Consider the following 111,538-nt stretch of genomic DNA (forward strand, 5'->3'; position numbering starts at 1 on the left):
ACGTCGCGTGCGTGTACCCACCGGACGTCGACACGCCGCAGCCGGCGGAGGAGAACCGCTGGAAGCCGGCGGAGACGGCGGCGATCAGCGGGGCGATCCGCCCGATGGCGGCCGAGGCCGTGGCGTCGGCGATCGTCCGGGCGGTGGAGCGGGAGCGGTACGCGGTGTACCCGGACCGGTCGGTGGCCCTGCTCGCGGCTTTGGGCCCGCTGGCGGCCCCGTTCCTGCGCCGGATGGTGGACCGCCGGGTCCGCCACGCCCGCCGAGCCCGAGCGTAACCGGGCTTCTCGCGTGATCAGAGAGGCATCGCACGTGATTCGAGGGGCATCACGCGTGATTGAAGGGGCATCACGCCGATGCCCGCCCAAACACGGGTGATGCCTGCTCAATCACGCGTGATGCCTTTTGGCACACGGTCAAGCCGGGCGGATGGCGCCGGTGATCGCCCAGTTTCCGGAGCGCCAGCGGACCAGCACGAAAGCCAGGCGGAGGACCATGAAGAGCGACAGGCCGGTCCAGATGCCCGTCAGGCCCCAGCCGAAGCCCAACGACGCCCAGATCAGCGGCAGGAACCCGAGCGCCGCGCTGCCGAGGGTCGCGTTGCGGAGGAACGCCGCGTCGCCCGCTCCCAGCAGGACCCCGTCCAGCGCGAACACCACCCCCGCGATCGGCTGCAGCGCCACGAAGAACCACCACGCGTGCGGGATCTCCGCCAACACCCCCGGGTCGGACGTGAACGCGTGCGGCAGCACCCACGACAGCGCCGCGAACAGCACGCACAGGAAGCACCCCAGCAGCAGCCCGTACCCGGTGATCTGTGCCGCCACCCCGCGCGCCTGCCGCGCCGAGTTCGCCCCCAGCGCCGCCCCCACCAGGGACTGCGCCGCGATCGCCACCGAGTCCAGCACCAGCGCCAGGAACGTCCACAGCTGCAGCACCACCTGGTGCGCGCCCACCGCCTCGGTCGACGTCCGGGCCGCGACGGCCGCCGCCGAGATGAAGCACGCCTGGAACGCCAGGCTGCGCAGCACCAGGTCGCGGCCGAGGCCGAGCTGCGCGCGCATCACCTTGAAGTCCGGCCGCAGGCCCACCTTCTCGCGCACCAGCGCCCCGAAGAACAGCGCCGCCGAGATCACCTGCGCGACGACGTTCGCGATCGCCGAGCCCTCCAGCCCCAGCCCGGCCCAGTAGACCAGCACCGGGCAGAGCACGGCCGAGATCCCGTTGCCCGCCAGGACGTACCGCAACGGCTTCGCGGCGTCCTGCACCCCGCGCATCCAGCCGTTGCCGGCCATGGTGACCAGGATCAGCGGCGCCCCGAACAGCGCGATCCGCACCCACGACACCGCCGCGCCGGCGATCTCGTCGCTGCCCGAGAGCACCCGCGCGATCGGCCAGGCCAGCAGCTGCCCGGCGACCAGCACGAAGAGCCCGACGAACACCGCCAGCCACGTCGCCTGCACGCCCTCGCGGACCGCGTCGGCCCGGCGGCCGGCACCGTGCAGCCGGGCGGTGCGCGACGTCGTGCCGTACGAAAGGAACGTCAGCTGGCTCGACACCTGGGCCAGCACCACGCCGCCGAGCGCGAGCCCGGCCAGCGGCAGCGCGCCCAGGTGGCCGACCACCGCGGTGTCGACCAGCACGTACAACGGCTCGGCCGCCAGCACCCCCAGCGCGGGCACGGCCAGGCCGAGCACGCGCTTCGCCGGGATCCGCTCCGCTTCCTCCACGTTCACCACGAACCGGACTCTAACCGCCGCCCCCGACAGTTCCGGCCGGCGGGAACGCGGGAACTTTCCCACCGCGCCGCCCGACGCCCGACGCCCGAGCCGAACGTAGTGAATGACTCATTCACGTCGCCCGGCGACATGAATGAGTCATTCACGTCGTCGGGGCGAAGGCGCTAGAGCAGCGGCGCCCGCTCCAGCGCCTCCCGCAACCCGGCCACGACGTCCTCGGCACTGCCCTCGATCGTGCAGCCCGCGGCCTGCCGGTGCCCGCCGCCGCCGAACTCCGCCGCCACCGCCGAGACGTCGATCCCGATGGAGCGCAACGAGATCTGCCACTGCGCCGGGTTCGCCAAGTCCTGTTTGAGCACCGCCGCCACCGCCGCCTCGCGCACCGAACGGACGACGTCGATCACCGACTCGACCTCTTCGGCGCGCACCGTCCGCGCCGCGTCGACGCGGACCACCGCGTGCACGAAACCCCGGCCCTGCGCGGCTTCCGGCTCCAGCTCGGCCTCGCGCAGCACGGACGACAGCATCGGCAGCCACGTGAACGGCCGCTCGTCGACGATCCGCCGCACCACCGCTTCGGCGTCGACGCCCGCCTCCAGCAGCCGCGCCGCCATCCGGTGCGTCTCCGGGCTCGCCCGGCGGAACCCGCTCGTGTCGGTGACGATCCCCGCGTAGATCCCGCGCGCGATCGGCTCGTCCGGCTCGACGCCCATCGCGTCGAGGATCCGGAACACGAGGATCGCGCTGGCTTCGGCGGTTTCGTCGACCACGTTGCAGCCGCCGTAGAACGTGTTGGTCGCGTGGTGGTCGATCACCAGCACCGAGCCGGCGAGCTCGACACGCCCGGCGAGCCGGCCCAGCCGCTTCGGCACCGGCGTGTCGACGCAGACCAGCAGGGCCTCGGTGTCCGGCAGGTCGTCCGGGTGCGTCAGCAGGCCGTCCTCGTCGAGCCACCGCAGCGACTCCGGCGCCTCGTCGGGCTCACCGAAGGAGACGCGCACCTTCGCGCCGCGCAGGTGCAGCGCCCGGCCGAGGGCGAGCGCACTGCCGAGGGCGTCCGCGTCCGGGCGGACGTGGCCGAGCACCGTCACGTCGGTGGCCGACGCGAGCAGCGCGGCCGCGTCCCGGATGTCCTGCGCCAAAGTAGGGGTCACGGTGCGTCACGCTACGCTCTGCGGGATGCCTGAGTACGTGATCCTGGTCCACCCGTCCGCCAATCGGGTCTACGCCGCCTCCTCCCCCGCGCTGCTGCGCGCCGAGCTGGCGGTCTTCGGCGCGGCGCTGTCGGCCGAGCTGTCCGGGATCGAGGAGATCGAGCTCGGCGGCGTCGGCTACGTGCGCTTCACCAGTTCGGCGCCCCTCGGCGAGGGCGACCTCGCGCTGCTGTCGAACCTGTCGTCGCTGTACGCCCTGTTCGAGCTGGGTGACGGCGTCCTGCGCCCGGTCACCGTGACGCCGCTGGCGAAGGCCGACTCGGACCTGCTGACCATCCAGAAGTACGCCGGCAAGACCAACGAGTCGTTCACGAAGCTCCTGCTGAACGTCACGCTGCTGGCGACCGCGGATCCGTTCTCGGACAAGCCCAAGTACCTGCTCGACCCGCTGTGCGGCCGCGGCACCACGCTCAACCAGGCGATCATGTACGGCCTGCACGCCACCGGCCTCGACGTCGACGCCAAGGACTTCGAGGCCTACGAGGCGTTCATCAAGACGTGGCTGCGGAACAAGCGCGTCAAGCACACCGCCGAGTCGGGACAGCTGCGGCGCAACAAGGTCCGGCTCGGGCGCCGGCTCGACATCGAGTACGCGCTGAGCAAGGAAGACTACAAAGCCGGCGAGACCCGCAAGCTGACCTACTTCCAGGCCGACACGCTGACCACCGACGAGGTGCTGCGGGCGAACTCGTGCGACGTGATCGTCACCGACGCGCCGTACGGCGTGCAGCACGGCAGCCACCGCGAAGCCGGCCTGCAGCGCAGCCCGCGCGACCTGCTCGCGGCGGCCGTCCCGGTGTGGACGCGCGTGCTGCGGCCCGGCGGCGCGCTCGGCATCTCGTGGAACACCACCGTGCTGCCGCGCGAGGAACTGGTCGCGGTGCTGCGCAAGGCCGGGCTCGACGTCCGGGAAGGCGGGCCGTGGGCGGAGTTCACCCACCGGGTGGACCAGGCCATCCTGCGTGACCTGGTCGTCGCCGTGAAGCCCGCTTCCTGAGTCGACAAAGCGCTACTGGGTGAGCTCCCCCTGCACGGGCGCCTGCCCGTTCTCTTCCGGTGCCCCGGTGGGCGCCGGCGGCGGCGTGGTCAGGCCGCGCTTCACCGAGTCCAGAATGGACAGTCCCTGCCCGACGAGCCCCGCGGCCATCTCGCCCAGGCCGTCGGCGCCGTTGAGGATGTTGACGTTGGCGCCGGCCAGGCCGCGCCCGGCCTCCTTGACGATCTGCGGCAGCTGGTCGATGAGCATCCGGTCGAGCGCGACCCGGTTGTTCGACGCGGCCGCCTCCGCCTGAACGCGCATCTTCTCCGCGTCGGCCAGCGCCAGGATGCGGATCCGCTCGGCCTCCGCGTCGGCCGGCTTGATCACCTCGGCCACCAGCTGCTGCTGGCGCAGCTCGGCCTCGCGCTGGGCCAGCTCGGTCCGCGCGTCGATGACCTCCTGCTGAGCCTTCGCCTGCGCGAGCGGTCCGGCCTGGGCCGCCTCCGCCTGGGCCTTGTCGACCTCGGCGCGGTACTGCGCCTGCACGATCGACGTCTGCCGGGCGTACTCCGCCTGCGTCCGCTGCGACTTCTGCTCGGCCTCCGCCGCGGCCTGGTTCGCCACGGCCTGGGCGATCTGGGCGTCCCGCTGGATGGCGGCGTTGTGCGGCGCGGCCATCGCGGCGATGTAGCCGAGCTTCATGTCGTCGATCGACTGGATCTGCAGGGCGTCGACGGACAGGCCGATCTTCGCCATCTCCACCGCCGAGCCGTCCAGCACCTCGGTCGCGAGCTTCTGCCGCTCGGTGATGATCTCCTCGACGGTCATCGACCCGATGATCGAGCGCAGGTGACCGGAGAAGATGCGGCCGGTCAGCACGGACATCTGGTCCTGGTCGGAGAGGAACCGCTGGCCGGCGTTGACGATGCTCTCGGTGTCGTTGCCGACCTTGAACGCGATCACCGCCCGCACGGTCAGGGCGATGGCCTGTTTCGTGACGCACACTTCGGTCACTTCGGCCTCACACATGGAAAGCGTGAGGAACCGGACTTTCCGGAAGACCGGCATGACGAACGCGCCGTGGCCGGTGACGACCCGGAACGGTGACGTGCCCTTGCTGTTCTTGCCGCCCGAAATCAGCATCGCCTCATTGGGGGCCGGCACGCGATAACCGAACATCGATTGTCCTTCCGCGAGCACTAGGAAGTGGGTTCCGAGACGTCCCATGCCACGACGTCGACCGTGCGCCGTCCGCGGGTGTCGACGACCAGGACGGTCGTCCCCTTCGGCAGCTCCGTGTCGGACCAGGCCAGGAAGGTTTCCAAGCCACCCCTGATCCTGATCAGCACCTCCCCGGGACCACGCTGCCCGCGGGTTCCGACCAGGAGGACTCCGGTTCGGCCCGACGGCGACAGGTCGGAGTGCATGGGCCGGCCTCCCTCGGTGGGCCACCTCGACGCGGGGCACCCCCGCTCACCCCATTGTGCTCCCGGCGGGCGGGGTGGCGCGGCACTGTGAGGTTCCGATCAGGGGGCAACCGGACGGGCCGCCCGAGCGTGAGGAACCTGAGACGGGCGTCCGTTTGGCTATACTCCGGCCTGTGACGGTCGAGCAACGCCCCCTGCGCGCGGACGCCCGGCGCAACCGGGAGGCACTGGTCGCGGCCGCGCGCGAGGTGTTCCGCGCCAAGGGTGTCGACGCCCCGCTCGACGAGGTCGCGCGCCGCGCCGAGGTCGCGATCGGCACGCTCTACAACCGGTTCCCGACGCGGGCCGACCTCGTGGAGGCCGCGTTCCTGCCGACGCTCGAAGAAGCGAAGGCGGTCACCGAGGAAGCCCTCGCGTGCGACGACCCCTGGGACGGTTTCGTGCTCTTCCTCGAGCGGTCGGTCCTGATGCAGGTCGGCGACCGCGGCTTCACCGAAGTCTGCTCGCGAGCGTTCGACCCGTCGTCCGGTCTGGAGAAAGCCAAGCAGGCCAACGCTTCCCGGATGAACCGGATCATCACCCGGGCGCAGGAGGCCGGGGCGTTGCGGCCGGACTTCCGCGGCGAAGACCTGGCGATCGTGTTCGCCGCGGCGACGGCGACGCCCGGCTGGCGGCGCGCGCTCGGCATGGTCCTCGACGGGCTCCGCGCGCGATGACCTGGCTCGCGGACACCCGCACCTCGTACGACACGGTGGCGGAAAGCTACGCCGAGTTCGTGGCGGACGCGCTCGACAAGCACCCGCACATGCGGGCCGCGCTGACGCTGTTCGCGTCCCAGGTCGACGGGCCGGCGGTGGACGTCGGCTGCGGCCCGGGGCACTTCACGGCGTACCTGCACTCGCTCGGCGCCGACGCGGCCGGCATCGACCTTTCCCCGGCGATGATCGACCTGGCCCGCCGGTCCCACCCCGGACCGCGCTTCGAGGTCGGCTCGATGACGGACCTGCCGCTGCCCGACGCGTCGATGGCGGGCGTGCTGGCGTTCTGGTCCCTGATCCACGTCCCGGACGACGACGTCCCGGTGGCACTGGGGCACTTCCGGCGGGTGCTGCGGCCGGGCGGGCTGCTGGTGATCGGCTACCACGTCGGCGCGGGGACCCGGCTGAAGACGGAGGGGTACGGCGGGCACCCGATGCGGGTCCACATCCACCTCCGGCAACCGTGGTGGCTGGCGAAGCGGGTGCGGGCGGCGGGGTTCACCGTCGAGGCGGAGTGGGCGCTCGACCCGGAAAACAAGGTGTCGCAAGCGATCCTGTTCGCTCGCGCGTCAGCTTAGCCGCTGTCCCACGAACTTCAGCACGTCCGGCAGGATCCCGCGCCAGTACTCGTCCTTGTGCGCGCCGGGTGAAAACCGTGACACGGCAGGCGAAACCGCCTTCACCAGCTTGCGGTCCGCGCCCAGGAACGGATCCGACTCACCGCACCAGACGCCGAGCTGTGCGGCGCGCAGCTCGGCGGTGTGCAGCAACGGTTCCTCCGCACGCCAGTTGTCCTCGCCGGAGAACACCTTGCGGCTGCGGGCATCCGGCCAGCTGACGAACAGCGCCGCGCTCGCCGTGGCGACCGCCTTCAGGTCCGGGTGGGCGCGGGCGAAGCGCAACGCGCCGAAGCCGCCCATGGAAATGCCGAACACCGCCGAGGCCGGCCGCAGGTCGCGGCCCGCCAGCCAGCCGGGGACTTCGTCGGTGAGCATGCGCTGCGGGTCGTCGCCGGAACCGACGTCGACCCAGTAGTGGTCGCCGTCGACCGCGGCCACCGCGAACGGTGGGGTGCCGGCGCGGACCGCCGCCGTCAGCGCCGCGGGGACGCCCAGTTCGAGGAACGTCCGCGCGCGGGCGCCCCGGCCGTGCAGGGCCAGGCACACCGGCAGCCCCGACGACGGGACGCCTTCGGGGGTGATCAGGACCAGGTCGACGTCCGTGCCACGGGCGGCCGAGCGCATGCGCTGGACCGTCACCGGGTCGCGCAACGGGGACGGGCCGGTCGGCGCCGGCACCGCGGCCGGGCCGGGAGGCGGGCCGGACGGTGACGACGAGCAGCCCGCCAGCAGCGCCAGAGCGCTGCCGGCGAGCAGGCCGCGGCGGGAGAGCACGGGTCAGCCCCGGCTCTCCTCCTCCACGAACTCGTCGTCTTCGGTGTCTTCGCGGGGCGCCTTGTACGGGTCGGGTTCGCCCGCGTGCTGGGCCCCGGTCGCGCGGCGCGCGACCTCCGCGTCGGCCTCGCGGGCCTTCGCGAGGAGGTCCTCGATCCGCTTCGACTCCTCGGGGATGGTGTCCGCGACGAACGTCAGCGTCGGCGTGTAGCGGACTCCGGTGCCCTGCCCGACCTTCGTGCGGAGCATCCCGCGCGCCGATTCGAGCGCGGCGGCGGCCCCGGCGAAGTCCGGGACGGAGTCCAGCTTCTCGCCGAGCACCGTGTAGTACACCGTGGCGTCGTGCAGATCGCCGGTGACCTTCGTGTCCGTGATGGTCACGTAGTCCAGCCGGGTGTCCTTGACCTCGTGCTCGATCGCGGACGCCACGATCTGCGAGATCCGCTTGGCGAGCTTGCGAGCCCGAGCAGGATCAGCCATGTCTTTCTCCTAGTCTTCTGGACCGAGCAGCCGGCGGCGTGCGGTGAGCAGCTCGAACTCCGGCCGGCTCGCCACGTACCGCTCACACGAGTCGAGCACGTCACGGACGTGCTCGCCACCTTCGGCGACCACGGCCACCCCGATGAGGGTCCGGCGGTGCAGGTCGGTGTGCCCGGCTTCGGCCACTGACACGGCGAAGCGCTTGCGCACCTCCGCCAGCACCGGGCGGACCACGGATCGCTTCTGCTTCAGCGAATGGACGTCGCCGAGCAGGATGTCGAGCTCGAGAGCTCCGACGAACATAGGCACATGAGTTGGTGTAGTAGGGACCCTCGGGGTCCAGGGAGCTTGCCCCCTGGCGGGGGTTGAGGGGTTCGACCCCCAAAGGACACCGTAGAGGCGGGGAGGGGCGCGCGATTTCCGCGAGCACCCCTCCCCGAACCAGCCTCTACGCGCGGGGCTTCTCGCGCTGCTCGTAGGTCTCGATGACGTCGTCGACCTTGATGTCACCGTACGAACCGAGCGTCAGACCGCACTCGTAGCCTTCGCGAACCTCGACCACGTCGTCCTTGAACCGCCGCAGCGAGCTGATCGGCAGGTTCTCCGCCACGACGGTGCCGTCGCGGAGCAGACGCGCCCGGGCGTTGCGCCGGATCTCGCCGGACATGACCAGGCAACCCGCGATCGTGCCGATCTTGGAGGACTTGAAGACCTCGCGAACCTCCGCGCGGCCCAGCTCGACCTCTTCGTACTCCGGCTTGAGCATGCCCTTGAGGGCCTGCTCGATCTCGTCGATCGCCTGGTAGATGACCGTGTAGTAGCGGACGTCGACGCCCTCGCGGGTGGCCCGCTCGGTCGCCTTGCCCTGGGCCCGGACGTTGAACCCGAGGACGATCGCGTCGGACGCGGTCGCCAGGTCGATGTCCGACTCGGTCACGCCACCGACACCGCGGTGGACCACGTTCAGCTCGACCTCGTCGCCGACGTCCAGCTGCAGCAGCGAGGCTTCGAGGGCCTCGACGGTACCCGAGTTGTCACCCTTGATGATCAGGTTGAGGCTGTTCGTCTCCTTCAAGGCGGAGTCGAGGTCCTCGAGGCTGACCCGCTTGCGGCGCGACGCGTTGAGCGCGTTGCGAGTGCGAGCGGCGCGGCGCTCGGCGATCTGCCGGGCGACGCGGTCCTCGTCGACCACCAGGAAGGTGTCGCCCGCACCCGGCACCGAGGTGAACCCGATGACCTGGACGGGACGCGACGGCAGCGCCTCGGTGACGTCGACGTTGTGCTCGTCGACCATCCGGCGGACGCGGCCGTAGGCGTCACCCGCCACGACCGAGTCACCGACGCGCAGCGTGCCGCGCTGGACCAGGACGGTGGCCACCGGGCCGCGGCCGCGGTCGAGGTGCGCCTCGATCGCGACACCCTGGGCCTCCATGTCCGGGTTGGCCCGGAGGTCCAGAGCGGCGTCCGCGGTCAGCAGGATCGCCTCGAGCAGGCCGTCGATGTTGATGTTCTGCCGCGCGGAGATCTCGACGAACATCGTGTCGCCGCCGTACTCCTCGGCGACCAGGCCGTACTCGGTCAGCTGCTGCCGGATCTTGTCCGGGTTCGCGCCTTCCTTGTCGATCTTGTTGATCGCGACCACGATCGGGGCCTTGGCGGCCTGCGCGTGGTTGATCGCCTCGACCGTCTGCGGCATCACACCGTCGTCGGCCGCCACCACGATCACCGCGATGTCGGTCGAGTTCGCACCACGGGCACGCATGGCGGTGAACGCCTCGTGACCCGGGGTGTCGATGAAGGTGATCAGGCGCGGGTTGCCTTCGAGCTCGGTCTCGATCTGGTACGCACCGATGTGCTGCGTGATGCCGCCGGCCTCGCTCTCGCGGACCTTCGTCTTCCGGATCGTGTCGAGCAGCCGGGTCTTACCGTGGTCGACGTGACCCATGATGGTCACGACCGGCGGCCTGACCTGCAGATCCTCTTCGCCACCCGCGTCGTCGCCGTAGGTGATGTCGAAGGTCTCCAGCAGCTCGCGGTCCTCTTCCTCCGGCGAGACGACCTGAACCGTGTAGTTCATTTCGCCGCCGAGCAGCTCGAGGATGTCGTCCGACACGGACTGCGTCGCGGTGACCATCTCGCCGAGGTGGAAGAGCACCTGCACCAGCGAAGCCGGGTTGGCGTCGATCTTCTCGGCGAAGTCGGTCAGCGAAGCACCCCGCGGCAGCCGGATCGTCTCGCCCTGCCCCTTGGGCAGGCGGACGCCGCCGACGCTGGGCGCCTGCATGTTGTCCATGTACTCCTGGCGCTTCTGCCGCTTCGACTTGCGGCCCTTGCGCGAGGGACCACCCGGGCGCCCGAAGGCACCCGCGGTGCCGCCACGGCCACCGGGGCCACCACGGCCACCGCCGCCGCCACGGAAACCGCCGCCGCCTGCCGGGGCACCGGTGCCGCCACCCGGGCGGAAACCGCCGCCACCGCCGCCGCCACCGGGGCCGCCGCGGAAGCCACCGCCGCCGCCACCGCCACCGGGACCGCCGCGGAAACCGCCACCACCGCCACCGGGACGACCGCCGCCGCCACCGGGGCCGCCACGAGCGCCGCCGCCGGGGCCACCACGGGCGCCGCCACCGGGACCGGCGGGACGCTGCGTGCGGCCCGGCATCATGCCGGGGTTCGGCCGCGGGGGCATGTTGCCCGGGCTCGGCCGGTTGCCACCGGCGCCACCACCGGGACGCGGAGCCGGACGGTCACCGCCGCCACCGGTCCCACCGGGACGCGGCGGGCGGTTGTCGCCGCCCTGGCCGCCACCCGGGCGCGGGCCCTGCGGACGCGGCGGAGCGCCGGAACCGACGCCGAACGGGTTGTTGCCGACCCGCGGGGTGCGCGGACCGGGCTTGGGACCGCCGGGCTTGGGGCCCTGCGGCTTCGGCGGGACGACCGAACCGGTGTTGCCCGAGGGCGCGGCCGGGGTCTCCTGCTTGGGTGCGGCGGGCGCTTCGGCTTTCGCGGCCGGGACCTGCTCCTGGGGAGCGGGCGCGGCCGGCTGCTGACGCGGGCCGGGCCGCGGGCCGGGACCCGCGGGGCGGGCACCCGGTGCGGCGGCCGGCTTCGAAGCCGGTGCCTGCTGCTGCGGGGCCGCCGCGGGGGCGGCCTTCGCCGCGGGCGCCTGCTGCTGGGGAGCGGGCGACGCGGGCTTGGGCGCGGGAGCGCCCGGCTTGGCGGCCGGGGGCCCGGGGCGCGCCGACGGACCGGGGGTCGGTGCGGGCTTCTTGGCGCCCTTGGGCGCGTACGCGTCCCGGAGACGGCGGGCGACGGGCGCCTCGACCGTGGACGACGCGGACTTCACGAACTCGCCCTGTTCCTTCAACTTGGCGAGAACGTCCTTGCTGGTGATGCCGAGCTCCTTAGCGAGCTCGTGTACGCGGGCCTTGCCTGGCACAGCTCTCCTCATCTAGGGGAGGCCAGGCGGAGAACCCGCTGACCTCGTCCTTATTGTCTCGCGTTCATGGCTTCAGCTTCACGGCTGACTCATGACGGGTCGACCTGCTTCCTTGGTTCCTCGCGAAGCCGGGTACGTCCCGGCTTCGTGGTGCGAAGTGGTGCGCTCGACGTGCTCGCGGACCTCGCGGGCGTCGACCGCCCCGGGAGCCCGCAAGGCTCTCGGGAAGGCTCGCCGCCGTTCGGCTTTGGCCAGGCAGTCCGGGTCGGGGTGCAGCCATGCTCCCCGGCCCGGCAGCCGCCGACGCTCGTCGACGACCACCCGCCCGGCCACCGCGACCACGCGCAGCAGCTCACCGATCAATGCCCGCCGCTTGCAGCCGACACAAGTCCGCACCGGAGAATTCCGGTGGGGCTGGTGCTCGGCTACCCGCCGCGGGCGTTGAACCACTCCTGAGTCTAGCGCTTCGACCTTCACTCAGCCGAACCGGTTGTCGCGGCGGGCCGCGACGGACTGGCGTGGTCTTGATCACCCTCGTCGTCCGCCGGTGCGGCGTCGCTGCGGATGTCGATCCGCCAGCCGGTCAGACGGGCGGCGAGGCGGGCGTTCTGGCCCTCCTTGCCGATCGCCAGCGACAGCTGGAAGTCCGGCACCACGACACGGGCGGTCTTCGCCCGTTCGTCCACGACTCGTACCGAAACAACCTTCGCCGGGGACAGGGCATTCCCCACGAACCGGGCCGGGTCCTCCGAGTAGTCGATGATGTCGATCTTCTCGCCGGCCAGCTCGCTCATCACGTTGCGCACGCGCGCGCCGACCGGGCCGATGCAGGCGCCCTTGGCGTTCACGCCCGGCACGGTGGACTTCACGGCGATCTTCGTGCGGTGCCCCGGCTCGCGCGCGACGGCGGCGATCTCGACCGTGCCGTCGGCGATCTCCGGGACCTCCAGCGCGAACAGCTTGCGCACGAGGTTGGGGTGCGAGCGCGAGAGCGTGATCTGCGGGCCGCGGTTGCCGCGCGAGACGGTGACCACGTATGCCTTGATCCGGCTGCCGTGCTCGTAGGACTCGCCGGCCACCTGCTCCGCCGACGGCAGCACGCCTTCGGTGTCCCCCACCTGGACCACGACCATGCCGCGGGCGTTGGCGCGGGCGTCGCGCTGGATCACGCCGGCGACGATCTCGCCCTCCTTGGTGGAGAACTCGCCGAAGGTCTTCTCGTGCTCGGCGTCGCGCAGCCGCTGCAGGATGACCTGGCGCGCGGTGGTGGCGGCGATCCGGCCGAAGCCCTCGGGGGTGTCGTCCCACTCCTCGTCGACCTGGCCGTCGTGGGTCAGCGTGTGCGCGAGCACCCGCACCAGACCGGTCTTGCGGTCGATGTCGACGCGAGCGTGCGGCTGGTGGCCCTCGGTGTGCTTGTACGCGGTGAGCAAGGCCGTCTCGATGGCCTCGATCACCGTTTCGAAGGGGATGTCCTTGTCCCGTTCGATCGCCCTCAGCGCGGCGATGTCGACGTTCACTTCGACCCCTTCTCCGTCTCGGCCTGACCGGCCGCGATCATGCCGGACGCGTCGTCGTCGAGCAGTTTCAGGTCCTCGGCGGGCGGCTGCTTGAACTCGATCTCCACGACCGCCTTCGCCACGTCGGCGTAGCGGACGTCGCGGATCTTGCCGCCGTCGAGGACGCGGGCGGCGTCCGCGCCCGCGTGACCGACCCGGCCCACGAAGGGCGCGCCGTCGACCGGCGAGACCTTCACCAGGCGGAACCGCGCTCGCCGCCAGTGCCGCGGCTGGGTGAGCGGGCGGTCGAGGCCCGGCGAGGTGACTTCCAGCGTGTACGCACTCGCGAGCACGTGCTCGTTCTCGTCGAGCGCCGCCGAGACCTTGCGGCTGACCTCGGCGACCTCGTCCAGCCCGACACCGTCGTCGGAGTCGACGACGACCTTGACCAGCTGCCGCCGGCCGGCCTGCTGCACCTCGAACGAGTCGAGGTCGAAACCCGCGGCGGTGACGGCTTCGGCCACTATCGGCTGAAGCCGGCTGGCGAGTTCTCCTGGCACGTGGGGCTCTCCTTGTTCGAGCTGTGTCTGTCTGTGGGGCGGTGGTGGACCAGCTTATCCGGTCGCCCGGTCACCCCGCGCGAGCGGCGGGGGCCGCCGGGGGCCTGGCAGGATGGGCCGACGTGACCGGAAGACCGACCGACCTGACCCGTCGAGCCGCCCTCCGCGCGGGGGCGCTGGCCGCGCTGGCCGTCCCCCTGGCGGCGTGCGGGCCCGGCTACGACGAGAGCCCCGACCCCCTGCAGCCCCTGCTGGCCGCCGCCGAGGCGGACGCCGCCGCCGCGCGGGCGCTGGCCAAGGGCGAGGACGCCGACGCCGCCGGCCAGCTCGCCGACGCGCGCGCGGCCCATGCGGCCGCGCTGAAGTCCGAAGTGGACCGGCTGAACCGGCCGAAGCCGTCGCCGTCCCCGACGCCCCCGGCGCCGGCCGCCTTGGGCGACCTGAAGGAGCGGCTGGCCACCGCCCGCAAGCAGGCCGAGGACCTCGTCGGCGGGCTGCCGCGCTACCGCGCCGGGCTCGTCGCGGCGGTGGCGGCGGGCTGCGCGGCGCTCCAGCGGACCGCCCCGGCGCTGGGCCCCGGCGAGGACGCGCCGGCCCCCGTGGCGTCCGCCGGTGCCGTGCCCGCGGAGGCGGTGGACCCGCTGCAGACCGCGCTCGCCGCCGAGCACGCCGCTGTCTGGGTGTACGGCTTGGTCAGCGCGTTCCTGCCGGGCGACTTCGGCGACGCCGAGAAGGCCGGTGCCGCGGAGCACGCGGTGCGCCGCGACCTGCTGCAGACGATGCTGTCCGCGTCCGGGGCGACGCCTGTCGCGCCCGAAGCGGCGTACGTGCCGAAGAAGCCGGTGACCGATGCGAAGTCGGCGTCGCTGGTGGTCGCGACGGCGGAGGCCGACTGCGCGTCGGCGTGGCTGGCGGTGGTGAACCACACCGACGACGGGGGCCTGCGCACGACGGCACTGCACGCGCTGGTGGCGGCTTCGCGGCGCGGGACGCCGTGGCGGGCGGAGGCGGGCCAGAAGCCGGTGGCGATCGCCATGCCCGGCCAGACGAGCTGAGCCCCGCGGAAAAGCCGTGAAGGCCTCCTTACCGGCTCTTATGGCCGGTAAGGAGGCCTTCACGGCTTTCGGGAGAGCGGGTCAGCCCTTCAGGTCGGCGGAGAGGCGCAGGGCGTCGTCCGCGATCTTCTCGATCAGCGCCTTGTCCTTGTGCTTGGCGTAGAAGTCGGCCAGCACGATCGTCGTGTTCGTGCCATCCACCTTCGACGCGTACGCCGCGTCGGCGCCGCCCACGCTCGGGGTGCCGGTGCCGGCGAACGTCTTGTCCTTCACCAGGTCCGTGACGTTGCCGGTGCCGTCCTTCTCCGTCAGCGTCTTGAGCGCCTTCGCCTTCCCCGAGTCCGGCATCCCGACCAGCACCACCGACACCAGCGCCTTCGCGCCGCCCGACTCCGTCGTGTAGAGCGCGCGCACCAGCGACTGGCACTCGTTGTCCACGAAGAAGTCGTGCGTCTTGCCGTAGGACTTCGTCGCGCACTCGGTGGACTTCGCCGGCCCGGCGACCAGCGTGAACTGGTACTGCCCGGTGTTCTGGGCCGGCGGCTGCGCGACCGGCTCGTCCGGCGTCGAGTCGTGCCGGATCAGGAACCACAGCAACCCGGACACGACGGCGATCGCGACCAGCCCGGCGCCCCTGAGCAGCAGGGACCGGGTGTCGCGCGCCGGCGGTCCCGGCACGGGCGGCCGGGGCTGCGGGGGCACCGCGCCCAGCGGGGCCGTGTCGGACGGGCCTGGGGTGAAATGCGCACCAACCACGGGGCCATACGGTAGTTCACCGCCCCGGCGGCGTTCACTCGAATGCGGGTAAGACGCGTTCGACGTCGTCAGCGGTGTTGTAGAGGTGGAAACCGACCCGCACCCGGCCGCCGCGGACGCTCGAGACGATCCCGGCCGCCGCGACCCGCTCCGGGTCGGCGTCGAGCGAGACGATCGCGGTACCGCGCGGGGGCAGTCCGAGCTTCTCGAGCAGCTGGTCGGCCAGGCCGGTGTTGTGGGCGGCGACCTGCGCGAGGTCGAGACCGCCGAAGTACTCCAGCGCGGCCGCCGCGCCGACCTGGGCGAGCCAGACCGGCGAGAGGTCGAACGCGCGGGCGTCGCCGGCCAGGCGCAGCGGGAGGCCGTAGACGGTGGCCCACGGGTCCTCCCCCGCGTACCAGTTGGCCGCGACCGCCCGGGTGCGCTCCCCCGCGTCCGGCCGCACGGCGAGCCACGCGCTGCCGCGCGGGGACAGCAGCCACTTGTAGCCCGCCGCGACCACCCAGTCCGCCCAGGCGACGTCCAGGGGCAGCCAGCCCACGGCCTGGGTGGCGTCGAGCAGCACCGCCGCCCCGGCCGCTTCGGCGGCGGCCCGCAGCGCCGGGAGGTCCACGATCCGGCCGTCGGCGGACTGGACGACGCTCACCGCGACGACGTCGTGGCCTTCGACCCGCTCGGGCAGCAGCTCCAGCGGGACCTCGGTCACCGTGCCGTCCTGGACCGCGAACGGGAAGGTCACGCTCGTGAAGTCGCCTTCGGCGGCGAGCACGCGGGTGCCGGCGGGCAGCGCGGCGGCGACGTTCGCGACCAGCTGCGAAACCGACGCGCCGATCGCGACGCGCCCGGGTTCGACGCCGAGCAGGCGGGCGAATCCGGCCCGGGACCGGTCGACGTACGCGTCGAAGTCCCCCGGCCGGGTCGCGCCGGTCCGCCAGGCTTCGACCGAGCCGGCCACCGCGGCGGCCACCGGGGCCGGTGGGATCCCGACGCTCGGCGTGTTCAGGTACCCGGGCGGGACGGCGAAGTCGGTTCCGAAGGCGCGCATGGTTTTCAGGCTCGCAGACCGGGGCAACCCGATTACGGCAGCAGCGCGACGACGTCGGCGTAGCTCGGCGGGCTCGGGGGCAGCTCGCCGCCGTCGCGGACCGCCAGCGCCGTCCCGGCCGCCGCCCGGAGGGCCATGCGGTACGGCAGCGAGCCCAGGCTGACCCGGGCGACCCCCAGCTCCGCGAGCCCGGCGAAGGTGACCTTCCCGGGCAGGAACAGCAGGTTCACCGGGAGCCCCACCGCGACGATCCGCTCCACGTCCGCCGGTTCGGCCAGGCCGGGTACGAAGACGCCGTCGGCGCCCGCCGCCGCGTAGCTCTTGATCCGCGTCTCGGCGGTCTCGAGCGAGCGGTCACCGGCCCAGTGGGTGTCCGTGCGGGCGTTGACGAACAGGCCCGGCACGCGGTCCTTCACCGCCTCGACCAGCGCGGCCTGGTCTTCGACCGGGGCGAGCGAGCCGTCGGCCCGGCCGTCCTCGAGGTTGACACCGGCCGCACCGGCGTCGGCCAGCTCCGCGGCGAGATCGGCGACGGCGGCGGGGTCGGCGCTGAAGCCGTCGGCGATGTCGACGCTGACCAGGACGTCCAGCCGGGTCAGGCGGCGGGTCAGGGCGACGGTGGCGTCCCGTGTCGACGGCGCGCCATCGGGCTCGCCGGCCGCCGCGGACACGCCGAGGCTGGTGGTGCCGAGTGCGCGGAACCCCTGCGCGGCGAGGAAGGCGCCGACGCCGAACTCCCACGCGTTCGGCAGCAGCAGCGGGGAACCGGGGACGTGCAGGGCACGGAATTCGTCCATGGCCCGAACCTAGGCGGGCGACGCTTCGGCGGGCACCGAACGGACGCGGTCACGGCCACAGCAGCGGCACGGCGTGCCACACCGCCCAGCCGATGAGGGCGAACCACGCGGCGATCCACACGAAAGCGGGGATTCCGGTGAACCGGGCGAGCAGGGCGGCGTCGTCCTGCCGGCCGCGGAACCCGCCGCGGAGCCGGTTGGCGACGAGCGCCCGGAGCCCGCCGATCTCACTGGTCAGCAGCAGCCAGGCTTCGGCGTACGCGACGCCGTTCTGCAGCCAGGCCGGCGCCCAGCGCACGGCCGAGTACGCGATCGCCCCGGTGACGACGACCGACGCCAAGGTGAGCAGGTCGCGGGCGAACAGCGCGATGAACACCATCGCGGCCGTGGTCAGGGTGAGCACGGCGGGGACCAGCCCGCGGTGCAGCAGCGCCGCGATCCCCAGGCCGGCCAGCGGCGGCATGGCGTAGCCGGCGGCGGCGGTCAGGATGCCCGCGAGCGGCGGCGCCGGGTTCCTCGGCTGCGTGAAGCCGGATTCCGGCCCGGTGATCGCGATGCGGAAGACACCCCCGCCGGTCAGCAGGCTCACCAGGGCGTGACCACCTTCGTGGACCAGGGTGCCCAGGACGTTGGCCCCGGTCAGCAGGCTCCGGGTGCCGGTGGCCGGGGCCGCGAACGAAGGCGTCGCCACCGCGGCGGCCACCAGCGCGGTGATCCCGGCGAGCTCCCACCCCGGCGTGGGCACGGTCTCGTTGAGCACGGCGAACACGCCGACGAGTGTCGCGTCCCGGGAGGCGTGCCGCCCCCCGCGAGCGCCAGTTGTCCTTGAGCTGTCAGGCGGTGGCGGGCGTGTGCTCCGCGTCGTAGGCGTCCCGGGCCTCCTGGACCGCCGTCATGTGCCGCCGGGCCCACTGGTCCAGCACCTCCAGCGGCTCGGACAGGTTGCGGCCCAGCGTCGTCAGCTCGTACTCCACCTTCGGCGGGATCACCGCGTACGCCGTGCGGGTCAGGATCCCGTCGCGGACCAGGCTGCGCAGCGTCTGGGTCAGGACCTTCTGCGAAATGCCGTCCACCCGGTGCCCGATCTCGGTGAACCGCAGCGGCCCGTCCTTCAGCGCGCCGACGATCAGCACCGTCCACTGGTCGCCGATGCGGTCGAGCAGCTGGCGGGTCGGGCAGTTGCGGTCGTACGGGTCCGGTCCCACGGGCACCTCACTTTCCCGGGGAGAGTAACACGCCGTTCAGGCGGTAGCGGCCAGCAACGTCGTGAACAGCAGGCGCAGGTGCCGGCGGCCGCGCTCCCAGCGGGCCTCCAGCTCCTGCTGGTCCCGCGTCGCCCAGCTCGCGATGAGGATGCCGCGCACGACGTCCATCGCCGTGTACACCGCGTGCAGGAACTCGTGGTGCGCCGCGTGCTCCGGGAGCAGCGCCTTGCCGAACTCGACCAGGCTGGACGTCGCGATCGGCTCGACCGCCGCCATCTGCCCGCGCAGCTCCGGGTCGGTGCGGGAGGCGACCCACAGCTCGACCGTCGCCGAGAAAACCGGCCCCTGGTGCATCTCCCACATCAGCTGCAGCGCGTCCCCGACCGGGTCGCTGGACGCGCGGAGGCGGTCGAGCTCGGCCATCGCGACCTCGGTGCGCTTTTCCGCCAGGTGCCGGACCGCCGAGGTCACCAGGTCGGCCTTCGTCGGGAAGTGGTGCACCTGCGCGCCGCGCGTGACGCCGGCGCGGTCGGCCACCCGCGTCGTCGTCGTGCCCGCGTAGCCGTACTCGACGAGGCAGTCGATCGTCGCGTCGAGCAGCCGGACGCGCATCGCCGCGCTGCGTTCCTCCTGGGTGCGGCCGGTCGATCCCCGTCGTGGCGCTGACATGCGCCCACTTTATGGGGCCGCGCGCACCCCGGCCGCGTCGACCAGCCCGGCGACCACCCGCCCGATGAAACGGCCGAGGAACCGGCGGTAGAACCAGCCGGTGCCGGGGATCTTCGCGGTGAACGTCGAGTGCCAGTGGATCTCCGTGCCTCCGTCGCACGGGGAGAGATCTACGTAGGCGACGTAGTCCCGCAGCGGCAGGCCGTGGTCCAGCGCGTAGCCGAACCGGCGGCCGGGCTCGAGCGCGACGATCTTTTCGTACGAGCGGATGCGGCCGGTCCGGAACAGCCGGATCGCGCCGAGGCCTTCCGGCTCGTCCTCGCCTTCGCGGACCAGCTCGAACGACCCCAGGGGCGACCAGCGGGGCCAGCTCGCGCCGTCCCGCAGCAACGCGTACACGGTGTCGGCGTCCGCGGGCGTCACCCCGCGGACCGAGATTCTCTGTACCATTTGGTACGTGTACCATCTGGTACATGATCGACACAAGCCCGCGCGCGCAGCTCCTCGACGCGGCGATCGACCACATCGCCCACCACGGCGGCGCGGGCAAGAGCCTGCGGGCGCTGGCGGCCGGCCTCGGCACCAGCCACCGCATGCTGATCTACCACTTCGGCTCGAAGGAAGGCCTGCTCACGGCGGTGGCGCGGGAGGTCGAGGCCCGGCAGCGGGCGGCGCTGGCCGATCTCGACCCGGCGGACTTCTGGCACCGGCTGACCGCGGACGACCTGCGGGCCAACGAAAAGCTCTTCTTCCAGCTCTACGGCCAAGCCCTCGGCGGCACCCCGGGGACCACCGGGTTCCTCGACGGCGTCATCCAGGACTGGCTCGGCCCGATCGAGGAGCTGCTGGCGGAGCGGGGCGTCCCCGAGGCCGACCGGCCCGCCCACGCCCGGCTCGGCCTCGCCGTCACGCGCGGGCTGCTGCTGGACCTCGTCACGACCGGCGACCGCGAGGCCGTCGACGCCGCGATGGCGAAGTTCCAGGCCCTGTTCGACCGTGCCTTTACAGAGTCCGAACACTAGGCGGACGCCCTCCGAACACCACCCCGCCAGAGTTCTCCCCGTAAGCACGACACGAGGGAGACGACATGCGAGGAACCACCTGGACGCGGCTGGCGCTGGCGGGCTGCGGGAGCGCGGCCTGCCTGCTGGTGGCGGCGCCGCTGGCCTCGGCCCAGACGACGTCGCCGGCGCCGGTCGCGCCGATCACGCTCAGCCCCGAGGAGTCGCAGCAGGTCTGCGGCGACTGGGTGCCGAAGTTGCAGAAGCGGGCCGAAAACCTGCAGAAGCGGATCAACGGCGGTCCCGAGGTCGCCGGCTCGGTCGCCAACCTGAAGGCGCGCGCCCAGGACCAGCGCGCCGCGGGGCACAACGACCGCGCCACGAAGCTCGACGAGCGCGCCACCAAGCGGCAGGGCAAGGTCGGCGAGCTGAACGCGGCGAAGCAGAAGCTCGACGCCTTCGCGTCCGCGCACTGCAAGCCCGCGGCCCCGGCGCCGACCAAGTGAGGGCGGCGAGGATCGCGGCAGCGGTCGGGGCCGCCGCGCTCATCGCGCTCGGCTGCTCGGCCTGCCGCGACAACCTGATGGGCTCGCCGGACTCCGGCTCCTCCCCGGCGTCGTCCGAGCTGAGCGGGATCGAGTCGACGCTCAACGGCGTCGAGTCCGACATGAACAGCGATGGCTCGCCCTGACCGGCTAGCGTCTCCCCGTCAGTGACGGCGGAGACGGGAGCAGGCATGGGGTCACCGGGGCGCGGCCTCGTCCTCGTGGTCGAGGACGAGGCCGCGATCGCCGAGCTGGCGGCGCTCTACCTCAAGCGCGACGGCTTCGGCGTGCACGTCGAGGCCGACGGCGGCCGGGCGCTGGACGCCGTCCGGCGGCTCAAGCCGGTGGCGATCGTGCTCGACATCGGACTGTCCGGAATGGACGGTATCGAGATCTGCAAGGCGCTGCGCGCGGCCGGGGACTGGACGCCGGTGCTGTTCGTCACCGCGCGCGACGACGAACTGGACCGCCTGCTGGGCCTGGAGATCGGTGCCGACGACTACCTGACCAAGCCGTTCAGCCCGCGCGAGCTGGCCGCCCGGGTCCGGACCGTGCTGCGCCGCGCGTCGGGGGCGACGCCGGCCGCGGAGACGTTCACCGTGGGCGGCGCGCGCGTCGACGTCACCAGCCGCCGCGCCTGGGCGGGAGACGTCGAGGTCTCCCTGACGTCCACCGAGTTCGACCTCCTCACGCACCTGCTCCGGCACCCGGGGCAGGTGCTTTCGCGCGACCAGCTGCTGAGCGCCGTCTGGGGGTACGCCGCCGCGGCGGGCACGCGCACGGTGGACGTCCACGTGGCGCAGCTGCGGGCGAAACTCGGTCCCGCCAGTCCGATCAGGACGGTGCGCGGCATCGGCTACGCGGCGGACCCGGCATGAGGTACCGCGGCACCCTGGCCGGGCGGATCACACTGGTGTGCCTCGCCGTCGCGGGCGTGGCGGTGATCGTCGCCGGGCTCGTCGCGGCGCGGCTGATCCGGACGACCGCGGACAACGTGCTGCAGTCGTCGCTGGCCGCGCAGGCCGACGTCCTCGCCTCGCAGCTGGACGAGACCGGGATCGGGAACCGGCTCGGCGTGGGCAAGGTGGCCGACGTCGTGCGCGGCCAGGGCATCTCCGTGGTGGTCCGGCGCGCGGGCGGGCAGCCGGCCGGCGATGCGGTCGCCGTGCAGGCGGCGGCCAAGGCGGGGCTCGCGGCCCGGCATTCCACGCGCGTGACGGTCGCGGGTACGCAGTACCTGGTCGAGACGCGGGTGATCGGCACGCGCGGGGCGGGGTTCGCGCTCGTCCTGCCCGCGCGCAGCGCCGAAGCGACGCAACGTGCGCTGGTGCGCAGCATTTCCCTCGCGCTGGGCATCGGGCTGCTGGTGGCGGCGCTGGCGGGCTTCTTCTCGGGCCGGCTGCTGGGCCGTCCCCTGCGGCGGGCCGCTCTTGCCGCGGGATCGCTGCGGGCCGGGCGACGGGACGTGCGGGTGCCGGTGGAGGGGCCGCGCGAGGTGGCGGAGGTGGCCGGGTCGCTGAACTCGCTGGCGGACGCGCTCGCGGTGAGCGAAGCGCGGCAACGGGACTTCCTGCTGTCGGTGTCGCACGAGCTGCGGACGCCGCTGACCGCCGTGACCGGGTTCGCCGAGGCCATCGCGGACGGCGTCGCGGCGGGGGACGACGCGGTCCGGGCCGGGCAGACCATCCAGCGGGAGGCGTCGCGGCTGGAGCGGCTGGTTTCCGACCTGCTGGAGCTGGCGCGGCTGGGGGCCGACGAGTTCCGGCTCGACATCGCCCCGCTGGATTCGGGTGCGCTGGTCCGCGACTGCGCGGAGGTGTGGCAGCTGCGGTGCGCCCGGGAGGACGTGCGGCTCCTCGTGGACGTGCCGGCCGGGCCGGTGCCGGTGCTCGCGGACGCGCGGCGGCTGCGTCAGGTGGTCGACGGGCTGGCGGAGAACGCGCTGCGGGTCACCCCGGGCGGGGCGCCGATGGTGTTTTCGCTTTCTTCCGACGGGGTCTCGGCGCGGCTTTCGGTGCGGGACGGCGGCCCCGGCCTGGCCCCGGAGGACTACCCGGTGGCGTTCGAGCGCGGGGTGCTGAACGCGCGCTACCGCGACCGCCGTCCGGTCGGGTCGGGCATCGGGCTGGCCCTGGTCCACGGCCTGGTCACCCGCATGGGCGGGACCCTGACGGCGGGCCCGGCGCCGGAGGGCGGCGCGGCGTTCACGATCACGCTCCCGCTGGCCGCGTCCGTCCCCCAAGGCTGACGGCGTGTCGTCCCTCCAATCACGAGTGATGCCCCTCCAATCACGCGAGTTACGCGCTCAATCACGCGAGATGCGGGTCTGATCACGCGAGTCACGCCCCGGATCACGGGAGCCGACCCTCCAGGCGCGCGAACCGACCGTTTCCGTGCGCCGGATCCGGTGTCACGCCGGCGGGGCCAGCTGGGCCGCGCGGTCGGTGACGTCCATGAGGGCCCAGTGTTCGACCACCCGGCCGTCCCGGACGCGGATCATGTCCATGCTCGTCACGGCGTAGCTGCGGCCGGTCGAGATCTGCGTGCCGGTGCTCGTGTAGCGGTTCACCGAGAACTCGCCGTCGGCGACGTTCTGCTCGACCCGCACGCCGACGTCGCGGAAGTCGGCGAAGAACTCGCCGCCGAGCATGGCCTCCCACTTCGCCCGCCAGGCGTCGATGCCGTGGTGGTCGCCGCCCGCGCCGCCGCGGTGGTCGACCACGTGCGGGTCGATGTAGCGCAGGCCTTCGGCGACGCTCTCCGCGGTGAACGGCGTCAACGCGATCAGGCGGCGGTGAACTTCGGCGGCGTCCATGCTCGCTCCTTAAGTGGGGACTTCCCCGGTTAATGTTCGGCTACGCTAACCGGGGATGTCCCCACTTGGCAAGGGAGCAGGATGACGGCACGGGCCCGCAGGTCGGACGCGCGGGACAACCAGGCGCTGGTGCTCGCCGCCGCCAAGGAGGTCTTCGCCGAGGACGGGCCCGACGCGCCGCTCGACCGCGTCGCCCGCCGCGCCGGCGTCGGCAACGCGACGATGTACCGGCACTTCCCCAACCGTCGTGAGCTGGTCGTCGCCGTGTACGCCGACGAAGTCGCGGAGCTGCGAAGCCGCGCGGACCTCGACGCCGACAACCCCGGCGAAGCGCTCTTCGCCTGGCTCGGACTCTTCGTCGAGCACGTGCGGACGAAGCGTGCCCTCGCGCTTTCGCTGGCAGACCCCGCGGGCGAGCACGAAAGCCTGTTCGCCGGCTGGCACGCGGCGATGACCACGACCGCCGCGGCGCTGCTCGGCCGCGCGCGGGCCGCGGGCGCCGTCGCCCCCGACGTCACCGAACTCGACCTCCTGCTGCTCGCCACCGGCATCGCGTTGTCCGGCGGCGAGCCCGGCCGGCTGCTGGCACTGGTCCGCCGCGGTGCTGCGGCGCACTGAACGCGCAGCTCGCGTGACCGGGGACGGATCTCGCGTGATTGGGCGCGTGTCTCGCGTGATCGGAAGGGCATCTCGCGTGATTGGAGGGGCATCACGTCTGGTCGTTAGGGTCGGGGGATGGAGATGCTGCACCTGCGCTACTTCGTCGCGGTCGCCGAGGAACTGAACTTCTCGGCCGCGGCCCGGAAGCTGCACATGGCCGCGTCGCCGCTGTCCCAGCGGATCAAGGACCTCGAGCACGAGCTCGGGCAGCAGCTGTTCGACCGCAGCACCCACCACGTCACGCTCACCGCCGCCGGGACCGCGTTGCTGCCGCTGGCCCGGGACGTCCTCGAGCAGGTGAGCGCCATCCCGTGGCGGCTCAAGGAGGCGACCGAGCCGCAGCGCAGCACCGTCTTCCTCGGCATGCCCGCCGGCGTGCACCCCGACCTGCGGGACCGCGTCAACGCCCTCGCCGGGCGGGTCAAGGCGCGCTACGAGCTGAAGCGCTGGCCCGGCACCACCGCCGACCTCGTCCAGGGCGTGCACGAGGGCAAGCTCGCCCTCACCCTGGCCCGGCTGCCGGTCACCGACCCGGCACTGGAGCAGGTGCCGGTGATGTCGGAACGGCTCGGCGCGGTCGTGCCGGCCGACCTGTTCGCCGGGCGCGACTCCGTTTCCCTCGCCGAGCTGGCCGAATTCCCGTACGTCGCCTCACCTGGGGAAATCACCCCGGCGTACTTCGACCAGCTCGACCACCAATTGAACGAGCTGGGCGTCAAGAAACGCATCCGGCTGACGAACACCGGTTACGGTGGAACGTCCGAAATCATTTCCAGCGGCGAGGCCTTTTCCATTTCCATGCTCGACGGCAAATCGCCCATGCACGGCTACCGGCTCGACAACGTCATCGTCCTGCCCTTCACCGACTTCCGCCCCCAGCTGGACACCGGCCTGCTCTGGCGCCGCGACCGCAGCGACGGCGACCTGCGAGAACTCGTCGAAGCCGCGAAAGAAATCTTCGCCGAGCCGCTGACCATCTAGAAATGGTATGACCGCTGCGGTCACACCATTGTTCGTATCATGATCATTCCCTTTCGCGTCGCCCGCGCCTACGTTCGCAAGTAGAGCGAAACAGCAAGGTGCGAAAGGACGAATGATGACGGACTCCACCGGCACCGCGACCGGCCCGCTGGACGGCGTGCGGGTGATCGACCTCTCGACCGTGGTCATGGGCCCGTACGCGGCCCAGATCCTCGGCGACCTCGGCGCCGACGTGATCAAGATCGAGTCCCCCGCGGACACCGTCCGGGTGGGCCAGTACCGCACCACGCCGGGCATGACCCCGCTGAACCTGAACGTCAACCGCAACAAGCGCAGCGTCGCCCTCAACCTCAAGGACGAGGCCGAGCGCGAGCAGGCGCTGAAGCTGATCGACACCGCCGACGTGCTGATCACCAACATGCGCCCCGGCGCGCTGAGCCGGCTCGGCCTGAACTACGCCGACGTCGCCGAGCGCAACCCGCGCCTGGTCTACGCCCACGCGCAGGGCTTCCGCGGCGACTCCGACCGCGCCGGCAACGCCGCCTACGACGAGACCGTGCAGGCCTCCTCCGGCCTGGTCGACGTCGCCAACCGCGCGCTCGGCGAGCCGGTCTACCTGCCGACGATCATCGGCGACAAGGTTTCCTCGCTGACCATCGCCTACAGCGTGCTCGCCGCGCTGGTCCACCGCGACCGGACCGGCCAGGGCCAGCAGATCGAGATCCCGATGACCGACACCCTGCTCGCGTTCAACCTGGTCGAGCACCTCGCCGGGCACACGTACGAGCCGGCCGAGGGCCCCACCGGCTTCGGGCTGTCGATGACGAAGGGCCACGCCGCGGTCCGCACCAAGGACGGCCTGGCCTGCGTGATCCCCTACAACCCGGCCAACTTCCGCGACTTCTTCGCCGCGGCCGGGCGCCCGGACCTCGCCGCGGACCCGCGCGTGAACGGCGACACCATCGACCGCGCCGACAACGAGTGGCTGACCGAGCAGATCGCCGCGTGCGCCCCGGCGCTGACCACCGGCGAGTGGGCCGAGGTCTGCGCGAAGCACAGCATCCCGATGGCGCCGGTGCTCGAACTGGACCGGGCCCACGAGGACCCGTACGTCCGCGACGGCCACCTGCTCGACACCGTCGAGCACCCGAGCGAGGGCGCCATCCGCACGGTCGGCATCCCGGTGAAGTTCTCCGCGACGCCCGGCTCGATCCGCCGCCTGGCCCCGCTGGCCGGCCAGGACACCGCCGAAGTCCTCGCGGAACTGAACTGAGAGAAGCACGACGATGACCGAAGTACGCACCGAGCGGATCGGCAGCACCCTGCTGATCACCATCGACCGGCCGCAGGCCCGCAACGCGGTGAACGCCGCCGTCGCGGCCGGGCTGGCGGCCGCTCTGGACGAGCTGGAAGCCGACCCGGCGCTCCGGGTGGGCGTCCTGACCGGCGCCGAGAACACCTTCAGCGCCGGCATGGACCTCAAGGCCGCGCTCAAGGGCGAGTCCCCGGAGATCCCGGGACGCGGGTTCGGCGGCCTCACCGAAGCCGAGCTGACCAAGCCGCTGATCGCCGCCGTCGAAGGGTTCGCCATGGGCGGCGGGTTCGAGCTGGCCCTGGGTTGCGACTTGATCGTGGCCGCGGAAGACGCGAAGTTCGGTCTTCCCGAGGTCAAGCGCGGCCTGATCGCCGCGGGCGGCGGCGTGATCCGGCTGCCGAAGCGGATCCCGCACCACCTGGCGATGGAGTTCCTGCTGACCGGCGAGCCCGTCACCGGCCGCCGCGCGGGTGAGCTGGGCCTGGTCAACCGCGTGACGCCGAGCGGGGACGCCGCCGCCGTCGCGCTGCAGCTGGCCGAGAAGCTGGCGGAGAACGCGCCCCTGGCGCTGGCCGCCGTGAAGAAGATCGTGCGCGGCTCGGAGGCCGAGGCGTTCGCCCTGCAGCGCGAAGAAACGAAGAAACTGATGCAGTCCGCCGACGTCCGCGAAGGCATGACCGCCTTCGCCGAGCGCCGCGCTCCGAAGTGGACAGGCGAATAACCATGAAGATCGACGAAGTCCGCAGGCACGTGACCACTCCCCTGACCGCCCCGGCGTTCGCGCCCGTGGTCCCGAGGTTCACCGACCGCGAGTACCTGAACATCGTCTACCGGACCGACGCCGACGCCCTGCGCGCCGTCGTGCCGGAGCCGCTGAAGGTCGAAGAACCGTTGGTGCGCTTCGAGGTCATGAAGATGGGCGACGTCTCCGGCTACGGCCCGTACACCGAGTCCGGCCAGGCGATCGAGGTCAGCTTCGACGGCGAGCGCGGCGAATACCTGCACGCGATGTACCTCGACAACTTCCCGGCCACCGCGTCCGGGCGCGAGGTGAGCGCGTACCCGAAGACCGTGGGCAGCCCGAACCTCTACGTCGACAACGGCGTTCTGGTGGGCACGCTGGACTACGGGACGCTCAGGGTGGCGACCGCGACCATGGGCTACAAGCACCACGAGCTGGACGCCCGCGAGGCCGAACGCCAGATCATCGTCCCGACGTTCATGCTCAAGACGATCCCGGGCTACGACGGCGCGCCGCGCGTGCAGGAACTGGTCCGCACCGAGATCACCGACGTCGTGGTCAAGGAGGCCCACACCGGCCCCGCGCGGCTGCAGCTGTTCCAGCACGTCCTGGCGCCGCTGGCCGACCTGCCGGTGCTGGAGGTCGTCTCCGCGAGCCACATCCGCACCGACCTGACGCTCGCCCCGGTCAAGCCGGTCTTCGACTACCTGAAGGGAGCTCGGTCATGAAGTTCACCACCGCGGCGGTGATCGGCGCCGGCACCATCGGCCTGTCCTGGACGGCGCTGTTCGCCCACCACGGCCTGACCGTCCGCGTCAGCGACCCGCGCCCCGACCTCGCCGAGGCCGTGGAAGACGCGCTGGAGAAGTTCGCCCCGCACCTCGGCACGACCGCCGAGGAGCTGGCGAGCCGGGTCCACGTCGCCGCCGACGTCACCGAAGCCGTGCGCGACGCGGATGTCGTGCAGGAGAACGGACCGGAGAACCTCGAGTTCAAAAAGGACCTGTTCGCGAAGCTGGTCGAGGAAGCGCCGGAGCACGCGTTGCTGCTGAGTTCGTCGAGCGCCATCCCCTCGACGGCGTTCACCGGCGAGATCGACGGCAGCCGGGTCCTCATCGGGCACCCGTTCAACCCGCCGCACCTGATCCCCCTGGTCGAGGTCGTCCCCGGCGAGGGCACCAGCGAGGAGTCCGTCCACAAAGCCGTCGAGTTCTACACCCTCCTCGGCCGGACGCCGGTCGTGGAGCGCAAGGAGATCCCCGGGTTCGTCGGCAACCGCCTGCAGAACGCGCTGAGCCGCGAAGCGATCTACCTCGTCGAGCAGGGCGTGGTGACCCCGGCCGAGCTGGACGCGGTGATCACCCACTCGCTCGGGATCCGCTGGGCGACCGTCGGGCCGTTCCTCGGCTCGCACCTCGGTGGCGGCCCGGGCGGCTACCGGCACATGGCCGAGCACATCGGCAAGTCCATGAAGAAGATGTGGGCCGGGCTGGGCAACCCCAGCCAGAGCCCCGAAGAGCAGGAACGGCTCATCCGAGCCGTCGAACAGGCTTACGGCTCCTCCACGTACTCGGAACTCGCCGAGACGCGCGACCGCAAGCAGCTCGCAGTGTTGACCGCAGTGGAGGAGAACTGACATGGAACCGCTCAAGGACAAGCTCACCGCCGACTTCTACGACTTCGAGGCGCTGCTGCCGGACGACGAGCGCAAGCTGCTCGTCCGGACGCGCGAGTTCATGCAGAACGACGTCAAGCCGCTGGTGAACGAGAACTGGGAAGCCGGCACCTTCCCGAAGGAACTGATCGGGATGTTCCGCGACTCCGGTCTCGCGGGCCTGCCGTACGAAGGTTACGGCGAGCACAAGCCCGCGGTCAGCCACCTGCTCACCGGCATGATGGCGATGGAGATGAGCCGCACCGACGCGTCGGTGGCGACGTTCTTCGGTGTCCACAACGGACTCGCGATGTACTCGATCCACAGTGGCGGCAGCCAGGAACAGCGGGACCGCTGGCTCCCCGAAATGGCGGCGATGGACAAGATCGGCGCGTTCGCGATGACCGAGCCGCTCGGCGGGTCCGATGTGGCCGGTGGCATGCGCACGACCGCCAAGCGTGACGGGGACACCTGGATCCTCGACGGCGCCAAGAAGTGGATCGGCAACGCGACCTTCGCCGACTACATCGTCGTCTGGGCGCGGGACGTCGACGACAACCACGTCAAGGGCTTCGTCGTCGAGAAGGACATGCCGGGGTTCGTGCCGGAGAAGATCGAGGGCAAGATCGCGTTCCGGATCGTCGAGAACGCCGAGATCACCCTGACCGGCGTCCGCGTGCCGGAGGCGAACCGCCTGCAGGGCATCGACTCCTTCCGCGACGTCGCGGAGATCCTGCGCGCCACCCGCGGCGGCGTCGCGTGGCAGGCGCTCGGCGTGGCGATCGGCGCCTACGAAGCCGCACTCGCCTACGCCCAGGAGCGTCAGCAGTTCGGCCGGCCGATCGCCCGGTTCCAGCTCGTGCAGGACCTGCTCGTGAAGAGCCTCGGCAACATCACCGCGTCGTGGGGCATGCTGGTGCAGCTCGCCCGGCTGCAGGACGCGGGGATCTTCAAGGACGAGCACTCGTCGCTGGCCAAGGCGTTCGTCACCTCGCGGATGCGCGAGGTCGTCGCCTGGAGCCGGGAGATCTTCGGCGGCAACGGGATCGTGCTCGGCTACGACGTCGCGCGGTTCTTCGCCGACGCCGAGGCGATCTACTCGTTCGAAGGCACCCGCGAGATGAACACCCTGATCGTCGGCAAGGCGATCACCGGGCAGTCCGCGTTCGTGTGAGGGACTCAGTTCACGCAGCCGGCGGCCGCCGAGGTCGCCGGCTGCTTCGTGTCCGGCGTCCGGGTGGTGGTCGCCGCCGCCACCGGCTTGACGCCGCCGCCGGTGTCGCCGCCCGAGGCCTGGACCGCGGGCGTGCTGATCGCCGTGCGCACGAACTGCTGGACCTGCGCCGGGTCGACCTTCACCGCGTCGCCGTCCGACGGCGTCGACAGCGAGAGGCTCTGCACCGGGATCGTGGCGAACGCGATCGCCCCCGAGCTCATCCCCCGCAGCTGCTGCGCGAAGCTCAGCACGTCCCAGCCCTTGTCCAGCACCACGGACCCCTGCACCGCGTCGACCAGCGCGGAGAGCTTCGACGGGTCGGTGAACGTGCCCGCGCTCAGCACCTTCTTCGCCATCCCGGACAGGAACGCCTGCTGCCGCGCGATGCGGTCGAGGTCGCCGTTGGTCAGGCCGTGGCGCTGCCGGACGAACGCGAGCGCCTGCGCCCCGGACAGCGTCTGCGAGCCGGCCGGGAAGTCCGCGCCGGAGTAGCTGTCGTGCACCGGCGCCTTGAGGCAGACCTCGACGCCGCCGACGGCCTGCGACAGCGCGTCGAAGCCGGCGAGGTTGATGGCCGCGTAGTGGTTGATCGTCAGCCCGGTGAACTTCTCGATCGTCTGGATCGCCGTCTTCGCGCCGGCCTCGTTCGCCGCCACCTCCAGCTGCGCGCCGGAGAGGCCCTGGGCGCGCAACCCGGACATCGCGGCGTTCTTGCCGCGGCTGTACGCCGAGTTGATCTTGTGCTTGCCGTACCCGCCCGCGATGTCCACATAGGAGTCGCGCGGGATCGAGATCGCCGTCGCCGCGGCGCCGCCCGCCGGGATGTGGACCACGATCATCGTGTCGGTGGTGTCGCCGCCGTCGTCGCCGCTTCCGGCGTGCAACGCGTCGAGCACGTTCTGTGGCAACGGGTTGCCGTACGCGTCGGTACGCGCGTCGATCCCGACGAGCAGGATGTTCTGGGCGACTTTGAGCGGCTCCCCGGGCGGTGTGCCGTCTTCGTCCACCTGCGAGGCGGGCGGGATGACGTCGGCGGTGACGAGGCCGTCGTCCAGTTTGCTCAGCTGCGACCACGCGTACCCGGTGGCGCCGAGCACCAGCGCCGACACGACGCCGAGCGCGACCCGCCCGCCGACGCGGCGCCCCCGGGACGACAACAGCACGGCACTTCCCCTTGCTTCCCTGTGGTGAACCTCCGACCCCGCCTTCGAGGATCACCGGGTTAGCTGGGAATCAGCTGAGAAAGTTGTTGAAAGCTCGTGACGCTGCCCGATCGGCCGAGCTGAATCCAGCTGATCGGCCGATTTCGCGACGGAAAGTACCGGCGCGCACACGAGAACGTGCTGTGGCCGTGGCCACAGTCAGCGCGGCAGCCGGCGCCAGACCGCGCGCGGCAGCAAGCGCATCCCGAAGAACACGGGACGGAGTACGCCGGGCACCCAGACGACCCCGCGGCGCTTGCGCAGCGCGGCGACGGTCGCGTCGGCCACCTGGTCCGGCGTGCTCGAGAACGGCGCGGGGCTCATGCCCTCGGTCATCCGCCCGATGACGAACCCGGGGCGCACGAGCAGGAGGTGGACACCCGAGCCGTGCAGTGCGTCGGCCAAGCCGCTCGCGAAGCCGTCGAGGCCGGCCTTCGCCGAGCCGTAGACGTAGTTGGCGCGCCGCACGCGGACCCCGGCGACCGACGAGAACACGACGAGGCTGCCGTGGCCCTGCGCGCGGAGCAGGTTCGCGGCGTGGGTCAGCACGCCGACCTGGGCGACGTAGTCGGTGTGCACGATCGCGGCGGCGTGGGCGGCGTCCTCTTCGGCACGGGCCTGGTCGCCGAGGATGCCGAAGGCGAGCACCACGACGTCGAGCGGCCCGTGCTCGGCAGCCACCTTCTCGAGGAAAGGGCCGTGAGCGGCGAGGTCGTCGGCGTCGAAATCGGCCGTTTCGACGGCTTCGGCGCCGGCTCCGCGCAGGGCCGCGACCTCGGCGGTGAGATCCGTCCCGGGGCGGGCGGCCAGCACGAACCGCGGGTGTTCGCCGGCCAGGCGTTCCGCCACGGCCAGCCCGATCTCACTGCGTCCGCCCAGCACCAGCACCGTTCCGCTCACGCGGGCAGTCTTGCAGCCCCGCGTGCGCTAGCGTGCCCGGGTGGGTCACCTTCCGGATTTCGAGACGGTCGTCGAACGGCATCGGCGGGAGATCCAGGTGCACTGCTACCGGATGCTCGGCTCGCTGAGCGATGCCGAAGACCTCGCCCAGGAGACCTTCCTGCGCGCCTGGAAGGCCCGCGACCGCTTCGAAGGCCGGGCCGGCGTGCGGACGTGGCTGTACCGGATCGCGACCAACGCCTGCCTCGACGTCCTCGCCCGGCGGCCGCGGCGGGTGCTGCCCGACCAGCTCGGCCCCGCCGGGGAGCCGGACGGTCCCCTCTCCGCCGTCGATCTGCCGTGGCTCGAGCCCGTCCCGGACCGGCTGCTGGACGAGGCCGGGCCGGACGCCGTCGTCGTCGAACGGGAGACCATCGAGCTCGCCTACCTCGCCGCCGTCCAGTACCTGCCGCCGCGGCAGCGGGCGGCCCTCGTCCTGCGCGACGTCCTCGGCTGGTCGGCGAAGGAGACCGCGGACCTGCTCGAGACGAGCGTCGCGTCGGCGAACAGCGCGCTGCAACGGGCCCGCGCGACCCTGCGTGAACGACTGCCCGCGCACCGTGCCGAGTGGACGGCCGGCGATCCGACGGCCGAAGAGACCGCGCTGCTCAAGCGGTTCATCGCGGCTTACGAACAGGGCGACCCCCAAGCGGTCGCCCGGCTGCTGCACGAGGAGGCCCGCGCCGTCATGCCGCCGTACGAGCTGTGGTTCGGCAGTGCGGCGGCGATCGTCCGGGCGTTGTCGCTGTCGCTCGACCCGGCTTCACCGCACTGCGTCGGCCGCTTCCGGATGCGGGCGACGCGCGCCAACCGCCAGCCCGCGGTGGCGACCTGGCTCCGGCGCCCGGGCGCGGACGAGTACCGCTGGTTCGGGGTGTCCCTGCTGACGATCGAGCACGGCCTGATCACGGACCTGGCCGCCTTCGAGTCCGCCCCGGCGGCGGCGTGGGGGCTGCCGGAGGTCTGGCGGGACGAATGAGCACGATGCCCCCGGGTTGTCGCACACGTCACCGCGCGCCGATGACCGGTGCACGCATTCAGTAGTGCACCGGTCACCCGCGAACGGCGTGAAAAAACCCGGGCGGGTGATTCACGGGGAATCACCCGCCCGGGCGCACACCTACCCGGAAAGAAATTCTTCCGATTTCGGTGTTCGTCTTCCGGGCCGCCGGGAAGAGGTCACCGGCGGCGGGTCAGGCTGCTCGGTGCCGCTGCGGCGCGGTACGCGCCAGCCGGCGTCGGTCCTCGGCGGTGGTCCCGCCGAAAACACCGTGGTCGAGGCCGTTGTCCAGGGCGTAGCCGAGGCATTCCGCGCGCACCGGGCAGCGGGCGCACACGGCCTTGGCCTGCGCCGCCTGCCGGGCGCCGGGGCCTACCGCGGAGATCGGGAAGAACAGTTCCGGGTCCTCGTCCTTGCAGGCCGCGAGTTCCGCCCAGCCCGTCATCGTGGCTTCCATTTCCTTCGTTCACCTCCCTCTGCTTCTACTGTTTCCCATTGTCGTGGCGCGTCAACCGACTTGACCCGCGGCGGACGCGCGAGCGTACCCACGTCGGTCAAGGGGTTTTGGCTTCGGTTCCCGGCTCACCCTCCGGGCAACCAAGACTGCAACACGTGAGAGTACGCCTTTCTTCCCGGGATCTCGATGTCGATCACGTCACCCGATCGGCGAGACCGCGCTCCAGCGTGACCCGCACGAGAGCCGCCGCGAGGTGCGCCAGCTCCTCCGGACCGACGAGCTTCGCCAGCCGCCCCGGCTGCGTCGGCAGGCCGAGCTTCTCCGCACCCTGCAACGCTTTCCGGTCCAGGTGCGGACGGAACTCCGGCCACACCAGCTGCACCTCGCGCGCGAAGATCTCGGCCCCCACGGGTCCGAGCCGCGGCACCTTCGCCAGCAGCCGGGCCAGTGTCCGGAATTCGCCGTTCGCGGCCGCGCGCACCCGTCTCAGGTCCCCGCCGTACTCCTCGAGGAGGTACCGGGCACCGTCGCCGAGCGCCGTGGCCGTCTGTTCGTCGTAGCGCTTGTAGTGCGCGCGGCCGAGCGCGTCCACCCGCTGCTGCCACGTCGCGTCGGCCATCGCCCGGGCCGTGCCCATGCCGGCGGCCCCCAGCTCCCGGGCCGCGTCGACGGCGATGGCCGCCTTGATCCGGGTCGAGAGCAGCACCGACAGCACCAGCAGCCGGTAGAGCGGCGCCGGCTTGTCGGCGAGCTTGATCCCGGCCTCGGCGGCGTACGTCGGGCCGGCCTCGGCCAGCAGGCGCTGGATCGTGTCTCGCTGGGTCATCCGGATCGGGTACCCGAGTTGCCCGCGCCCATTCGTCACCGGTCGTCACCGATCCGGACCAGGCCATTACTCCTACCGGGCAGTCTTGATCGAATCGTTACACCTGGCGGTCACCCCAGTGCACTTGTTCCAGTGGAGGCGAGGGGTGGTGAGGGGGTGTCCGTGTGCGCCGGCGACGATTTCGACGCGTTCTTCCGCGCCGACTTCCCCCCGCTCGTGGCGTTCCTGTGCAAGGCCGGGTTCGAGGCAGAGACGGCCCGCGACATCGCCGCCGAAGCGATGCTGCACGCGCTGGAGGCGTGGCCGATCCTCGAAGACCCGCGAGCCTGGGTCCGCCGCGTCGCCGGCCGGCTGCTCGAGGCCGCGGACGACGCGCGCACGGACTGGACCGCGGCGGGCGACCCGCACGACGACGGGAAGCTGGCCGCCCTGGTCGACCAGCACGCGGGGCTCATCGACCTGCTCGCCTCCCTCCCCGGCCAGCAGCGGATGGTCCTCGCCTGGTCCCTCGATGGCTTCACGCCCACACAGATCGCGACGGCGCTGCGCATCGCCCCCGCGACCGTCCGCTCCAACCTCCGCCACGTGCGGGAACGCCTCAGGCGCCACCGGGTCGCCCGGCCCGGCGACCAGCGGGACAGGGAAGGGTGAGCACCATGCCGGCAACCGAGTACGGGGACCCCGCGATCACCGAGCTGCTGCGGGAGTCCAACGCCGCGCTGCACGACTCGCTGCGCGTCGGGCTCGACGTGGAGGGCACCCTGCTCCGGGTGCGCAGCCGCGCCCTCGTCCGCGAGATAGCCGCGACGCAGCCCGCGGAGGCGTTCCCGGCGCACTGGCGGCGCCACGACGAGCCGGTCGCCGACGCGATCGCCGGCGACGGCGCCGCGATCGCCCGCCTGCTCGCCACCATCCGGCCGCTGGTGGTGCGCTACTGCCGGGCCCGCGTCGGCCGGCACGAGCGGTCGTTCGCCTCGGCCGACGACGTCGCCCAGGAGGTGTGCGTGGCCGTGCTGACCGCGCTGCCGTCCTATCGCGACCAGGGCCGCCCGTTCCTCGCGTTCGTCTACGGCATCGCCCAGCACAAGGTCGCCGACGCGCACCGCGCGGCGGCCCGCAACCGCTCCGACCCCGTTCCGGAGGTCCCCGACGGCGTGTCCGATGCGGACGGTCCGGAGCAGCGCGCGCTGCGGTTCGAGCTGAACGAACGGCTGGCGCGGCTGCTGGACGTGCTGCCCGCGAAGCAGCGGGAGATCGTCGTGCTGCGGGTGGTCGTCGGCCTGTCCGCGGAGGAGGCGGCCGCGGCGGTGGGCTCGACGCCGGGCGCCGTCCGCGTGGCGCAGCACCGCGCGCTGGCGCGGCTCAGAAGACTGCTGACCGGCGAAGAGGACTAACGGCGCACGCTGTCCAAAACGAACTCTTCCAGGGCCGCGGCCGGGCCCTCCATGGATTCGCGGGCCAGCAGCATGAACTCGATGTCGCCGGGCTCGGGCAGGCCGTCGAGCTCGACGAGGTCGCCGGGTACCAGGCTGCGCGCGTGCAGGGTGACGCCGAGCCCGGCCGCCGCCGCGGCCCGCAGGCCGGTGAGGCTCGACGTCTGGCACGCGGCCCGCCACTCCAGGCCGGCGCGTTCGAGGCACTCGACGGCGAGCTGCCGCGTGATCGACGGCATCGGGTACTGCACCAGCGGCACCGGCCGGCCGGGCTCCAGCACCGTCGCCGCCGAGCCGATCCAGACCAGGGGCTCCCGCCAGAGCAGCCGGCCGTGGTGGGCGCCCGGGCGGCGCTTGCCCAGCACCAGGTCCAGCTGACCGGCGCGCAGCCGCTGCGCGAGGACGTCCGAAAGCTCGACGGTCAGCTCGACGTCCACCAGCGGGTGGCTGCGGCGCAGCCGGTGCAGGATCTGCGGCAGCTCGCCGAGCGCGAAGTCCTCCGAGACGCCGAAGCGCACGCGGCCGCGCAGCTCGGCACCGCGGAAGTGCCGCTCGGCGCGCTCTTCGGTGTCGACGACGGTCTGCGCGAACCCCAGCATCGCCTGCCCACGCGCGGTGAGCTCGACCGTGTGGGTGTCGCGGGCGAAGAGCAGCCCGCCCGAGTCGCGCTCCAGGCGCCGGACGTGCTGGCTGACGGTCGGCTGGCCGACCCCCAGTCGCCGCGCGGCCGCGGTGAAGCTGCGCGTCTCGGCGACGGCGAGGAACGAACGGCACAGGCGCGGGTCCAGCACCCGGCCACTTTATCGCGATTCGCGATGACAGTAAGTTCGGTCATCGGGGTTCACAATGACCACGGCCTAGCCGAGAATTGCCGGGGAAGGAGATCCATGTCCCGGTTTCGTCTCGACCCGTTCGTCGCCGCCATCCTCGCCACCGTCGGGGTCGCCACGCTGCTGCCCGCCTCGGGAGTGGTCGCCGACGGCTTCGGCACCGCCACCACGATCGCCGTCGGGCTGCTGTTCTTCCTGTACGGCGCCCGGTTGTCCGCGCAGGAGGCCCTCGACGGGCTGCGGCACTGGCGGCTGCACGCGGTCGTGCTGGCCGCCACGTTCGTCCTGTTCCCGCTGCTCGGCCTGGCGCTGTTCCTGCTGCCGCCGTCGGTGCTGCCCGCGCAGCTCGCCGCCGGGGTGCTGTTCCTGGCCGTGCTGCCCTCGACCGTGCAGTCGTCGATCGCGTTCACCTCGATCGCCCGCGGCAACGTCGCGGCGGCGATCTGCAGCGCGTCGCTGTCCAACCTGGCCGGGATCGTGCTCACCCCGCTCCTGGTCGCGCTGCTGCTGTCGGGGGACGGCGGCGGCGTCGACGGTTCGGCCGTGCTCGGGATCGTGCTGCAGCTGCTGGCGCCGTTCGTCGCCGGACAGCTCGCGCGGCGGTGGATCAGCGCCTGGATCACGCGCAATTCGGCGCCGCTCAAGCTGGTCGACCGCGGGTCGATCCTGCTGGTCGTCTACACGGCGTTCAGCGCGGGCATGGTCGAGGGCATCTGGCACCGGCTCGACGCCGGCCACCTGCTCGTCCTCGCCGTCGTGTGCTGCGCGCTGCTCGCGGCGGTGCTGGGCGCGACCGGCTGGGGTGCTCGCGCGCTGGGCTTCGCCCGCGCCGACCGGATCACGATCGTGTTCTGCGGGTCGAAGAAGAGCCTGGCCAGCGGCCTGCCGATGGCGACGGTCCTGTTCGGGCACGCGCAGGTGGGGCTGATCGTGCTGCCGCTGATGCTGTTCCACCAGGTCCAGCTGATCGTCTGCGCGACGCTGGCCCGCCGGTACGCCCGGGCCGCGGCGCCGGAACTCGTCCCGGCCTGACCGATGAGTTTTCCCGGCCGCCCCCGTCGGTACCGGTGACCCGACGGAAAGGTGGCACCCCATGGCCAAGGTCCTCTACCACATCACGATGTCCCTCGACGGCTTCGTCGCCGGCCCCGCCGACGACATGACGTGGCTCTCCGGGCTGCCCGCCGGGCCGAACCCGGTCGTCGAGCGGGTGATCGGCGGGATCGGGGCGGTGCTGATGGGGCACAACACCTACGCGCCGGCGACGACGGCGGAGGGCAAGGTGTACGGCGGCCGCTGGGAGGGCCCGATCTTCGTGGTGACCCGCGACGCCGCGCCGTCACCGGGCTTCACCCTGGTCGACGACCTCGGGACGGCGGTGACGGCGGCGTCCTCGGCGGCCGGGGACGGGTACGTCGCGGTGCTGGGCGCCACGACGGCCCGGCGCTGCCTGGAAGCCGGGCTGCTGGACGAGGTCCTGGTGCACGTGGCACCGATCCTGCTCGGCGACGGCGTCCGGCTGTTCGACCGTCCCGGCGGCACGCGGGTGCGGCTGGAGCCCCTGGAGCTGAGCAGTGCCGGGCCGATCGCCAACTGCTGGTACCGGGTGGCGTGAACGCCTCACCCCACCAGGACGTTCTTGGCGAAGGTGGTGGCGTAGCGGTTGACGTTGTCCCTGCTGCCGCGCGAGCCGAAACCGAGGAAGAGCCGGCTTTCGCCGGCGCGCGGCTCTTCACCGTGCCGGTGTTCATGTCGATGCGCGTGACGGAGGAGTCGATGTCCGCGGCGTCGGCGTGCCCCTCACCGTCCACTGTGTACAAATGGTCGCCGAAGATGGTGTAGCCCTTGAAGACCACGCTGCCCGTGCTCAGCGCCGGCCGCGGGAAGTGCGCCGGCGGCGCGGAGAAGTCCCCGGCGGCGGCGCTCGCGAGGGGGAAGACGCTGTACCACATCTTGCCGCCTTCACTGCGGCGCACGGCGATCCGGTGGTTTCTTCACCGAAGATGTTCCGCCGTCGACGAACTTGAAGCGTGCCAAGGCGGTGCCGACGGGTTGCACGCCGATCGACACGCCGTGCCCGGCGTGCCCCAGGTGCATCGAGCCGAGCACCTCGCCGCCGAAGCCGAGTTGGTTGACGCAGAGGTCGTCGCCGGAGGTGCCGTTCCGCGCCTGGACGACGAAGAGCCGCCGGTTCACGTTGTCGAAGGCGAAGCCCTGCATGACGTGGTGCGACTCGGGGAGCAGCTTGCCGCGGAAGAGGGTCGTGGGAGCGCTGGGTGATGTCGAAGTAGGGCGAGGCGGGCACACCGTCGGCGGCGGTGGCGGTCCCGGCGAACACGGCACCGGCCCCGAGCGTGGCCGCGGGACAGCGTGGTCGGGAGGTTCATGGGACGGAGACTGCATCGGCGCCGTACAAACCGGCATCCCTCCGCGGGCGTGACAACCGATCGGCGGCAGCGAGCGGAATCCGCGCCCTCACCGCGGTCGCGGCGACGGCTTCCGCAGTTCCTCGGCGAAAATCGCACCCACGCGCCGGTTCGCTCGCCGGAGGACCCGCGCCGCCACGCGGACCACGTAGCCCAGCGCGAACACGAGCAGCAGAGCCAGGCCGATGGCCGCGAGGTTCGCCACGAGCGCCTCCCGGTACTGGTGCGCCAGGTAGCCCAGGCCCGCCCCGGCGGTGAGTGCGTCCAGCAACGCCAGCCGGAGTGCGTGCGGACCGTGCGGAGTGGCTCGCGGTGCGGTGACCATCGCTCGACCCTCCCGCCAATCCGTTCAGCGGCGACGCCCTTGCAACCTAGACGAGGCTGCGCCGGTCGGTGGCCACTTCAACCTGTTTGGCCTACCGGATCTGCCCGGATGGCCGCTGTGATAACTTGAAGCGAACTGGGTCTTCTGTGCAAATGCAAATCCCCGTGCCGCCTGCGCGCCGGGGCCAGGGGGCGGTAGCTCAGTTGGTTAGAGCAGGGGACTCATAATCCCTTGGCCGCGGGTTCGAGCCCCGCCCGCCCCACCGATGTAGTCGTTGTGCGAACCACTCCTTTCGGGGCCGTTTCCGCTGGTAGGGCGGTTGCGGCCTCGTTTGCGTTGCGGGGTTGGGGGATGCGGAACACGGGCTTGAGCGTGTCGGGTCCGGTGATGGTGACCCGTGCGATGAGGGCTTCGATCAGGGCCTTGGTCTGGTTGTGGCTGCCCTCGGCGATCACGTCGCCGATGTGGTCGGCGACCTCGGCCATAGCGGCGGCGTCGGGTGCAGTGGGGCCGTCGTCGAGGTCGGCGGTGAGGTCGTCACGGCGGACGCGGAGTTGCTTGAGCCGTGCCCGTAGGCCGGTGAGGCGGTCGGCGACGAGTTCTTCGTCCATCGTGCCGTTCTCGAACGCGGTCAGGTAGCGGTCGATGGCCTGGTCGGTGTTGGTGATCTGCGTCCGGACGGTCGCGAGTTCGGCGCGCCGGTCGGCGTGCGCCGCCCGGTGGTGGGCTTGCTCGGCGGTGATCGCGTCGGTGATGAGGTCGTACCGGGTGCGGTAGAAGTCGGCGAGCGCGTCGAGGATCGCGGCGTCGACCGCGTCGGCGTTGAGGCGTTTCGCGTCGCACTTGCTGGCGTCGTAGCGGGCCAGGTTCCAGCACGTGTAGTAGCGGTAGGTCTTGTTCCGCCCGGTCGCCCGGGTGCCGATCATCCCCTTGCCGCATTTCGGGCAGTTCAGACGGCCGGTGAGCACGTAGTCGGAGCCGGACGCGGCGCGGTGGGCGTGGGACTCGCCGCGCGCGTCGAGGATTGTTTGCGCCTTCTCCCACGTCTCGGTCGTGATGAGCGCGGGGTGGGTGCCGGTCTTGGTGGCTTCCCGGAACGAGAGTTCCCGAGATAGACGCGGTTGTTCAACGCGCGGAGTACTTGGTGTCCGGACCAGCGTCCGCCGGTGGTGGTCCGGTGACCACGGTCGTTAAGCGCCGTAGCGATGGAGCGGGTGCCGAGCCGGTCGCGGGTGTAGAGGTCGAAGACCAGGCGGACGATGACGGCTTCGGACTCATCGGGCACCAGCTTGTCGGTGGTCTTGTCGACCTGGTAGCCGAAGGGGCGTTTCCCGCCTTTCCATTTGCCGTTGGCGTGCTTGCGTTCCATGCCGTTGATGACCCGGTCGATGATGGTGTCGCGTTCGAACTGGGCGAACATGCCGAGCATCTGCACCAGCATCCGGCCCATGGCGGTCGCGGTGTCGAACGGTTCGGTGGCCGAGCGGAACACCACCCCGCACTCGTCGAGTTCGTCCAGCAGCGTCACCATGTCCGACAGGTTGCGGGAGAACCGGTCCACTCGGTAGACCAGCAGCACGTCGATCAGCCCGGCGCGGGCGGCGGCGAGCGCGGATTGCAGCCCGGGGCGGTCGGTGTTCGCGCCGGACGCGTCGTCAGGAAACCGCTTGACCAATCGCCAATTCGGTTGTGACTCCACGTAGGACTTAAGGCGGTGGTCTTGGGCTTCGATGGAGTAGGGCTGGTGTTCGTCGTCGGTGGAACGCCGGACGTAGATCCCGACCCGTACCGTGTCGAGGTCATCGAGGGTGCGGGTGGTCTTGCGGCTGCGCCGTTTCGTCGCCGATCGCGTCATGGTGTGCCGACTCCCTGTGTGGTGCGGGCGTGCCGGGGACTTACCGGTGAAACCGGGCTTGTGCAAGGTTTCCGCAAGTCCCCGGCACGCTACTAAAATTCACTTAAACCGCTGGTCGCGGCCATGATCCCCGTTGCTTCCATTGTCCCAAATGCGTGCGGGAAAGTGAAGCGCCACAACGGGTTATCTCGGCCGTTTAGGCGGCCTTTTCGTTGCTACCGCTGGTGTCGCGTCGGTTTTTCCACTGGCCGATGAGCGCGGCCAGCGCGGTCACTGCTTGGTCGTAGTGCTGGGCGGTCATGGGTTCGGTGTCGATGTCCTCAACCGTCCACAGGCGGTCTCGTGTGGACGGCCGGCGGAACGGCAGCACCACGCCGCCGGGGTCGCTGTCGGCTTCGGCGTGGGCTGGGTCGTTGGTGTTGCGGGGTGGGCGCGGCGTGGCGGGTGGCACGGCGGGTGTCTCCTTGGCGGCGTCGGCGGACGGGGTGCGCGTGTGGTGGGTTGGTCACCTCCGAATCAGTGGGCGAGACAAGGTGCGGGACCGGCCCCGAGACCGGCGAGACTGGCCGAGACTCGCGGTCTCGCACCGGGACGGCGGGCGAGACCGGGTGTCTCGCGGCGTCTCGCTCGTGGTGCGGGATCGGGATCGACGTTCGGCGGCAAGGTCGAACACGGCGTGCTGCCCAGCCCGGCGGCCGAGGACGAATGCAGCGGCCAGGGTGGGTACGACAGCGGACGCGTCGAGGTAGACCCGTCCGGTGCCTGGGTCGCGCCAGCCGCCGAACACCCGCCCCGGCATCGCCAGCGCGCTTGCGGTTCGGGTGTGGGTGAGGTAGTCGGTGAGGTAGTCGGTGAGATCGTCGGCGGTGACCGGGCGGCGGTAGCGGCGTTCGCACTCTGGGTGGACGGAGACGGCGTAGCCGGTGCGCATGTCGGTTCCGGTGACGGGATCGACGGTGAAACCGCCGTCCGGAACCGAGAGGGCAGCGGCCATCGCTGCCAGCCGCGCCGCCGATAACCGGCGGCCGTGTGGATCGGTGGTGGGTTGGGTGTGGTTCATGCGGCTGTCCGTCGCGGCACCGGGTGTCGCTGTGCGGGTGCCCCGAGCCGTGCCGCGAGCTGGGTGAGGGCGCGGCGTCGATGTTGCCCGGCGGGCAGCCACACCGGGTCCGTCGCGGGCTCGTTCGGCGCCGGATGATCGGCGGCGAGGGTGGCGACCGGGACCGGTGCGCCACCGGGCCATCGGCGGGTGATGGCGTCGTGCAGGTTCCGTTCCCGCGTCGTGCGGGGGAGCCCGAACAGGACCGGCTTCCCGATGCCGGCCCGCGCGAGGTCGGCGTACTTGGTGATCTTGTCGGTGAGGGTGTCGAGGGTTTCGGTGCCGGTGTCGTGTTCGTAGAAGAACCCGATCGTGCCGTGCGGGTCGGTGTATTCGCCGTAGCCGTCCGGGCGGACGATCCCGCCGCAGGCGTCGGCGGTGATGGTTTCGGGCCACCACTGCGCGAGCGTGCACCCGTCGCGGGTGCGGGCGGCCCCGGCGAGGCGGGTGAAGAACTCGTTCACGCCTAACAGGTGCTCGGTGTGCGGCGAGTGCGCCAGCCGGAGAACCTTCTCGGTGACCGCTGAGGGTTTCGGGAGTGGGGTGTCGGTGGCGGCGGCGTGCACGGCCGCGCCGACGTGGCCGAGGGTGTAGCGCCACGGTTGGGAACCGGGCCAGATCTCGCGCCGGAACCGGGCCAGCACCCCGCGCTGATACAGGGCGGTGAGGCGGTGGCGGGCGTGGTGCGGCGAACCGAACAGCAGCCGCGTCACCTGGAGCGCGGTGAGCACGCGGTGCCGGTCCAGGTAGGACAGGAGCGACATGTCCCGGTCGGTCAGACCGCGCGAGCGGACCAGCGCCTCGCCGGTGCTGGCGGGTTGCAGTTGCACCCTCGGGGGTTGGGGGTAGGTATTCCTAGAAAGTTGGGGCACGGGCATGGCTCCTCCACAGTGGACCTACGCAGGGGCTTTAGGCGGCCTCGGGCGGCAACTCGGCAGGCAACTCATAGGCTGCCCACGAGTTGCCTGCCGAGTTGTCCACCGAATTGCCGTCACCCAAGGGATTGCCGGATTCGGTGTTCCAGTGCTGCCGCAGCGCATGCGCGGCTGTGCTGGCGGCGGGTGTGGCGTCCAGCCTGCGCGCCGAGGCGTCCTCGCTGCGCGCCTGCCGGGACAGCCCGGTCCGCGCCCGCGCCACACGCCGCAGCGCCGCGCCCCGGCCGGGCGGCGCGGGTGGCAGCGGCAGGGTGTCCAGCGTGCATGCGGGGATGTCCCGGCCGCCCGCGACGGCGCGGGCGACGACCTGGAACGCCGGACGCCGACGCAACCCGTGTTCGTCGATGTCCGGGGCGACGTGCCGCACCAGGCGGCGGGCGTCGTCCGGGGACACCGTGAAGTAGACCTTGGTGCGGGCGTTGGCGTCGATCCCTTCGCGCACATCCGGCGGCAACTGGGCCTGATGCTGATGCGCCAGCACGAGCGAGACCCGATAGCCGCGGGCCTCGGCGAGCGCGTCGTCGACGCCGATGGGCAGGTGCAGGAAGTTGTGACACTCGTCCACCACGATCGTCGCGTCCGGCCGCCGCGCGGGCGGGCGGGCGGCGCGGCGGGTGATCTCCTGCCACAGCCGAGCGATCAGCAACGACCCAACCAACCGCGAGCAGTCCTCCCCGATCCCGCCCTTCGGGAGCCGGGCGATCAGAACACCGCCGTCCAGGACATCGGCGAGGGTGAAACTCGACCGCGCCGCGCCGAGCAGGGTACGAGCGAACGGGCGGGTGAGCACCGACCGCAGCCGCGACGTGACCGGGGCGACCAGCTGGCCCCGCTGCGCCGGGGTGGCCTCGTTGAACGCCGCCCAGAATCCTTCCAGCCCTTCCGGTTCGCCGACCTCGGCCAGCACCTCACGCCGGAACCCGGCGTTTTGTAGCAGCGGGACGATGTCGGCCAGGGTCGAGCCATCCCGGCGGATCAGGGTGAGGCAGGCGGCGCGCATGAGGTCGTCCATCCGCGGCCCCCAGGAGGCGGCGTAGAGGCGGCGGAACACCGACACCACCCCATCGGCTACCACCGCCCGCTGTGCCGGATCAGGGGCATGCAGGACATTGAACGCGGCCGGCGCTGCGTGTTCGTCGGGGTCGAGGATCACCAGCCGATCCCCGCAGTCGGCGGGCAACCGGTCGATGACGTTCGTGGCGAGGTCGCCTTGCGGGTCGAGCAGCACCACGCCGCGCCCGGCGTCGGCTTCGCCGAGCACGTGATGGGCCAGCCATGTGGACTTGCCTACCCCGGTCACGCCCTGCACGTGAAGGTGATGCCGCGCGTCCGCCACGCTGACCCCGACCAGTTCGGCGAGACCGGTCGTGGTCGCGCCGAGCAGCTTCGGAGACTGCCGAGCCGGGTCCGCGAACGGCGAGACCACCAACCGTGCACCGCCGTGGCCCTGATGGTCCTGGTGGTGGGTGTCAGGCCGCATCCCGCTCACCCCCGAACCCGTCGCGGCGACCGCGCCGCGAATCAGGCCGGTCCTGCCCCTGGTTTCCTCGGCGGTGGCGGTAGTCATCGAGGCGGGGAAGAGCACGGTCCGCCCTGCGCTGCGGCACCTCCGGATGGGACAGGCCGTGGCTGCCCGGCTGGTGCGGCAGGTGCCACAGCGCCGCGAGTTCGCGGGTGCTGGCGATGAACCCGCGTCCGTGCTCGTAGCGGTCGACCTTCCCCACGGCGCGGCGGACGCGCAGGCGAGCGGTGACATGCTCGTCGGTGGCCAGCGCGGCCAGTACCCCGGCGAGGTCGTGACTGCCCTGCCGCGCCGGACCCACCTTGTGGGTTCCGGCGACCACCAGCCGAACGGTGGCCCGCAGGTGCGGCCCCGCCTTCCGCTTGGCCTCGGCCGCCCGCTGCCGCGCCACCACGACCGGATCAACCTCGACAGTCGCTCGCGACGCCGACGCCGAGCCGCGCGACGAAGACGACGAGAGGAACATCTCCACGACGCTGAGCGCACCGCGCAGCAGCCCGCGCAGCCCCAGGCCGAGCCATCCGGCCAGTCCGCGCCGGCCCGCCGCACCCCGGCCGCGCCGACCGGTGCCGCGTGCCGGGGACACCACCACCTGCACCGAGGCGAACAATCCGTCGGTCGCGATGTCGGTCAGGGACTCCAGCACCGCCCGCAACGACTCGTCTTCGACCGCCACGGGTCCGCGTTCGGGGCGGTGCTGGTGATCGACCAGCGGCGCCCACGGCCCTTCACGCGGCACCAGCTCGGTCGCGGCGACCGCTCCGCGAGGCAACTCGGGTGGTGTGGTCTCGGTCAGCTTGGAGCCGGGCCAGGCTTGCGTCACCGCACGGCCGACCGCGTGTGCCGGAGCGCCACCGGGAACCCACAGCCCGGCGCGGACGCGACCGTCGGCGCCCTCGGCCCACAGCTCCAGCGCGACCCGCGTCCGGGACGACCGTTCGGCCAGTGTCGCCGCGAGCAGCCGCCACAACGGCACCGCACCGTCAGCGGGCAGCCGGTGCGGCGGGGTGATCTCGAAGAACCGAGCTCCGTCCATCTCCCGTTCGCGGCGCTGCCGCACCACCCGCACCAGTACCGCGCCTGCCAGCAACGCGCACGCGGCCGCGATGACCAGCAGCGGCCACCACGCCTGAAGCAGCGACCACAGCGTGTGCGACACCCACGCCATGAACCCGTTGACCGTCTGCCACGGATCACACACGAACCGCGCCACCGGCGACCCCGTGCACGACTCCGGCCCGGCCGGGGCCGCGCTTGCCATTCCCGTCGTGTTAAAGTTGTTGTGTAGCACGGAAAAATCTCCTGAGTAGACATGCGTTGATGGCACGGGTGGGCAGCACGAACCCACCCGCCGCACAGGCGAGACCACAGACATCTCCTGTTCAGTTGTTCTCCAGCACTCGCGATGCTCACGCCCCCGGTCACACCAGCGGCATCCGCTCCCTTCGGTCCTCACTGCTCTGAAGCTGCTCCCGGCCAGTTTTTGCAGACCGATTTCCGTCCCGCCCGGACATCCCGTGCGGCGAGCGGGACGGACGAGGCCCCGGCCTCACCCCAAGAGGCCAAAAACAACACTGTTTTTGGACACCGAGCAGCCAAGTTCACCCGGACAACCCAACAAACCCGTCACACAAGGCAATAGAGGCTTGAGTCCCGTTTGGAGACACAGCCGCGCCTGTGACATGCACCATGAGGGATGGAGGTTGGCCAGGATCGGCGTACGACGATCAGGCGCGCACCCAACGAGCGTGGACACGAAGAATCATCAGAACGCCGGACGGCGAGAAGATCAGCAGCGCGGAAGCCTTCGGTCTCGGGCACTGTCGCGGATCCTCAAGGGGTCCGGCTCTAGATAGCCGGTACATGAACCCTCTACCACCAAGACACCCCGCCAGGGATACCACGTGCACTGGACACGGCCGGAACACTGCGCGCCACCAGGACCTCAACTCCAGACGAGTACGATCGTCCGGCCGGTCAACCCGGTGACGCCCAAGCTGTGACACCGACGCCACCCGCGCTACGCTCCTTCCCGGTCAGCTCGCGGGCAAGTCAAGATCACAACCTAGGACCCTCCAGACTGCCGATCTTTATTCCCAAGATCAATAGGCCATTCGGGTGAAGATCGCTGTCCGTGTGGTAGGTATGGTCTCTCGCTCGCTAGCGTCCCCGCGTGAACCTCGCGCTCTTCGACGCCGTCGCCGCCTTCCTCGACGCACGACTGGACGAGGAAGCCGCCAACCCCACCCGCCGCTACACCAGCCGCGCCGAAGCGTTCAAAGACATCGAAGCCAAGGTCCGGATCATGAACCGCGCCTACGAAGCCCGCGACCTCGTCCGATCCTTCCCCGACGACCCCGGCGCCACCGCCATACTCGCCGTGCACGAGGCAGTCCTCCGCCACCTCGCCGAGGTCTACAACACCCACCCCGACTACCAACGCGACTGGTGGCCCGAAGACATATGATGAGGGGGCACACTCCCGGGCCGCTTTTCTTTGAACTAAAGCCCTGGGGATGGCCGGCATCGAGCGCTGCGGCTACCTTGCGTGATCACCGACCGATGCTGATCGGCCGTGACTTGCCGGTTGTTCACCATGGCCGCCACCGTGCCAGACACCGGTGGTCAGCCAGAGTTCGTAGTAGAACAACCATTCGCTGGCCCAGGGAACGATGGTGTCGGCAAGCCGCATGGTCGGCCGCCACTCATCGTCGAGGTGCAGGCACAGCAGATCGTTGTCGAAGGTGTGCGGGATCCGATCTACTCCTTCGCGGGTATGGAGCGTCGGGTTGATGACGCGGACTTCGGGTCGCCAGCCCAGGCGGTAGCACAGCTGGACGGTGTACCGGCAGGATGCTGTCGTCGGCTGCAGTTCGAAGACCGACGTCAACGTGCTGGTTTGGTGCCGGATGCGGCTCTGTGCCGTGGGCAGAAGGGCACGGAGGTCGAACGCCTGAAGCGCCAGGGTGACCCACCTGTCAGTGGTACGCACGGCCGTAGAAAGTCGGGAGCGTCGCGGTCCTGGATCCGGCCGTGGTCAGCCCGGCGACACCGCGTGCGACCATCAGCTTCTTGTTCGATGTGGTCGTCCGGACGCTGGCGCCCCAGTTCTCTGCGGATTTCACGATGACGTCGCGCTCGAACACCTCACCCAGACGGTCGACGAGGGCCGGGATGCCGTCTCCCTGGCGCTGGTAGACGAGTTCGAGGTCGCGGCGAGCGATGTCCAGCCAGGAGCGGAACTTCCCCTGACGGTGTGCGGTATCCGCCTCGTTCCACTTGTCGGTGAAGTTCTCCTTCGGGTGCGCGGGGTTGATCACCTCGTAGTTGCCGTTAGCGTCTTTCTCGATGTAGCTGTCCATATCCTGCGTGACGGACAACAGCGCCTGTGCGAGATTGCTCTGCCCTTGGTAGGCGTGGGCAGCGAGGGTAGTGATCAGGATCGACGGGGGCCGGTCGTCGACGTCTTCACCGAAGTGCAGGTAGCAGTGCCACTTCAAGACCTGCACGAGCCGCTGGAGGGTGGACCTGACTGTCCAGTTGGGCACGTCGGCGACATTCTCTTCCAGTGCCCTCTTGGCAATCTTGGTCTGCATCTCTTCCGACCGGTTACGGAACCACATCGCATAGCCCGTAGGGTTACCGTGCTGCCAGGGACGCAGCTCAGTGTCGGTCAGCAGGATGCCGTGCGGGGAAGTCTCCAGCTCGGCATCTGGGATGCACGGCAGAACGTCGAGGTGAAAGCCGAGGCGTTCATAGGAGAGTGTCCAGCACCGCCGCTTCTCTGAGAAGTCGTCGGGCGCCTCGTCCGCCTCGGTCGCGAGCTTAAACTCGTGGTATTCGGCGAGCCAGCTACCGACGCGTTCCTTGAGCTTGATCTGGGTGGTGCTGTTCTTCTCCACCAGGTGCCGGCACACCAAGTCGATGTCGTACTCGCACGCCGTCGGCGGCCGGATGACCGTGCCGATGAGGAAGCTGCCCTGCGGGTAAATGCTCCAGTCCTCGCCGCCGGTGTCGGCCAGGTAGCTACCGACGTCTTGGTACTTGGTCACGGCGGCGTCGCGGGTCTCGGGCGGGATGTCCAGCAGGTCGGCTGAGCCGGACAACAGCTCGGAGAGCGCGTCCAGGGAGTCGTCGGTCATCGGGGAGGTGCCTTTCAGGTCAGTGGGGTGCGGCTGGTCGAGGTCGTGTACTGGTAAGTCCCGGTGCTCTGCATCCGGTCGTAGATCGCGAGCGGGGGATGCGCTGCGCGCATCAGGTGGCGGCCCATGCTTACCGCCGCGGCGGCCGGGACCGCGGGGAAGACGGCGATTTCCTTGGCTCCGGGGTGCTCGGCCTCCACCCGTGCCAGCACCGCTCGCCAGGCGCGGCTGAAGTTGTCCAACGTGGACTCGTTGTTGATCAGCGCGGGTACGGGGAGCTCGGACTCCGGCGTGAGCTCGTACACCGTGTACTCGTCGTCGATCTGCTCAGGCAGCCGATCAGGGTCGACCGTGCCGGACACCGACAGGATGATCGCCGCCTTGCCGGAGCGGTTGCCGGTCCGGACGGTCTCGACGCGGAAGCCGATCACGGCCGAGTTCGATGTCCACCCCCAGCCTTCGCTGCCGTCCCGGCGTTTCGGGTACAGCGCGGTGGGGATGGTCTCGTCCAACAGCGTGCCCAGGGCGATCAGGATCGGGATGCGCGCCAGGGCGAAGACGGAGATGTGGGAGATACGGCCTCGGCGAACCTGGGTGCGCAGGTGTTGGAGCCGGTCCTCCAAGTGTTCCCACGCTGCCGACCAGTAACCGGTAGTTCCGTCTTGCTCGCCGGGAAGTGCGCGAAGGTCGATTTCGTACTCGTCGTCGCCCAGCAGCGTCCAGTCTGGGAACCGGTCGTGGTCCAGGAGGGAGGCCGTTACTTTGGCGTTGGTGAGGTCGACGGGCCGACCGTGCAGATCACCCACCACGCGGAGGACGGTCGTCGAACGGTCGTCCGCCAGGCCGGTGAGCTTGCGGATGCGCCGCTCATGTCGGCGTTTGAATCCGCGAAGGGTTTCGGTGTCGTAGGTCTCCCATAGCGACCGGTCGTCCACAACCTTGTGCTGATCGTGGCACAGCAAGATCAGATTGTCGGCCAAGTTGCGCTCGCCGACTGGCAGCGGCGCGGAGCCGCGTGGTGATCCGGCGGCGGTGGTCCAGCCGACGATGTGCGCGAGCTGGCCCACCATGACGTCCTGGCTCGTGAATTCCTCGTCCGCGAGGTACCGATTGCACATCGAGCATCTGCCGCCTGCGGCCACCCATACCCGGCGGGCAATCCGTTCAGGGATCGCCCGAGACGTGCCGTCGGGATGGATCGCCCTGGTCGCGCTCGGTGACGCCTTGACCACCTGACCACCGCCTGTCTCGCTTGCGTCACTCCGGCTGCTCCGCAGCCGGTCGCAGACTAGCAGACGGCTTGTACCCATTTCGGTACAGTAACGCATGGGATCATCCGGCATGAGAAGGCGGTAGTTTGACCGCGGGGTGAGAGCGCGAGAGAGGAGGTGGCAGTGGACGAACCCGTCGATATTGAGAGCCTGGCGCGGCTGGTCAAGGAGGAGCGCCTGCGCCGTGGGCGACTGAGCCTGCGTGCCGCCGCTGAACAGGCCGAGGTGCCGTTCAACACGCTCGCGCGGGTGGAGAAGGGCGACCTTCCCGACTTGGGTAACTTCCGTCGGATCGTGCACTGGCTGGGCCTGCCGCCCGAGCGGTTTTTCGTCCCGCCACAGGTCAGGACGGAGACCACGCCCGACGTGATCGCTCACCACCTCGCACGTGACCCAAACCTGTCCGCCGCAGCAGCGGACAAGATCGCCAGCTTGGTACGCGACCTCTACACGACGCTCGCCGAAAGCAGCGAGAGCGTGCGGGTGCATCTGCGCGCCGCACAAACCTTCCGGCCGCCCGCCGCCCGCAAACTGGCCGATCTGTTGGAGAGCATGCAGGCCAGCCTGGACACCATGCCAGACGACGAATCCTGAGGCCGGACGATACCGATGCGCAGAGGCTTCAAAACCGAGGCTGAACGCCTAGCCGACCGAACCCGAACGCAGATGGGGTTGCGGTCCGATGCCGGATTGCCGATCCTCGATCTCGCGGCGCACCTGGGTGTCCGAGTCCGCTCCGCCGACCGCTTGGTCGCGCGTGAGGAACTCGAAGAGCTCGACGAACTGCAGCCAGGCGCCTTCTCCGCTGCCACATTCCAACTGCCCAACCGCCGGACAGTCATCGTGTACAACCCGCTCAGCGAGCGCGTTCGTACCAACAGCGACATCGCCCATGAGTTGGCTCACTTGCTGCTCGACCACGATGTGCGCGAGATCCAGCAGCTCGCCGGACAAACCTTTTTCACCTGCGACCCGGAACAAGAAGAAGAAGCCAACTGGCTTGCGGGCTGCCTGCTGCTGCCTCGGCCCCTGCTCGTCGCAGAAGCCTTCGCCGGCGCCACCCCAGAGTACCTAGCCGACAAGTACCAGGTCAGTCTCCCCATGGCCCGGTGGCGACTCAACGCCAGCGGAGTCCTTCTGCAGGTCCAGCGTGCCCGGTCGACACGAACCAAGCGATAACAAACACGGTTGAACCGCCACAATAACCCTGATGAACATCCGGAATTTGCTGTGGAACCCGCAGCCGACACCGGCCCACTCGTGATGGTGCTCTCTGAATAGGGCCAGTCCTGCTCTCTGAAATTCCCCAGTTGGGGTGTCCTGTCGGCGCGTCGTTTGCGCTGGTCAGCGGCCTCGGGGTGACGGTTTCGGTGTTGATCACCGAGACCGTTGCCGGAGGCGTGGATGCTCACTCTGGAGGAAGACGTGGAGGCGCAGGCGCTGCGTGCTCAAGGCTGGTCGGTCTCGGCGATCGCCCGACATCTCGGACGCGACCGCAAGACCATCCGCCGCTACCTGGCCGGCGACGTGGTGCCAGGCAGACGCCGGCCGGTGGGGCCGGACCCGTTCGAGCCGTTCGTGGCCTACTGCCGGGCCCGGCTGGCCGACGACCCGCATCTGTGGGCGGCGACGCTGCTGGACGAGGTCGCCGAGCTCGGCTACCAGGGCGGATACTCGACGTTCACCCGCGCGCTGCGCCGCTATCAGCTGCGCCCGCACTGCGAGCCTTGCCAGGTGGCCCGCGGCCGGGACGTCGCGATCATCACTCACCCGCCGGGTGAGGAGACTCAGTGGGATTGGCTGGAGCTGCCGGACCCGCCGGTGAGCTGGGGCGCCGGGAAGCAGGCGCATTTGCTGGTCGGCGCGCTGGCGCACTCGAGCAAGTGGCGCGGGGTCCTGGCCGATGCCGAGGATTTCCCGCACCTGATCGAGGCCCTCGATGCGGTGGTTCGCCGGCTGGGCGGGGTGACCCAGGTCTGGCGGTTCGACCGGATGGCCACGGTCTGCCATCCCGCCTCCGGCCGGATCACGCCTGCGTTCGCGCAGGTCGCCAAGCACTATGGAGTCCGGTCGGTGACGTGTCCGCCGCGGCGCGGGAACCGCAAGGGCGTGGTCGAGAAGGCCAACCACTCGGCCGCGCAGCGCTGGTGGCGCACCCTCGGCGACGAGGTCACGATCGACGAGGCCCAGGCCGGGCTGGACCGGCTCGCGACCAAGCTCGACAGTCGCCGCCGGGTCATCGACGGCGAACGCACCACCGTCGCCGGCCTGGCCGCGGCCGAGCGGCTGCATGCTCCGCCGCTGGTCGCGTTCCCGGCCGAGTTCGACCTCGGTCGGATCGTCACGCCGCAGGCGCTGGTGTCCTTCCGCGGCAACGCCTACTCCGTCCCGCCCGGGCTGGGCGGCGCGCAGGTTCAGGTCCGCCACCGGCTCGGCGCGGACATGTTGCGGATCGTCACCGAGGGCGGCGCGACCGTCGCGGTTCACAGCCGGGCCCCGGACGGGGCGGGTCGGGTGATCCGCGACGACGGGCACGTGATCGCGCTTGAACACGCCGCGATGGGCGCGTTCAGCCACGAGCGGCCCTGCACCCACAAGACGCGCAGGCCGCCGTCGTCGGCGGCGTTGGCCGAAGCAGCACGACTGCGCGGCCTGCCCGCGACGGGGCCCGCGGCCCACGTCGTGATCGACCTGGCCACCTACGCCGCCACCGCGGCGAAGCTGGGCAGTGCACCCACCTATGAGTCCGAGGAGGACTGATCACTTGTCCGGAAACCGTTCAGGGCCACAGATGAGCGAGGCCCGCCGCTATCAGCAACTCCGTTCGCACTTCTCCTACCTGAAGCTGGACAACGCCGCCGAAGCCCTGCCCCGGATCCTCGATCAGGCCCGGGCGGAGAACCTGTCGATGACCGCTGCGCTGGAGCGGCTGCTGGAGATCGAGGTCAACGCCACTGAAGAACGCCGGCTGGCCGGCCGGTTGCGGTTCGCCTGCCTGCCCGATCCCTGGACCCTGGCGGACTTCGACTTCGCCGCCCAGCCCGGGGTCGACGAGAAACTCATCCGCGACCTGGCCACCCTCCGCTTTCTCGACGACGCGTCGAACGTGTTGTTCGTCGGGCCGCCCGGGGTCGGCAAGACGATGCTGGCCACCGCGCTCGCGCGCGGGACGGCCGAGGCCGGGAACCGGGTCTACTTCACCACCGCGGCCGACCTCGCCGCCCGCTGCCACAAGGCCGCAGTCGAAGGCCGCTGGGCCACCTGCATGCGGTTCTTCGCCGGCCCGAAACTGCTCGTGATCGACGAACTGGGCTATCTGCCGTTACCCGGCGACGGGGCCTCAGCCTTGTTCCAGGTGATCAACCAGCGTTACCTCAAGTCGTCCACGATCCTGACAACGAACGTCGGGATTGCTGACTGGGCAACGGCTTTCGGCGACGCGACTGTCGCGGCAGCGATGCTGGACCGGTTGCTGCACCGCGCGACCGTGGTCGGCATCGACGGCCCGTCTTACCGGTTGCGGTCGCATCAGTCTACATCGGACAAGCTGCGGAAGGCGGTGAACGCGCATGTCTCCTGACCCGCGCGACCCGGACTACAACGCGACCCGCAAGACCTGCCCGATCTGTTGGGAGCGGTTCGTCGCGACCGGCCGGCAGGCCAAGACCCGGCTCTACTGCTCGCGCCAGTGCAAACGCACCGCGGCCGCCCGCCGGGAGGTCGAGCGCACCACACCCGCAGCCAGCACCGCCAGGTCCTTCGGGACACCGCCTCCGGCGGCGACCCCGCCGGCGCCTGCGGCGCCGCTGCCGCACATCGCGGCCCAGCGGGACTGCCCGCACTGCGGCGGCCCGGTCACCATCGTCGCGCTGCTCACCACGCCCGAAGCCGCACGACCGCAGATGCCCGTCGCGGCACCCGACGGAGTGATCCCGCTCCGCCGTTGACACCGGCTACGCTGCACTCCTCAGCTGGCCCATTTCGGAGAGCATGGCTGGCCCATCTCGGAGAGCGCCATCACTCGAGCCCGACGGAACTGGTCCACGGGGTTGTGGTGGGCATTGGCTCGCCCGAATCGCCGCGACCGATCCAACGGACCGACGCCGTCAACTCACGGAAGAACGCACTGACAGACGCAACGACTGCCCCGTCGCGTCCAGCAGTTCATACGGCTCCGACTCGCCGTCCAACGGGCCGACCAGCTTCCCCACTGTCGGCACCACCAGACGTGCAAAGTCTCGTTCCAAGATCACGCAGGCAAGCTAGCAACGCCTGTTTGAGCAGACCTTATGACGTGCTGGAACAGTCAATTAGTTCAGTCAACATGTCGCTACGTCTGCGGCCAGGCCGTATTCCTGCTGCCCCGCGCCCCTGGCGCCTACTTGCCCGGTTGGCGGCTCCAGGGCGCGCTGGGCGCCGCTATGGCAGGGTTACGGTTTGGCGGTCTGCTGAGACTGTCCAGTTCCACGCTTCCAGAGGTGGGGCGCCGCGCTGGCGCCACCATCGGTACGCGGCTTCCGCCTCGTCCCACAGCCGCCGGGGGCCGTGCTGGCGAACCGTGTACTGCTCGCCCTCGCGGACAACACTGGCCCAGGACAGCGACAGCGGATCGCGCAACCACGCAACCCCGGGCCGGTCTGTCGTCTTCTCCCACACGTCGTAGCGACACGACGGCAACGCCACCGCGAGGGGCCAGCGGTCGTTCTCGGCGAGCAACAGCGTCCACGGAGCCAGATCCGTGTACGTGACGTCGGCGTTCTCGTCGTCCCACCGCAGATCGGACATCGACGAGGCGACGCGCTGATTCCGCAGCTCCATGAACCCGACGCGCAGATCGGCCACCGCGTGGCCGGTCGCGGTGCCGTCGTTGCCGACCTCGAACCGGACCAGGGGGCCCGATGCGAGGTCAGCCCGCATCGGCGCGACGATCACGGCACCCGGTCGCGACTCCCGCACCCACGAGTACGGCAACTGGCCCACTCGTACACCGGCGGTCGCGATAACACGGCTCCAACGCGCGAAATCCGCCCGGCTCGCCGCGCCGTCGCCGTGCTCGACCTCGACGTTAAGCACGCCGGCATTGGCGAGGTTCGCACGTGCCACGTCGGCCAGCTGCCGGTCAATCTCGACCGTCGTCACGGTTCCGGCACGCCCGACGATGTGCGCCAGCAGCGCGGCGTTGAATCCGGTACCGGTGCCGATCTCCAACACTTGGTCGCCCAGCTCGGCGCCAAGTTCGGCGAGCATCCCAACCACAGCAGACGGCATCGACGCCGAGCACGTCGGCCGATCGCCGACCTTCGGCCAGGCTGTGCGGCCGTCGTCGAACTGAGTCACGATCACCCGGTCCGAGTACACGTTCCGCAGCCAACGCTCGGGATCAACCTGCCGGTCGACCGGCTGATAGTCCTCGCCGTCGACCTCCTGGACCCACATCTGCGCGGGAATGAAGTCTTCGCGGGGAACGGCTCGCAGGGCGGAACGACACTCGGCCGGGAAGTTCCCGGCCGAGCACACTTCGTCCGCCAACGCGTCAGGCGTCAACGTCACTTGTCGCCCTCGAACTTGTCGGGGTCGATGTCGTCACCGGTCTTGCCGGTGCTCTTGTCGTCCTCGACCGAGTGCTTGTCGTCGCCCACAGGGGCCTCCTTTATCCGGATATTCACTGTAACCGCGCACGTGCTCGTGCGCGGAACCTCTGTCACTCGCGCGTCGTGGCGATCACTCGGCGCGGTGAATCTCGGCGACGTACGTGCCGCCGTATGTGCCTTACGCGCTCCCGGTAAGGAGCTTCCCCACGGCGATCCACGCCGCGCCACCACCGAAAGCCAGGAGCCCCAACAGTATCCAGACGTGACCGTATCCGTGCGGCCTTCGAGTCATCCTCGATCTCCTGCCGTCGAATCTGGAGCGACAGCTTTGAACCCTGCATACGGTTTCGGTAGCGTCCAGCGGTCAGCTCTCCTCAGTATCTGGGCTTGACTTGAGAGACGATGCGCGCGGGAGAACGACACCGACGACGATGGCAGGCGTCCCGGCTACCGGATGCGCAAACACGTTGCGCACGCGCTCGCGGTCCGTGGCGAGCGGCCTAATCTCATCGAGAACCTTGTAGAGTGCCGCGACGATCATCTCGGGCCGGTCGCTACCGCCCCGGTGACGTTCGAGCAGACCCGCTGAGAAGCCGCTTAACGTCACGGAGATCGAGTTCCCGTCGAACGGACTACTCACGTCCGGGTCCTTCGCATCGGTCCCGCCTTGGATCACCTTGAGCGCAGGTCTTTCGGTCATCTCGTCCCCCGTCCTTCGGTCGATCGCGTGGGTGTGGCGCCGCACCCGGCCCGCGACCGGGTGCGGCCCACTTGCACTACGCGGCGGCCGGAACGCCGCGAGCCGTGTCGTAGATCCAGCTACGGAAGTCCGGCGAACTCGTGTAGATCGTCGGGGCCACACCCGGGTACGGCGAGGAGGTCCCCCGGCTGCATCCGCCGACCAGCTGCGCCGTGCCGTGCACGTACTTCACGGCCGGGCCGCCCGAGTCACCGTGACCCGGGCCGTCCGTGCGATTGGGGTTGTCGGTGCAGATCTCGTCGGCGGTCTGGCCGCCGTCCGCGCAGCGCGCGGGGTCGACCACGGTGGTCGCGAGCTGCTGCAACTGGGTCGGCAGGTTCGCCGACGAACCGTCCGGCTGATCGGCACCCCAGCCGAAGAGCTGAACCCGGTCGCCGGGCTGCGCCGCGCGCGGCGCCAGCTGGATCGGCTGCGAGTTCACGGGGTGGTCGAGCTTCAGCATGGCGATGTCGTCGGTCGGCGCCGTCGCACCCCAGGTCCAGCCGGGGTGCACCACGATGCGGGTCACGGTCGCGGTCTCGCCACCCTGGGTCCGGTCGTGCGAGCCGACGCGGACGGAGAACTGCCGGTCGCTCATCGGGATGGACGTGGCGCCGGCCGCGAAGTGCTGGCCGTTCGTGACGGCCGCCGCGACCTCGGCGGGCATGTCGGTCATGCAGTGGGCGTTGGTGACGACCCAGCTACGGAAGGCGAGCGCGCCGCCGCACCACGGCTTCGCGTTCGTGATCCCGTACTTGGGGGCGGTGTACTGGATCGACGCCATCCATGGCGTGGGAACCGTGGCTGCGTTGCCGCCGACGATGTTCGGCTGAACGGACGCGCTGGCAGTGCCCACGCTCGCCGTGGCCGCAAGTGCGAAACCGGCTGCGACGACTAATGCTTTGCTTCTCAAAATTCCTCTTTCTCTTGTGTGCCAACATGACTCCGACAACTGATCCGCGTTGTCGGAGGCTTTAGACTTCCGGTCGAGAACCCTCGAATCCGGAAAGCGTGCCGCGGAACTGCTGCGGTACAGGTTCGGCAAGTCGGTGCCGTGCCTGATAGTCCCGCGCAGCCTGGTGCCCCTTCCGGGCTTGGAACCCAACGATCTGGTCGTGCACTGTGAGCGGCGCGCCCAGATTTCTGGGTTTCGGAAAGCGCACCGTCTTCTCGGCGTCCATGCCCTGCCATAGCTCGAAGGCCTCGTCGCGCCAGTGTTTGGCGTCGTTGCGCAGGTCTCGGATCGTGCGCAACGCCTTGCGGACGATGAGCGCCGTCCCGCCAAGTGCGATGACCACACCGAGCGCTGGGAAAACGAACGAGGCGAACGCTGCATAGTCAAACCCCCTAGTCATGACTCGCCTACTGGGCTGTCTGGTCGGCTTCGGCGTCGAGTCGGTATTGCGCATATCGGCGCGCTGCCTCGACAAGGGACGGATAGCGACTCGTCACGGTCCACAAGCCCAGCAGTGCCACGGAGAACGCGTCGAGTGCCTCAGCGGCCGCGTTCTTCCAGGCGGGTATGTTCGATACCCAGTCCTCCGCCTGCTGTGGTGAATGCCCAGCCGCGATCAGGCGCACGACGAAGACCGCTGCGTCAACCCAAGCTGGTGCTCGCGTCGCCCACGTCCAGCCAGCGATGCGTATCCCGCCAGGTCCAACCAGGACGGTTTTCTCGTGGACGTCGGCATGGGCGATGCACGTACCGCCCGACAACACGTCGAACACGTACGACTCCTGGTCGGCGAAGTCCTTGAACCGCTTGCGCTCCCAGGTGCCGACCGTGCGTGGCTTCGTGTGGGCCAGCGTCCGCCACGGCGCGGCTATGGACCATCGCGCCCCGAGACTGGGGAAATGCTCGGAGCCTGAGACGACGGGTACGGCCAGTTCGGCGAGCAAGCCCACCAGCTCAGGGACATCAGGGGAATCAGGCTCAAACCGGGCGGGTCGCCCGTTAACGTACTCGTATCCGGTGATCACCCATTCCGCATTTGATGTTCGCCACAGAAGGCGCGGGGCCGTTCGCGGCAGCAGTTTGTTGAGCCTCATCTCGTCGCTGCGTGAGCGCGCGTGGACGTGCTCGGACTGCAAGACGGCCTTGACGAAGTACGAGCCGCGCTCCGTGTGTATTGCGGCGGAGAAGTCCGCTGTGCCCTGTGGTGCCTGGTCGTCGTATCGCAGAACGGGCGCGCCGATGCGTTCCTGGATTCCGCGGTGAACCCCCGGCCGCAGATCCTCCCATTTCAGGCGCCCCATACCGCCGCCTTCGGGTCGTGGCCGGGCGTCCAGAGGAGCGAGCTGTGTCCAGTGATCAGGTGCGGCGCACCGGGTGTGCCTGGCAACGGGAGGTCGATCAGGCTGTCGACGACCTCGACGAGGCTGCCATCGGTGTGCCAGACGACGCCGCCCTTGGGGGCAACCCGCAAGGCCATCGCGTCCGTGACGTATCGGACCAGGAACGCGTCTGCCCACCCGGTTCGCCACGCTCGGGCGCCACGCACCTCGATCACTTCGCCGTCGGCGACCACCGGGACGAATGTCCAGACTTCGGTGTTCGCAAGTTCGTGGAGTCGGGCCAACTCGGGGAAGTGGGCTATGGCTTGACGTACGGCGTCGGTCATCTTCATGCGGCGCGCCGGCCGGTGCGGTGCCTGCTGGAACCGGCGGACGCGGAGGTCGGGGCGCTCCCCGCGTCCACCGGCGTGCGTGGGTGACCAAGCAGTCGGGTGAGCAGCGATGGTCGGTGTCGACGGTTCGGGAGATCAGGCATGGACGCACGTACGACCTGGTAACGACGACATGAACCGCACCGGTGACGCGGGCCGACCGCCAGCGGAGCGGACGCGAATTCGGCCCCGCATAGCGCGGCGAAGACGGCGGTCTTGACCCCTTCGTCGTATGCCGCGTCAGTGACGCGGTGTTCGACAAGTGCGTCGTTCGACGTGATCCACGTTGTCGCCGTCGGTGTAGTCATGGTTCCACCCTGCGTGCAGCAGGTCGAACGTGGAACGACCGTACTGAGGGATGTCAAGGGGAGGGTTGGGGGAGGATTTCCGGGAGATTTGAAGGGACCAGTGGCGGCCGGACTGTGCGACGATGCCGGAGACCCGGATCACAGGAGGGACGGTCGTGACGGAACCAAATGATCAGCTCCGCGAGGTTCGCGAGCGCACCGAATCGCCGCAGACGCCCGGCGAGTGCCTGACGCGTTCTGAGCTTGCAGAGCAGGTCAACGCCTGGATTCATGATCGTCACGGCAAGACCGTCGAGTTGGACGGCAACTACGTCGGCAAGCTGGAACGCGGGCTCATCCGGTGGCCACAGGCCCTGTATCGCGAAGGGCTACGGGCCGTGCTCGGAGTCGCCAGGGACGCCGATCTCGGATTTCGTCGTACCAGGCGGTCCGCGGTTAGCCTCGAATCCGTGAACCGCTCAGATTTCTTGCGCGCGGCCTTGGGGGTCACGGCGGGCGCCATGGTCGCGCCGCTGGCGCAGTCACTGATTACCCGGCAGCCGACGCCGGTTCCCTCCGTCGTCGGGCAGCACGAGATCGACCAGGTTCGGACAACGGCGAAGCTGTTCGGTTCTTGGGATCACACCTACGGGGGTGGACTGGTCCGCGAAGCTGTCGCCGCCCAGCTGCGATACTCCGCCGGCCTGCTCAACGCCAGGTGCAGCGAGCGGCTACGGGGTGACCTCTACTCGGCGGTCGGCTTCCTCGGCCACACTGCGGCGTTCATGGCGTTCGACGCCTACGCGCACGAGGACGCCCGCGAGATGTTCCGGTTCGCGCTGGGGTGTGCCGAGCAGGGCGACGACTGGCACCTCCGCGCGAAGGTGCTTTCCAGCATGGCAAGGCAGGCCGTGTGGTGCGGCGACCCGGACGCCGGGCTCACGCTCGTTGAACTGGCAATGGTCCGTGCCGACCGGCTGACGCCAACCGAGCGCGCCATGCTCCTCACCGCGCGCGGACGCGCGCTCGCGAAGCTGCACCGGGTGTCGGACGCGGCGAAGACGATCGGCCTCGCCGACGAACAGTTCGCTAATGCGAACCCCGCCAACGACCCGGTCTGGATGAGCTACTACGACGCCGCCCAACACTCCGGAGACACCGGGCACGCCCTGTTCGATCTTGCGCTCGACGGCAAGTTTGCCTCGGAGGCATCGACGCGCCTGGCCACTGCCGTCAACGGACACACAGCGCCATATGCCAGGTCGCGGGCCATTTCGGGGATCAAGCTAGCGTCGCTGACCATGCGCACCGGCGACCCGGTGGAGGCCGCTCGTATTGGCGTGCGCGCGCTCGAAGCCGCCGGAACGATCACCTCCCGACGGGCCGCCGACGACCTGCGGGAACTACGTTCCTTCGCCGCACGGCACCAGCGCTTACCCGAGGTCGCCGAGCTGCGGAACGCCATCGGCAACCGGCTCGCGATCTCGTGACCGACCTCGATGCCGAGCAGCACGCACGCGCGGTCCTGGAGCACGCCTGCGCGAAAGCCGGCCGAGACGCTACGGACGCCGAAGTCGTTCGCCTCGGAGAGAACGCGATCTTCCGCCTGACCGACGGAGTCATTGCGCGTGTCTCGCGACCTGGACAGCTCGCCGCGGCTCGCAAGGAAGTCGCGGTGGCCCGGTGGCTGGAAAGCGTCGATGTCCCTGCCGTGCAGGTTGCCGATCAGCCGGACCAGCCCATCGACGTGGACGGCCGCGCGGTCACGTTCTGGCTGGAACTGCCGCCGCACGAACACGGCAGCCCCGTCCAAGTGGCCCAGGCCCTCCGTCGACTGCACGGCGTCGTACCACCGTCCGACCTCGACCTCGGGCCGATCCAGCCGTTCGTGCGGCTCGCCGAACGGATCGAACGAGCGTCGACTCTGGCCGAAGCCGATCGTGACTGGCTGCGAAGCCGACTCGCGGAGCTGCGGAAGCGTTGGGACGACCGCCCCGGCGGGCTGCCCGAATGCGTCGTGCACGGCGACGCGTGGGTCGGCAACGTCGTCTCGACCGCGGACGGCCGCGTCGTCTTCCTCGACCTCGAACGCGTGGCCATCGGCGCGCCCGAATGGGATCTCGTGCATACGGCGATCAAGTACCGGTCGTTCGGTTGGATCGGCGAGTCTGAATACCAGGCGTTCCGCACCGCATATGGCCACGACGTGACCAACTGGTCGGGTTTCGAGCTGTTCCGAGACATCCGCGAGTTCCGCATGACCTGTATGGCCGTCCAGGTCGCCTCGGAGAATCATCGCGCCGAAGAACAGGCACTATGGCGCCTCAGATGCTTGCAGGGGCAGCACGGTGCTCGTCCCTGGAACGGCTGGTCGGCCCTGCCGTAGCGAGTGCTGACCAGCCATGCTCGGTAAGGTGATTCACACGGTTCAAATGATGAAGGGAACGTGTTGTGCCGCTGCGGGATGAGAACCCGGACGACCACAACCGGGAACGCGAGACCGACCGAACGATCTTGCACGGTATGGCCGCGGGGATGCAGGACGACTCCATCCCGCCCGCCTTGGCGTGGGAGACCGTCGACCAGCGACTGTGGGAAGACCCGTTCCGTTGCAGCAACCTGGAGTGCTGCGAAGCCCTCGGTCGTGATCACGTCACCCTGATCACCACGGCTCACGTGCGGAGATTCTGTTCCGTGGAGTGCATCGCGGCCGGGCAGCGGGCATATCAGCTTGGACTTGGCCAGCACGCGCGCCTGCGGAGCAAGCTGATGTTCGAAGCGATGGATCGTGGCGACGAACCAACCGAAGGCCATTTCCGGTCACTCGACGAGCAGGCCACACTCTGGCAGCGAGCCCTCTCGCTTCACCGCCACCGTTGCGACCCCGAGCCTGTCCCCACCAAGGAGCAGCCGGTGCGAGACGAGGATGTCTTGATTGATGCCGCGCGGCGCTGCGGTCGATGTATGGACGATGCTCGCCAAGGCATCGGCTTCAACATCCAGTAACCCGGTCGCTCTACGGAGCGTTCCAGTGACATGCCGTCAGCCCCCACGCCCACGGCATCCGATACTTCCACGGCTGCTACAGCCTCTCCGAAGACCGCCTATGGGGTGTCCTGCACGAACACAAAGGCGGCAAACAACCCCACACATGAGGTGTCAACCAGATCCTGGGCAGACCCGATCGGGTGTCAGCAATCAGTGTACTGATCACTATGTGTGGATCCTTGGCGCGTGCTGGCTTGATCTTGGCGATAACAGCGTCGCTGAGCCTCGGCTGGCTCGCCACCTCGCCGGCCGCCGTGGCCTCCCAGAGCCCCCCGATCGCCGCGGCGACGTCCACGGAAGCCAGCCCGTCGGGCTCGGACCGCCTGAAGGTGCTGCGGCTGTGGCAGCTCGGCGGCCCGGCGACCAGGCAAGACGCGGCCGCGGCGCTTGCCGGCACGGATGCGGACGTGGCGCGGTTCTTGACATCGCAGAGAGCCGTGGACTCCTCAATCGACCGAAGTGTGCAGGTCAGCAGGTTGATGTCGGCTGGCGGTGTGGCGACGCGATCGGCGGCACAACAGGCGCTGGACGCCGGTACGGACAACGCACTGAGCGCGTTCCTTGACACGGGCTGGGAAGCGCCGTACGGGATCGACTTGAGCGTGCGGGTCAGCCGAGTGATGTCTGCCGGCGACGCGCAGGTGAAGAAGGCTGGGCAGCAGGCGCTGGACGCGGGCACCGTGGATGCGCTGAAGTCGTTCCTCCAGTCCGAGTGGCAGACCCCGTTCGAAATCGACCAGACGGTCAAGGTCAGCCGGGCGATGTCCGGTGGCGGTCCCGAAGTGAAGAGGGCCGGGCAGCAGGCGCTGGACGCAGGCACCGTGGATGCGCTGAACCAGTTCCTCGGCGTCGATCTCCCCGTGGCGCAGGCGCGAGACGCGGAAACGACGTCCATCGCGCAGTTGGTGGCTACGGCCAAGGCAGCCTCGGACCAGGCGGCAGCCGAGACGGACCAGGCGAAGCAGGAATCGGATCGCGCGGTCGTGGAGGCTGCCGCCGCGCAGAAGGCCGCACAGGCGGCCAAGGACGCCGCCGCGGCCGCACAGGGACATGCTGGCGAGGCCACGGACGCGGCGACCCGGGCCGCTTATGCGGCTGACCAGGCGGCGTTCACCGCCCGGCAGGCGATCGGTGCGGCCAATGCGGCGTCACGTTCGGCGCACACCGCGGCGGTGGCGGCCGCACGGGCGGCCGCGGCGGCCGGCCAGGCGCGGACTGCCGCCTCACACGCCTACGACGCGGCGGCGGCGGCGATCGGCGACAGGGTCAAAGCCGCGGACGCGACCAAGGCCGCGCAGACCGCACGAGACGCGGCGGTGAGCGCCTCGACGGCCGCGGACGCGGCCCGGGCGGCGCGGACAGCGTCGCAACGAGCCAAGGACGCGGGTTCCGCGGCCGGGGACGCCGCAACCCAATCCCGGACAGCGGCGCAGGCCGCCACCGACGCGGCCAACTCGGCCGCGGCCGCGGGCGGCGATGCCCGGCAGGCCCAAGCCGCCGCCGCGAACGCCCGCGCCCAGGCCGCGCGGGCGACCGCCGCGGCGCAGGCGAGCCAGTCGTGGGCTGACGAAGCAGGCGGAGACGCCGGCGTGGCCGCCGATGCCGCTTCCGCCGCTGCCAACGACGCCACCGCGGCGGCGGCCGCGGCGGACGACGCGGCTGCGCACGCCGGGCAAGCCGCCGACGCGGCGGCCAAGGCGACCGCGCACGCGAACGCCGCCACCGCCGCGGCGAACGCGGCGGTCGACGCGTCGAACCAGGCGGCCCGGATCGCCCAGGCCGCCCGCAAGGCCGACGACGACCGGATCGCGTTGAATGGCCAGCAGGCCGACGACGCCGCGTTTGCCGCCGCCGCGGCGGCTTCCGCGCGCCCCGTGCCACCCCGGTGGGACCTCGACCAGGTCAGCACCTGGAACGCCGAGACCACCCGGCTGATTGCCGAGGCCACCGCGGTCGGCGCCGCTCGCGCGACCGTGCTCACCGACGCCCGCAAGGTCGCGCTGACCCTCGCCGGTCAGGGCGGCCCCTGGACCAAGGCCGCGGCGCTCGCCGCGCTGTCGGCGTCCGACAACGAGGTCATCGACTTCATCACCACCGGTTTGACCGCGGCCGCTGGGCAGGACGACCGCGCTGTCCTCGTCCAGCTCGTCGAGGCCGGAGTGCCGGGCTTCCAGACGGCCGGGAACGCGGCTCTGGCGGGCTCGGATACCGATGTGCGGAACTTCCTGCGCAGTCGTGACTACCCCGGTCGCGGGCAGGACGACACCCTCCAGGTCAGCCAGATCATGTCCACCGCCCGCGCGGCCGGTCGCACCGTGGTCGTGCAGGAGGGCCAGAAGGCTCTCGACGCCGGGACCGGCCAGGCGCTGCGGGAGTTCCTCGACAACGGCCAGTTCGTCGCGCTCGGCATGGACGACCAGCTGAAGGCCAGCCAGATCCAGTCCGCCGCCCGCGCGGCGGGAGCGCGGGAGGTCGTCAACGCGGCCCAGGCCGCCCTCGACGGACCACCGGTGCTGTTGCGCGAGTTCATCGTCGTCGGCCAGTACACCGCAGCCCGTCGCGACCAGAACACTGCTGCCCACAACGCCGCCATCGACGGATTGCTGGCCCAGGCCGCGAGCTCCGCCGCCACGGCCACCCATGACGCCGACGAAGCTCAGGCCGCGGCGGCGCGAGCCCGCAACGCCGCCGACGAAGCCGCCGGGTACGCCGATCAGGCGGCCACGGCGGCCAACCAGGCCGCCGACTACGCCCGGCAGGCCCAGGACGCCGCCACTCGCGCCGCCGCGTCCGCCCAGCAGGCCCAGACCTCGGCCACCACCGCGGCCGGCGCGGCGTCGTCCGCCGTCGCCTCAGCCGACCGGGCCGGCCGCTCTGCCGCGACGGCTCAGTACTACGCCCATGCCGCCGCGGGCTACGCCCATGACGCCGCCGGCTCGGCCAAGATCGCGTACGACGCCGCGATCTTGGCCGGCAAGGACGCCGCCGCGGCCGCTCTGGCCGCGAAGGACGCTTGGCAGAGCGTCGCGAACAAAGCCGCGACGGAAAAGCAGCAGCTCATCCAGCAGCGGCGGGCCGACTGCGACGACAACGCCCGCGACGTCGAGGCCGTCAACCTGCTGAGCAACCAGGACTGCGTGCTGCTGTTCAGCGGCTCCCAGGCCGATCAGGAACGCATCCTCGGGCACCTCCAGGACATCTGCCGGCAGCACATCCCGCAGGGCGACCCGACGCTGCCGCGGTGCCTGGACTACCGGAACCTGTTCAGCCCGAACTACATGGCCGCGCTCCGGGACGACTTCACCAACTACATCACCGCCGGAACGGATCCGAACCTCGGCGGGCTGCTCGTGTTGCTGTCGTCCCTGGTATGTCCGGAGTGCGAACTGGCCGACCTGCTCGCAGGTGGGGCCGGCGAGCTGCGTGCGGCAGCAGGGGCTGCCGGGCTGGCGGAAGCGGCCGATGTCGCGGGGGTGGGCCTGCTCGACGCCGCCGGTGCCGGCGCTGCCGCGCAGCTCGGGCGGGCTGCCAGCGCCGCGCAGGAAGCGGCGGCGGAGTCGGGAGCACTGGCCAACGAAGCCGCCCACCTCGCCGACCTGCCCAACATCGGCCTGCTCGAGATCACGGCCACCAACCCGTCGGCCTCGGAAATCCGGGCCGCCGAGGAAATGGCGGGAGCGGGTTCGAGGGTCACACTGCGGGACCCGGTGGGCACCCGGGTCGGTGGCGGGACGAGCGACCTGGTGGTCGACGGAGTGCTCTGGGACGTGTATTCGCCTACCGGAACCTCCATCACTGCCATGGTGCGGAGTATCGCCAAGAAGTACGACCAGGTGCACGGCGGTGGCGTGATCGTCGACCTGCGGGGCACCAGTGTGACCGCGGCCGATCTCGGCGGACCGGACGGTGCGCTCATCCGGGTGAACGGTATGATTCGGAGCTGGGGCAAAACCGAATTCATCAGTGAAATCAGATTCTTTGGCGGTAAGTGATGGCAAAGATGCGGTGCAAGTGCGGGACCATCCTTCGCGATGACGACCCGCATGACACTTTTTTCATCCTGTCCGACGAAGAGTTCGATGTGGAACTCTCCGGGGTGCTCCTGTTCGGGAGGGCGCAACGGGTCGTGCGCTGCAAGGTCTGCCAGCGGTTATGGTTCTGGGCTGAAAATGGAGAGCTGACGGAGTACCTGAAAGGTGAGGTGCTGACCGCGGACTCCGATCCGTTGAACGGATGATCACGTCTCGCGCCCCGCGAAGTGTCTTGCCGTCCACGGCAAGATGATCCCGGCCAGTGTCCCCGGTGCTGGACGTCTTGGCAGGCGCCTGGCCGCCGTCCTCGAATGCTGCCTGCCGCGCCAGCAACCAGCCCCTGATCGCGGTGTCGACCTGCCCGGTGTCGACCTTGGTCACCACTCGCCAGATTGTGGCTTCGACGGCGCTGCGGGGCAACATCATTCACCCAGCCGGCGATCGCAGTGAACGAGCGCATTCCGGCCACGACTGCGGCCGCGCACAACGCCAGCATCACCGTCACGGGATGGACCACCCAGCGCGGGTCCTCAAGCTCGGCAAGGTGATCCATCAGATCGAAGGAGGTCCGCTCCGCCGCGGCCGGACCACACCCGGCAAGATCAGCAACAACAACCGACGACAACGCGGCCAGACAGGCTCATTAATGCCGGTTCGTGAACCACGAACCGGCCGGCGGGACATGCCCACGCGCTCACGATGCCGCCGGTCGTTCGCCACGGTCGCGCGTTCCGCCGAGGGTGGGCGGCAGGTGACCGGCCTGCCGCCAGCGCCGTAGCACCTTCCGGCCGTAGTTGTTCGTGCCCGCGACCCGGTCCAGCTCCGCGCCGGTCGGCGTGTGGCCCTTGGCCTGCACGGTCACGTAGTACGCCCACATCCGCTGCTCGGCGTTCGGCTCAGTCGGGCGAGCCTCATCCGACACCGCCGCGAGACGCACCACCGGGACCGCCTCGTCGCCGGTCTCGCCCGTCCCGGCGGTCTCGGTGCCGGTCTCGCTCACCGTCTCGGCGCGGTGCCGCTTGAGCGCGCGGTTGAGCAGCTCGACCGCCAGCAGCAGCGCCAGCGGTGGGCACGCTGCCACCGCCACGGCGAACACGCTCAACTCCGGGGCCGCCGCCACGTTCGCGCACAGCGAGAGGCAGATCCCGAACACGAAGGACACCCACGCCGCCCACCGGCCACCGGCACGCCGGCCGGCGCCGGTGGTCTTCCACAGCTCGACCGTGGCCGTGGTCAAGATCCCGTCCACGATCAACGGCCAGATCGCCGCCGTAGCCTCATCGGCACCAAAACGCACGGCGAACTCGCGGCCGTGTCGGTAGGAGGCGTACGCCGCGCCGAGGGCCACGAGCGCGGTGCAGGCGCACTGCACCCACAGCGCTCGGTCTCGCTTGGCCGGGGTTGCCGTGGCGCTCACCGCCGCACACCTCCCGCCGCGCGCTGTGCGTCGTCCAGGCAGCACCCGACGCAGGCGAACACCTGCGAGTCGGTCACCGACCGGCCGACCGGAACATGTGGGACCCGGACGCGGAGGTAGTCAGCACCGCACGCCACGCAGGCCAGCCCATCGGCCTCCGACGCCGTCAGCCCGGCGACGATCGTGTCGTGGTTCATCGGGCGTCACCTGCCGACAGGCGACGGGTACCAACCGGGCGGATCGTGATCTCAGAGCCTTCGACCAGCACTTCGCGGTTCGTATGCTGACACGTTAGGTCCACCGAGGCGGGGATTGCCGTTCGCAATCCCGCCGGGATCGCTCCCCTGCGCCCGCGGTGTCTGCCCGGGGGACAACCCCGGACCCCCGGCAGTGTCCGCCCGGGGGACGACCCCCGGACCCCCGGCACGGGGTGGTCCCGTTTCGCGGTTCGCGTGCGAGCACGTTCGGTCCACAAAGGACATCAGCGCGCGCGGTCGTAGATCGCCGCCGTCTCCCCCAGCTCGCCGGTTTCGTGGTGGGCCACCCGCCACTTCGTGGGCGGCAGCCCGTCTTCGAACAGCCGCGGCCCGCCGCCCACGATCTCGGGGCAGACCATCAGGTGCAACCGGTCGACCAGGTCCGCCGCCAGCAGCGGCTTGATGACGCTCGCGCTGCTGTTGACCAGGATGTCACCCGATCCGGTGGCTTTCAGGTCCGCGACGACGTCCGCGGCCGGCGCGTTCACCACGCGGGCGCGTTCCCACGGCGCCTCGGTCAAAGTGGTCGAGAAGACCACCTTTTCCGTGTCCACCAACCACTTCGCATAGCCGCGGTCGCGCGGGTCGGCGTGCTCGTCGGCGGCGACCGCCGGCCAGAAGCCCAGGAAGCCTTCGGCGTTGCGGCGGCCGAGCACCGCCGTCGTCGCCCCCTCCCAGACCCGCGAAAGGTGGCGCCGCGCGACTTCGGTCGTCGCGTACGGAACGATCGCGCCCATGTCGCCGGGTCCGCCGGGGCCGTGGTAGCGCCCGTCGAGCGTGAGGCTCAGGTTCGCGGTGACTCTGCGACCGGTCACGGTGGTCAGCCCTTCTGGTGGGTGAGGACGTCGGAGAGGTGGTCGAGCACCTGGTCCCAGCCGGTTTCGAGCCCGGCGAGGGCGTCCGCGGCCCCGGCCGTCGTCGCGGTGACGCGCAGGCCGAGCCGCAACCGGGTGCCGCCGGGCACCGACGCGAGCTCGAGGTCGTAGTGGCCGGTGAACGCCGCCTCGCCCGTCACCGCGAGGTCGAACGCGAGCCGCCCGGGCTCGGCGGCGAGGCGGACCCACCCTTCGGAGTGGTACTCGCCGTCGGCGTCGCGATAGGCGAGCACCGCGCGCCCGCCGGGCCGCGGCTCGAGGACGCACGCGGTGACCGTCGTCGACGGCGGAACCCACCACGACGCCAGCAGCGCCGGGTCGGTCCAGTGCCGCCAGACGACGTCCCGCGGCACGGCCAGCACGCGTTCGAACCCGAACTCCCGCCCGTCCGCCCACCGGTCCCGGTCCGGGGCCTCGGTGTCCGCTTCGACGGCCGCGCGGTACTGCGTGACGACGTCCCGCTCGCCCTCGTGCGCTTCGGTCGCCTTCGCCAGATCCGCCAGCCGGCCCGCGAAACCGAGCAGGGGCTCGGCCTCGAGGGCGTAGACCCGGCGCTGTCCGAGCGGGAACACGGTGACGAGCCCGGCGCGGGCGAGGGTCTGGAGGTGCTTGGTGGTCTGCGGCTGCCGCAGCCCGGTCAGCTCGGCCAGCTCCCCGACCGACCGGGGACGCTCGGCGAGGAGTTCGACGATGCGCCACCGCGCCGCGTCCCCCAGTGCTGCCGCGATAGCGTCCATGGCGCCAACTATTCGCGCAGGAGAATATTCAAGTCAAGGAATATTTTAGCCGGGGTTCAGTCGAGCCACCGCAGCCCGTAGGCGTAGCCCAGTTGCGGGGCGGAGAACTCCTGCGCGACTTCGCACGCGCCGTCGAGCGGCAGCGGCGCGCCCGGCTGGGGCGGGTCGGCGAGCACCGACGGCGGCACCCGGTCCAGCCGCCACACCACCCGCGGCGGCCGTGCGGGGTCGAAGCGGACCCGCACGGTGAACGACTCGCACGTCACCAGCGGCACGAAGGTGTACGACGGCCGGATGGGCAGGCCGTCCCGGATCCGGATCACCAGGGCGAACGTGTGGGTGTCGCCGCGCGCCAGCGGCCGCGGGAGGTCGAGCAGCCAGCGGAAGTGCCGCTGCCCCACGCGTTTCGCGTCGGCGATCCGGACGCCGTGCTGGGCGTCGGCGGCCACCTGCCGCTCGCCGTCGCGGCCGTCTTCGAGGCGGGGCACGGTGAACTGCGCGGAGATCCGGCTCAGCCCGTCGCGGGCCGCCACGATCAGCCGTTCCTCGATCAGCTCCGGCTCGACGGTGTCGAGCCGCACCAAAGCCTTGACGCGCTTGACGAACCAGCCCTCGTCCGGGGCGGGCACGCCGTCGCCCGGCCGCGTGCCCGCCTCGATCTCGGCGGCCAGGCGGGCGAACGCCCGGTCGATCCGCCGCCGGGCCGTGCGTTCGGAGATGCGCAGCCGGTCCGCGAGGATCCCCACCCGGTCGGACAGCAGCGCGTGCTGCGCGCCGGGCGCGATGCCCAGCGCGACGTTGACCGCCAGCCGGTCGTCGGCCGGGAACTCCGCGATCGCGGCGGAAACGGCGTCGCGCAGGACCCGCCGCGCTTCGCGGTCGTTCGCCGTCCGGTGGATTTCGCACCAGCCGGACACGAGCGGCCCGAGCCGTTCGCGCAGTCGTTCGGTTTCCACTCCCCAGCCGCGCCGTAAAGTGGTGAGCTCACGGAGCAACCCGTCCTCGTGTGCCATGGGATTTCGATTGTGGCACGCGGACTTCCGCGCGATCGGCGGCACCGGCTGCGCCGATCAGGTGATTCCCGGCTGGCCAGTGCGTGGCCAGTTCCGGCGCGATTCGGCCCGTGGGCGGCCTTTTCCCCTTCCCCGGCTGACCGACCATTTCCCCGTCGACGACATCGGGGAGGACGGGTTGCTCGACACCACGCACGCGCCCATCGGGCCGGCGGACGTCGCGGGCGTCCGCCGGCTGGCCCGCGACGGCCGGCTCGCCGGCTCGGCTTCGGCCGCACCGCCCGGCGACCTCGCCCGGTTGCGCGGGGCGGTCTACACCGTCGCCTGGCCGCTGGTCTTCGCGCGGATCACCAAGCCACTGGAGCGGCAGCGCCGGCACGCGGACTGCGTCCGCGGGCTCGAATGGCTGCGCCCGGACTGCCTCGACCGCTTCCACGACGACGTCGAGGCGGTCGTCGAGCACGCTTTGCGGCGCGCGACGGACCCGATCGACAACTTCGACGGCTGGCTGGCGACCCGGCTGAGCCCGGCGACGGTCGACGCGCACCGGCGGCGGCGCGGCGAGATCGGGGCCCTGCAACGGCCTCGCCTGCCGGCCTGGCTGAGCGAAGCCCTCGGCGGCGACCCGTGGCTGTGCGACCTCGCCGTCCAGATCCTGGTGTGGGCCGGGGTGCCGGCGACGGCGGGCGCCGAGCTGTGGCCGCTGGACGGCTGGGCCGCGCGCCGCGCCGAGGTCACCGGGGCGCCGCCGCCCGGGCGCGACACGCTCGACCGCGAGGTGCGGACGGTCCTGACCGCCATGCGCGGCCGGCCGAAGTGGCACGCCGAGCACGTCGAACGGCCGCTCGGGCACAAGCGGGCCCCCGTCGCGCCGATGCCGGCGGACGGCGCGGCCGAGCCGGCCCCGCTGCAGCTGGTCGGCCCGGACGAGGCCGACGACGCCCGCCTCGCTTGCCGCGCCGACCGGGCGCTGCGCGCGATCGAGGCGCGACTGGATCGCGGCGAGGATCCCGCGACGGCAGTCACCGCCGTCGTCCGGCGCGTGTTCGGAACGGGCGGGAGCGCGCTCGACCGCTTGCCGCACCACGGATCCACCCGCGACGACTGGCTGGCCACCGCCCTCGCCGACGAGGCCCGGCTCGCCCGGATCGTGGCGACTGTCCTGGCCGTCCTCGGCCGCTGAGCGCGGGCGGACCAGCCGCGCTCGCCGAGGAGACCCGGCTCGCGGCGGTCAGCCCGACCGGGCCCGGCCGCCGAGATCCGAACCGCGGCAACCACCCCGACCGGCCACGGCCGCCCAGCACAGCCCGGTCAACCACCTCGCCGGCCCCGGGCGCCGAGCACAGTCCGGCTAACCGGCCTCACCGGCGAGGCCCGCACCACGGCAACCACCGTCGCCGTCGTCGGCCGCCGAGTGCAGGCGGGCGTCCAGGATGTCGAACAGCACCTCCGGCGGGCAGCCCGCAGCCCGCGCCCGCGTTCCGGCGGACGCCAGCTCGGCCAGCAGCACCGCGCGCACGGCCGCTCGGGTCGTGTGCGGGAGTCTCACGGGCGGGACAGCTGATCCGGCCACCCCGGCCTCCTTTCGCCCGGCGCCGGGTTCGGCCGGCCCAGCCTTCCCCTGACGGACGGCGTTCAGCGCCACCACGACGGCGGGGGCACCGGCAGCCGCAGCGGGCAGCCCGTGTGGCGGCCCGCCCAGGAGTCGGCCAGCCACCGGGTCAGCGCGACCGGCCCGAGCAGGCTGTCCTCCCACACCGGGGTCAGCTCGCCGGCCCGGCGCAGCATCGTTTCGGCCGTGGCGCAGAAGGAAATGATCGCGGCGACGGCGGCGTCGGCCCGCTCCACGGGCCAGGCGACCGCGGCTCCGGGCAGCCCGGCCGGGATGGCCAGGCCGGGGCCGGCGGTACAGGTGCGGGCCAGCTGGACGGCGAGGTCGAACTCGGCCGCTTCGGCGTGGCGCTGCCGGGCCCGCCAGCGCGGCGAAGCCTCGGCGGCGTGCAGCCCGGCGAGCCGGGCGGCGACCAGCCCGTCCCACACCGTCATGAGCACCCCTCGCGTGTCGGCCGGGTGAGCGCCGGCGAGTTCGAGGGTGACGGCGCTGAGCCAGGCACACGGGTCCTTGACTTGACGATCGGCGGCGACGGTCACGGCAGACAGTCTCGCACCGGAAAGCACGTCCGGCAGCAAGATGATCTTGGTTCGCGACAGGACCACCCGGTCGGTGGCGAACCGTTGAGCGGCTGGGTAATTCCTTCGGGCACTGCGCGTGACCGAACGGTTACGGCTGTGTCATCATGTCGGCGCTCAGTGCCGAGCACGCCCCCTTCGTTCCCCCTCTCCGAAAGGCCGCCACAGCGTGATCAAGACCAGCAAGAGCCGGGCCGGCACCCAGCGAGTGACGTTCAGCCTCCCGGCCGGGGCACCACCCGGGCGCGTGAGCGTGGTGGGATCGTTCAACGACTGGACGCCGGGCCGCCACCACCTGACGACGCGCTCCAACGGCCGCCGGTCGGCGTCGGTGGACGTGGCGCCGGGCACGGTGATCCAGTTCCGGTACCTCGGCGAGAACGGCCTGTGGTTCGACGACCCCGACCTGCCGGACCGGGCGGACGGCAACTGCGTGTACTCGACGAACTGAGCTGCGACCGCCGGCGTCAGGATTTCCGGCGCGGCTTCCCGCGCTTCGGGGCGCCGCCGCCGCGCCGGGCCGCCGGCTTGCCCGCCGACTTCGCGGCCGCCGGCTTCCGCTCCGCGCGCTTCTTCTCCGCCGGTGCGGGCTGGCGGCCGCGCGTGCTGTTGACCGTGCGCCCGCGCACGATCCCGATGAACGTCTCCATCAGGTCCGTCGTCTCGTCCTCGAGCCACGACAGCGCCACGCTCGACTGCGGGGCGTCGGTCACCGTCCGGTACGTCAGGTCGCGACGGTGGTGGAGGCGGGCCAGCGACTGCGGGACCACCAGCACCCCCATCCCCGCGGCCACCAGCTCGATCGCGTCCGCCGTCGTCTCCGGGCGGGCAACAGCCGCCCGGCCCGGGAGCGCGGGCCACTCGATCGTGTCATCCAGCGGCGACAGCACGACCTCGTCCGCCAAGTCCGCTGTGGACACTTCGTCCGCCGCCGCGATCAGGTGGTCCTTGGCGATCACGACCACCGTCGTCTCCGTGTAGAGCGGGATCGCGTGGAGGCCGTCGCGGTCGACCGGGGACCGCAGCAACGCCGCGTCCGCGCCCCGCGAACGGATCAGGCCCGTCGCGTCGGCCGCGGCGACCGGGACCAGCTCGAGCGGCACCTCCGGCTGCCGCTCGCCCCACGTCCGCACCCACTTGGCGGGCGTGGCGCCCGGGACGTACGCGAGACGGAACGAGGTCACCGGGTCAGGCTACCGGGCGGGGCGCTGGCTACCCTGGACGGCATGACGTCGCACAAGACCACCCAGACGATGAAGCCCGCGACGGCGGCGAAGAAGCTGGGTGTGTACCTCGAAGCCACGCCCCCGGAGTTCCAGGAGGGCGTCGTCTCGCGCGACGAGCTGAACGCGCTGCAGGCCGACCCGCCCGAGTGGCTGCGCGAGCTGCGCCGCACCGGCCCGCACCCGCGGCCGGTCGTCGCGGCGAAGCTGGGCATCTCCATCGGCGGCCTCACCCGCGGCGGCGTCACCGAGGCGCTCACCACCGAGCAGATCGAGGCGCTGAAGACCGAGAATCCCGACTGGCTGGTGCGGGAACGCGCCACCCAGGCCGAGGTGCGCAAGGAAACCGTGCGGGTCAAGGGGAAGGACCACTGACCACGCTCGAGGAGGCGAAGCGCCTCGACGCCGCCGACGAGCTGGCGGGGTTCCGGGACCGCTTCGTCCCGATCACTGACCCCGGCGTCGTCGCCTACCTCGACGGGAACTCGCTGGGCCGCCCGCTGCGCGCGACGGCCGAACGGCTGCAGGAGCTCGTCGCCGACCAGTGGGGCGCCCGGCTGATCCGCTCCTGGGAAGAACGCTGGCTCGAGCTCCCCGAGCGGATCGGTGACGAGCTGGGCCGCGTCGCGCTCGGCGCCGCACCCGGCCAGACCATCGTCGCCGACTCGACGTCGGTGTGCCTGTACAAGACGCTCCGGGCGGCCGCCGCGCTCCGCCCGGGGCGCGACGAGATCGTCACCGACTCCGCCAACTTCCCCACCGACCGGTTCCTCGTCGAGAGCGTTGCCGCCGAGCTCGGCCACACGGTGCGGTGGATCGAGGGCGGCGACGTCCACCCCGACGACGTCGCCGCCGTCACCGGGCCGCGGACCGCGGCCGTCGTCCTGTCCCATGTGGACTACCGCTCCGCCGCGATCGCCGACCTCGCCGGGATCACGCGGCTGGTGCACGACCGCGGCGCTCTCACCGTCTGGGACCTCTGCCACAGCGTCGGCTCGATCCCGGTCGAGCTGGACGCCAACGGCGCCGACTTCGCCGTCGGCTGCACGTACAAGTTCCTCAACGCCGGGCCCGGCGCGCCCGCCTTCCTCTACGTGAACTCGCGCCACCACGCGGAGTTCGGGCAGCCGATCACCGGCTGGATGGGCGCGGCCGACACGTTCGGCATGGCCGAGCACTACGTGCCCGCGCCCGGCATCCGCCGCGCGCTGTCCGGCACCCCGCCGGTGCTGGGCATGGTGGGCGTCCAGGAAGGCGTCGCGCTGCTGGCCGAAGCCGGGATCGATCGGGTGCGGGCCAAGGCCGTCGCGCTGGGGCGGTGGGTGCTCGCCCTCGCCGACGCGTGGCTCGTCCCGCTCGGCTTCACGGTGGCCTCGCCGCGCGAGGACGCCCGCCGCGGCGGGCACGTCACCCTGCGGCACCCGGACGCCGAACGGCTTTCCCGGGTCCTGATCGAGCACGGCGTGCTGATCGACTTCCGCCGTCCCGACGGAATCCGCGTCGGACTGAGCCCGCTCACCACCGGCTTCACCGAGGTCCGGGCGGCCGTGGACCGCATCCGCGAGCTCGCCGCATGACGTGAATGACTCATTCATGTCGCCTGACGACATGAATGAGTCATTCACGTCGGTCAGACAGTAGCCATGTACTTAGTAGCCATGTACTGTATTTGACATGAGCACCCCGGGGCACCTGGTCTGGCGACTGTCCATGAAGTGGCGGGTGGCCGTCGACCGCGCCCTGGCACCGATCGGGTTGACGCACGCCCAGTACGTCTTCCTGTCCTCGCTCTTCGGCCTGGAGCGTGCCGGAGCGAGCCCGAGCCAGCGGGAACTCGCCGACCACACCGGACTGGAAGCGCTCTACACCTCCAAGCTCGCGCGCTCCCTCGACGCCGACGGGCTCGTCGAGCGCACCCGAGACCCCGCGGACACCCGCACCATCCGGCTGGCCCTCACCGAACGCGGCCGCGAAGTGGTCGAGCCCGCGATCGAGACCGTGGCCGAGCTGCTCGACCGGCTCCTCGCGCCGCTCGGCGGCCGGGACGGCGACCGCACCGCGGCCCTGAGCCGCGAACTCACGCTCCTCCTCGACACCCCCCTGGATCCCTGAAGGGACAAGACATGGACCTGCTGCACCACGAAGAGTCCGGCACCGGCACCCCGATCGTCTTCCTGCACGGCAACCCCGGCTCGTCGCACGGCTGGCGCGCCGTCCTCCCCCACGTCGGCGGTGGCCGCCTGCTGGCCCCCGACCTCATCGGCATGGGCCGCTCCGCGAAACCCGACATCGAGTACTCCTTCGCCGACCACGCCCGCCACCTCGACGCCTGGTTCGACGCGCTCGGCCTGGACGACGTCGTCCTCGTCGGGCACGACTGGGGCGGCGCGCTCGCCTTCGACCACGCCGCCCGGCACCCGGACCGCGTCCGCGGGGTGGCGTTCTTCGAGACGATCGTCAAGCCGATGGCCTGGGAAGACCTGTCGCCCCAGGCGGCCGAGCGGTCGCGCCGGATCCGCACGCCGGGCGTCGGCGAGGAGATGGTGCTGGAGCAGAACCTGTTCGTGCGGCAGGCGTTCACCGGCGGGGTGCGCACGCCGGTGGGGGACCTCGAGCCGTACCTCGCGCCGTTCCCGACGCCCGAGAGCCGCCGGCCGATCCTCGCGTGGGCACGGCAGCTGCCGCTCGGCGGCGAGCCGGCCGAGCTGATCCCCCGCATCGAGGCCTACGACGAGTGGCTGAAGACCAGCGCCGGCACGCCGAAGCTGCTCCTGACCTTCGAAGGCTCACCCACGCTGCTCATCGGCGAAAAGCTGACGCGGTGGTGCGAACGGAACGTCGCCGCGCTCGACGTCGTCGCCTGCGGGGAAGCCGGGCACCACGCCCAGGAGGACCGCCCGAAGGAGATCGCCGCCGAGATCGCGGCGTGGCTGGACCGGCACGGCCTCCGGTGAGTCAGCGGTGCCGCAGCGACGGGGTCGCGTCCATGCCGAGGACGCGGGCCGCGACCCAGGCCAGCGCGTCGGCGGTGCGGGCCGGGGTGTCCGACGGCTGCATGACGTGGCTGAGCACCGTGCGCACGACGATGTCGATCACGACGGCGACCTGCTCGTCGGTGAGCGGCGGGTGGTAGGCGGCGACGCGCGCGGTGAGCATCGTCTTGGCCTTCGTCAGCAGCGTGCCCGCCTCGGTGGTCAGCAGCGGGAGCAGCTCGGGGGCGGTGCCGTGCGTGGCGGAGGCGATCGCGCGCAGCAGGATGTTGTCGTCGGCCAGCTCGAGGACCGAGCGGACGGCGTCGTACATCGCCTCGACCAGGTCGGTCTCGTGCCGGTCGAAGGCGGCGACGACGACCGAGAGGAACCGGTCGAGCTCGTGCGCGACCATCGCCTCGGCCAGCGCGGCCTTGGACCCGATCTCGTTGTAGACGGTCTGGCGGCTCACGCCCACGACCTCGGCCAGCCGGGCCATCGTGACCGCCGGCCAGCCGGACCGCGCGGTCAGCTCGATCGCCGCGGTGATGATCGGCCGCCGGTGCTGGCCCCCCTCGGGCGGGGCCGGAAGTGCGGCGCTCATGATCGCCATTCTAGGCCGCTCCCGCGAAGGCCAGCGCTTCCGCCCACGCCGCCCGCGCGGCGACGCGCCTGCGGTACTTCATGATCTCGCGCGGGCGGTCGACGGTCAGCGCGCCGACGATCCGGTCGCCGCGGCGGTACAGCGTCACCCCGCCCGCGGACACCACCTCGTCGGCGCGTGGGGTGCCGACGAACTGGATCCGGTGGCCGTACCAGTCGGACCAGAAGTACGGTACGGCCTCGAGGGCGCGCGCCGACGCCGGATCGAGCGCGTGGCGAGCGGCGGCCGCACCCTGCTCGGCCGCGCTCGTCCAGTGCTCGAGCCGCATCGGCTCGCCGTCGAACAGCGGGTTGACCACGTGCGCGACGTCGCCCGCCGCGTAGACGCCCGGCGGGCCCGCGGACAGCGTCGCGTCGCACACCACGCCGCGGTCGCGCTCGTGCAGTGTCAGGCCGCTGCCTTCGAGCCACCCGGTGGCCGGGACCGCGCCGATGCCGGCGACCACGAGGTCCGCGGGCACGACCTCGCCGCCGGCCAGCCGGACACCCTCGTCCGCGACCCCGGTGACCTCGGTGGCGAGCCGCAGCTCGGTGCCGGCCGCGCGGTGCAGGCCGGCCAGCTCCGCCCCGGCCGCTTCCCCGACCGCGCGGACGAGCGGGACGGCCGCCGCCTCCACGATCGTCACCGGCAGGCCGCGCTTGCGTGCCGCCGACGCGACTTCCGAACCGATGAACCCCGCACCGATCACGACCGTTCGCGCACCGTCGTCCAGCGCGGCGCGCACCGCGACGGCGTCTTCGGCGGTCCGCAGCGTGCGTGCCCCGGGGAGGCGGCGCGCGGTCGCACCGGTGGCGATGACCACGGCGTCGTAGTGCACGGCCGTCCCCGCGACGGTCACCACGCGCGCGTCGGTGTCGAGGCCTTCGGCCGGAGCACCCAGCATCAGTTCGACGCCGAGTTCGTCCCGCAGCACGGTTTCGGGGTGGAACGGCTCGACGCGGCCGGGACCGCCGGCGTCGAGGAACGCCTTCGACAGCGGCGGCCGGTCGTACGGCAGGTGCTCCTCGGCCCCGACCAGGACGATCCGGCCGCGGTACCCGGTGCGGCGCGCGGACTCCACCGCGCGCAGCCCGGCCAGCGAAGCGCCGACGACGACGAAAGTCATGTCAGTCCGTCAGCTTCAGGGCCAGCACGGGACAGGAGTCGACCGCCGCGGCGAGGTCCGTCCGGTGTTCCTCGCCGGGGCGCTCGTCGAGCACCACGACCGTGCCGTCTTCGCCGACCTCGAAGAAGTCCGGCGCCATCGCTTCGCACATGCCCAGGCCGTCACACTTGCCGCGGTCCGCTTCGATCCGCATCACGCACCCACCCGGCCCGGCGCGACGAAGTCGACCTTTTCGCGCACGCCGCAGTCCGGGCAGCACCAGGAGTCCGGGATCGCCGACCACGGCGTGCCGGCCGGGAAGCCCTCGCGCGGGTCGCCGAGCTGCTCGTCGTAGACGTAGCCGCAGCCCGGGCACATGCCGCCCTCGCTGGCGTCGCCGTGGGTGTCGGCCGCCGCCCGGACGTCCATCGTCACGCGGGTCCCGTAGCGCGCGAGGAGCTTGTCGCGCTTGCCCGGCTGGATGTTCGCCCGGGAGAGGTCGCCGTCGAAGTGGGCGAGCACGCGCGGGTCCATCACGCGGCGCCACAACGGCGGGACCAGCGCCAGCACGATCATCCCGGCGTACCCGGTGGGCAGCACCGGGGACTCGGCGAAGTCGCGCAGGGTCTGGTAGCGCCGCGTCGGGTTGGCGTGGTGGTCGCTGTGCCGCTGCAGGTGGTAGAGCAGGACGTTGGTGGCGATGTTGTTGGAGTTCCAGCTGTGGCTGGGATCCACGCGCTCGTAGCGGCGTTTCCCGGGCGCGCCGACCTGCTGACGCAGCATGCCGTAGTGCTCCATGTAGTTGACGATCTCCAGCAGCGAGAACCCGATGACGGCCTGGATCACCAGGTACGGCAGGACGCCCACGCCCAGCCACGCGATCATCGCGACCCAGAGGACCGCCGACATCAGCCAGGCGTTGAGGACGTCGTTGCCGAGGCGGTAGGGGTGCTTGTCCCGCCGTGCGTAGCGCTTGCGCTCCAGGCGCCAGGCCGACTTCAGCGAGCCGAAGACGGTGCGCGGCCAGAAGCGGTAGAAGCTTTCGCCGACGCGGCTGCTCGCCGGGTCCTCCGGAGTCGCCACGCGGACGTGGTGGCCGCGGTTGTGCTCGATGTAGAAGTGGCCGTAGAAGCTCTGCGCCAGCGCGATCTTCGACAGCCAGCGCTCGTGGCTCTCCTTCTTGTGGCCCAGTTCGTGCGCGGTGTTGATGCCGATCCCGCCGATGCAGCCGATCGACACGGCGAGCCCGATCTTGTCCACGACGCCCAGGCCCCCGTGGGCGACCAGCCAGAACGCGGCCGCGAAGCCGAGGTACTGCACGGGCAAGAAGGCGAAGGTGATCCAGCGGTAGTAGCGGTCTTTCTCCAGCCGCTCGATGACGTCGTCGGGCGGGTTGCTGCGGTCCAGCCCGGCGATCAGGTCGATCAGCGGCACGATCACGAGGATCACGACCGGCCCGATCCAGAACCACCCGCCCCAGCCGGTGGCCGCGTGCAGGCCGATGGCGAGGAAGGCCAGGGACGGCACCACCAGGCCGATCAGCCACAGGTAGCGCTTGCGGTCACGCCACCGTTCGGTCGATCCGGCGGGGATCGTCGCTCCGCTCATCACACCCTCCTCCGTTGGCTGGGTTTACAGGACGATAGAGGATGTACATCTCGATTGACAATAGCTCGTTTGATGTAAAGTTCACGCGCCCTGCGCACAGCCTCTCGTGACCGAGATCATCTTCCGCCCGAGCGGCACGCGGCGTCGTCGCCGAGAGGGCCGCCGAAGGGGTCGCCCGAGGCAAGGCCGGTGCCCCTTCTTTCTCGCACCACGGACACTCCGCGCAGCGGACGGGCGAATTCACTTTCACCCGTTCGGCCCAGCGTGCAAGAGCCGGAAATACCCCTCGGGCCCGTTACCAGAGGAAACGCGGGTAACCACCCGGACGCGCTCGGTAAACGCCGTTCGCCCCTCCCCGGACCACCGTCCGCCGACCGGGTCACGACCACCGCGCCTCGGTGGTTCGTGGTAAAAAACGGACCCTGATCGATTCCACGGCAACACGGAGGGTGAGGCGAGACGGGTGACGGCGGCCGCTGTGTCCGTTCGTCGTGTCCGCTTCCTCGTCCGGGTCCCCGTTTTTCGCCGACCGTCACTCAGGAGTTCGTGAACCGCCGTGCAGAACAAAGACGCTCAGGACGAGTCGGACAAGCCGTACGACAAGTCGATCCGCAAAAGGCTGACCAGGACCGTTCTCATTCCCAGCGTCACCCTGCTGGTGCTGTGGATCGCGGTCTCCTCCTACTTCCTCTTCAACGGCGTTTACGTCCGGCTGGTCGCGGCGTCCGTGCGCGAGGTGTCCATCCCCGCCGCCACCGCGCTCGCCGAGTTCCAGAAGGAGCGCCAGACCGCCCTGCAGTACCTCGACGACCCGGCGCTCGGCCCGGGACGGCTCCAGGTGCAGCAGAAGGCGACCGACGAGAAGCTCGGCGCGCTCCAGGACGCGTTCGCCGCGACGATCTCCAACGCGCCGGACGAGATCGCGGCCAAGGTCAACGCGCTGAAGTCCCAGTTCGACCAGCTGCCCGTGCTGCGCTCGCAGATCAGCTTCCGCAGCATCGACCGCGCGCAGGTCAACCGCTACTACAACGGCGTGATGGACACGGCGTCGAACCTCTTCGACACCCAGGCCCGCGTCGTGCCCGACGCCGAAGCCGCGACCGGCGGCGTCACGGCGACCTCGGTCTTCCGCGCCGGTGACGCCATGTCGCGCGAGACGTCGCTCGTGTCGACGGCCTTCTCGGCCGGCACCTTCGCACCCGACGACTTCGCCCAGTTCGCGCAGCTGTCCGGGACCTACCGGACGCAGCTGGCGCAGATCGAGCCCTTCCTCGATCCAGCCGTCCGCGTCAAGTACCAGGCACTGGCCAAGAGCACCGCCTGGCAGCAGCTGGCCACCGCCGAGGTGGCGATCGTCAAGCACGGCCCGTGGTCGCCCAGCGAACAGAACTCCGTGCCGGTGTCCGAAACGGACTGGCAGAACGCGACGAGCCAGGTCGCCCAGTCCCTCAACGACCTCGCCATCACCCAGGCGGACAAGGTTTCCGCGGCCGCGATCGACTCCGGTGACGCCCAGCTGCGCAACGTGATCATCGGCAGCATCCTGGCGCTGCTCGCGTCGCTGGCGGCGATCATCGTCGCGGTGCGGGTGTCCCGCTCGCTCGTCGACCGCGCCCTGATGACGCGCCTGGCGCGGCTGCGCAACGACTCGCTCGACCTCGCCCGCAACCGGCTGCCGGACATCGTGGCGCGGCTGAAGAACGGCGAACCCGTCGACCTGAAGGAAGAGCTTCCGCAGCTCGACCACGGCCGCGACGAGATCGGCCAGGTGGCCGAGGCCTTCAACACCGCCCAGCTGACCGCCGTCAACGCCGCGGCGAGCGAGGCGAAAGCACGCAGCGGCGTGCACAACGTGTTCCTCGGCATCGCGCACCGCAACCAGGTCCTGGTCCACCAGCAGCTGCAGATCCTCGACGAGATGGAAGCCCGCGAGGACAACTCGACGCAGCTGGCGTCGCTGTTCCAGCTCGACCACCTCGCCGCCCGGGCGCGCCGCACCACCGAGAACCTGATCATCCTCGGCGGCAAGCAGCCGGGCCGCCGCTGGCGCAAGCCGGTGGCGCTGATGGAGGTCCTGCGCGCGGCCGTCTCGGAAACCGAGCAGTACGCGCGGGTCCAGGTCGAGCAGGTGCCCGACGTCGCGATCGTCGGCGCCGCGGTGGCCGACACGATCCACCTCGTCGCCGAGCTGGTCGACAACGCGACGTCGTTCTCACCGCCCGGGTCCCCGGTCGAGGTCACCAGCCGCGCGGTCGCGCGCGGGATCGTCGTCGACGTGTCGGACCAGGGGCTCGGCATGAAGGACGGCGTCCGCGAGTGGGCGAACGCCATGATGGCCGAGGCGCCCGAGTTCGACGCGATGGCCCTGCGGGCCGACTCCAGCCTCGGCCTGTTCGTGGTCGCGCGCCTGGCGGCGAAGCTCGGTATGACCGTCACCTTCGACCCGTCCCGCTACGGCGGCCTCCGGGCCACCGTGCTGATCCCGTCCCAGCACCTGGCCGGCCAGCAGGAGAACCCCTCCGGCGAGCCCGGTTCCTCGCCGGCGGAGACCACCGCGGTCCTCGCCCCGGTGGGCGCACCCGCGCCGCAGGCAGCAGAAAGCTCACTCGGTTCCATGGACACGCCCAGCTCGTTCACCGGCCAGATCCCGATGAAGCGAGACGCCAAGCCGAGGCCGTACCCGGCACGCGCGCTCACCCCGCCCGACCCGCTGCCCGCCGTCCCGGCCGCGCCGGCCGCGCCGGTCGCCCCGGCGGCGGCCGCGGAGCCGGCACCCGGCGACGGACCGGCCGGGCAGTCTTCGCCGGCCGACGACCGGCCCCGGCTGCCCCGGCGCGAACCCCAGCAGAACCTCGTCGCCCAGCTCGAAACCGAACCCGACGACAGCGACGACGTCGTCGCGCCCGGAGAGGGGACCGCGCGCACGCTCGCGGCGTTCCACAAGGGCACGCGCCGGGGGCGGGGCGGGCCGGACGATGCATAGTCCGCGACAGCACACACGAAAGTCCACAGAGGAAAGTCAAGGTCTCTGACGCATGAACGAGTACGGGAACCCCAAACCCGATCTCAACTGGCTGCTCGACGACGTCGTGAACCGCGTGGTCGGCGCGCAGAACGCCATCGTGCTGTCCGCCGACGGTCTGCTGATCGGCAAGTCGGCCGGCATGAGCAAGGACGACTCCGACCAGCTGTCGGCCATCGCCTCCAGCTTGCAGAGCCTGGCCAAGGGGGTGAGCAAGCAGTTCAACCGCGGCCCGGTGTTGCAGAACATGATCGAGATGGAGCGCGGCTACCTGTTCGTCTCGGCGGCCGGGCAGGGCGCGTGCCTCGCCGTGCTGGCGGCGGACAGCGTCGACGTCGAGATGATCGCCTACGAAATGAGCCGGCTGGTCAAGCGGGTCGGGGACTACATGGCGTCCGCGCCCCGCGAAGCGGCGCACGTCCTCCGGGAGGCCACATGAGCGCCGACGACGGCTGGTACGACGAAGCCGCCGGGCCGCTCGTCCGGCCCTACACGATCACCAGCGGCCGGACGCCGTCCGACGCGGCCCGGCTCGACCTGTCGACGCAGGTGATGACCCTGCGCACCGAGCAGGAGCCGGTCGGGCTGGGCCCGGAGCACGTCGCGATCGTGCAGCTGTGCCGCCACCCGGTCTCGATCGCCGAGATCGCCGTCTACGTGAAGATCCCGCTGGGGGTCGTGCGCGTGCTCGTCGGCGACCTGATCGAACGCGGCCTCGTGATCACGCGCTCGCCCACCCACCACCCGGCGCAGTCGCCGGACCTCGAAACTCTCCAGGCGGTTCTCGATGGCCTCATCAAGTACTGACGGGACGACGGGGGCCGACCTGGTCCCCACGCCGGTCAAGATCATCGTCGCCGGCGGTTTCGGCGCCGGCAAGACCACCATGGTCGGCTCGGTCAGCGAGATCCCGCCGCTGACCACCGAGGAGGTGCTCACCGAAGCGAGCGCCGGGGTCGACGACCTGTCCGGCGTGGAACGCAAGACCACGACGACGGTCGCGCTCGACTTCGGCCGGATCACCATCTCGCCGCGGCACGTGCTGTACCTGTTCGGGACGCCGGGCCAGGCGCGCTTCTGGTTCATGTGGGACGACCTCGCGCGCGGGGCGATCGGGACGATCGTGCTCGTCGACACCCGGCGCCTGGAGACCAGCTTCGCCGCCATCGACTTCTTCGAGCGCCGCAAGATCCCGTTCGTCGTCGCGGTGAACTGCTTCGACAACGCTCCGCGCTACACCGCCGACGAGATCCGCGAGGCCCTCGTCGTCCCGGACCGGGTGCCGATCGTCATGTGTGATGCACGCGACAGGGATTCGAGCAAGCTCGCGCTGATCCGGTTGGTCAAGCACGCGATGACGGTGGCGCCGGTGCGGGTCTGAGACCTGCACTTTGTCCACTCCCTGTCCGGTCCGATGAAGCCGGTGTCCGATGTGTCCGTGCGTGTCCACCTCGGACACCGGCAAACCCACATGGCCCAATTGGTTGGACCACCCGGGTGCAGCTTTTTAGTTGAGCAAGCATCAAACTGATAGCATCTGCACGTGACGATTCACGTGCCGAAGTTTCCTGAATATATAAGGGAAAACTATCCGGCCCGCGGTCGTCTCTTCGGTGACTTTCTGTGCGGGCTGTGGGCTACCGCCTGTGAGGCGCTCGAGGTTCCGGTGGAGCAGTCCGTCCGGACCGCGCGGATGCTGCGCGCCCTGCTGCCGCCGTGGGCGCACGAGCGGATCGAGGCCACGCCGGCCGAGCCGTCCTATGTGGCGGACGACGGGTTCCCCGCCGAGATGTCGGTGAACTGGTCCGGGCGGCACCCGGAGCTGCGGATCCTGTTCGACAGCCTGGGCCACGACGTGGCTCCGCCCGGGGAAAGCGGTTCCCGCATCCTGGACCGGGTGCACGAAACGTTCACCCCCCGCGGGGGCCGGCCGTCGCCCGCTCCCCTGTGGCACTCGATCGCCTGGCGCCCGCCGTCCGGAGTCGTCCACAAGACCTACTTCGGGCTCTACCCGTGGCCGCACGCGCAGCGCGAGGCGGCCGTGGCCGAAGCCATGGCCCGGCTCGGCATGGCGGACGCGTGGGAGACCACCCGGCGCCAGGTCGAGACCGTCGAAGGCGCCCGGGAAATCGAATTCTTCGCCGTCGACCTGGCCGACGAGGCCCAGGCCCGGGTGAAGATCTACTACCGCAACCACGACGCCGGCCTCACCGAGGTGAACCGCGTCGCCTCGGTGGCGCTGCGTCACGACGCGGAAGACGCACGCGCCGCCTACCAGACCCTGGCCGGCGACCGGGAAGACGCCGGTGAGGCGGCCTTGAGCTGCCTCGCGTTCCGGTCCGGTCCGGACCGGGCGGCCGAGTCCACGACGTACCTGCGCCTGCCCGATCTCGCTTCCGGTGACGAAGAAGCCGTCGAGCGCACCGCCGCGTTGCTGCACCGCGAAGGCGTCGACCCGGGACGGTTTCGCCTCCTCACCGCCGCGCTCGCGCCCGGGCCGTTGTCCGAGACGAACATCCTCGAGCTGGTGAGCTACCGCACAGCGGGCCGCCGCGGCGACGTCACCACGTACTTCCGGTTCCCCGTGTACGACCGCTCCCTCACCCCTGTTGATCTTGCTTAGCGCCCACGGAAAGATGATCTCCCGCAGCACCACGGTAAGGAGCCGATCGTGACCCAGCAGGACGTCGAGCGCGTAGCCCGCCACAACGAGCAGCGGCAACGGGAGTACGAAGCGTCGGACCTGATCCGGCTGCTGACCGACGCGAGCACCTCCGACGAGACGAAGAAGGCGGTGCTCACGTACCTGCAGCCGTGGTCGAACGCCTTCCAGCGGATGATCAGCGCCCGGGTCACCTTCGAGAGCGACCCGGAGCTGCGGGCGCTGGCCCTGGAGCACCAGGAGGAGGAGATCGGGCACGACAAGATCCTGGCCCGCAGCCGCGCGGACGACCGGCAGCTGGTCTGGGACCCGGTGATCGAGGCCGGCGCGTCGTGGTTCGTCGACCAGTTCGCGATCCTGCCCGGCGTCCAGCGCGCGGTGCTGGCGCACCTGGCCCTCGAGGCCGGCAGCCTGGTGTTCAGCCAGGCGGGCACGCGGGCGTTCCCCGACGACGAGTACTTCGACCTGCACGACGAAGCCGACGTCGAGCACCTCGAGATGGGCTACGAACTGTTGCGGCGCCGCGGTGACTGGACGGTCGAGGGTGTCGTCGAGGTGCTCGACCGCGCCTGGCAGGTGATCGGCGTCGTCTCCGATCGCATCGCCGAGTGCGCCCGCCGCGATACGGTGGCGGCGTGACCACGACCGACCCGGCTTCGGTCGCTCGCGAGATCGCCGCCGAGGCCGCGCGCGCGTACCAGGAAGCCTTGGGAGAGCGCCTGATCGGCGCGTACCTGCTCGGCAGCCTGTCCTACGGCGGGTACGCCCCGGCGGCCAGCGACATCGACCTGGCGCTCGTCCTGGCGGACGCCGACGGCTCCTCGATCGCGGAGACCACGGCGTCGCTGCAGGAGCGGAGTCCGGTGCACCGCAAGCTGTCGGTGTTCTGGGCTTCGCTGCCGGCGCTGCGCGAAGGCCGCGACGACGGCCGGTTCCCGGCGCTGGACCGCCTGCAGCTGGCCGACCACGGCCTGGTCCTGCTCGGCTCGGACGTCCTCGCCGAGGTGGCCCGCCCGACGGCTTCGGAGCTGCTGCTCGAGAGTGCCCGGTTCGCGATCACGGTGCTGGCGACGCCCGAGGTGACCGCCGAGTTCCGCGAGCCGCGCCGGCTGCTGGCGGACACGGTGTGGTTCACGAAGGCGGTGCTGTTCCCGGTCCGCTTCCTCTACTCCGCAACGCTTCCGACGGGCCGCGCGGCGAACAACGACGAGGCGGCCGGGTGGTACCTGTCCCAGCCGGACGCGCCGGCGGGTTCGCTGGTCCGGTTGGCGTTGCGGGTCCGGGAGGGACACCCTCTGGACGCGGACGAGCTGCGCCCGGAGCTGGCGGCGGGGCTGGTCCCGTTGTACCGCTACTACATCGAGGACCAGCTGCGGCGGCTGAAGGAGATCGAGGCGCCCGCCGATCTGGTCGCGGCGTTCGCCGACTGGGACGAGCGGCTCGGCTGAGGAGCCGGCGCCGCGCCGCAAGGGGTTTGACGCTCGAGGCGCTTGTCGCCGTCAGGAGGGTCCGGCCGCGCTGACCCGGCCGGCGAGATGTAGTGAATGAGTCATTCACTACGTCCGGCGACATGAATGAGTCATTCACGTCGCTGGCCCCGCCGGGCCGCTGTCAACGGACCTCGGACGCGCGACACTAGCGCCGCGAGACCTGGGCCGCCCAGGCGGCCACCTGGCTGCGCGAATCGAACTCCAGCTTCCGCAGGATCCGGGTCACGTGCCCCTCCGCCGTCCGGCGGGAGATGACCAGCTTGTCCGCGATCTCCTGGTTGGACCGGCCGTCCGCGATCAGGAGCGCCACCTCGTGCTCCCGGTCCGTCAGCGGTGTCGACCGCGACGGGCCGGGGACCGGCGACGGTGTCGCGTCCCCCAGGGCGTAGGCGATCGCCTCCTCCAGCCCGAACTCCTGACCGCGGCGGAAGGCCGCGTCGAACGGGCCCTCCCCCAGCCCCTTGCGGGCCTGCGCCTCGCACTTCCCGTGCGGGGCGCCGAAATACCTCGAGCCGAACATCGGGAACCCGACCGCCTGCCAGATCGGCCGGGCGGACCCGAGCATCGTCGCCGCCGGTTCCCAGTGGCCGCGGGCCCCTTCGTTCCAGGCCAGCACCTCGATCGCCAGCACGATGCCCAGCAGGTCGTGGAACTTCCGCTTGACGCGCAGGCAGTGCCGTCCGTACTCGGCCGCCCGGTCGAAGTCCCCGCGGCCCAGGGCGACCAGGGCCTGGACGAAGATCGCGTAGGCCTGCGCCCACTGCTCGCCGTGGGCGACGCCGGTCGCGCACGCCTCTTCGCACAGCTCGCCCGCGCGGTCGAGGTCGCCCAGGAAGATCGACGCGACCGCCAGCTCGATGCCGGCCAGCATCACGTTGCTGTTGAGCTCGCCGAGCTGCCGGTAGCGGGCCTGCGCTTCCTCGAAGAGCGCCTTCGCGTCGCCGACGTCGTCGCCGACCAGCAGGTTGCAGCCGAGGCGGTGCGTCGCGTACGCCAGCGCCACGTCGTCGCCGACCTGCCGGGCGTACGCGCGGCACTCCTCCAGCATCGCGACCGCACCGGTGGTGTCCCCCTGCAACGTCGCGACGTACCCGTTGACCCACAACGCCTTCGCGCGTTCCTCGCCCGGTTCGGGGGAAAGCGCGAGCGCGCGGTCGAGCCAGTGGCGGCCTTCGCCGAACACCCCGCAGCCCGCCCAGTAGAACCAGAGGGTCGAGGCCAGCCGGAGGCCGGACTCGAGCTCACCGGGTGTCGTCAGGCAGTAGTCCAGCGCGGCCCGCAGGTTCATGTGCTCCAGGCGGGTCCGGCGGAAGGTCTCCGCCTGCTCCGGGCCGAACCACTCCCGTTCGCTGCGCACCGCCAGGTCGAGGTAGTGGTCCCGCATGGACCGCAGGGCCGCGGCCGCTTCCCCGGACTCGGCCAGCTTCTCCCGGCCGAACTGCCGCAGCGGTTCCAGCAACCGGAACCGCCCGGCTTCACGGATCAGCACCGACTTCTCCACCAGCCCGGCGAGCCCGGCTCGGACGTCCTCGCCGGCGCAGACGCGCCCGGCCGCCGGCAGGTCGAAGCCGCCGGGGAACACCGAGGTCCGGGCCCACAGGCGCCGTTCGGCCGGGTCGCACAGCCGGAAGCTCCAGTCGACGGCGGCCAGCAGCGTCTGGTGCCGGGGCTCGCCGCCGCGCTTCACCGTCCCGGGCAGCCGGAAACAGTCGCTCAGCCCGGCCTCCAGCTCCGCCAGCGTCAGCACCCGCAGCCGGACGGCCGCCAGCTCGATCGCCAGCGGGATGCCGGCCAGCAGCCGGCACACCTGCGCCACGCACTCCTGGTTCTCCGCGGTGACGGCGAACGCCGGGTCGACGGCGGCCGCGCGTTCGGCGAACAACGTCAGCGCCGGGTAGCGCAGCCAGCCTCCGCCCGGCAGCGGACGGCCGGGTTCGGGCAGGGGCAGCGGGGACACCGGCCAGAGGTGCTCGGCGGCCAGCGCGAGCCGCTCCCGGCTGGTCGCGAGCAGCCGCAGCCCGGGCGCGGCCCGCAGCAGGTCGTGCGCGAGCGTGGCGCAGGCTTCGAGAACGTGCTCGCAGTTGTCCAGGACCACCAGCAGCCGCCGGTCCCGCAGGTACTCGGCCAGGACGGCCGCCGGCGCCCGGCCGGTTTCGTCGTGGACGCCCAGTGCCTCGAGCACGGTGTGCGCGACGAGCGCCGGGTCCTGCAGCCCGGCGAGCTCGACCAGCCAGACGCCGTCGGGGAAGGCCCGGGACAGCCCGGCGGCGGTCTGCACGGCCAGCCGCGTCTTGCCGACGCCGCCCACGCCGGTCAGCGTGACCAGCCGGGCCCGCGTCAGCAGGTGCTTGACCTCGGCCACCTCGGACTTGCGGCCCACGAAGCTCGTCGTGTCCGCGGGCAGGTTCCCCTTCCCGCACGTCGCACCGGCCTTCCCCACCCGTGCACCGTAAGGACGTCCGCGCGGGCCGGTCAATGCGAGCCCCTCGGAGGAAGCAACCGCCTCACATGTCGGGGAGGCGGTACAGCGTGGGCGTGTCGCCGCCGTGCATCGCGGAGAGACTCGTGCGGCAGGCCTGGCGGACCTCGCGGTTGGCCGCCGACCCGGCCTGGCCGCAGCGCGGGCAGAACAGGTGCACCGCGCCGGGCGGCGTCTCGTCCACCGCGACGTCGACCGGGCACTCGCACCGGCGGCACCACCGGTGCCCGGTGACCACCAGGACGTGCAGCGGGTCGCCCACGCACTGGTGCGCCCAGCAGCGGTGGACGTAGCAGGTGCTCCGGGTGTGCGGGTTGAGGCCGTGCTCTTCCGCGGTGTCCTCGGCGGCCAGGATGGCGGCCAGCCGCCGGTCGTCGAGGTCGGCGTAGCGGTCGCGCGATCCCGAGGGGGCCGGTCGCGGCTCCGGGACGGTTACTGGGGGAACGACCCGGAGGAGGGGGCGCGACCGGCCGTGCACCATGGGTTTTCCGACCTCCTGGGGTCATCGGGGGCCGGTCAAGCTTGCGTCGGGGGCGTGCGTCGCCACACCCGTACAAGTACCTGACTCCATACCTGTCCCTCACGTGCCGCGCCCAGGGCACTACTGTCCGCCGTCGCGGAGGTCGCCGGGCGCGAGTTCGGCGAGTAGGCTCTACCCGCACCAAATGGTGCTGCCGGGAGTCGACGCCATGACCGATGCCGAGTTCAGCCTCCGCCAGGTTCTCCCCGAGCGCGCCGGGATGCCCGAGGTCGAACAGCTGGAGACACAGACGCGGGCGCTGCGTGCGGTGGACTACTCGAGCGGCGGCGGGATGTGCCGCGACGCCGTCCTCGTCCGGATCCACCGCGCGCACGAGCTGCTCGGCGCGGCCGCGGCGGAGCCGGTGCGGTCGAGGCTGTTCTCCGCGGTGGCCGACCTGCACAACCTGGCCGCGTGGACGAGCTTCGACAGCGGGCACGCCGGCGCCGCGCACCACCACCTCGACCTGGCGCTCACGCTGGCCGCGCACGGCGGCAACGACGAGCTCGCGGCCAACATCCGCTACCGGCGCGGGCGGATCCACCTGCACCACGGCGCGGCGGACGACGCGCTGGCCCAGTTCCAGCACGGCCGGCTGGCCGCGCGGCGCTCCGGCTCTTCGCTGGCGGCGAGCATCCTCAGCGCCAACCAGGCATGGGTCTACGCCGGGAAGGGCGACGAGCAGCTCGCGCTCGAACTCCTCGGCCGGGCCGCCGAGGAGTTCGAGGCCGCCGGGCCGGCCGAGCCGCCGGACTGGGCGCGGTTCTTCACCGAGACCGACGTCGCGGCGATGACCGGCACCGTGCGCACCGAGCTCGCCCTGCGCGGCCGGCCCCGCCACGCCCGCACGGCGATCGCGGCGCTGACCGACGCGGTCGGCCACTACGGCCCGAACATGGCGCGCAGCCGGTCGTTCTGCCTCGCCATGCTGGCCCACGCCCATCTGCTCGACGGCGAGCTCGAGCGCGGCGCGGAGATCGGCACCGAAGCGGTCGACGCGGCCGAGACGCTCAAGTCCGTCCGCACCAAGGACCGCTTGCGGCCGCTCAAGCTGGCGGCGCAGCAGCGGCGCGACCACCCGGCGGTCCGCGCCCTGGCCGAGCACATCACCGCGTTCGCCCTGAGCTCCGCGCACGTCTGAACGCGGTCACCGCAGGGTCAGCGGGGTCTCCGACTCGACGCGGGTGAGCTTCTCCGGGTTGCGCACGTAGTAGAGGCCGGTGATGCGGCCGCCCTCGACGCGGACGGCCATGACGCCGTCGAGCTCGCCGTCGAGGTGCAGGACGAGCCCCGGGTTGCCGTTGACGACCGTGGGGGCACTGGTGAGCTTCGCTTCGATCCGGCCGATGCCGCCGGTCATGAACCGGACCACCTTGCCGGCGCTCGCGATCGGCCGCAGGGCCGCCTGCTTGACGCCGCCGCCGTCGCTGACCAGGACGACGTCCGGGGCGAGCACGTCGAGCAGGCCCTGCAGGTCCCGGGTTTCCAGCGCGCGCTGGAACGATTCCAGCACCGCCCGGGTCTCGCGGGCGGAGACCGTCTCGCGCGGGCGGCGGGCGTCGACGTGCCGGCGGGCGCGGTGCGCGATCTGGCGCACCGCCGCGGGGGTCTTGCCGACGGCGGCGGCGATCTCGTCGTAGCCGAAGTCGAAGACCTCCCGCAGCACGAAGACGGCGCGCTCGGTCGGTGCCAGGGTCTCGAGGACGAGCATGAGCGCCATCGACACGCTCTCGGCGAGCTCGACGTTCTCGGCGACGTCCGGCGCGGTGAGCAGCGGCTCGGGCAGCCAGGGCCCGACGTAGGCCTCCCTGCGGCGCTTCACCGTCCGCAGCCGGTTGAGCGACAGCCGCGTCGTGATGCGGACCAGGTAAGCGCGCCGGTCGCGCACCTGCCCGAGGTCGATGTCGGCCCAGCGCAGCCAGGTCTCCTGCAGGACGTCCTCCGCGTCGGCCGCCGAGCCGAGCATCTCGTAGGCGACGGTGAAGAGCAGGTTGCGGTGGGCGACGAAGGCTTCGGTCGCGTGGTCGCCCATGGCCGGCCCCTCTCTTTTCGCGGTCACGCGGACGCGGTGCCGAAGCGACCCCAGGCGAGGAAAACCGCCAGGGCGAGGTAGGTCAAGTTCAGCGCCACGAACTTCGCCTCGCCGTGGCGCAGGTGGGTGATCATGGCACCGACCATGAGCAGGACCCAGCAGGCGGCGGTCACCGGGACCAGGACGGGGGCGATCCCGAGGGCCGCGGGCAGGACGAGACCGGCCGCGGCCAGCAGCTCGAGGACGCCCAGCGTCTTGACGAAGCCGGTGCTGCGTTCCCCGGTCCATTCCCCGCCGGGGGTGGCGGCGAGCTTCGCCTTGGGCACGAACGCCTTGCTGACACCCCCGGTCAGCGCGACGACGGCGAGCAGCCCGGCGGCGATCCAGAGTGCGATGTTCATGAGGTCTCCTTCATCGGTCGGCCTCAAGACACCGGGTACGGGGTCGCTGTGACAGGGCACGACCCGGGTCACACGATGGGGCCGGCCTTCGCCGCCGCGACCGGTTCGAGCAGCCGGCGCGGGGTGGTGATCGCGGCGTGCCACCGCAGTCGGCCGGGCAGTTCGTCCTGGCGCGGAAAGACACCTTCACCACCGACGGACCGTACTTCGTTCCTTGAGGAGAACCCACGCGCGACCCGCGGGCGCCGGCCGATCTCCCCGCCGACCGGCGGCTGCGCCTCGACGTCACCGACCAGGACGGCCTCGACCGCGATCCGGGATGCCGGCGAGGCGGACCTCCTGATCAGCAACGCCGGCGAAACCGCGCGCGCACCGGAAACCGTTCCGCTCGAGGAGGTCGAACGGCTCTTCCGGCCCACCACGGTGGCCGCGACGATCGAGCAGGCCGCGCCGCCACTGCGCGGGCCGGCCGGGGCGCCCGCCGAAAGGCCTTGCGGGCCCGGAAGGACGCGCCGGAGAACGAGCCGTTCCTGGTCGCGAAGATCGGCTGGCAGGCCGGGTCCCCGAAGCCACCGCGGCCCGGTGGTCCGGACCAGACGTACTTGAACGAGCAACTAAACGGGAGTACTACTGGCCCCAGGGTCAGCAAGATCCGTTTCGCTCTTCAGGGGAGAATTCATGCAGTTGGGGTTCAGCCTTCCGGTCTTCGGCAAGGCCGCGGCCAAGCCGGGCGGGATCGCCCGGTACGCGCGCGATGCCGAACGGGCCGGGGCGGCCAGTCTCTGGGTCGGCGACCGGCTGCTTTCGCCGGTCGCTCCCGTCGTCTCCTACCCGGGTTACGACACCATGCCCGAGGAGTTCCACACCGCCCAGGACCCGTTCACCGCGCTGGCCGTCGCCGCCGCCGTGACCGAGACCGCGGTCCTCGGCTCCAGCACCATCAACGCCACCCAGTACCAGCCCGCGAACTTCGCGCGGCTGCTCACCAGCATCGACGTCGCCAGCAACGGGCGGCTGCTGCCCGGCCTGGGCATCGGCTGGTCGCCCCGACGAGTACGCGGCCGTCGGCATCCCGATGAGCGAGCGCGGCAAGCGGCTGGACGACCTGCTCGACCTGCTCGAGACCTGGTGGGCCGAGGACACCGTGGCGCACGAGGGCGTCGGCTACGCCATCGCCGAGTCCCACGTCGCCCTCAAGCCGGTGCGCAAGCCGCCGGTGCACCTGGCCGGGTTCGGCGAGAAGTCGCTGCGCCGCGTCGCCGAGCGGGCCGACGGCTGGCTGCCCGTCTGGTCGGTCCCCGAGCAGTTCCCCGCGGACGTGCTCACCTCCACCCTGGCCAAGATCCGGGCCGACGCCGAACGCGCCGGGCGGGACCCGAAGGCCGTCGGCGCTGCCCTGCGCGTGAACGCCGCCCCGGGCACGGAACCGGAGATCATCGCCGAGTCGGTGACGAAGATCGTCGCGGCGCTCGAGCCGGACCACACCTTCGTCGACCTGACCTACCTGACGAGCAGCGTGGACGAGCACCTCGACCTCACCGGCAAGCTGCTGGAGCTGGTCGCCCGGGGCTGATCGACATCGCGGCGCACTGTCCGGGCGGAGGCGGCCCGGGCAGTGCGATACTGCGGGGTGTGCGCACACAAGGGAAAGACGACAGCGTGATCCGCCTGGTGATCGTCGACGACGAGCCGATGGTGCTCGCGCACCTGCGTACGGTGCTGACCTCGGCCGGGGACATCGAGATCGTCGGGCAGGCACAGGACGGCGCCGAAGCCGTCGAGGCCGCCGGGCGCTTCCGGCCCGACGTCATGCTGATGGACCTGCGGATGCCCGGCGTCGACGGGCTGACCGCGATCGAGCGGATCGTCAAGCTCCCCGACCCGCCCGCCCTCGTCGCCCTCACGACCTTCGACACCGACAGCTACGTCCTCAAGGCGCTGCGGGCCGGGGCGTCGGGCTTCCTGCTCAAGTCGACGCCCCCGGAGGACCTGATCGGGCTCGTGCGGGTCGCCGCCGACGGGCACACCGTGCTGTCGAAGGAAGCCGCCCGCCGGATGGTCACCGCGTCCGCCGGGGAGCACGAACGCTCGCAGGAGGCGCGGGAGCGCACCGCCGACCTCACCGACCGCGAGCTCGACATGCTCGTCTGCCTCGGCGAGGGCATGTCGAACGCCGCCATCGCGGCCAAGCTGCACCTGTCCGAGGCCACGGTGAAGAGCTACGTCTCGCGGATGCTGACCAAGCTGGGCTGCGCCAACCGCACCCAGGCGGGCCTGCTGGCCCACGAAGCGGGTCTCGCGGGCTGACCCCGCCGGGCGCGGTGCCTACGCGCTGCTGCGCGGCCGCCGAGCGGGTCTCGCGGGCCGCCCTACCGGACGCAGTGAATGACTCATTCCTGGCGTCCGACGCCAGGAATGAGTCATTCACTGCGTCCGGAGGCGACCGAACCCGGTGCCTACGCGCTGCTGCGCGCCCCGAAGCCCCACGCGCCGAAGACCTCGGCGAGCTCCGCGCGACCCGAGATGCCCAGTTTCCGGTAGCAGTTCGTCAGGTGCTTCTCCACCGCCCGCCGGGTCACGTTGATCTCGGCCGCGATCTCGCCGTTGGTCAGCCCGTCGAGGGCCAACCCGACCACCCGGCCCTCCGCTTCGCTCAGCGCCGCCGACGGTCCCGCGGCCGTGCCCGGCCCGGTCGTCTCCTCGGCCGTCCGGCCGGTGAGCCACGGCGCGCCGCAGCCCTCGGCGAGCCGGAACGCCTCGCGGAACCGTTCCTCCGCGCCCGCCTTCCCGCCGTCGCGCAGCAGCGCGCCCTCCGCCAGCAGGGCGCGGACCAGCTCCAGCCGGTCCCCCGACGCCCGGGACGACTCGATCGACTCCGCCACCAGGCGGTCGGCTTCGGGGCCCGAGGACAGCGACGCCTTGATCCGCAGCGCGCGCCCGATCGGTGCCGGCGCGCCCCAGCGCCGCGCCCACCGGACCTCGTCGTCGATCAGCTCGCCGGCCGAGACGGGGTCGCCGAGCCGCTGCTGGAGCCAGGCGCTCCAGGTCCGCCACGGGAACAGCGCCGGGTTCCGCCAGCCCGCCCGGTGCAGGGCCGCGCCGCAGTCGAGGAACCGCGCCAGCGCGCCCCGGGGGTCCTCGACCGCCGTCGCGGCACCGCGCAGCATCAGCAGGGCGGCCCGGACGTGCAGGCCGGCCCGCCCCAGCGCCTGCTCGTCGTAGTGCTCGACCAGCGTCGTGGCGAGGCGCTCGTCGCGGGTGACCACCGCGGTCGCCACGAGCGCCATCACCAGCGATTCGGGTGCTTCGCCGAGGTTCCCGCCGATCAGCTCGTACGCCTCCCAGGCCGTCGACCGCGCGCGGGTGAGCTGCCCGGTCTGGGCCAGCACCGCGGCGCGGGCGGAGATCAGCGACGCCGGCCGCGACGGCCGGCCGAGGACCGGTTCGCCGGCCGCACTCTCCAGCCACGACCACGTCGGGCCGACCGCCCCCGCGGCGAGGGCGGAGATGATCAGCAGCGGCGCGGTGCCCGCGAACTCCGCGGACGACGCCGGGGCGCAGCGCAGCAGCCGGTCGGTCAGCTCCACCACGGTTCTCGCGGGCATCCCGGCGCTCAGCGTGGCCGCGTGCAGCAGGACCGCCAGCAGCTCGCGTTCGGCGAGGGTGGCGATCGACGGTTCCGGGCCCAGCTCGCGCAGGCGGTCCACCGCACCGGCGAGCAGCGCGGGGTCTTCGCAGCGGGTGAGCCGGATCCGCGCCTCCAGGCGGAGCCCGGCCTGCGCGCCGGCGTCCTCCGGGCCGACGCGGCCGACGAGGACGGCGGCCTCCGGCCGGAGGAAGGCCGACAGCGGCAGCAGGGTGACCGCCTCGGCCCGTTCACGCGGGGTGGGCAGCAGCCCGATCGCCTGCGTGAGGTGCCGGATCGCGGCGGCGACGTCGAAGGCGGCTTCGGTGAGCGCCAGGTCCACCAGCCGCCAGCCCCGCTCCGGGCCGCCGGGCGGGAGGTCGAGCAGCGCGCGGCGCAGGTACCGCGCCGCCGTCTCGGGTTCCCCGCGCCGGGTCGCCGCGTCGGCGGCCGTGCGCAGCTCCTCCGGCATCCACGGCGACGGCGACGGCGCGGGCACCTCGAGCAGCTGGGCCGCGACCGTCTCCGCGGCGAACCCGGCCTCGTGGAACACGTTCGCCGCGCGCACCCGCCACCGCAGGTCCTCCTGCGCGGTCATCGACGCCTCGATCGCGGTCCGCAGCACGGGTGCGGCGAACCGCGGCGGGCACGCCGGATCGAGGACCCCCAGCCGGCCCAGGGCCCGCACGGCCTCCGCGACGGCCACCGAGTCGGCGCCGGTGAGGTGCTCGACCAGCCACGGCTGGGCGTGCTCGCCGAGCACCGCGATCGCCCGGGCGCAGTCGGTCACCTGCGGGGGCAGCACGGCGAGCTGGGCGGACAGCCGTTCCTTCAGCACCGACGGGCCGACGCCGTGCGGGGGGTCGCCGCGCACGACTTCGGCGAGGTACAAGGGATTTCCGCCGCTCGCCGCGTGGCAGGCGGCGACGAACCGCGCGTCGCCGGCCCGGCCGTCGGACGCGGCGCGCAGCACCGCCGCGACGCCGGCCTCGGACAGGTTCGCCGGCCGGATCCGGGTCTTCGCCAGTTCCCACAGCTCGCGGATCGCGGGCCGGTCGGCCCCCGGATCGCCTTCGCGGACCGTGACGACCAGCGCGCAGGGCAGCTCGTGGATCCGCCGCGCGCACTGCCGCAGCCAGGTCAGCGACTGCCGGTCGGCCACGTGCAGGTCGTCGACCAGCACGACGAGCGGCCGCTCGGCGCCGACCGCGGCGAGCAGGCCGAGCAGGCCGTGCGCGGTCAGCACGTCGTTGTGGTCGCCCGGTTCCCACCCCGGCCAGCCCGGGGCGCCGGGGAACAGCCACCGCGCCGCCGACGCGGTCCCCGCGAACCAGCGGTCCGCAGCGCGCGCGTCCGCCTCGGCGACCAGCGGCTCGAGCACCTGGCAGGCGATCCCGAAGTCGAAGTCCTGTTCGGTCCGGCTCGCCGCCGCCGCGAGCACCCGCGGGCCACCGGGATTCGCCTCGGCCGAGCGCAGGACTTCCTTGAGCAGCGCCGTTTTCCCCACGCCGAGCTGCCCGGTGACCACCGTGACCGAACCCTCCCCGGCCCCGGCCGCGGTGATCGCGGCGCACAGCCGGCGCAGCTCGATCTCGCGTTCCGGCAGGGCCACGGCTAGCCCTCCTCGCCGGCGGAGGCGAGCGCCTCGGCGAGCTGGCGCCTACCGCCGATGCCCAGCTTGCGGTAGACGTTGGTCAGGTGCAGCTCGACCGTCCGCCGGGTCACCGCGAGCTCCACCGCGATCCCGGCGTTGGAGGTGCCCGCCGCGGCCAGCTTCGCCACCCGGCGCTGGGCCTCGGAAAGGCCGTGCAGCCGCGAAACCTCGCCTCCGGTCAGCTCGTTCAGCCGGCCGAGGACGCCCCGCCAGCGGTACCGCGCCGCCAGGGTGCGGGCCTCCGCGAGGAGATCGCCGGCCCCGTCGCCGTCGCCGGCCGCCAGTTCCACCAGCGCCGTCGCGTGGCGCAGGTGACTGCCGCTGCCGCGCAGCAGCCCGACGGCCTGCGCCAGGTGCCCGGCGCGGTCCGGGTCCCGGGGGCCGAGGGCGAGCCCGGCGGCCAGGTGCGCGCCACCGACGGCGGCCCGGGTGCCCCACGCGGTCGCGGCGGCGAGCTCCTCGCCGAGCAGGAGCCGGGCGGCTTCCCGTTCGCCGCCGGCAACCAGGCACTTCGCGGCGGTCGAGCGCCACGGCAGCACCTCCGGGTTTTCCCAGCCACGCGCGGAAAGCCGGCGGCCGCACTCGCGCAGCGGGGCGAGCGCCTGCTCGGGCCGGTCCTCGCCGAGCAGCACCGCGCCCTTGGCGTACAAGAGGAACGCGCTGCCGAGCCCCGGACCCGGCTCGACGGGATCACGCTCGAGCGCCTGCCGGGCGAGGTCGACGCGGCCGGCTTCGAGGTGCACCCTCGCCTCGGTCGCGACCACCCGGGCGCGCAGCATCGAGTGCCAGTGCCGGGGCGGCACCAGCTCGTGCGCGCCGGACAGGTCGGCCGCCGCGTCGTCGAGGGTTCCCGCGGCGAGGTGCCGCTCGGCTCGCTCGGCGAGGGCACGGGCGACCAGCGTCCGGGAGCACTGGCGGCGCGCCTGGGCGAGGACGTCTTCGCCGTGGGTGTCCGCTTCGGCGAGATCCCCGGTGAGCACCAGCGCGCCGACTGCGGCGGCGCGCACGGTCAGCGCGCCCACCTCCGCCATCGGCTGCGCCAGCGCGGCCCGCGCCAGCCCGCGCACCCGGGCGGGCCGCAGCCCGCGCCGGGCGAGCAGCACCGCGGCCGCGGCCGCCTGCGCCGGGTCCGCCGGCCGCTCGGGCAGCGGCGGCATGCCGTACCCGCCGACGGCCGACCGGTCCTGCGGGTCGCCGTCGACCAGCCAGTACAGCGCGAGCAGGGTTTCGCGCTCCGCCGCCGAGACGTCCGGGCGACGGAACGCGGCGACGAGGGTGCGCACGTTCAGCCCGCCCCGCGCGTTGAGCAGGTCCGCGGCCAACAGCCGGTGGCCGCCGAGCCCCGGACCGTCCAGTTCGGACAGTACCCGGGCCAGGTGGCGGTCGCCCGCGTCCTGGTCGAGCAGGAGTTCCGCGGCACCGAGGTCGATGAGCACCGCCGCGCGCCGCGCCGGATCGAGGGGTTCCTGCAGGGCGCGCTTGAGCGACGCCGTCGCCTGCCCGTCGCGGTCGCCGGCCTGGCCCAGCCGGGCGGCCGCGCGCAGCACCTCCACCACCCAGGGCTCGCCGATCACGCGGGTCCGCCGCAGGATCGCCGCGACCGCCGCGTTCGCGACGCCGTGTTCGTGGCCCAGCTTCGCCGCGCGGGTGAAGAAGGCGTCGCGCTCGCCCTCGCTCATCCGGCCGAGCACCCGCTGGCCGGCGTCCGGTTCGGCCAGCCCGCCGCCCGGGGCGACCAGGCCGATCTCCCGCAGCCGCGCGAGGTCCGCGGCCAGCCGCTCCGGCGGGCACCCGGCGAGCTCGGCCAGCAGTGCCGGGCCGAAACCCTCCTGGCACACCGAAACGGCGCGCAGCACGGCGGTGAGCTCGGCGGGCAGGACGTCGACCAGGCGCAGCAGGCGTTCGCCGGCGATCCGGGTGAAGAGCCCGGCCCGCTCCCGCGCGAAGCCCGGCTCCATGCGCAGCCGGTTCAGCGCCTCGGTCAGCACCGCCGGGTTCCCGCCGCTGCCGCGCACGGCGTGCTCGACCAGCCGCTCGTCGGCCGCCGCGCCCAGCCGCTCCCGCACCAGGCGGGCCACCGCGGCGTCGCCGAGCGGGCGCAGCCGGATCCCGTGCGCGGCGGCCACCGGCCGCCAGGTGTCCAGCCCGCTGGTCTGGCTGACCACCAGCAGCACCGGAATATCGCCCAGGAGCCCGGAAAGCGCGTGCAGCCACGCCCGGGACGCGGCGTCGGCCCAGTGCAGGTCGTCGACGGCGAGCACGAGCGGCCGGCCCTCGACCGCCGCGGCCAGGTCCCGGCACAACCCGCCGAGGACGCGTCCGTCCGGCACCGGGCCGGTGCTCTCCCCGACCGCCGCCGCGGGAAGCCCGCCGCCGAGCGCGGTGAAGATCTGGTGCAGCACGGTGAACGGCTCGGTGCCGTCGGACGGGCAGCACGGGACGTGGGCGACGCGCAGCCGGGCGTGCCGGGCGGTCGCCGCGACCGAGGCCAGCAGGGCGCTGCGGCCGGAGCCGGGCGCGCCGGTGACCGTGACGACCGCCGGGTTCCCGTCGGCCAGGCCGTGGACCAGCCCGGTCAGCAGCGCGGACTCCTCGTCCCGCTCGGCCAGCCGCGGCCCGGGCACGCCGCGCTGGTGCGGCAGACCGGTCTCGCCGGGCCGCGTCCACCCGTCGAGCACCGGGGCGTCGTCGCTACCCGGCGAGCCCATGCGTCCTCTTCGGTGCCCCGGGGACCGAGGGGGAACCCGCGCTCGCCCGCAGCGCGACGGCCAGTTCGGCGCGGCTGTCCACGGCGAGCTTCCGGTAGACGTTGGTCAGGTGCAGCTCGACGGTCCTCGGCGAGACGAACAGGGTGCCCGCGACGTCGCGGTTGCTCGCCCCGCCGGCGACCAGCTCGGCCACTTCGCGTTCGCGCTGGGTCAGGACGTCGGCTCGCGGTTTCCGCAGCCGGCCGCCCGACTCCTCGAGCAGCTCGCGGGCGAGCGCGCCGATCGAACGCCACCCCGAACAGGCGGACAGCATCGCGGCCTGGCGCAGGTGCTGGCGCGCGGCCTTGCGGTCGCCGACGCACGTCAAAGCCTTGCCCAGCAAGTACTCCGCCCGCGCGTACTCGACCCGGCAGGGCGAGGTCGCCAGCACCCGGACCGCTTCCGCGAGCAGTTCCACCGCCCGCGTCCCCGACCCGGCCACGCCGCGGCCGACCAGCACCAGGCCGCGCGCGGTCGGCGTCGGCCAGCCCTCGGCGAGTTCCTGCCCGCGTTCGGCGTACGCGGCCGCTTCCCCGTGGCGACCGTGCCCGGCGAGCAGCAGCGTGGCGGTGAACCACCAGGGCGCGAACACCGGGTTGCCGATGCCGGCTTCCTCCTGCCGTCGGCCGGATTCGAGCAGCAGCTCCAGCGCGCCGTCGACGTCGGAGCGCGCCGCCCGGGTCCGCGCCAGGCCGAGCAGCCAGAGGTGGCGCTCCGCCGGCGCGTCGTCCAGTTCGTCCGGGCGTGCCGCGCGCAGCAGCCCCTCGGCGGCGGCCGGCTCGTCGTCGGCGCGCAGGGCGGTCGCCAGCGCGGTCCGGACCGCGAGCCCCGGGCGCTGCCCCGCGCTCGCCAGCGCGGCGACGCGGACGTCGGCGAGCGCGCCGTCGCGGTCGCCGCTCTCCCGCAGCACGCAGAAGCGGGCGGCCAGCGCCCGGCCGAGTCCCGGGCGGTCGCCGAGCACCGCGGCCTCGGCCACCGCCCGGTCGAGCGCCCGCACGGCGTTCGGCGCGTCGTCGACCAGCCGCAGGGTCCGCGCGGCGGCGAGCAGGTCGTCGCTCGACGCGGCCGCCGCCGGCAGCCGGACCACGGCGCGGGCGCAGGCCGCGGCGACCTCGGTGCCGCGGCCGGTCAGCGCGAGAGCGGCGGCCCGGTCGGCGAGGTCCCGGGCGCCGGGGTGGCGGACCGCGGCCGCGCGGGGGGCGGTCGCGGCCCGTTCCCGCAGCAGGCCGCGCGCGGCCTCCCGGGTCGTGGCCCCGGCGGCGAGCGCCGCCACGGGCACCGCGCGCGAGTCCGTGCCGAGCCGTGCGGCCAGCCGGTCGATCAGGCCACCGAGCGGCGCCTGCCGCCGGCCGGCGGCGTCCGCGGCGGTGGCCGCGAGCGCGTAGAGCACGGCGACGGCACAGTGGTCACGCGGGTCGCGGACGTGTCCGGCGGCCGAGCGCAGCTCCGTCATCGCCGCCTCCGGGTCGAGCCCCAGCCGGGCGGCGGCCAGCGCCAGCCGGACGTCGAGCCGGCCCGGCTCGGCGGCCGCCGCGCGGGACAGGTGGGCGACCGCGGTCGCCGGGTCGTCCCGGCTTTCCGCGGCGGCCGCGGCTTCGAGCGCGAGGTCGATCATCCAGCGCTCGTCGAGGCGGGGCAGCGCGCCGAGGTGCGGGGCGACCTCGGCGGCGGGCCGGGCGTCGTCGTTGAGCACCCGGGCCGCGCGCAAATGCAGGTGAGCGAGTTCTTCGGCGGGCGTTTCCGCGAGCAGGCGGGATCGGACCGACCGGTCGAGCACGCTTCCGGCGAACAGATTCGCGCGTCGAATTCCGTCGATCGCGATCCGCACCGGGCGCGCCGGCAGCCCGCACAAAGCGGCCACCCTCGGCACGTTCTGGTCGTCGAGGACGGCGATGGCGGTGGCCACGGTCCGTGCCTGCGCGGACAACCCGGCCAGCGCGTCGACCGGGCTGGAGGCGGCGACTTCCCAGCGGTGGCACCGGTCCTGCGCACCGATCTGCCCCAGTGCCCAGGTGCCCGGGCCGGGCTCGTCGGGACGGCGGCAGAGGACGAGCAGAAACCGCTCTCCGCGCCCGCACCGCAGCAGGAAGTCGAAGAACCGCACCGACGATTCGTCGCACCACTGGGCGTCTTCGACGACGATCACGGAATTCTTTTCCCGCAATGGCCCGGAAAGCAGCAACGACCGCAAAGTGCGGAATTTCCGGTGGAGTCCGGAACCGTCTTCCGCGGGCAGTTCCAGAGTGCGCGCAATGGCGCCGCCCGGATCGGCGTGCCCCGCGAACAGTTCGGTGAGCGCGTGGAACTCGGGAGGCTCGGTGACTCCGCGACCGGAGAAGCGAATAATATTCGCGGACCGGCCCGTTTCCGACGCTTCGAAGCTCGCCAGCAGGGCGCGGACGCCGCCGTCCGGCGTCCCGTCGACCAGCATGGCCTGCGCGGACTCCGTCCACGCCAGTGCCGCACACCGGGACAAGGCGCCCGGATCCCCGGCGAAGTCCGGATTCGAAGTGGGTTCCGACATGCCGCCATCGACCTTTCCTGCAAGCTCGGCAAAACCGAGCCCTTTCCCGCAGCCCCCAGAGCCGCCGAAGGATCTGACCGTCCGAACGCTATTGACACCGCCGCCGGGATGAAAACCACCGTCGGTGCCCGATCTGTGCCACTTCCTCCACTAACAGGTGACCGTACCAGGCGCGACGCATGCTGTCAGCGAAGACCACCACCCGGACGGGTGACACACTTGTAGCATTACCGAGCGCCTAAAACTGGACATTTAACCAAGACTTGAGGTCCCTCTTGTTGTCCGTGGGCCGAGGGGGTGACGGGCAACCAACGAAAGTTGTCGGTCCGTCGCCCGCCGGGCAACTTTCGTCGCTAGTCCGCCCCGGGAAGCGGCGGTCCACCTCCCGGAGCCGCCCCCGGGAGCTAACGTGGGGCCCGTGTCGGACGTCACTCCAGGTACTCGAACCACGCTGCGTGAGCAGCTCGGCACCCGCGCGGGGCCCAAGCACGAACTGGCGACGCTGCTCAGCCTGGCGGTGATCTTCGGCGCGCTCGACGTGGTGATCAGCGTCAACAGCCAGCCCACCACCGGCTGGGCCGGCCCCCGCGCCGACCTCGTCCTCCAGCTCCTGGTCGACGTCTCGGTGCTCGGGCTGCGGCGCTTCCCCAAGACGGTCACCGGCATCGCACTGGCCGTGGCGTTCGTGACGGTGCTGGCCGACGGGCTCGCCCCCGGCCTGCTCTCCCCGGAGAACCCGGCCAGCCCGCTGATCCTGCCGCGCGTCACGTCGGTCATCGTGATCTTCCTGGTCCGGCTGGAGAGCCCGCGCGTCGCGTTCCCCCTCATCGGCGCCCTGGCGATCATCGGCAGCGAGCCGTGGGCGCCCAGCTGGACCATCACCCCGGTCGGCCTGCTCAGCACGATCGGCCCCGCCGCGGTCGTGCTCTACCTGGACGCGCGCAAGCAGCTGCTGCAGGAGCTGCGCGACCGCGCCGAGCGAGCCGAGCGCGAGACGCACCTGCTGGCCGAGCAGGCCCGGTTCGAGGAGCGCCGCCGCCTCGCCGCGGAGATGCACGACGTCCTCACCCACGGGCTCAGCCTGATGGTGCTGCACGCCGGGGCGCTCGGCATCAGCTCGAAGGAACCCGACGTCCGCAAGGCCGCCGAGGAGATCCGCGCCCGCGGCGCGATGGCGCTCGACGAGCTGCGCGACCTGGTCGGGGTGCTGAACACGACCTCGGCCGACATCTCCGAGCGGATGACGGGGCCGAGCCCCCGGCTCGGCTCGGCGGGCGCGCCGAAGGAGCCACCGCCGCCGCCCGACCCCGCCACGCTCGTCGCCGAGTCGGTCGCGGCCGGCATCCCGGTGGAACTGGACGTCGAAGGCGAGCGCTCGCAGATGTCCCCCACCATCGCGCGCACGGTCCACCGGATCGTGCAGGAGGCGCTGACCAACGCCCGCAAGCACGCGGCGGGCGCCGAGATCCGCGTCGAACTGCGCTACCGGCCGGACGGCGTCGGCATCCGCGTGGTCAACACCCCGCCCCGCCGGCAGCCGGACGAGGTGCTGGCCGGCAGCGGTTCCGGGCTGGGGCTGTCGAGCCTGCGCCACCGCGTCGAACTGGTCGGGGGGACTTTGCAGGCCGGGCCCACGCCCGACGGCGGGTTCCGGATCGCCGCGGACCTGCCGGCCTACGTGCCGACGACGGAGACGCGCCAGAAGTCCGCGCACCGCTGACTCCCACGCCGCACCGATGCAGTGAATGACTCATTCACCTCGTCCGACGACATGAATGACTCATTCCTGTCGTCGGACGCCAGGAATGAGTCATTCACTGCGCCCGAAGTCCGGCCTGCGCGACGGGCCCGGGCTCGGCAGCGCCGCGCCGCGCACCCAGCGCGCCGCGCCAGGACTGGAGATTCTCCTACTCCTCCCGCGCTTAGGGTCGGGCCGACCGCGATCCTTCCGACCAAGAACGTGGGGCCCACATGAAAGGCATCATCCTGGCCGGCGGCAGTGGCTCCCGACTGCATCCGGTCACGCTGGGCGTCTCCAAGCAGCTCGTCCCGGTCTACAACAAGCCGATGATCTACTACCCGCTGTCGGTCCTGATGCTCGCCGGCATCACCGAGATCCTGCTCATCTCGACCCCGCACGACCTGCCCGCGTTCAAGCGGCTCCTCGGCGACGGCGCCGAACTCGGCCTCCGGCTCAGCTACGCCGAGCAGGCCCACCCGAACGGTCTCGCGGAAGCCTTCATCATCGGCGAGGAGCACGTCGGCGACGACACCTCCGCCCTCATCCTCGGCGACAACATCTTCCACGGGCAGGGTTTCTCGGACGTGCTGCGCGCCGCGACCCACGACCTCAAGGGCTGCGTCCTGTTCGGCTACGAGGTCTCCGACCCGCACCGCCACGGCATCGGCGAGGTCGACGCCGACGGGAACCTGGTCTCCATCGAGGAGAAACCGGCCCACCCCAAGTCGAACCTGGCGCTGACCGGCCTGTACTTCTACGACAACGACGTGGTCGAGATCGCCAAGGGGCTCACGCCGTCGGCCCGCGGCGAGCTGGAGATCACCGACCTCAACAACGTCTACCTCGACCGGGGCCGCGCCAGCTGCGTCGACCTCGGCCGCGGCTTCGCCTGGCTGGACACCGGCACGCACAAGTCGCTGCTGGACGCCGGCCAGTACGTGCAGACGATGGAGGCACGCCAGGGCGTGCAGATCGCCTGCCTCGAAGAGATCGCGCTGCGCATGGGCTTCATCGACGCCGACCAGTGCTACGCGCTGGGCGAGCGGATCGGCAGCTCGGGCTACGGCGAGTACGTCATGGACTTCGCGCGCCGCGCGCGGCCGCTCACCACGGTCTGAACCCCGGAGGATCCTTCCCATGCGCATGGTGGTCACCGGCGGCGCCGGTTTCATCGGCTCGGCTTACGTCCGCAACGTGCTTTCGGGCCACTACAGCGGTTTCGAGCCCGGCGAGCTGGTCGTGCTCGACAAGTTCACCTACGCGGGCAACCGCGCGAACCTGGCGCCGGTCGCCGCCGACGAGCGCCTGCGCGTCGTCGAGGGCGACATCTGCGACCCCGAGGTCGTCGAGCGCGAGCTGACCGGCACCGACCTGGTCGTGCACTTCGCCGCCGAGTCCCATGTGGACCGCTCCATCGCCGGGTCGGCGGAGTTCGTCCGCACCAACGTGCTCGGCACCCAGACCCTGCTGCAGGCGGCGCTGGAGCGCGAGGTCGGCAAGTTCGTGCACGTCTCCACCGACGAGGTCTACGGCTCCATCGACGAGGGCTCCTGGCCCGAGGACCACCCGGTCGCCCCCAACTCGCCGTACTCGGCGTCCAAAGCGGCGTCGGACCTGCTGGTCCGCTCCTTCTTCATCACCCACGGCCTCAACGCCTCGATCACCCGCTGCTCCAACAACTACGGGCCCTACCAGTACCCGGAGAAGGTCATCCCGCTGTTCGTCACCAACCTGGTCGACGGGCTCCAGGTGCCGCTCTACGGCGACGGCCTCAACGTCCGCGACTGGCTGCACGTCGACGACCACTGCCGCGGCATCCAGCTGGTCGCCGAACGAGGGCGCGCGGGCGAGGTCTACAACATCGGCGGCGGCACCGAGCTGACCAACCGGGAGCTCACCGAGCGGCTGCTCGCGATCACCGGCCGGGACCACACCGCGATCCGGCCGGTGCAGGACCGCAAGGGCCACGACCGCCGCTACTCGGTGGACATCACGAAGATCTCCACCGAGCTCGGCTACTCCCCGCAGGTCGGCATCGACACCGGCCTGCGCGACACCGTCGACTGGTACAAGAACAACCGCGGGTGGTGGGAGCCGCTCAAGGGCTGAGCTACTGCGTGCGCAGCTCGGGCCACAAGACGTCCCAGGCGGTGTTCCGTCCGCTGAAGACGGTCATCAGCTGCGGCACCACGTCCTGGTGCCGGTCGAACGCCCCGGCCACGAGCGGGCTCGCGTCGCCGACGAACAGGACGCTGTCGACGCTCTCGTCCGGGTGCCCGAAGTAGTAGTAACCGCGGTGCGCGCTGTAAACGTTCGGCAGCCCGCGTTCCGCGCCGAAGAGCTGGAGGTCGGCGGCGAACGCGTAGCTGTCGGTCATGATCGCCGTCCGGGCCCGCTGGTCCGGCGGCAGCGAGGCGTAGACCTGCACGACGGCGTCGGAAAGCTGGCCGAGCTGGCCGTCGGACTGCACGAAGACCTTCGCCGTCAACGGCACCAGCGGCACGTCGGGAATGCGCTCGGCCCAGGACTTCGGGTAGATCGGCAGCGCGACGAGCGCTTGCAGGACAGACGCCGCGACGAGCAGCCGGCCGACGGCCTTGGCGGCCGTGGGCCACTTGACGTCCTGCAGGCCCACGGCACCGGCCGCGAACAGCGGCGCGTACAGGCTGTAGACGTAGTAGGACCGGCCCGACGTCAGCAGATAGGCCACGACGAGCAGCAGGAACGCGACGCCGAGGAAGCGGTACGGCCGCAGGTCGCGGGCGGCGAGCAGGCGCGCGAAGCCGAACAGCGCGAGCGGCACGCCGATCACCAGGCCGGGCCCGGACAGCAGCTCGAGCAGGAACTCGCCGGTGCCGGGGAACTCCGCCGCGACGACCTCGGACATCCGGGTGTACGGCCAGCCGTGGGCGGCCTGCCAGACCAGCGTCGGCACGGTGGTCAGCGTCGCGACCAGCGCCCCCGCCCACAGCAGCGGCCGGCGGACGAGGTCACGCGGCCCGAAGACCAGCGACGCGACGGCCAGCGCCACCCACAGCGCCGGGACCAGGAACTTCGTCTGCAGCGACACGGCCGTGACGAGCCCGGCGGCGAACAGCAGCCGGTCGTCGCGCACCCGGGTCCAGCGCACGACCAGGAACAGGATGAGCGACCAGAAGAACGGGTCGATCGAGTAGGTCGCGAGGTAGTGGCAGATGAGCGTCGCGCCGGACATCGCGTACGCCGCGGCGGCGAGGGTCTGCGCGACGCGGCGGCCGCCCAGCTCGCGGGCGATCAGCGCGCTCAGCACGATCCCGCCCACCGCGGCCAGCGTCGCGGGCAGCCGCAAGGCCGTCAGCGAGCCGGGGACCAGGTGGTCCAGCCCGGCGGCGAGGAACGGCAGCAGCGGCGGCTGGTCGAAGTAGCCCCACGCGGGGTGGTCGCGGCCGGCCACCACGAAGTAGGCCTCGTCGAAGGAGAACCCGTAGTTCCGGCTGGCGACGAGGAGCAGGACGCCGGCGACTCCCGCGATCAGGAGAACCGGGATCCGCGCGAACGCCGGGCGGGTGTCGGTGGTCTCGCTGGTAAGGGTCATGCTCTCAGTAGAGCCGCTCCGACCTCGCGTTTTCTGCGGCCGAGAGTGCTCATTCCGCACAACGAAAGTCGATCGCGGCGAGCGGAGCCGCAACCTTCGTAGTCACTCGGAAGTGAGGTTTGAGCACGCAAAGTGAGGGTAGCGATTCCCCTAGACTTCGCCCGCGAACCGGCCCTGATCAGGGCTTTCCGGCGATACTCCGACCATGACCCACGGTCGGCACATCGCCTTCTTCAGCTTTCCCGGCGTCGGGCACATCAATCCGATGCTGGGCCCGGTCGAAGCACTCGCCGAGCGGGGCCACCGGGTCACGTTCGCCGTCGCCGCGCAGTTCGCGCACCTGCTGCGCGACAGCCCCGCCGAGGTCCTGACCTACCACTCGGACTTCCCCGCCTCGGTGACCAAAGTGGACAGCGCCGACGACGCGGTCACGATGATCATCGACCTCATGCGCGAGGGCTTCGCCGCTCTCGAACCGGCGCTGGAGCGGTTCTCCGGCGACCGGCCCGACCTCATCGTCCACGACACGATCAGCGGGAACGCCGCCCGCGTGCTCGCGCGCGCCTGGGACGTCCCGCTCGTCGAGAGCTGTCCCGTCTTCATCGAGAACGACGACGACGAGATCCCCGGCTCGCCCCAGCCGCCCGAGGACCACCCGGCCGCCACCGACTTCGACGACCGGGACCCGCGCCTGGCGCGGTTCGGCGAGGAGTTCGGCGCGGGCGTCTCGGCGCTGCTCACCCGGCACGGGCTGGACCCGCGGCTGGCGATGGAAAGCCTCACGCCGGCCGGCGACGAGCCGCGCCTGGTCTACATCCCCAAGGCGTTCCACTACGGGAGCGAGACCTTCGGCGAGCGCTACCGGTTCGTCGGCCCGACCGCGGACTGCCGGCCCCTCGAAGGCCACTGGACCCCGCCGGGCGACGGCCTGCCGGTGGTGCTGATCTCGCTGGGCACGTCGATGAGCAAGGACCTCGGCTTCTTCACCGGCTGCATCGCCGCCTTCCGCGGGAAGCCGTGGCACGTGGTGCTGACGCTGGGCCGCGGCGCCGACCTGGCCGCGCTGGGCGAACTGCCGCCGAACGTCGAGGCGCACAACTGGATGCCGCACCCGTCGGTGCTGAAGCACGCGTCGGCGCTGGTGTGCCAGGCGGGGATGGGCAGCGTCCTGGAGGCGCTGCGCTACGAGGTCCCGATCGTCGCGGTCTCCCACAGCGGCGAGACCCTGGCCAACGCCCACCGCGTCGCGGAGCTGGGCCTGGGCCGGCACATCCCGGTCACCGAGGCGAGCGGCCGGGCGATCTTCGACGCGGTGACGGCGATGGCGGCCGACGACTCGCTGGCCGCCCGGCTCGCGCTGATGGCCAAGGAGATCGAGCAGGCGGGCGGCGCACCGGCGGCCGCCGACGCCCTGGAAACCCTGCTCCCGTAAGCAGTCTGCCGCGGCTTGTCGTGAGTGGTAATTCGGGTTCTAACCCTAATTACCACTCACGACCGCCGCGGCGGACTCGGGTCAGGCGGAGCGTCGGAAGCCTCGCGTGGCGACGATCGCGCCCGTCAGGCCGATCAGGCCGGCCGCGCCGAGGGCCGCCAGGCCGCCGACCCCCACCGGATTGCCCAGCGCCAGGTTGCGCGACGCGTCGACCGAGTACGTCAGCGGGTTCACCGTCGCCACCGCGCGCAGCCACGCGGGCAGCGAAGACAGCGGGACGTACGCCGAGGACGCGAACATCAGCGGGAACATCACCATGGACGTGACACCCTGCATGACCTCGACGTTCGTGATCCAGACGCCGATGGCCATGAACATCCAGCTGAGCGACCAGCCCACCGCGATGCACATCAGCCACGCCAGCAGCACGCCGGTGAAGCCGCCGCCGGGTGAGAACCCGAACAGCGTCGCCGCCAGCACCAGCATGATCGCCAGCTGCAGCGCGTGCCGCACGACGTCGGCGAGGCTGCGCGCCACCAGCACCGACGCCGACGCGATCGGCAGCGTGCGGAACCGGGCCACGACGCCGTTGCGCATGTCGTCGAGCAGGCCGACGCCCGACTGCAGCGCCACCGACAGCGAGCCCATCACCAGCACGGCGGGCATCAGGTAGTCGATGTAGGACACCCCGGCCGGGAACGAGCTGGTGCCGGCCAGGCTCGCGAACACCTGGCTGAACAGGATCAGCACGATGAGCGGCTGCAGCAGCCCCAGCAGCACGAGCGCCCGGGACGCCACGACCGCGCGCAGCGAACGGCCGGTCAGGATGATGATCTGCATCGGCACGCTGGTGCCGCGCCACGGACCGCCGCCGCCCGGTCCATCCACAGTGGATGAATCCGAAGCGGACAGTGTCGTCGGTGCGCTCATGGGTCAAGCCCTCTCGGTGACTGGGTGGGAATCCCGCGGCCCGGAGAGCGCGAGGTACACGTCGTCGAGCCGGGGGTCGACCAGGGCCAGCTCGACCGG

At 71.5% G+C, this 111,538-nt stretch carries 118 protein-coding genes, 1 tRNA gene and 1 pseudogene (2 of these 120 only partly in view); 55 read left to right on the forward strand and 65 right to left on the reverse strand.

Annotation, left to right across the window (positions count from 1 at the left end; translation table 11 throughout):
* Window positions 1-278: the final stretch of an SDR family oxidoreductase gene (locus QRX60_RS48560; RefSeq protein WP_285998224.1), read on the forward strand. It extends 535 nt beyond the left edge of the window; 278 of the gene's 813 nt are visible here — the last part of the coding sequence; the start codon falls outside the window, past its left edge; the stop codon is at window positions 276-278.
* Window positions 279-416: 138 nt separating this feature from the next.
* On the opposite strand, the gene QRX60_RS48565 is transcribed toward QRX60_RS48560, so the two are convergent.
* Together QRX60_RS48565 and QRX60_RS48570 are read right to left on the reverse strand one after the other, a co-directional pair.
* Window positions 417-1,736 (reverse strand): MATE family efflux transporter, encoded by a 1,320-nt coding sequence (locus QRX60_RS48565; protein WP_286003857.1) that lies wholly within the window; start codon window positions 1,734-1,736, stop codon window positions 417-419.
* A 167-nt stretch (window positions 1,737-1,903) separates the two neighbouring features.
* On the reverse strand, window positions 1,904-2,893 hold the full coding sequence (locus tag QRX60_RS48570) for a DHH family phosphoesterase (protein WP_285998225.1): 990 nt from the start codon (window positions 2,891-2,893) through the stop codon (window positions 1,904-1,906).
* A gap of 25 nt (window positions 2,894-2,918) precedes the next feature.
* On the opposite strand from QRX60_RS48570, the gene QRX60_RS48575 reads away from it, so the two are divergent.
* The gene (locus QRX60_RS48575) at window positions 2,919-3,950 is read left to right on the forward strand and encodes a TRM11 family SAM-dependent methyltransferase (protein WP_285998226.1); all 1,032 of its coding nucleotides are present in this window, start codon (window positions 2,919-2,921) and stop codon (window positions 3,948-3,950) included.
* A gap of 12 nt (window positions 3,951-3,962) precedes the next feature.
* Here QRX60_RS48575 and QRX60_RS48580 read toward each other — a convergent pair whose 3' ends face one another.
* Both QRX60_RS48580 and QRX60_RS48585 read right to left on the reverse strand, forming a co-directional pair.
* Window positions 3,963-5,111: an SPFH domain-containing protein gene (locus tag QRX60_RS48580; protein WP_285998227.1), complete on the reverse strand. Its 1,149-nt coding sequence runs from the start codon at window positions 5,109-5,111 to the stop codon at window positions 3,963-3,965.
* 20 nt (window positions 5,112-5,131) lie between these two features.
* Entirely contained in the window at window positions 5,132-5,359 is a 228-nt protein-coding gene (locus QRX60_RS48585; protein WP_285998228.1) for a hypothetical protein, read from the reverse strand.
* Window positions 5,360-5,532: 173 nt separating this feature from the next.
* On the opposite strand from QRX60_RS48585, the gene QRX60_RS48590 reads away from it, so the two are divergent.
* Window positions 5,533-6,075: a TetR/AcrR family transcriptional regulator gene (locus tag QRX60_RS48590; RefSeq protein WP_285998229.1), complete on the forward strand. Its 543-nt coding sequence runs from the start codon at window positions 5,533-5,535 to the stop codon at window positions 6,073-6,075.
* The gene (locus QRX60_RS48595; RefSeq protein WP_285998230.1) at window positions 6,072-6,695 is read left to right on the forward strand and encodes a class I SAM-dependent methyltransferase; all 624 of its coding nucleotides are present in this window, start codon (window positions 6,072-6,074) and stop codon (window positions 6,693-6,695) included. The genes QRX60_RS48590 and QRX60_RS48595 overlap by 4 nt, the downstream gene beginning before the upstream one ends.
* On the opposite strand, the gene QRX60_RS48600 is transcribed toward QRX60_RS48595, so the two are convergent.
* The 7 genes from QRX60_RS48600 to rimP form a co-directional block, all read right to left on the reverse strand.
* Window positions 6,687-7,511, reverse strand: coding sequence for an alpha/beta hydrolase (locus tag QRX60_RS48600; protein ID WP_285998231.1), 825 nt, complete (start codon window positions 7,509-7,511; stop codon window positions 6,687-6,689). The two genes, QRX60_RS48595 and QRX60_RS48600, sit on opposite strands and share 9 nt — an antisense overlap.
* A gap of 3 nt (window positions 7,512-7,514) precedes the next feature.
* Window positions 7,515-7,991 carry a 30S ribosome-binding factor RbfA gene (gene rbfA / locus QRX60_RS48605; RefSeq protein ID WP_285998232.1) on the reverse strand — a complete coding sequence of 159 codons (477 nt, stop codon included), beginning with the start codon at window positions 7,989-7,991 and terminating at the stop codon, window positions 7,515-7,517.
* 9 nt (window positions 7,992-8,000) lie between these two features.
* A complete protein-coding gene (locus QRX60_RS48610) occupies window positions 8,001-8,294 on the reverse strand; it encodes a DUF503 domain-containing protein (protein ID WP_155545954.1) in 294 nt (97 codons plus the stop codon).
* Between the two features lie 145 nt (window positions 8,295-8,439).
* The gene (gene infB / locus QRX60_RS48615) at window positions 8,440-11,430 is read right to left on the reverse strand and encodes a translation initiation factor IF-2 (protein ID WP_285998233.1); all 2,991 of its coding nucleotides are present in this window, start codon (window positions 11,428-11,430) and stop codon (window positions 8,440-8,442) included.
* A 78-nt stretch (window positions 11,431-11,508) separates the two neighbouring features.
* Entirely contained in the window at window positions 11,509-11,826 is a 318-nt protein-coding gene (locus tag QRX60_RS48620; RefSeq protein ID WP_285998234.1) for a YlxR family protein, read from the reverse strand.
* 77 nt (window positions 11,827-11,903) lie between these two features.
* Entirely contained in the window at window positions 11,904-12,950 is a 1,047-nt protein-coding gene (gene nusA, locus QRX60_RS48625; protein WP_285998235.1) for a transcription termination factor NusA, read from the reverse strand.
* Window positions 12,947-13,489 carry a ribosome maturation factor RimP gene (rimP, locus tag QRX60_RS48630; protein ID WP_285998236.1) on the reverse strand — a complete coding sequence of 181 codons (543 nt, stop codon included), beginning with the start codon at window positions 13,487-13,489 and terminating at the stop codon, window positions 12,947-12,949. The genes nusA and rimP overlap by 4 nt, the downstream gene beginning before the upstream one ends.
* Window positions 13,490-13,611: 122 nt before the next feature.
* Between rimP and QRX60_RS48635 the strand changes: the two genes are divergently transcribed.
* Window positions 13,612-14,544: a ferritin-like domain-containing protein gene (locus QRX60_RS48635; protein ID WP_285998237.1), complete on the forward strand. Its 933-nt coding sequence runs from the start codon at window positions 13,612-13,614 to the stop codon at window positions 14,542-14,544.
* Window positions 14,545-14,625: 81 nt separating this feature from the next.
* On the opposite strand, the gene QRX60_RS48640 is transcribed toward QRX60_RS48635, so the two are convergent.
* From QRX60_RS48640 to QRX60_RS48670, 7 genes are all read right to left on the reverse strand, one after another.
* Window positions 14,626-15,222 carry a hypothetical protein gene (locus QRX60_RS48640; RefSeq protein WP_332845881.1) on the reverse strand — a complete coding sequence of 199 codons (597 nt, stop codon included), beginning with the start codon at window positions 15,220-15,222 and terminating at the stop codon, window positions 14,626-14,628.
* A 112-nt stretch (window positions 15,223-15,334) separates the two neighbouring features.
* Window positions 15,335-16,345 (reverse strand): aminotransferase class V-fold PLP-dependent enzyme, encoded by a 1,011-nt coding sequence (locus tag QRX60_RS48645; protein ID WP_285998239.1) that lies wholly within the window; start codon window positions 16,343-16,345, stop codon window positions 15,335-15,337.
* Between the two features lie 32 nt (window positions 16,346-16,377).
* Window positions 16,378-17,142 (reverse strand): isocitrate lyase/PEP mutase family protein, encoded by a 765-nt coding sequence (locus QRX60_RS48650; RefSeq protein ID WP_285998240.1) that lies wholly within the window; start codon window positions 17,140-17,142, stop codon window positions 16,378-16,380.
* Between the two features lie 49 nt (window positions 17,143-17,191).
* A complete protein-coding gene (locus QRX60_RS48655) occupies window positions 17,192-17,911 on the reverse strand; it encodes a M50 family metallopeptidase (protein WP_285998241.1) in 720 nt (239 codons plus the stop codon).
* A 64-nt stretch (window positions 17,912-17,975) separates the two neighbouring features.
* Entirely contained in the window at window positions 17,976-18,347 is a 372-nt protein-coding gene (locus QRX60_RS48660; RefSeq protein WP_286003858.1) for a winged helix-turn-helix transcriptional regulator, read from the reverse strand.
* 36 nt (window positions 18,348-18,383) lie between these two features.
* A complete protein-coding gene (locus QRX60_RS48665) occupies window positions 18,384-18,959 on the reverse strand; it encodes a TetR/AcrR family transcriptional regulator (protein WP_332845882.1) in 576 nt (191 codons plus the stop codon).
* A 66-nt stretch (window positions 18,960-19,025) separates the two neighbouring features.
* Window positions 19,026-19,466 carry an SRPBCC family protein gene (locus QRX60_RS48670; protein ID WP_285998243.1) on the reverse strand — a complete coding sequence of 147 codons (441 nt, stop codon included), beginning with the start codon at window positions 19,464-19,466 and terminating at the stop codon, window positions 19,026-19,028.
* 23 nt (window positions 19,467-19,489) lie between these two features.
* On the opposite strand from QRX60_RS48670, the gene QRX60_RS48675 reads away from it, so the two are divergent.
* The 5 genes from QRX60_RS48675 (at window position 19,490) to QRX60_RS48695 (ending at window position 22,810) form a co-directional block, all read left to right on the forward strand.
* The gene (locus QRX60_RS48675; protein ID WP_285998244.1) at window positions 19,490-20,038 is read left to right on the forward strand and encodes a TetR/AcrR family transcriptional regulator; all 549 of its coding nucleotides are present in this window, start codon (window positions 19,490-19,492) and stop codon (window positions 20,036-20,038) included.
* Between the two features lie 65 nt (window positions 20,039-20,103).
* Window positions 20,104-20,523 carry a hypothetical protein gene (locus tag QRX60_RS48680; RefSeq protein ID WP_285998245.1) on the forward strand — a complete coding sequence of 140 codons (420 nt, stop codon included), beginning with the start codon at window positions 20,104-20,106 and terminating at the stop codon, window positions 20,521-20,523.
* Window positions 20,520-20,708, forward strand: coding sequence for a hypothetical protein (locus QRX60_RS48685; RefSeq protein ID WP_285998246.1), 189 nt, complete (start codon window positions 20,520-20,522; stop codon window positions 20,706-20,708). The genes QRX60_RS48680 and QRX60_RS48685 overlap by 4 nt, the downstream gene beginning before the upstream one ends.
* Before the next feature lie 45 nt (window positions 20,709-20,753).
* Window positions 20,754-21,440 carry a response regulator transcription factor gene (locus tag QRX60_RS48690; RefSeq protein ID WP_285998247.1) on the forward strand — a complete coding sequence of 229 codons (687 nt, stop codon included), beginning with the start codon at window positions 20,754-20,756 and terminating at the stop codon, window positions 21,438-21,440.
* The gene (locus QRX60_RS48695; RefSeq protein ID WP_285998248.1) at window positions 21,437-22,810 is read left to right on the forward strand and encodes a HAMP domain-containing sensor histidine kinase; all 1,374 of its coding nucleotides are present in this window, start codon (window positions 21,437-21,439) and stop codon (window positions 22,808-22,810) included. Before QRX60_RS48690 ends, QRX60_RS48695 begins: the two co-directional genes overlap by 4 nt.
* Window positions 22,811-22,972: 162 nt before the next feature.
* Here QRX60_RS48695 and QRX60_RS48700 read toward each other — a convergent pair whose 3' ends face one another.
* Window positions 22,973-23,377 (reverse strand): ester cyclase, encoded by a 405-nt coding sequence (locus tag QRX60_RS48700; RefSeq protein ID WP_285998249.1) that lies wholly within the window; start codon window positions 23,375-23,377, stop codon window positions 22,973-22,975.
* 81 nt (window positions 23,378-23,458) lie between these two features.
* Between QRX60_RS48700 and QRX60_RS48705 the strand changes: the two genes are divergently transcribed.
* The 7 genes from QRX60_RS48705 (at window position 23,459) to QRX60_RS48735 (ending at window position 29,903) form a co-directional block, all read left to right on the forward strand.
* On the forward strand, window positions 23,459-23,995 hold the full coding sequence (locus QRX60_RS48705) for a TetR/AcrR family transcriptional regulator (RefSeq protein WP_285998250.1): 537 nt from the start codon (window positions 23,459-23,461) through the stop codon (window positions 23,993-23,995).
* Window positions 23,996-24,112: 117 nt separating this feature from the next.
* Window positions 24,113-25,018, forward strand: coding sequence for a LysR family transcriptional regulator (locus tag QRX60_RS48710; RefSeq protein ID WP_285998251.1), 906 nt, complete (start codon window positions 24,113-24,115; stop codon window positions 25,016-25,018).
* Between the two features lie 115 nt (window positions 25,019-25,133).
* Entirely contained in the window at window positions 25,134-26,291 is a 1,158-nt protein-coding gene (locus QRX60_RS48715; RefSeq protein ID WP_286003859.1) for a CaiB/BaiF CoA transferase family protein, read from the forward strand.
* Between the two features lie 13 nt (window positions 26,292-26,304).
* Window positions 26,305-27,054: a crotonase/enoyl-CoA hydratase family protein gene (locus QRX60_RS48720; protein ID WP_285998252.1), complete on the forward strand. Its 750-nt coding sequence runs from the start codon at window positions 26,305-26,307 to the stop codon at window positions 27,052-27,054.
* A gap of 2 nt (window positions 27,055-27,056) precedes the next feature.
* On the forward strand, window positions 27,057-27,803 hold the full coding sequence (locus QRX60_RS48725) for an acetoacetate decarboxylase (RefSeq protein WP_285998253.1): 747 nt from the start codon (window positions 27,057-27,059) through the stop codon (window positions 27,801-27,803).
* The gene (locus QRX60_RS48730) at window positions 27,800-28,711 is read left to right on the forward strand and encodes a 3-hydroxyacyl-CoA dehydrogenase NAD-binding domain-containing protein (RefSeq protein WP_285998254.1); all 912 of its coding nucleotides are present in this window, start codon (window positions 27,800-27,802) and stop codon (window positions 28,709-28,711) included. Before QRX60_RS48725 ends, QRX60_RS48730 begins: the two co-directional genes overlap by 4 nt.
* 1 nt (window position 28,712) lies before the next feature.
* Entirely contained in the window at window positions 28,713-29,903 is a 1,191-nt protein-coding gene (locus QRX60_RS48735) for an acyl-CoA dehydrogenase family protein (RefSeq protein WP_285998255.1), read from the forward strand.
* Between the two features lie 5 nt (window positions 29,904-29,908).
* On the opposite strand, the gene QRX60_RS48740 is transcribed toward QRX60_RS48735, so the two are convergent.
* Together QRX60_RS48740 and QRX60_RS48745 are read right to left on the reverse strand one after the other, a co-directional pair.
* Window positions 29,909-31,108: an LCP family protein gene (locus tag QRX60_RS48740; protein ID WP_285998256.1), complete on the reverse strand. Its 1,200-nt coding sequence runs from the start codon at window positions 31,106-31,108 to the stop codon at window positions 29,909-29,911.
* Window positions 31,109-31,306: 198 nt separating this feature from the next.
* The gene (locus QRX60_RS48745) at window positions 31,307-32,047 is read right to left on the reverse strand and encodes an SDR family NAD(P)-dependent oxidoreductase (RefSeq protein WP_285998257.1); all 741 of its coding nucleotides are present in this window, start codon (window positions 32,045-32,047) and stop codon (window positions 31,307-31,309) included.
* A 40-nt stretch (window positions 32,048-32,087) separates the two neighbouring features.
* Here QRX60_RS48745 and QRX60_RS48750 point away from each other — a divergent pair, with 40 nt between their 5' ends.
* Window positions 32,088-33,065, forward strand: coding sequence for an RNA polymerase subunit sigma-70 (locus QRX60_RS48750; protein WP_285998258.1), 978 nt, complete (start codon window positions 32,088-32,090; stop codon window positions 33,063-33,065).
* Window positions 33,066-33,279: 214 nt separating this feature from the next.
* Here the strand turns inward: QRX60_RS48750 and QRX60_RS48755 are convergent, their stop codons facing one another.
* Window positions 33,280-33,543, reverse strand: a complete 264-nt coding sequence (locus tag QRX60_RS48755; protein ID WP_285998259.1) for a WhiB family transcriptional regulator — start codon at window positions 33,541-33,543, stop codon at window positions 33,280-33,282.
* A gap of 193 nt (window positions 33,544-33,736) precedes the next feature.
* Entirely contained in the window at window positions 33,737-34,369 is a 633-nt protein-coding gene (locus QRX60_RS48760) for an endonuclease (protein WP_285998260.1), read from the reverse strand.
* A 156-nt stretch (window positions 34,370-34,525) separates the two neighbouring features.
* Here QRX60_RS48760 and QRX60_RS48765 point away from each other — a divergent pair, with 156 nt between their 5' ends.
* Together QRX60_RS48765 and shbA are read left to right on the forward strand one after the other, a co-directional pair.
* Window positions 34,526-35,020, forward strand: coding sequence for an RNA polymerase sigma factor (locus QRX60_RS48765; protein ID WP_285998261.1), 495 nt, complete (start codon window positions 34,526-34,528; stop codon window positions 35,018-35,020).
* Window positions 35,021-35,166: 146 nt separating this feature from the next.
* Window positions 35,167-35,763 (forward strand): RNA polymerase sigma factor ShbA, encoded by a 597-nt coding sequence (gene shbA, locus QRX60_RS48770; protein WP_332845883.1) that lies wholly within the window; start codon window positions 35,167-35,169, stop codon window positions 35,761-35,763.
* Here the strand turns inward: shbA and QRX60_RS48775 are convergent.
* Window positions 35,760-36,593: a LysR family transcriptional regulator gene (locus QRX60_RS48775; protein ID WP_285998263.1), complete on the reverse strand. Its 834-nt coding sequence runs from the start codon at window positions 36,591-36,593 to the stop codon at window positions 35,760-35,762. The two genes, shbA and QRX60_RS48775, sit on opposite strands and share 4 nt — an antisense overlap.
* Before the next feature lie 96 nt (window positions 36,594-36,689).
* Here QRX60_RS48775 and QRX60_RS48780 point away from each other — a divergent pair, with 96 nt between their 5' ends.
* On the forward strand, window positions 36,690-37,664 hold the full coding sequence (locus QRX60_RS48780; RefSeq protein ID WP_285998264.1) for a bile acid:sodium symporter family protein: 975 nt from the start codon (window positions 36,690-36,692) through the stop codon (window positions 37,662-37,664).
* A gap of 61 nt (window positions 37,665-37,725) precedes the next feature.
* Window positions 37,726-38,247 (forward strand): dihydrofolate reductase family protein, encoded by a 522-nt coding sequence (locus QRX60_RS48785; protein ID WP_285998265.1) that lies wholly within the window; start codon window positions 37,726-37,728, stop codon window positions 38,245-38,247.
* Window positions 38,248-38,594: 347 nt separating this feature from the next.
* Here QRX60_RS48785 and QRX60_RS48790 read toward each other — a convergent pair whose 3' ends face one another.
* Window positions 38,595-38,852, reverse strand: coding sequence for a phage baseplate protein (locus QRX60_RS48790; RefSeq protein WP_285998266.1), 258 nt, complete (start codon window positions 38,850-38,852; stop codon window positions 38,595-38,597).
* Between the two features lie 255 nt (window positions 38,853-39,107).
* Window positions 39,108-39,383 (reverse strand): hypothetical protein, encoded by a 276-nt coding sequence (locus QRX60_RS48795; protein WP_285998267.1) that lies wholly within the window; start codon window positions 39,381-39,383, stop codon window positions 39,108-39,110.
* Between the two features lie 188 nt (window positions 39,384-39,571).
* On the opposite strand from QRX60_RS48795, the gene QRX60_RS48800 reads away from it, so the two are divergent.
* Window positions 39,572-39,645: transfer RNA gene (locus QRX60_RS48800), tRNA-Ile, on the forward strand.
* Here QRX60_RS48800 and QRX60_RS48805 read toward each other — a convergent pair.
* From QRX60_RS48805 to QRX60_RS48835, 7 genes are all read right to left on the reverse strand, one after another.
* The gene (locus QRX60_RS48805; protein WP_286003860.1) at window positions 39,605-40,309 is read right to left on the reverse strand and encodes a zinc ribbon domain-containing protein; all 705 of its coding nucleotides are present in this window, start codon (window positions 40,307-40,309) and stop codon (window positions 39,605-39,607) included. The genes QRX60_RS48800 and QRX60_RS48805 overlap by 41 nt on opposite strands.
* Before the next feature lie 23 nt (window positions 40,310-40,332).
* Window positions 40,333-41,238: a recombinase family protein gene (locus QRX60_RS48810; protein ID WP_285998268.1), complete on the reverse strand. Its 906-nt coding sequence runs from the start codon at window positions 41,236-41,238 to the stop codon at window positions 40,333-40,335.
* Window positions 41,239-41,434: 196 nt separating this feature from the next.
* The gene (locus tag QRX60_RS48815) at window positions 41,435-41,689 is read right to left on the reverse strand and encodes a hypothetical protein (protein ID WP_285998269.1); all 255 of its coding nucleotides are present in this window, start codon (window positions 41,687-41,689) and stop codon (window positions 41,435-41,437) included.
* Window positions 41,690-41,743: 54 nt separating this feature from the next.
* Complete coding sequence (locus QRX60_RS48820) at window positions 41,744-42,298, reverse strand: hypothetical protein (protein WP_285998270.1); 555 nt, start codon at window positions 42,296-42,298, stop codon at window positions 41,744-41,746.
* Window positions 42,295-43,167, reverse strand: coding sequence for a replication-relaxation family protein (locus QRX60_RS48825; RefSeq protein WP_285998271.1), 873 nt, complete (start codon window positions 43,165-43,167; stop codon window positions 42,295-42,297). The genes QRX60_RS48820 and QRX60_RS48825 overlap by 4 nt, the downstream gene beginning before the upstream one ends.
* Before the next feature lie 79 nt (window positions 43,168-43,246).
* The gene (locus QRX60_RS48830; RefSeq protein WP_285998272.1) at window positions 43,247-44,839 is read right to left on the reverse strand and encodes a type IV secretory system conjugative DNA transfer family protein; all 1,593 of its coding nucleotides are present in this window, start codon (window positions 44,837-44,839) and stop codon (window positions 43,247-43,249) included.
* Window positions 44,742-46,055: a hypothetical protein gene (locus QRX60_RS48835; RefSeq protein ID WP_285998273.1), complete on the reverse strand. Its 1,314-nt coding sequence runs from the start codon at window positions 46,053-46,055 to the stop codon at window positions 44,742-44,744. The genes QRX60_RS48830 and QRX60_RS48835 overlap by 98 nt, the downstream gene beginning before the upstream one ends.
* A 912-nt stretch (window positions 46,056-46,967) precedes the next feature.
* Between QRX60_RS48835 and QRX60_RS48840 the strand changes: the two genes are divergently transcribed.
* Window positions 46,968-47,261: a DUF6221 family protein gene (locus QRX60_RS48840; RefSeq protein ID WP_285998274.1), complete on the forward strand. Its 294-nt coding sequence runs from the start codon at window positions 46,968-46,970 to the stop codon at window positions 47,259-47,261.
* Window positions 47,262-47,333: 72 nt separating this feature from the next.
* On the opposite strand, the gene QRX60_RS48845 is transcribed toward QRX60_RS48840, so the two are convergent.
* The 3 genes from QRX60_RS48845 to QRX60_RS48855 are packed head-to-tail and all read right to left on the reverse strand — an operon-like array spanning window position 47,334 to window position 50,168.
* Window positions 47,334-47,786, reverse strand: coding sequence for a hypothetical protein (locus tag QRX60_RS48845; RefSeq protein ID WP_285998275.1), 453 nt, complete (start codon window positions 47,784-47,786; stop codon window positions 47,334-47,336).
* Window positions 47,773-48,936: a nucleotidyltransferase domain-containing protein gene (locus QRX60_RS48850; protein WP_285998276.1), complete on the reverse strand. Its 1,164-nt coding sequence runs from the start codon at window positions 48,934-48,936 to the stop codon at window positions 47,773-47,775. The genes QRX60_RS48845 and QRX60_RS48850 overlap by 14 nt, the downstream gene beginning before the upstream one ends.
* A 14-nt stretch (window positions 48,937-48,950) precedes the next feature.
* Window positions 48,951-50,168 (reverse strand): HNH endonuclease, encoded by a 1,218-nt coding sequence (locus tag QRX60_RS48855; protein WP_285998277.1) that lies wholly within the window; start codon window positions 50,166-50,168, stop codon window positions 48,951-48,953.
* 162 nt (window positions 50,169-50,330) lie between these two features.
* On the opposite strand from QRX60_RS48855, the gene QRX60_RS48860 reads away from it, so the two are divergent.
* The 5 genes from QRX60_RS48860 to QRX60_RS48880 all read left to right on the forward strand — a co-directional run bounded on the left by QRX60_RS48860 (window position 50,331) and on the right by QRX60_RS48880 (window position 54,154).
* On the forward strand, window positions 50,331-50,801 hold the full coding sequence (locus tag QRX60_RS48860) for a hypothetical protein (protein ID WP_285998278.1): 471 nt from the start codon (window positions 50,331-50,333) through the stop codon (window positions 50,799-50,801).
* A 15-nt stretch (window positions 50,802-50,816) separates the two neighbouring features.
* Window positions 50,817-51,386 (forward strand): ImmA/IrrE family metallo-endopeptidase, encoded by a 570-nt coding sequence (locus tag QRX60_RS48865; protein WP_285998279.1) that lies wholly within the window; start codon window positions 50,817-50,819, stop codon window positions 51,384-51,386.
* 225 nt (window positions 51,387-51,611) lie between these two features.
* Complete coding sequence (gene istA, locus QRX60_RS48870; protein WP_285997627.1) at window positions 51,612-52,967, forward strand: IS21 family transposase; 1,356 nt, start codon at window positions 51,612-51,614, stop codon at window positions 52,965-52,967.
* A gap of 31 nt (window positions 52,968-52,998) precedes the next feature.
* On the forward strand, window positions 52,999-53,787 hold the full coding sequence (gene istB, locus QRX60_RS48875; protein ID WP_020661064.1) for an IS21-like element helper ATPase IstB: 789 nt from the start codon (window positions 52,999-53,001) through the stop codon (window positions 53,785-53,787).
* Window positions 53,777-54,154, forward strand: a complete 378-nt coding sequence (locus QRX60_RS48880; protein WP_285997628.1) for a hypothetical protein — start codon at window positions 53,777-53,779, stop codon at window positions 54,152-54,154. The genes istB and QRX60_RS48880 overlap by 11 nt, the downstream gene beginning before the upstream one ends.
* A gap of 472 nt (window positions 54,155-54,626) precedes the next feature.
* Here QRX60_RS48880 and QRX60_RS48885 read toward each other — a convergent pair whose 3' ends face one another.
* From QRX60_RS48885 to QRX60_RS48910, 6 genes are all read right to left on the reverse strand, one after another.
* Entirely contained in the window at window positions 54,627-55,757 is a 1,131-nt protein-coding gene (locus tag QRX60_RS48885; RefSeq protein WP_285998280.1) for a methyltransferase domain-containing protein, read from the reverse strand.
* 405 nt (window positions 55,758-56,162) lie between these two features.
* Entirely contained in the window at window positions 56,163-56,498 is a 336-nt protein-coding gene (locus QRX60_RS48890; protein WP_285998281.1) for a hypothetical protein, read from the reverse strand.
* Between the two features lie 76 nt (window positions 56,499-56,574).
* Window positions 56,575-57,321 (reverse strand): S1 family peptidase, encoded by a 747-nt coding sequence (locus tag QRX60_RS48895; protein WP_408630191.1) that lies wholly within the window; start codon window positions 57,319-57,321, stop codon window positions 56,575-56,577.
* A 190-nt stretch (window positions 57,322-57,511) separates the two neighbouring features.
* Entirely contained in the window at window positions 57,512-57,892 is a 381-nt protein-coding gene (locus tag QRX60_RS48900) for a hypothetical protein (RefSeq protein ID WP_285998283.1), read from the reverse strand.
* Between the two features lie 7 nt (window positions 57,893-57,899).
* The gene (locus QRX60_RS48905) at window positions 57,900-58,793 is read right to left on the reverse strand and encodes a hypothetical protein (protein ID WP_285998284.1); all 894 of its coding nucleotides are present in this window, start codon (window positions 58,791-58,793) and stop codon (window positions 57,900-57,902) included.
* Window positions 58,781-59,164 carry a hypothetical protein gene (locus tag QRX60_RS48910; protein ID WP_285998285.1) on the reverse strand — a complete coding sequence of 128 codons (384 nt, stop codon included), beginning with the start codon at window positions 59,162-59,164 and terminating at the stop codon, window positions 58,781-58,783. The genes QRX60_RS48905 and QRX60_RS48910 overlap by 13 nt, the downstream gene beginning before the upstream one ends.
* A 469-nt stretch (window positions 59,165-59,633) precedes the next feature.
* On the opposite strand from QRX60_RS48910, the gene QRX60_RS48915 reads away from it, so the two are divergent.
* The 5 genes from QRX60_RS48915 to QRX60_RS48935 all read left to right on the forward strand — a co-directional run bounded on the left by QRX60_RS48915 (window position 59,634) and on the right by QRX60_RS48935 (window position 66,775).
* Entirely contained in the window at window positions 59,634-60,980 is a 1,347-nt protein-coding gene (locus QRX60_RS48915; RefSeq protein WP_285998286.1) for an XRE family transcriptional regulator, read from the forward strand.
* A complete protein-coding gene (locus QRX60_RS48920; protein WP_285998287.1) occupies window positions 60,977-61,876 on the forward strand; it encodes an aminoglycoside phosphotransferase family protein in 900 nt (299 codons plus the stop codon). Before QRX60_RS48915 ends, QRX60_RS48920 begins: the two co-directional genes overlap by 4 nt.
* 65 nt (window positions 61,877-61,941) lie before the next feature.
* Complete coding sequence (locus tag QRX60_RS48925; protein WP_285998288.1) at window positions 61,942-62,496, forward strand: hypothetical protein; 555 nt, start codon at window positions 61,942-61,944, stop codon at window positions 62,494-62,496.
* Window positions 62,497-62,732: 236 nt separating this feature from the next.
* On the forward strand, window positions 62,733-66,530 hold the full coding sequence (locus QRX60_RS48930; RefSeq protein ID WP_285998289.1) for a CdiA C-terminal domain-containing protein: 3,798 nt from the start codon (window positions 62,733-62,735) through the stop codon (window positions 66,528-66,530).
* Window positions 66,527-66,775, forward strand: a complete 249-nt coding sequence (locus QRX60_RS48935; protein ID WP_285998290.1) for a hypothetical protein — start codon at window positions 66,527-66,529, stop codon at window positions 66,773-66,775. Before QRX60_RS48930 ends, QRX60_RS48935 begins: the two co-directional genes overlap by 4 nt.
* A gap of 488 nt (window positions 66,776-67,263) precedes the next feature.
* Here the strand turns inward: QRX60_RS48935 and QRX60_RS48940 are convergent, their stop codons facing one another.
* The 5 genes from QRX60_RS48940 to QRX60_RS48960 form a co-directional block, all read right to left on the reverse strand.
* Window positions 67,264-67,986 (reverse strand): DUF2637 domain-containing protein, encoded by a 723-nt coding sequence (locus QRX60_RS48940; protein WP_285998291.1) that lies wholly within the window; start codon window positions 67,984-67,986, stop codon window positions 67,264-67,266.
* Window positions 67,983-68,183 carry a hypothetical protein gene (locus QRX60_RS48945; protein WP_285998292.1) on the reverse strand — a complete coding sequence of 67 codons (201 nt, stop codon included), beginning with the start codon at window positions 68,181-68,183 and terminating at the stop codon, window positions 67,983-67,985. Before QRX60_RS48945 ends, QRX60_RS48940 begins: the two co-directional genes overlap by 4 nt.
* A gap of 284 nt (window positions 68,184-68,467) precedes the next feature.
* Window positions 68,468-69,067, reverse strand: a complete 600-nt coding sequence (locus tag QRX60_RS48950; RefSeq protein ID WP_286003861.1) for a dihydrofolate reductase family protein — start codon at window positions 69,065-69,067, stop codon at window positions 68,468-68,470.
* On the reverse strand, window positions 69,064-69,855 hold the full coding sequence (locus QRX60_RS48955) for a metalloregulator ArsR/SmtB family transcription factor (protein WP_285998293.1): 792 nt from the start codon (window positions 69,853-69,855) through the stop codon (window positions 69,064-69,066). Before QRX60_RS48955 ends, QRX60_RS48950 begins: the two co-directional genes overlap by 4 nt.
* Before the next feature lie 56 nt (window positions 69,856-69,911).
* Window positions 69,912-70,811 carry a hypothetical protein gene (locus QRX60_RS48960; protein WP_285998294.1) on the reverse strand — a complete coding sequence of 300 codons (900 nt, stop codon included), beginning with the start codon at window positions 70,809-70,811 and terminating at the stop codon, window positions 69,912-69,914.
* A 55-nt stretch (window positions 70,812-70,866) separates the two neighbouring features.
* Between QRX60_RS48960 and QRX60_RS48965 the strand changes: the two genes are divergently transcribed.
* Window positions 70,867-72,051, forward strand: coding sequence for a hypothetical protein (locus tag QRX60_RS48965; RefSeq protein WP_285998295.1), 1,185 nt, complete (start codon window positions 70,867-70,869; stop codon window positions 72,049-72,051).
* Window positions 72,052-72,219: 168 nt separating this feature from the next.
* Here QRX60_RS48965 and QRX60_RS48970 read toward each other — a convergent pair whose 3' ends face one another.
* Both QRX60_RS48970 and QRX60_RS48975 read right to left on the reverse strand, forming a co-directional pair.
* Complete coding sequence (locus QRX60_RS48970) at window positions 72,220-72,441, reverse strand: hypothetical protein (RefSeq protein ID WP_285998296.1); 222 nt, start codon at window positions 72,439-72,441, stop codon at window positions 72,220-72,222.
* A gap of 62 nt (window positions 72,442-72,503) precedes the next feature.
* Window positions 72,504-73,019: a hypothetical protein gene (locus QRX60_RS48975; protein WP_285998297.1), complete on the reverse strand. Its 516-nt coding sequence runs from the start codon at window positions 73,017-73,019 to the stop codon at window positions 72,504-72,506.
* A 208-nt stretch (window positions 73,020-73,227) separates the two neighbouring features.
* Between QRX60_RS48975 and QRX60_RS48980 the strand changes: the two genes are divergently transcribed.
* The gene (locus QRX60_RS48980) at window positions 73,228-73,509 is read left to right on the forward strand and encodes an isoamylase (protein ID WP_285480484.1); all 282 of its coding nucleotides are present in this window, start codon (window positions 73,228-73,230) and stop codon (window positions 73,507-73,509) included.
* Between the two features lie 16 nt (window positions 73,510-73,525).
* Here QRX60_RS48980 and QRX60_RS48985 read toward each other — a convergent pair whose 3' ends face one another.
* Entirely contained in the window at window positions 73,526-74,242 is a 717-nt protein-coding gene (locus QRX60_RS48985; RefSeq protein ID WP_285998298.1) for a LysR family substrate-binding domain-containing protein, read from the reverse strand.
* 42 nt (window positions 74,243-74,284) lie between these two features.
* On the opposite strand from QRX60_RS48985, the gene QRX60_RS48990 reads away from it, so the two are divergent.
* From QRX60_RS48990 to QRX60_RS49005, 4 genes are all read left to right on the forward strand, one after another.
* On the forward strand, window positions 74,285-74,656 hold the full coding sequence (locus tag QRX60_RS48990; RefSeq protein ID WP_285998299.1) for a DUF5997 family protein: 372 nt from the start codon (window positions 74,285-74,287) through the stop codon (window positions 74,654-74,656).
* Window positions 74,653-75,858 carry a kynureninase gene (locus tag QRX60_RS48995; RefSeq protein WP_286003862.1) on the forward strand — a complete coding sequence of 402 codons (1,206 nt, stop codon included), beginning with the start codon at window positions 74,653-74,655 and terminating at the stop codon, window positions 75,856-75,858. Before QRX60_RS48990 ends, QRX60_RS48995 begins: the two co-directional genes overlap by 4 nt.
* Window positions 75,859-75,955: 97 nt before the next feature.
* Entirely contained in the window at window positions 75,956-76,393 is a 438-nt protein-coding gene (locus QRX60_RS49000) for a MarR family winged helix-turn-helix transcriptional regulator (protein WP_285998300.1), read from the forward strand.
* A gap of 11 nt (window positions 76,394-76,404) precedes the next feature.
* Window positions 76,405-77,235 (forward strand): haloalkane dehalogenase, encoded by an 831-nt coding sequence (locus tag QRX60_RS49005; protein WP_285998301.1) that lies wholly within the window; start codon window positions 76,405-76,407, stop codon window positions 77,233-77,235.
* 1 nt (window position 77,236) lies between these two features.
* Here QRX60_RS49005 and QRX60_RS49010 read toward each other — a convergent pair whose 3' ends face one another.
* The 4 genes from QRX60_RS49010 to QRX60_RS49025 are packed head-to-tail and all read right to left on the reverse strand — an operon-like array spanning window position 77,237 to window position 80,606.
* Window positions 77,237-77,863, reverse strand: coding sequence for a TetR/AcrR family transcriptional regulator (locus tag QRX60_RS49010; RefSeq protein WP_285998302.1), 627 nt, complete (start codon window positions 77,861-77,863; stop codon window positions 77,237-77,239).
* A 1-nt stretch (window position 77,864) separates the two neighbouring features.
* Window positions 77,865-79,019: an NAD(P)/FAD-dependent oxidoreductase gene (locus tag QRX60_RS49015; RefSeq protein ID WP_285998303.1), complete on the reverse strand. Its 1,155-nt coding sequence runs from the start codon at window positions 79,017-79,019 to the stop codon at window positions 77,865-77,867.
* A 1-nt stretch (window position 79,020) separates the two neighbouring features.
* Complete coding sequence (locus tag QRX60_RS49020) at window positions 79,021-79,212, reverse strand: ferredoxin (protein ID WP_285998304.1); 192 nt, start codon at window positions 79,210-79,212, stop codon at window positions 79,021-79,023.
* Window positions 79,212-80,606 carry a fatty acid desaturase gene (locus QRX60_RS49025; protein WP_285998305.1) on the reverse strand — a complete coding sequence of 465 codons (1,395 nt, stop codon included), beginning with the start codon at window positions 80,604-80,606 and terminating at the stop codon, window positions 79,212-79,214. The genes QRX60_RS49020 and QRX60_RS49025 overlap by 1 nt, the downstream gene beginning before the upstream one ends.
* Window positions 80,607-81,162: 556 nt before the next feature.
* On the opposite strand from QRX60_RS49025, the gene QRX60_RS49030 reads away from it, so the two are divergent.
* The 7 genes from QRX60_RS49030 to QRX60_RS49060 all read left to right on the forward strand — a co-directional run bounded on the left by QRX60_RS49030 (window position 81,163) and on the right by QRX60_RS49060 (window position 87,738).
* Entirely contained in the window at window positions 81,163-83,589 is a 2,427-nt protein-coding gene (locus QRX60_RS49030; RefSeq protein WP_285998306.1) for a sensor histidine kinase, read from the forward strand.
* Window positions 83,590-83,641: 52 nt separating this feature from the next.
* Complete coding sequence (locus QRX60_RS49035) at window positions 83,642-84,067, forward strand: roadblock/LC7 domain-containing protein (RefSeq protein ID WP_285998307.1); 426 nt, start codon at window positions 83,642-83,644, stop codon at window positions 84,065-84,067.
* Window positions 84,064-84,435, forward strand: a complete 372-nt coding sequence (locus QRX60_RS49040) for a DUF742 domain-containing protein (RefSeq protein WP_285998308.1) — start codon at window positions 84,064-84,066, stop codon at window positions 84,433-84,435. The genes QRX60_RS49035 and QRX60_RS49040 overlap by 4 nt, the downstream gene beginning before the upstream one ends.
* On the forward strand, window positions 84,416-85,009 hold the full coding sequence (locus tag QRX60_RS49045) for a GTP-binding protein (RefSeq protein WP_285998309.1): 594 nt from the start codon (window positions 84,416-84,418) through the stop codon (window positions 85,007-85,009). The genes QRX60_RS49040 and QRX60_RS49045 overlap by 20 nt, the downstream gene beginning before the upstream one ends.
* Window positions 85,010-85,294: 285 nt before the next feature.
* Window positions 85,295-86,251: a hypothetical protein gene (locus QRX60_RS49050; protein ID WP_285998310.1), complete on the forward strand. Its 957-nt coding sequence runs from the start codon at window positions 85,295-85,297 to the stop codon at window positions 86,249-86,251.
* 48 nt (window positions 86,252-86,299) lie between these two features.
* Window positions 86,300-86,929 carry a hypothetical protein gene (locus QRX60_RS49055; protein WP_285998311.1) on the forward strand — a complete coding sequence of 210 codons (630 nt, stop codon included), beginning with the start codon at window positions 86,300-86,302 and terminating at the stop codon, window positions 86,927-86,929.
* A complete protein-coding gene (locus QRX60_RS49060; RefSeq protein ID WP_285998312.1) occupies window positions 86,926-87,738 on the forward strand; it encodes a hypothetical protein in 813 nt (270 codons plus the stop codon). The genes QRX60_RS49055 and QRX60_RS49060 overlap by 4 nt, the downstream gene beginning before the upstream one ends.
* Window positions 87,739-87,925: 187 nt before the next feature.
* On the opposite strand, the gene QRX60_RS49065 is transcribed toward QRX60_RS49060, so the two are convergent.
* Window positions 87,926-90,220 (reverse strand): ATP-binding protein, encoded by a 2,295-nt coding sequence (locus QRX60_RS49065; protein WP_285998313.1) that lies wholly within the window; start codon window positions 90,218-90,220, stop codon window positions 87,926-87,928.
* A gap of 64 nt (window positions 90,221-90,284) precedes the next feature.
* Window positions 90,285-90,740, reverse strand: a complete 456-nt coding sequence (locus QRX60_RS49070; protein ID WP_285998314.1) for a hypothetical protein — start codon at window positions 90,738-90,740, stop codon at window positions 90,285-90,287.
* Window positions 90,741-90,924: 184 nt separating this feature from the next.
* Between QRX60_RS49070 and QRX60_RS49075 the strand changes: the two genes are divergently transcribed.
* A complete protein-coding gene (locus QRX60_RS49075) occupies window positions 90,925-91,920 on the forward strand; it encodes a tetratricopeptide repeat protein (protein ID WP_285998315.1) in 996 nt (331 codons plus the stop codon).
* Window positions 91,921-91,926: 6 nt separating this feature from the next.
* On the opposite strand, the gene QRX60_RS49080 is transcribed toward QRX60_RS49075, so the two are convergent.
* From QRX60_RS49080 to QRX60_RS49090, 3 genes are all read right to left on the reverse strand, one after another.
* Complete coding sequence (locus QRX60_RS49080) at window positions 91,927-92,811, reverse strand: RNA polymerase sigma-70 factor (protein ID WP_285998316.1); 885 nt, start codon at window positions 92,809-92,811, stop codon at window positions 91,927-91,929.
* A gap of 23 nt (window positions 92,812-92,834) precedes the next feature.
* Entirely contained in the window at window positions 92,835-93,212 is a 378-nt protein-coding gene (locus QRX60_RS49085) for a DoxX family protein (protein WP_285998317.1), read from the reverse strand.
* Window positions 93,213-93,280: 68 nt separating this feature from the next.
* Window positions 93,281-93,634, reverse strand: a complete 354-nt coding sequence (locus QRX60_RS49090; RefSeq protein WP_285998318.1) for a hypothetical protein — start codon at window positions 93,632-93,634, stop codon at window positions 93,281-93,283.
* 256 nt (window positions 93,635-93,890) lie between these two features.
* Between QRX60_RS49090 and QRX60_RS49095 the strand changes: the two are divergent.
* From QRX60_RS49095 to QRX60_RS49105, 3 genes and pseudogenes are all read left to right on the forward strand, one after another.
* A pseudogene (locus tag QRX60_RS49095) lies at window positions 93,891-94,181 on the forward strand (LLM class flavin-dependent oxidoreductase); the annotation flags it as partial.
* A gap of 106 nt (window positions 94,182-94,287) precedes the next feature.
* A complete protein-coding gene (locus QRX60_RS49100; RefSeq protein WP_285998319.1) occupies window positions 94,288-94,785 on the forward strand; it encodes an LLM class flavin-dependent oxidoreductase in 498 nt (165 codons plus the stop codon).
* A gap of 86 nt (window positions 94,786-94,871) precedes the next feature.
* Window positions 94,872-95,519, forward strand: a complete 648-nt coding sequence (locus QRX60_RS49105; protein ID WP_286003863.1) for a response regulator transcription factor — start codon at window positions 94,872-94,874, stop codon at window positions 95,517-95,519.
* Between the two features lie 149 nt (window positions 95,520-95,668).
* Here the strand turns inward: QRX60_RS49105 and QRX60_RS49110 are convergent, their stop codons facing one another.
* Genes QRX60_RS49110 through QRX60_RS49120 form a run of 3 tightly spaced genes read right to left on the reverse strand, consistent with a single transcriptional unit; the run spans window position 95,669 to window position 103,384 of the window.
* On the reverse strand, window positions 95,669-98,449 hold the full coding sequence (locus QRX60_RS49110; protein ID WP_285998320.1) for an ATP-binding protein: 2,781 nt from the start codon (window positions 98,447-98,449) through the stop codon (window positions 95,669-95,671).
* A gap of 2 nt (window positions 98,450-98,451) precedes the next feature.
* Window positions 98,452-101,199 (reverse strand): AAA family ATPase, encoded by a 2,748-nt coding sequence (locus QRX60_RS49115; RefSeq protein WP_285998321.1) that lies wholly within the window; start codon window positions 101,197-101,199, stop codon window positions 98,452-98,454.
* A complete protein-coding gene (locus QRX60_RS49120; RefSeq protein ID WP_285998322.1) occupies window positions 101,183-103,384 on the reverse strand; it encodes a helix-turn-helix transcriptional regulator in 2,202 nt (733 codons plus the stop codon). The genes QRX60_RS49115 and QRX60_RS49120 overlap by 17 nt, the downstream gene beginning before the upstream one ends.
* A 796-nt stretch (window positions 103,385-104,180) precedes the next feature.
* Here QRX60_RS49120 and QRX60_RS49125 point away from each other — a divergent pair.
* The 3 genes from QRX60_RS49125 to rfbB all read left to right on the forward strand — a co-directional run bounded on the left by QRX60_RS49125 (window position 104,181) and on the right by rfbB (window position 107,612).
* Window positions 104,181-105,482, forward strand: a complete 1,302-nt coding sequence (locus QRX60_RS49125) for a sensor histidine kinase (protein ID WP_285998323.1) — start codon at window positions 104,181-104,183, stop codon at window positions 105,480-105,482.
* A gap of 251 nt (window positions 105,483-105,733) precedes the next feature.
* Window positions 105,734-106,621 (forward strand): glucose-1-phosphate thymidylyltransferase RfbA, encoded by an 888-nt coding sequence (gene rfbA, locus QRX60_RS49130; protein ID WP_285998324.1) that lies wholly within the window; start codon window positions 105,734-105,736, stop codon window positions 106,619-106,621.
* A gap of 19 nt (window positions 106,622-106,640) precedes the next feature.
* Window positions 106,641-107,612 (forward strand): dTDP-glucose 4,6-dehydratase, encoded by a 972-nt coding sequence (gene rfbB, locus QRX60_RS49135; RefSeq protein WP_285998325.1) that lies wholly within the window; start codon window positions 106,641-106,643, stop codon window positions 107,610-107,612.
* 1 nt (window position 107,613) lies between these two features.
* On the opposite strand, the gene QRX60_RS49140 is transcribed toward rfbB, so the two are convergent.
* Window positions 107,614-109,077 (reverse strand): ArnT family glycosyltransferase, encoded by a 1,464-nt coding sequence (locus tag QRX60_RS49140; RefSeq protein WP_285998326.1) that lies wholly within the window; start codon window positions 109,075-109,077, stop codon window positions 107,614-107,616.
* 205 nt (window positions 109,078-109,282) lie between these two features.
* On the opposite strand from QRX60_RS49140, the gene QRX60_RS49145 reads away from it, so the two are divergent.
* On the forward strand, window positions 109,283-110,509 hold the full coding sequence (locus QRX60_RS49145; protein ID WP_285998327.1) for a macrolide family glycosyltransferase: 1,227 nt from the start codon (window positions 109,283-109,285) through the stop codon (window positions 110,507-110,509).
* An 81-nt stretch (window positions 110,510-110,590) separates the two neighbouring features.
* On the opposite strand, the gene QRX60_RS49150 is transcribed toward QRX60_RS49145, so the two are convergent.
* Complete coding sequence (locus QRX60_RS49150; RefSeq protein WP_285998328.1) at window positions 110,591-111,439, reverse strand: ABC transporter permease; 849 nt, start codon at window positions 111,437-111,439, stop codon at window positions 110,591-110,593.
* A 3-nt stretch (window positions 111,440-111,442) separates the two neighbouring features.
* On the reverse strand, window positions 111,443-111,538 hold the 3' end of the coding sequence (locus QRX60_RS49155) for an ATP-binding cassette domain-containing protein (protein ID WP_285998329.1). It continues 873 nt past the right edge of the window; 96 of the gene's 969 nt are visible here — the last part of the coding sequence; the start codon falls outside the window, past its right edge; it ends in the stop codon at window positions 111,443-111,445.

The organism is Amycolatopsis mongoliensis (genome assembly GCF_030285665.1).
GTDB lineage: Bacteria > Actinomycetota > Actinomycetes > Mycobacteriales > Pseudonocardiaceae > Amycolatopsis > Amycolatopsis mongoliensis.

Coding starts and splice junctions, on each gene's coding strand:
- QRX60_RS48910 (WP_285998285.1), bottom strand. CDS start 59,164: ATGAAGATGACCGACGCCGTACGTCAAGCCATAGCCCACTTCCCCGAG.
- QRX60_RS49000 (WP_285998300.1), top strand. CDS start 75,956: ATGAGCACCCCGGGGCACCTGGTCTGGCGACTGTCCATGAAGTGGCGG.
- QRX60_RS48780 (WP_285998264.1), top strand. CDS start 36,690: ATGTCCCGGTTTCGTCTCGACCCGTTCGTCGCCGCCATCCTCGCCACC.
- rfbB (WP_285998325.1), top strand. CDS start 106,641: ATGCGCATGGTGGTCACCGGCGGCGCCGGTTTCATCGGCTCGGCTTAC.
- QRX60_RS49075 (WP_285998315.1), top strand. CDS start 90,925: ATGGTGCTGCCGGGAGTCGACGCCATGACCGATGCCGAGTTCAGCCTC.
- QRX60_RS48785 (WP_285998265.1), top strand. CDS start 37,726: ATGGCCAAGGTCCTCTACCACATCACGATGTCCCTCGACGGCTTCGTC.
- QRX60_RS48915 (WP_285998286.1), top strand. CDS start 59,634: ATGCCGGAGACCCGGATCACAGGAGGGACGGTCGTGACGGAACCAAAT.
- QRX60_RS48900 (WP_285998283.1), bottom strand. CDS start 57,892: ATGACTAGGGGGTTTGACTATGCAGCGTTCGCCTCGTTCGTTTTCCCA.
- QRX60_RS48830 (WP_285998272.1), bottom strand. CDS start 44,839: ATGACTACCGCCACCGCCGAGGAAACCAGGGGCAGGACCGGCCTGATT.
- QRX60_RS48715 (WP_286003859.1), top strand. CDS start 25,134: ATGACGGACTCCACCGGCACCGCGACCGGCCCGCTGGACGGCGTGCGG.
- QRX60_RS48730 (WP_285998254.1), top strand. CDS start 27,800: ATGAAGTTCACCACCGCGGCGGTGATCGGCGCCGGCACCATCGGCCTG.
- QRX60_RS49145 (WP_285998327.1), top strand. CDS start 109,283: ATGACCCACGGTCGGCACATCGCCTTCTTCAGCTTTCCCGGCGTCGGG.
- QRX60_RS48690 (WP_285998247.1), top strand. CDS start 20,754: ATGGGGTCACCGGGGCGCGGCCTCGTCCTCGTGGTCGAGGACGAGGCC.
- QRX60_RS48805 (WP_286003860.1), bottom strand. CDS start 40,309: ATGATCGGCACCCGGGCGACCGGGCGGAACAAGACCTACCGCTACTAC.
- QRX60_RS48865 (WP_285998279.1), top strand. CDS start 50,817: ATGCGCAGAGGCTTCAAAACCGAGGCTGAACGCCTAGCCGACCGAACC.
- QRX60_RS48795 (WP_285998267.1), bottom strand. CDS start 39,383: ATGGTCACCGCACCGCGAGCCACTCCGCACGGTCCGCACGCACTCCGG.
- istA (WP_285997627.1), top strand. CDS start 51,612: ATGCTCACTCTGGAGGAAGACGTGGAGGCGCAGGCGCTGCGTGCTCAA.
- QRX60_RS48650 (WP_285998240.1), bottom strand. CDS start 17,142: ATGGACGAATTCCGTGCCCTGCACGTCCCCGGTTCCCCGCTGCTGCTG.
- QRX60_RS48725 (WP_285998253.1), top strand. CDS start 27,057: ATGAAGATCGACGAAGTCCGCAGGCACGTGACCACTCCCCTGACCGCC.
- QRX60_RS49140 (WP_285998326.1), bottom strand. CDS start 109,077: ATGACCCTTACCAGCGAGACCACCGACACCCGCCCGGCGTTCGCGCGG.
- QRX60_RS48670 (WP_285998243.1), bottom strand. CDS start 19,466: ATGGTACAGAGAATCTCGGTCCGCGGGGTGACGCCCGCGGACGCCGAC.
- QRX60_RS48850 (WP_285998276.1), bottom strand. CDS start 48,936: ATGACCGACGACTCCCTGGACGCGCTCTCCGAGCTGTTGTCCGGCTCA.
- QRX60_RS48945 (WP_285998292.1), bottom strand. CDS start 68,183: ATGAACCACGACACGATCGTCGCCGGGCTGACGGCGTCGGAGGCCGAT.
- QRX60_RS48760 (WP_285998260.1), bottom strand. CDS start 34,369: ATGACCCAGCGAGACACGATCCAGCGCCTGCTGGCCGAGGCCGGCCCG.
- QRX60_RS48580 (WP_285998227.1), bottom strand. CDS start 5,111: ATGTTCGGTTATCGCGTGCCGGCCCCCAATGAGGCGATGCTGATTTCG.
- QRX60_RS48895 (WP_408630191.1), bottom strand. CDS start 57,321: ATGGCGTCGATCCAGTACACCGCCCCCAAGTACGGGATCACGAACGCG.
- QRX60_RS48990 (WP_285998299.1), top strand. CDS start 74,285: ATGACGTCGCACAAGACCACCCAGACGATGAAGCCCGCGACGGCGGCG.
- QRX60_RS48695 (WP_285998248.1), top strand. CDS start 21,437: ATGAGGTACCGCGGCACCCTGGCCGGGCGGATCACACTGGTGTGCCTC.
- QRX60_RS49045 (WP_285998309.1), top strand. CDS start 84,416: ATGGCCTCATCAAGTACTGACGGGACGACGGGGGCCGACCTGGTCCCC.
- QRX60_RS48820 (WP_285998270.1), bottom strand. CDS start 42,298: ATGAACCACACCCAACCCACCACCGATCCACACGGCCGCCGGTTATCG.
- QRX60_RS48595 (WP_285998230.1), top strand. CDS start 6,072: ATGACCTGGCTCGCGGACACCCGCACCTCGTACGACACGGTGGCGGAA.
- QRX60_RS48700 (WP_285998249.1), bottom strand. CDS start 23,377: ATGGACGCCGCCGAAGTTCACCGCCGCCTGATCGCGTTGACGCCGTTC.
- QRX60_RS49025 (WP_285998305.1), bottom strand. CDS start 80,606: ATGAGCGGAGCGACGATCCCCGCCGGATCGACCGAACGGTGGCGTGAC.
- QRX60_RS49115 (WP_285998321.1), bottom strand. CDS start 101,199: ATGGGCTCGCCGGGTAGCGACGACGCCCCGGTGCTCGACGGGTGGACG.
- QRX60_RS49100 (WP_285998319.1), top strand. CDS start 94,288: ATGAGCGAGCGCGGCAAGCGGCTGGACGACCTGCTCGACCTGCTCGAG.
- QRX60_RS48665 (WP_332845882.1), bottom strand. CDS start 18,959: ATGCGCGTCCGGCTGCTCGACGCGACGATCGACTGCCTCGTCGAGTAC.
- QRX60_RS48735 (WP_285998255.1), top strand. CDS start 28,713: ATGGAACCGCTCAAGGACAAGCTCACCGCCGACTTCTACGACTTCGAG.
- QRX60_RS48755 (WP_285998259.1), bottom strand. CDS start 33,543: ATGGAAGCCACGATGACGGGCTGGGCGGAACTCGCGGCCTGCAAGGAC.
- QRX60_RS49040 (WP_285998308.1), top strand. CDS start 84,064: ATGAGCGCCGACGACGGCTGGTACGACGAAGCCGCCGGGCCGCTCGTC.
- QRX60_RS48645 (WP_285998239.1), bottom strand. CDS start 16,345: ATGCGCGCCTTCGGAACCGACTTCGCCGTCCCGCCCGGGTACCTGAAC.
- QRX60_RS49010 (WP_285998302.1), bottom strand. CDS start 77,863: ATGGCGATCATGAGCGCCGCACTTCCGGCCCCGCCCGAGGGGGGCCAG.
- QRX60_RS49035 (WP_285998307.1), top strand. CDS start 83,642: ATGAACGAGTACGGGAACCCCAAACCCGATCTCAACTGGCTGCTCGAC.
- QRX60_RS48810 (WP_285998268.1), bottom strand. CDS start 41,238: ATGACGCGATCGGCGACGAAACGGCGCAGCCGCAAGACCACCCGCACC.
- rbfA (WP_285998232.1), bottom strand. CDS start 7,991: ATGGCTGATCCTGCTCGGGCTCGCAAGCTCGCCAAGCGGATCTCGCAG.
- QRX60_RS48710 (WP_285998251.1), top strand. CDS start 24,113: ATGGAGATGCTGCACCTGCGCTACTTCGTCGCGGTCGCCGAGGAACTG.
- QRX60_RS49150 (WP_285998328.1), bottom strand. CDS start 111,439: ATGAGCGCACCGACGACACTGTCCGCTTCGGATTCATCCACTGTGGAT.
- QRX60_RS49020 (WP_285998304.1), bottom strand. CDS start 79,212: ATGCGGATCGAAGCGGACCGCGGCAAGTGTGACGGCCTGGGCATGTGC.
- QRX60_RS48610 (WP_155545954.1), bottom strand. CDS start 8,294: ATGTTCGTCGGAGCTCTCGAGCTCGACATCCTGCTCGGCGACGTCCAT.
- QRX60_RS49085 (WP_285998317.1), bottom strand. CDS start 93,212: ATGAACATCGCACTCTGGATCGCCGCCGGGCTGCTCGCCGTCGTCGCG.
- QRX60_RS48675 (WP_285998244.1), top strand. CDS start 19,490: ATGATCGACACAAGCCCGCGCGCGCAGCTCCTCGACGCGGCGATCGAC.
- QRX60_RS49080 (WP_285998316.1), bottom strand. CDS start 92,811: ATGGGCGACCACGCGACCGAAGCCTTCGTCGCCCACCGCAACCTGCTC.
- rfbA (WP_285998324.1), top strand. CDS start 105,734: ATGAAAGGCATCATCCTGGCCGGCGGCAGTGGCTCCCGACTGCATCCG.
- QRX60_RS48575 (WP_285998226.1), top strand. CDS start 2,919: ATGCCTGAGTACGTGATCCTGGTCCACCCGTCCGCCAATCGGGTCTAC.
- QRX60_RS48880 (WP_285997628.1), top strand. CDS start 53,777: ATGTCTCCTGACCCGCGCGACCCGGACTACAACGCGACCCGCAAGACC.
- QRX60_RS48720 (WP_285998252.1), top strand. CDS start 26,305: ATGACCGAAGTACGCACCGAGCGGATCGGCAGCACCCTGCTGATCACC.
- QRX60_RS48680 (WP_285998245.1), top strand. CDS start 20,104: ATGCGAGGAACCACCTGGACGCGGCTGGCGCTGGCGGGCTGCGGGAGC.
- QRX60_RS48790 (WP_285998266.1), bottom strand. CDS start 38,852: ATGCAGGGCTTCGCCTTCGACAACGTGAACCGGCGGCTCTTCGTCGTC.
- istB (WP_020661064.1), top strand. CDS start 52,999: ATGAGCGAGGCCCGCCGCTATCAGCAACTCCGTTCGCACTTCTCCTAC.
- QRX60_RS49015 (WP_285998303.1), bottom strand. CDS start 79,019: ATGACTTTCGTCGTCGTCGGCGCTTCGCTGGCCGGGCTGCGCGCGGTG.
- QRX60_RS48965 (WP_285998295.1), top strand. CDS start 70,867: ATGGGATTTCGATTGTGGCACGCGGACTTCCGCGCGATCGGCGGCACC.
- QRX60_RS48585 (WP_285998228.1), bottom strand. CDS start 5,359: ATGCACTCCGACCTGTCGCCGTCGGGCCGAACCGGAGTCCTCCTGGTC.
- QRX60_RS48905 (WP_285998284.1), bottom strand. CDS start 58,793: ATGGGGCGCCTGAAATGGGAGGATCTGCGGCCGGGGGTTCACCGCGGA.
- QRX60_RS48835 (WP_285998273.1), bottom strand. CDS start 46,055: ATGGCAAGCGCGGCCCCGGCCGGGCCGGAGTCGTGCACGGGGTCGCCG.
- QRX60_RS49005 (WP_285998301.1), top strand. CDS start 76,405: ATGGACCTGCTGCACCACGAAGAGTCCGGCACCGGCACCCCGATCGTC.
- QRX60_RS48705 (WP_285998250.1), top strand. CDS start 23,459: ATGACGGCACGGGCCCGCAGGTCGGACGCGCGGGACAACCAGGCGCTG.
- QRX60_RS48955 (WP_285998293.1), bottom strand. CDS start 69,855: ATGGACGCTATCGCGGCAGCACTGGGGGACGCGGCGCGGTGGCGCATC.
- QRX60_RS49070 (WP_285998314.1), bottom strand. CDS start 90,740: ATGGTGCACGGCCGGTCGCGCCCCCTCCTCCGGGTCGTTCCCCCAGTA.
- QRX60_RS48890 (WP_285998281.1), bottom strand. CDS start 56,498: ATGACCGAAAGACCTGCGCTCAAGGTGATCCAAGGCGGGACCGATGCG.